Origin of the sequence: Pseudomonas sp. PNPG3, from assembly GCF_023093815.1 — a bacterium.
Taxonomy (GTDB): Bacteria; Pseudomonadota; Gammaproteobacteria; order Pseudomonadales; family Pseudomonadaceae; genus Aquipseudomonas; species Aquipseudomonas asiatica.
In genome coordinates this window covers 1-91,608 of the sequence record NZ_JALLKV010000022.1, presented here as the reverse complement: position 1 = coordinate 91,608, position 91,608 = coordinate 1, and the positions used below count along the sequence as shown (strand labels likewise).

Here is a 91,608-nt window from a genome sequence, read left to right as displayed (position 1 = left end):
CGCGACGCGGCTCGGGTTCAGCGGTGTATTCAGCGTGCACATGGTCCAGGCCGGTGTCCACGCGCAGATCCAGGCAGCCGCCCTGCCACCACACCTCACTGCCCTGCAGGCGCACGGCGCGCTCCCGCAGCCAGCGGTAACGCGCGGCATCGCGGCGAAGCGCGGCCAAGTCCTCGGCGGTTTCGAGCTCACCAGCTTCGACGGAGTGGTCGTTCATAGCAGCTTCAGCGGCCAGGTTCGGTATTAACAGGTACTGCTCTCAGGAAGGACAAGCGAGACTTTAGCGCCTCCTGAATTGTTGCACGGTGTTGGTCGTAGTCCGCTTGCTGGATTTGTTCTGTGTCGAAGAGTGCCTGTAGGTAACCATGCGCGTAAGTAGCATCTCGGTGCGCCTGCGAGGCAGTTTCAGCGGTGCCGATGATATCCACATTCAGAGCGGGGTAATCGGCAACGGGGTTGATGGTTTCAGTCACGGGGTGCAAGCTCCTGGGGATAGACGGACAATGGCGCCTTAGTGCTTTAGGCGCCTTTACGCGCATTCTGGTATGTGCCAGTGAAATAGGCAACCGCAGAAATGAAAGAAGCCCGACAGTGCGGGCTTCTGAGTCATGATTAATGGCGCCTTAGTGCTGTTGGTGCTTATGGCGCCTTTATCGCTAAACGTGCATTGACAGCCACTTTTGGCCGTCCTCGACTGCCTGCTGCCGGCCATCAGACCAGGTCGTCACCACATCGATGGTTGCGCCAGGAAGGGTTTCGTACACTTTCACCAGGTGCTGGGCGGCCTTATCCTGATCCACCGGCAATGTGCCGATACGTGGCTGCTTTCCCTCCTCTCGGATGATCAGGAAGTCAATGAATGCATGCTCAGGCTTGGGCACGAACTCTTTAAACGTCAGCTCGGGGTTGCGATCGCACCCGTCGCATTCGCCCTCTGGCTCGTCCCGGTGGACGTACTTGCACACGACGCATTGGTACAGGGTCGTCACTTTACGATCTCCTGTGGCCATGGCGTCAGCGGGGTGTCGTAGGGCAGCATCAGCGGGTGCTTCGGCTGGCCGCAGGCGGTGACGCCAAAGGTCATCACCATCATTCCGCTTGCCTGCAGCTTCGCCAGCATCTTATCCAGCTCGCCGCGTAGGTGAGCCGGTATCTTGCCTGATGCGCCCCAGCAAGGCACCAGCACGTCGGCGTCAGCCATGATCTGGTCCATGTGCAGGGCCCAATCGGGCCCCTGAGCGGATTGGGTGGTGTGAGCTGCCAAGCGCTTAACATCGGTGGCGCGAAACGCGAACACATTGCCGACAATGAACCGGCGGCCGCCGTTTCGCAGGGTGAAGCCCTTCCACTTGCGCACGGTCGCATCATCCAGGGACGCGTCGGCGGTGGAGGGGTTGATGCCGAAATAGGCGAAGGTCAACCCACGGGCCTGCACTTCACGCTCCAGGCGGTATCGGTAGAGTCCGCAGGGGCTGATAATCGCGCTCATCGAATAGCCTCCGGCCAGGGGAAAGCTGATGCTTCATCTTTCAGCGCCAGCGCTATAGCCTCATCGATCGCAGCCCGCAGGTCGACGCCGCGGCGCTCACAATTGTAGGGCTGCCCGAACTCGTCGCGCTCCTGGGTGACGATACGCCCGCTGTCGAGTCGCTGCTTGTCGGCGGTCAGGTCAGCGATCTGCGCGCGCAACACAGCCACGGTCGCATCATGGGCGTCACCGGTGACGAAACCCGACTTGGTCAGGTCCGGCCCGGCATTGCGCACTTCTTCCTGGGTGAAGCGGCGCACCGGCACCTCTATTGGCTTGCTCATCAGTATGTAACCTCTTCAAGGTCCTCGGGCGCCGGGTCCGGCGCTGGTTGGCGCTGCAGGTAATCGATCGCCAATTCAATGCTGTACAGCTTCGCGAAGCCTTCACGCGCCTGCACGTCTGGCCGCCACTTGCGGCTGATCGGGTCATAGACGCACCAGTCTTTTTTCGGGAAGTGCCCGTAGATGCCGACGTGGGAAGGCCCAATGACGCGGAAATGGCTCGCGTCGGCCACCTGTAAGCCATCCAGCAGGTACTGCAGACAGCTGTGATCCAGGTTCGCCGGCAGCGGCTTGCCCTGATGCTCGATCGGGAACTTTTCATTTCGCGCCAGGCACTCTGCCCGCTCAGCCTCAAGGGTGCGGATCGGGCTCTGGCCGGTACCCGTAGGCCGGTTGTCGACCTTTTCACGGCGCGCGGGCACTACGAATTTCCTGGGCTTCTTCAGCTGCGCGTTTGTTGGGCCCTTGGGGGCGGTGTCGTCGGCCTGCCCCTGCTCCTTGCGCGCGGCAGATGACTCAAGCCTTTTGAGCGCGCCCAAGGGGGAATCAGGCGCAGGCTCTGCCGTCGCCTCGGCCGGCGCCAGCGCTGTGGCCTGGTCTGGCTCAGCTGTCGTCGGCGCAGCCACTGGCGGAGAATCCTGGACAACCTGCATGCGCGGCCGCGGCGCCAGCAGCTCAGGGCGCTCTTCCAGGGGCAGGAAGTCGCCACCGACGGCCATAGCGCCTATGGTCCGACCGGCGGCCTGCTGCTCCAGTACCCACTGCACCAGGGCGAAGCCGCGGGCAACGGTCAGGCTGTACTTGTCGTGGCCCTGCAGCGCCATCACCTGGTCGATACGCTCCCAGCTTTGCGGGCTGGCGGTAAACACCAGCTCCCGGCGGGTCGATTGTTCAAGTGCGCTCACTGGCAACCCCCTTGGACGGCGAGCACACGTAGTAAACCGACTTGTCCAGCTGTACCAGGTTCATGGCCTGCGCCAGCTGCTCGCAGGTCGCGGCGCGCACGGCCGGCGGCGCCGACTCCTCGGGTGCATACATGAACTCGGGCGGGTCGCACTTCTCGCGGGTGGCGTCGGCGCACAGCACGGTATTGAGGAACACAGCGGCGGCGATACTCACAGGCCGAACCCCCGAGGCATTGAAGGCATAGGGATGTTGATCGAATCGAACAGGCTCACCGGCCGCTTGCGGCCATCCCACAGCGTCAGGAGCGCCCGCATGCTGTTCACAAAGCCTTCCCGATCGCCCGAAGGGTCACGCCAGCCAAGCCCCCACATGTGCTCAGCAAGCTCGCGAATCTGCCGATCTTTTTCGGATTCCTCATAGACCCGTAAGTCATTTGCCATCTTGGCAAGGTTCTCATAGGTGACTGACGGTACCTTTTGGATGGTGGCAGCAGCTGCATTCAGAGTGCAGTTCTCCAACGTCTCCGGCATCGAGTCCTTGATCTTGTTGATCATCGACTTGATGCGCTCGTCGGCCGAAGTCAATGCACGGGAGTGATGTTGCACCAGGTGGTCGAACAGTGCCCCGGCCGACTCTTCCGCCTTGCCTTCGAATTCCAGGGTACCGGTATCCGTTTCGAACAATTCGCCCAGGTGCTCGCCGCGCGAAGATTGGAACGCCATCTTGAAGGGTGGCGGTGTCAGGGTGACGGCGGCAGCCGAAGTACTGATTTCCGAAAACTTGTCGTTCATCACAGCCCCTCCGGGGTACGGGCGCGCAGCAGGAAGCCGGCGTAAAGCGTATTCATTCGATCTGCCACAGCATGCTGCTCGGGGCAGTCCTTGACGGCGACATAGGTGCATTCGGCTTCAGACCAGAAAGCCATATCCGGTACCGGGTGTGCCTTCTCGAATTCTGCGCGCTGCTCGGACAGCTTCACTTGGCGGCGGCCGGGGGCCTTGTGGCGCTCCCATTCGCTTGCGCGCTGGCTCAGCTTCTGGACCGTAGGGCCGGACTCGCCGTGCTCCTGCAGCAGTTCAACGCCGTGCTTGAGCCATGGGATAGGCACCAGCACGCAGCTGGCGATATCGGTAGCGGGATCTTGGGAAGGTAGGGGGTGACCCATGGGGATTCCTTTGTGTGTCTGGCTGACGGACCGCACAATACCATAGGCGCCTTGGTGCTAATAGTGCTTTAGGCGCCTTTATGTCTTAGGGCGCCTAAAGCACTCAACCGCTCAGGGGTAATTGCTCCCCCCGCACTTCGGGCAATCGCCAACCTGGTACTGGCTGATGAACACGCCGCAGTGGCCGCAGCGCATTGAGCGCGACCGGGATCGAGGAGGCTTTGCCAGCTCGACACCGGTACCCCGTAACGCTATCCCGATTTTGACACCCCCATTTGGCACCACTTTGCGCGCCAGAGAGTCCGCCAACGCCACAGGAATTGCTCTGACATTGTGATGCGTCGGCTTGGCCATGCTGCGCGCAATGCCGATCGGGAAGGCGTGCGCCTTGGCGAAGTTGGCCGTCACCTGGCCGTCATCGGTGAGCCAATACAGGTCGTTGCCATTCCAGACGCCCTTGGCTGCCATGTAGCTGCGCTCGGTATCCTGTAAGCCGGCCTCGACCGCCTCGGGCTTGATGTACTGGCAGTCAACCGCGGTTTCCGTGTGCTGCTCCAGGTACGCCAGCGGCCATGGCAGATCGCTTTCCCGGGAGCGGTTCTGCGCCACGGCCTGGACCTGGTTGTAACGCTCGGCCTTGTCCAGGTCGCTGGTGTAGCCGCCGCCCGTAGCCCAGAACATGAGGCGATCACCAACCAAGCTGCGCGAGTCCTGCAGCACCCACGCCTGGGCGGTCACAGGGCTCTCCCGTTATCCAGCGGCCGACGGTCGTTCACCATGGCGCTGTTCAGTGTCTTGGATACCCATGCCGGCGTGCCATCGGCCAGGCGGATCGTTGGGGAGTGCGCAAGCCAGGTCAGCGCGCGGTGGAAGCGCATGAGGCGCTGGCGAGCCTGGCCAAGGTCTTTGCCGAGCGCCTTACAGGACAAGCGAATCATGTTCAGGCTCTTCTCCAGGGCTTGCTTCTCGGTGTTGCTCTGTTCCAGCTGGCTCTTCAGCATGGCGATCTGTTTGTTGGCGCCAGCCAGGCGATCGACCAGCAGGGAGATTTGGTTTTCAGCGTCCACGGATGGCCTCTTTGATTTCGATCAGTACCAGCATTCCCACATACAGCCAGTAGAGTGGCCACAGCAGGGAGCGGCGGTAGAAGCGATTCAGGTTTGGAGTCCCGAGTGCAGTGACTACAGCGCCGGCGATGTAGAGAGTCATCAATTGCTCTGGGGTCATTTGTGGCGCACCAGGTTGGCGGCCCGAACGGCGAACTGCAGCATGGCTTCAATCTGGTCCACGCCCTGGAATATCTGGGCATTCCGCAGGTAGGTGGTCACCATGCCGACGCCGGGCTGCAGAGCCGCCCAGGCTGGATCGGCTCGTTTGTAGAGGGCCGCGCTCTCTTCCAGCAGAGCCAGCACGGTTACCGGGCTGGCCATACGCACGAAATCGCCGGCCGGCGCCCCAAGACGCTCAGGCGGCCACACACATACCAGCGCCAGCTCAGCCGCAACGCGCAGATTCTCCCGATCGACCGGCAGAGCGTCGTGCTCAATCTTGGAAGGCCCAGCGCTCAGGATCGCGGCTGCGGCACTGGCGTACCCGATGGCCTTGGCCAGGGCATGTAGCTCATCGAACTCTTCAGCCTTGCGCGCCTGCAGGTCGAGCGCGTGGCGTTTGTCTGCCTTCTCGCGAATCCGCAGGCAACGCTTGCAGGTGACCAGGTCCCAATGTGGAGTGAAGTGATGCTGCTCGAATTCGCCTTCGGTACCGCAAATCAGTTGATCGTCGGAGTCGTCGCCACCGGCCTCGGTACCGCCGTCGTATCCGTCATAGTGGATTGCTCGTTTACCCATGGCTGACCAGCTCCTTTGGCACCAGGACCGTCTCGCCGCGGTGCAGCAGGACAATGGCTCGGCACAGCGCCACCAGTATCGAATCCCCGCCAGCCAGGCGCATCAGCATGGGCCCATCCTTGTAAGCGAAGGTCCGCCACTCGCCATTCGCACCTACGTGCTTGTTGTGGCCGAACACTTTGCAGTGCCGGTCAGCCAGCGGACCGCCGAGCGTCCAGTTTTCCTGAGGGTTGTACCGCTCGATGCGGTAGGACACCTGGCCGCCCCGGCGGTAATACACGCGCCAGTCGGTCAGGTACGCCCGCGGCCCGTCCAGGTAGAGCACAACGCCCTCGATCTCGCCTACCGCCCAGGCCAGCGCTTCACCGGAAAGATCGGCAGCACTGACCTTGACCAGCTCGGTGGCCAGCTTCAGCCCAGAGGCCAACACCGCTGCCTGACCGCTCATTGCAGCAACTCCCGTGGCACCTGGACGGTGTTACCAAGCTTGGCGCGAACGATGGCTCGACAAGCAGCAATGAGGCGGGTTTCCCCCTGCAGGCCTGAATCGATATCGAAACAGGCCTCGCCGTCAGCGTGATTGCGCTGGATGTATGCAACCACGCAGGGCTTCTGGTTCCACTCAGGATCCTTCAGGTACCCCGCCTCATCGCCGAATCGCACAAGCTCCACGTCATAGGCTTCGACCAGCGGGCCGCCGTCTGCCCAGTCAGTAGAGGGCTTCCAGTGACGGCGGGTCTTGTCGTGGAAATCGGGGTGACCTTCACGTTTGATGACAAATGGATCGCACCAGACAACGCAAGTACGCTTACGAACTGCATTTGGCAGCTCAAGCTCGCGCCCATCAGCAATGCCAACAGCCCAGTCCAGAGCCAAACCACTTAGTTCGGCTGTTTTCACTTCGATCAGTTCAAGGGCGCTCACTGCAGAATCTCCTCGGGAACGTCAAAGAATCCCAAACGCCCCTTGTAGGGGATGAATGGCAGTGGCTTCGGGTCGCGCAGAACGAAACCCTTTTCGCCCATGTACCAGGGCGAATCGCTGTGATCGAGAGAGTCGACCAGCTCGACCGAGCCGATTATTCCGCCGCGCTCCAGTTCTTCAAAGCTAGGGGCTTTAACGCCGAGCGGGCCAAATACCCATGTCGCCTGGTTGAACTCGGCGCGGGTCATGCCTTTAGCTGCATGCACTAGGAACCGGCCGCGAAACTTCGTGTGCCAGGTGCGGTTTTCAATGTCTTTGCCGCCGTGGATGATCAGCCACGCCCACGGCTGTTTGATTGATAAGGCTTTCATGCCGAAATAAACCTCTCGTTGAACCCTTTGCGGTGCTGTGCCACGGGCGTAATCGGAGTCTTCAAGGCTTCCTCCAATGTCATGCCTGCTTTGACGCGGCGCCGTACAGTGCTCGCACTAACTGAATACATACGCGCCAGCTCCTCGACGCTGCCCTGCACGCCATCTACGGTTTTGAGGTGCTTGGCGCGCACGGCTGCATGCGCCTTCTTTGACGCATCGCGGATCTTCTGGGTGCTGATGCCTCGACGCGCTTCATTCGCCAGCTTGCAAGCCAGCGATTGGCCGCGACCCGGCCAGTCGATCGGGGCCATCGCCTCCAGCATTGCGTAGAACGAGTACCGGCAGATGCCCAGGGTTTCGAGCACCATGGTTTTGGAATAGCCGCGAGCGGCGCAGTCTCGAATGTATTCTTCTGTCGTCACGCTGCCCCCGATCCGCTATGGCGCGATGCGTTTGAACTCAACCACCCAAACCCATGGGTTTGAGGCCCACATGAAGCCAGTGCGCTGCGATTCCCAGAGCATGTAGAAGGCCTCCCGGGCGTTGCTCGTGCCGCGCCCCTTGAACTCTTCACCCTCAGTAATCACGTACTGCCTGGCCTTGCTGTCGTAGAACATGCCTTCGGCCTTGGCCTGCTCGGCATCGATCGCCTGCAGGCGCTTGGCCTGCACACTCACAATCTCCAGGAACAGACGGGCGTACTCCTCCGGCATAGCGTCGGCGTCTTCCCACTTGGGCATGTTGCGCACCGGCGGTACCGCGGCCGCTTTGAAGTCCGCGATCCAGTCGCCATCGGCAAGGTAGGTGACCAGGCCGCCGTTCTTGTTCCAGGGCTCCTGGACAAACAGGCGGTCACCTGGCACGCCATAGGGGCACCGCCACCTGACCCTGCCGCCCGCATAGCTAAGCGTGTCGACATCAGTCCAGGTATTGGGCTCAGGGCAGGTTTCAGCACACATGCGCAGGTAGCCATGCTCCGGCTGCGGTCGGACCGGATCCCGGAAGGTTGTTTTACGACCCTCCAGGACGGCGGCAGCCATACCAGCGGACATAACCACGGCCCGTTGTTTGGCTGCCTGGGTCATTCCACGGCCTCCGCCTGCTTGGCACGGTAGGCGTCCGCCGCTTCCTTGGTGGCCAGCTCGAAGAACGGGTGTTCTCCGCCGTCCGGGTCAATGATGGTCAGGGTGTGGATCTGGAACAGGCCGCCCAGGGTCCAGTTGCAGCCCTGCTTGGCCGCAATCACTTCCTCGGTGGCCGAGCCCTTGCCGGTCCAGCGCCCGACGCAGGAGAAGCCGAAACGGCCCTCCAGGTCGTCCATGCACTCACCAGCGCCGGCCTTGATCAGGTCGTGCGCGTTCTGCAGGGTGCCGCAGGCCGGGCAGATCACCACGATATCTTCGCGCTTCTTGGCCTGGGCCTTGTATTCGGCCTGGAACTGGTCGAGCGGGATGGTGCGACGTTCGATAGGCGTGCTCATGCTGCGCGCTCTCCTTTGACGGTCTGGAACTGAGCCATGCACGGCAGCAGCACGGCGGCCTCGCGGCACTTCTGCATTTGGTCTTGGGGGTACCCCCACGCGTTGGACTTGCCGAGGGGGCTGACAAGCCCGATGTACGACATGTCGATGCGGGTGCCCTTCATCACGTAATCGCGCAACTGCATCACCAGGTCGCGCAACATGCCGTTGTGGCCGAAGCCGGCCCAGTCTCCGTTATTGCGCAACACCACTTGGCGTGCCGACTTCTCGTCGATCAGGCATACCGACGGCGGTGTGCTGGCGCAGTCGTAGACCATTTGGGCGATGCGATCGTGGGTGGCGTTGTAGAAGAAAGCCCGGCCATAGCTGGAGATCACTTCAATCAGCTTGTTCACGTACACGCAGCGCAGCAGGCGGGCGAAGTGGTGGGTACCAAACTCGTGATAGCCGGCCTCGACCATCTCATCTACCAGGCGCTTGTACAGGGTGTTCGCCTCATGAAGGCGTTCATCCTCCTTGGCACCGATACTCAGTGGCACGTCGACCTTGATCCCAGACTTGATATGGGTCAGCTCGATGCGACCACCGTCCTCGGCGCCAGCGCCGCCCGGCAGTTGCTCCAGCTTGAAGCGCTCAGGGTCGAGCATTGCAGCGGTCCAGTTGGGTTCGTACTTGATCATGGTGTAGTTCCGTCTAGTCCTTTGAGATACGCCTTGATGGCCTGGACGCTCAGGGTCAGATCCCGGGCGGCGTCGGCGCACGCTGTGCGCAGGTCATCGCCGTCCTCAAGCTTTGCCCCGGCCATGGTCATCACGCCGGTTTCGGTGTGGTGAGCTATCACCACGAAATTCGTGTGAGGCATGTACGAAGGCACGTCCTCATCGCCACTCATTGCCTCCCAGGACTTGCGGGTCATCAAGAACCGCACTTCGCCGATCGGCGTTTCAATCGTTTCTCGCGTGATGGTCAGATCACCATCGAACAGGTCGGAGGGAATCATTCAATCCACCTCCGGCACTACGCGGCGCCCGGCATGGGGCTCCAGTCGGTGGGCAACGATCTTCGCCAGCTCAATCATCTGAGGCCGGCGTTTGCCCGCCTGGCCAATCACGCGGTTACCTTCGAGCGATTCCACCAGCAGAGCGACGTTGCGGTCGTTCAGCGGGATGGGTCGCCCCTCTTTCAAATCCCCCTCCAGGATCAGGGCCTGGTCGGCCCATTCCTGAGCATCAAAGCCTTCTGGCTGAGAAAACTCGAAGGCATCGGCCAACAGTTCGGGGTTGGCTAAAAAGCGCATCCGGTCGGCCAACAAGTTGGCTGACGGGGCGCCGAAGTACAGGGTTCTCGGGCGCATATCTGGTGTCTCTGGCTGAAATTGCCCGATCATAATCCCAGAAAAGGCGCCTAAGTGCTATAGGCGCCTAAGTGCTTTTAATGCTATTGGTGCTAATGGCGCCTTTAGTGCTTATGGTGCTATTTGATCCCAGTAGAGCCAAACCCGCTGTCGCCGCGGTCTGTACCAGTCGTGAAGGCGTCGACCTCCACCAGCTCGGCGCCGAAGTCGGCCACATTGGCGCGCTTGACCATCAGCATCTGGGCAATGCGATCGCCCGTCGAGATCCGCACAGGCTCACGACCGAGGTTGATGAGCAGCACCTGGACTTCGCCCTGGTAGCCGCCATCGATCACGCCCGCCATCACATCGATCCCATGGTCGAGCGCCAACCCACTACGCGGCTTGATGATCGCGCCATGGGCTGCAGGGAAGTCGAAAGCAAAGCCAGTCGGGAACGGGAAGCGTGCCCCCGGTTCCAGCGTGTGCCCCACCGTGGTGCGCAGGTCAAAGCCCAGGTCCTTGGCTTTGGCGCGTTTCGGATGCGGCAGGTTGTGGCTGCCGATGCGCATGATGTTCATTGTTTCGCTCCCACGGTGAATGGCCCGAAATTCGCGGGCTCTAGATGATTTACAGGTGATTTCGCTCCCACAGGTTTCCGGTCGGCCCGATTTGGCCTCACCAGAGCTTTTTGGCCAACATCGAGCGGCCAGATGATCGAGCCCCTGCAGGTAGGGCACAGCTTTCGGTTGATCGAGCGCAGCAGCACCAAGCGAGTTTCACCGCATGGGCACGCCTTGGTGCTGGCCGGGGCATCGTCATGATTCAGCATGCGTGGGCCTCCTGGTACTGCTGGCTCTGGTACCACTGCGCCAGCAGGCGGCGCACGCCGTCGGGGACTTCCCGCTGGGCGCACTCGACCAGCTGCACGCAGGCCTCCACCAGCTCGATCTGGCGACCATACGTGGCCGTGAACGGGGCAATGTCACCGTGCACGGCCAGCAGGCCGGGGGCGCCGGTACCCTTCTGGTGATGGCCGGCGCACAGCGGCAGCACGTAGTAATGGGCATGGGCCTTGGTACGGCCGTCGCAGTGGTGGATCGAGACATGCGCCGGCAGGGTGTAATCCCGCGGCCGGCCATCCAGCAGGCAGCAGATGCAGCCACAGATCTCCGACACGTCGTCGTGCCAACGCTTCTCGACGGCGGTGACCGTCCTACCGCCGAAACTCATGCTGAACCGCCTACGCGGGCCATGCCGCGACCGTTGCGGTTCAGCAGCAGAGCCATCGCGGTCTTGGCAACTTCCGACGGATCCTCTTTGGTCTTAGCCGGCGCGGGCTCGTCTGCCGCCGCATTGGAAGCGGCGGCCGCGATTTTCTCTGCCTCATTGCGAGCGTTGGCACGGGCTTGTGCGGCACGGTCGGCAGCCTCAGCGCGGGTGGCCAGGCCTTCGCAGTTCTGGAGCATGAGCCCAACGCTGTGATTGCTGGCGGTCGCCTGGGGGCTGGTGTCGTTCACCACGAAGTACTGGGCCACCCGCGGGGCCAGGTCGCCCACACGGTCCACCAGCTGGCAGATCTTGTTCAGCACGACCTTGTTGCACACTGGCCAGGACCGGTAGCGGCCTCGGTACGCCTTGGCGTAGGCCATCCACGGTGCATAGGACTTTGCCGTAACGTTCTTGGGGTAGGTGTCGGGAAAGGCCTTGTTGGCAGGTGCCGGCGGCTCTTCCGCTTTTGCTTCTGGCTCTGCAAAGCCCTGGGCCCCGTCCGAGGCGGCGCCAGCCTCCTCGGCGGAAGTAGGTGCTTTTTCAGTGCTAGATGCTTTTTCAGTCTTATCTATAGTTTCCGGCTTTTCCGTAAACGGTTCTGCCGGAGCCGGTTCGACCGCTTCCGGCAAAGACGGAAACGGTCCCCCCTGCCCCTTGGCCGCCGCCTTTTCAGCCAGCTCGCGCATGAACGCTGCCCCGGCCTCCAGGTCAGGCTCCTCGGAAACCACATACTCAACACCTGCGAACGTGCCGCCGCAACGGGAGAAGTCGCGCCACAGGTAGCCGGCGCAACGTAGCTCCTTGAGCAGCTTGTAGACTTTGTCGCGGCCGGCGCGAACGCCCAAGCACTCCTTTGTCTGGTTGATCAGGTCTTTGATTTGCACAATCCAATCATCCTGCTTGCTCAGCAGGTAGATCAGCATGCCGCGGGCATCCCATGACAGGCGCTTGTCCTCGATGCAGCCGGAGGAAATGACGGCGAAACGGGCGCGACGGGGAAGACGAACGATGCTCAAGCAGCACCTCCTTGTGTCTTGGGTGCTGTTGGCGAGTTCTGGGCGTGAGAGATGTCACAAATCCGCAGTAAATACGGGGCTTTGGACGAGCGGACGCAAATGCGCAGCCGATGCAAATCGGATGCGTTGTGGTACAATTCGCAGCACACGGTTTTCGCTCCGTGAGGCCGTGAACTGGACTTGCACAGAATCACTCCGTTAGGAGTAGCGCAGGAGCGCTTGAAGATTCACGGGCCAAGCCACAGAATCACAGCGTGTGTTGTAAGGAAAGAACCCTTTGCCTTTGGTCGGGAGTGGGTTCTTTTTTTTGCCCGCGATTTACCATCCTCGGACATTTCTTGATTTCGGCCGCCTGTATATCACAGGCTCAGGCCTCTCCTAAAGCACTTTCCTTTTCGGACGTTCTCCTACTGGTCGGCCTGCAGGCCGCGTGGACGCTTGCGTAAGCAGCCTAGCAGCTCGGCATACAAGGCGCGGGAAACCCCTCTCACCCCTGTCCGTCCGGCCTCAACCTGGACCAGTTTTGTGTTGCGCATGCGCTTCGCCGCATCGGCCAGCAGGCCGTATTTTTCGATCTTCCGGTGAATGCGCTTGGCGCGGGCAATTGAGGCCCGCAGCTCCCTAGAAGGGTACGGCTGATCCAGCCACCCGAACGGCAGCTGCATCAGCTCCTCTATGTGGCGCGCTGCCCGGTCACCAAGCCCTTTGCTGGTACCCATGGCGCGGTGCATGCGTTGGGTGTAGGCGTTGAGCTCTGCCCCTTCCAGCTCCTGGGCCATGAACAGGCGGTTGCCATCGCCGCGGATGTCGATCAGCAACGTCAGGGTTTGCTGCCGGGCGGCCTTGCCAGCCTCATAGGCTTCTTCGCCCGTCTTCGCGCCGAGGTACGTGTGGCAGGTAAACATGCAGTAGGGGTGCCTTGTCAAAATCGTGATATCTGGATGATATCCCCAAATATTACGCAAACACAGGAAAAACCAGAGCACAGTGCTTCCTCAGGGGATTTTCCGGTGGCAATATGCCCAGAATTTGTCCGAGGACACTTTTTTGCAAGTGTCCTCGGACAAAATCACGCCACCCCTCAAGGATCCGCCATGTTCTTCAAGAACCTGCTCACCTACCGCATCACCCAGTCGATCGACCTGAGCGTCGAAGCCCTGCAGGCGGCTCTGGCCAGCAAGCCTGCGCGCGCCTGCGCCAGCCAGGAACTGACCACCTACGGTTTCGTCGCGCCATTCGGCAAAGGGGAGGACGCCCCGCTGGTGCACGTCAGTGGTGAGTTTCTGCTGATCGCTGCACGCAAAGAAGAACGTATTCTGCCTGGCAGCGTGGTAACCGACGCGGTCAAGGAGAAGGTCGAGGAGATCGAAACCGAGCAGATGCGCAAGGTCTACAAGAAGGAGCGCGACCAGATCAAGGACGAGATCATCCAGGCTTTCCTGCCGCGGGCGTTCATCCGGCGCTCGGCGATCTTCGCCGCCATCGCCCCACGCCTGGGCATGATCCTGGTGAACTCGGCCAGCCCGGCCCGGGCTGAAGACTTGCTGTCGACGCTACGCGAGGTGCTGGGTTCGCTACCCGTTCGCCCAATCACCGTGAAGATCGCGCCCACTGCGACCCTGACGGACTGGCTCAAGACGCAGTCACCTGCCGAGCACTTCTACGTCCTGGACGAGTGCGAGCTGCGCGACACGGCCGACGACGGCGGCACCGTCCGCTGCAAGCGTCAGGACCTAACCAGCGAAGAGATTCGCATGCACCTGAGCACCGGCAAGGTGGTCACCCAGCTGTCGGTGGCCTGGCAGGATAAGCTGTCGTTCGTGCTCGACGACAAGATGGTAATCAAGCGCCTGCGCTTCAACGATCTGCTGCAGGAGCAGGCCGAGCAGGACGGCGGCGAGGAGGCGGCCCAGCAGTTCGACGCCAGTTTTACCCTGATGATGATGACCTTCGCCGAGTTCCTGCCTGAGCTGTTTGTGGCGCTGGGCGGGGAAGAATTGCCCCAGGCTGTGTAACCCAGGCACAAAAAAGCCGCGCAACCTTTCGGCGCGCGGCTTCCTTCCCAACCCCAAGACATTTCAGCCAGAAACACTAAAGGCGGGGCGTTGATTATCAAGCGCTTACCTCTGATAAGCAAGGAATCACCCGATGAAAATCACCTTCGATGGCGCCCATGTTCGCTATGAGCCATCCAAGGGCAAGCCGCAGGGTTCCTCCCGCGCCCCATTGCCCAGAACCAGAGTCCACTGGACCGGCCAGATTCAACTCAAGGATGGGGCCGGTAACGCCGTTGAAACCACCTGGAGCACGCCGAAAAACCAGCGGATGAACTACATCGAGGTCAGAGCCGCGGTGTTCGCCATCGTGTACAACCTGGGTCCCGACTCTGTGCACTTCACCCTGGTGAGCCGCTGATGCGTGCACCGCTGAATACGCATTCACTCGATTTTTCGCTCAAGCAGCTGATCTTGTCTGCCGATGTTGGCGCCAAGGTTCAAGCCGGCGATATCCGCCTGGTCGTGGTGCCGTTTCAGGAACAACCGAGGCTCGATCACGCCGGCCTGGCAGAGCTGGGCCTGAGCGAGGCCAATGGGCAGGCGCTGGTCGCCGCAGCGCGCCAGGCCTACCGGGTCGGAGTCATCGACTCGAGTATTTCCCCGATCGAACCGGGCAGCGCCTTCGATCTTCTGCAGTTGACCCCATCCCTCAAACCAGTGCGGTTCGGTACCGGCATCGTGCTGCGCATGGCCATCAATCGGCTCGACCTACTGACCGCCCGGCAGTGGCACGCCAGCGGACACCAATCCCAGGCCGCCTTCCTCGACTACTGGGCCCAGGTCATGCCCGATTCACCTACCAATCCGGCGCCTTGGTGCTGGCTGATTCACTTCGACTTCAAGGAGTAACGACATGTACTCAATTTCATTATTCGTGACGGCGCTGTGCATGGTATTCGTCTATCGTGCACAGCGATCTGACCTGGTGATCGCCCGCGCCGGCCTAAACCGAGAAAACCCGGAAGTTTGGCGGCAGCCGGTGATGCGTTTCGCTGCCCGGGTGCGCCTGCTCGCTGGCTTGACGGTTATGGTCCTGGTGGTGCTGGCCAGCTACCGCTTACCCATCGAGATCGGCCAGATGATTACATCCGCTCAAAATCGGCAGTTTGAGCTACAGGAGCAGCGCCTGGTCAACCGACTGGCTGCGGAAAAACGTCACACGGCTGAAATGATTGAGACGTTTGGTGGGCGCGACGGATTTCTGTCGTACCTTTCCAGTCACTCAGAACGACAATTTATACAAAAATAAATACCGCTCGTCGGGAAAACGGCTTCACACAGGAACCTTTACGCGCCACACTCTACAAACAACGCAACGGCCGTTGTGGGGCAGTGTGTGGGTTTCAAATAGCGTGACCGGTCCAAACGCCCCGTAGTGTGGGGGCTGGACCCAAAAAGGCCGGGGATATTATATCCCCGGTACAAATGGCACAATTTGCGCCGCTGTGGGGGGCCAACACCCTCACATTTCAAAATCTGACGTCTCATCTGTAGCAATTGGAATACCCACATGACACGGAATGCCCCACCACACGTCGTAACACACCTACGCATAAAGGCAGGAAACCATGTCCCTAAGTCAAACGGCTATTCCCAAGATAAGCCAGCCGGGCCGGTACCAGGATAAGAACGGCCTGTACCTCAACGTCACGGAAACGCTTAGCAAGAACTGGGTCTACCGATACCAGATCAACGGCCGTCGTCGCGACAAGGGGCTGGGTTCTTTCCCTGAAGTATCGGTAATGGAAGCTCGCAAGAAGCTTGCCGAACTTAAAGCATTAATTGCCCGCGGCATCGATCCTCTTGATGAAAAACAAATGGCCTCTTTACAGATGGTCACTTTCGAGGAAGCTGCCAGATCTTTCATTGAACGGTATCGTGCTGCTTGGTCGCCTACCCATGCGGCGCAATGGGCAAGCTCAATGGACAATCATGTTTACCCGAAAATTGGCAATTTACCGGTAAATAAGATTGACACTGACGATATATTGCCAGTGCTTGAGCCTATTTGGCGCACTATTCCCGAAACAGCCCGGCGTATTCGTAACCGTATTGAGCAAGTGCTTGATGCAGAGAAAACGCTTGGCCATCGCGACGGACCGAATCCTGCTCGCTGGCGTGGCCACCTGCAGAATCTGCTCGACCGTGGCTATCCCGTAGCCGTTCCACTCGAGTCACTTGATTACCATCTATTGCCAGCATTCTGGCAGCGCTTAGACAGCGAAGAGGGCCGCGCGGCGCGCTGCCTGCAGTTCTTGATCCTCACCGGCACTCGCACCAACGAAGCGATGGCTGCCCGCTGGGACGAAATAGATTTCGAACGCATGACCTGGACCATTCCAGCGGAACGCATGAAGAATCGCGAACGTCACGTTGTTCCGCTCAGTGAAGAAGCCATGCAAGTCTTGAAGGAAACCGGGACGCGTGGAAGTAGCTTTCTCATATTCCCCGGTCGCAATTTAGATAAATTAATGGCTGACAACTCTCTGCGCCGACTTCTAAAGAAAATGGATATGGACTGCACGCCGCACGGTTTCCGTGCGACATTCAGAACCTGGGCGCAAGAGCAGACTAAACATGAATCAGAAGTTTGTGAAGCTGCTTTGTCCCACGAAGTAGGAACAGCGGTAGCCAAACGTTATATGCGTGGAAATCAGCTGGAGAAAAGACGCCTCCTAATGGACGACTGGGGCCACTTCGCGACCACTACACCGCGCCATGCCATTGTTCAAGCGGCTATGAATAAAGCCTACTCTCGTGCTCGCAAGCACGGCGGCAGAAGCGCGGCAAGCTTGTAGCCGTAGTCCTTCGCCCTCTCCAAGTCATCCAAGATCACTTTGGGCGACTCAACTGGTTTATAGGGCCCGGTTCTCGCCTGATAAACAGGTGGGTCCGGGACCTCGGCCGGATCGATGCAACGCTGTGGTATCAGCTTCTCCACCGTCTCCACGCGCGGCTCAGGTTCAGGTAGTTTCCCCGCACATCCCGCCAGGGCCAGCAGCGCCGCCAGCATCACTTGAGCACTCTTCACTCTGCCTCCCAGTACGCGCGCAGCACGTCATCTGTGCTGGTGGTGACTACCTTGGCCTGCTCTACTCGCGCCCGCTCAGCTGCAGCTTCGGTCTTCCCCTTCTCCTGCAGCTCGACCTTCACCTTCTCATCAGCTGCGGTACCGGCCTGGTACGCCAGCACCTTCTTGTTGGCATCGTCCAACGTACGCTGCAGGGTTCGCACGTTTTCGCGTGCGGTGTCCCGATCGCTGGTGGCGGCAAGAATCTCTACGGCCTTCGAGGCGGCGCCAGCGTCGTAGGCCTCATTGAGGGCGAATCCTAATATCAGGGCGCCGATGGCGCCCCACAGCAAACCATCCTGCAGGGTCACAGCGTCACCTCCAGCTCACTCAGGCACAGCTTGTGCTCGCCCTCACGGCGGATCTTGATGCCCGGCATCCACTTCGGGTTCACCCAGTCCAGGATCGACTTGCACGCGGCCAGGCGGTCACCGGCGCGCAGGTTCCGCACAATGTGGCTCACCCGGTCGGCCTTCTTCTGCGCGAAGAGCCCGTCCTTGATGCCATAGCGGCCATCGCCGACGTTGTCATAGACCGACACGAAGGCCCGCTGCTCGCCCGCGGTCAGCTGCTTGAATGTGATGGCCCCGGCCGACGTCTTGATGGCGCCGATGCGCCTGTCCAGGTGGTCAATGCTCGCCTGGGTCCGCTCCAGCAGTTGAGCACTGCAGCCGTCGAGATCGCGCGGCGCCTGGCCAAACTGCACGTCCCTGCCGGTCTGGCCAAAGCAGGTGGTGGGAATGCCAAGCCCGTCGTCATAGACAACCAGGCTGATCCCCTCCTTGACCGAGGCGCCCAGGGCGATCACCAGCACCAGGGCGCCGACGCCCTTCTTGCTGGCCACCCGGCGAATCGACGCTTCAGCTTCCTTCTGGGTTGGCTTCTTTATCGCCACCTTCAACCTCCTCGCTCACCTTCTTGTTGATGAAGTGAATGCCCAGGTTCGCCGCCTTCAGCAGGCCGGTGATGGCGCCGTAGAGCGCCGGGGGCAGTTGACCATCCATGTACGCCCAGGCCACCACCAGGCCGTCCAGGCCGAAGCCCAGGAAGATCAACCAGGTGTTGTATGGCTTGAGCGTCTGGGCCCAGGACTTGACTTGCTTAGCGCCCACCCTTGCCTCCCCGCTCGGTCCGCTCCAGCTGCTCGACTCGCAGATCCAGGCGCAGAACATTGGCCTTCAGCTGCTCTACGTCGCTCTTCTGCGAAGCCAGGCCGGTGGTGTTGAGGTTCAACTGTTGCTGCATCAGGGCCATGTCCTTGTTGAAGGTGGCCAGTGAGTTGATGATGCTGTTGAGCTTGTCGCCCACGCTGTTGGCGGCACCCAAGATGATGGCCACCGCCAAGGCCTGCATGACCCCCATCAGCCACTTGGCTGCGGGGTGATCGATCAGTTTTTTTGCTTCCGCGGCCATCTTGGCGCCCCGAGAATTCATATTCGATGGCGCCATTTTCACTGCCCTGCAGCCCGCGAAATTCCAGGGGTTTGCGCGGATCAGCTGCGCTTACGCGCGATATCGGCAATCAGCTGGGTCTGGTTGCCGATCGACTTGATGATGGCGTCGAGACGCTGGAACTCGGCGGCGCGCGCTTTCGCCTCGTTCTCCCGGGTTTGCCGCCAGTTCTCGAAGGGTTTGCTGTCAAACAGCAACTTGATCCGGGAATAGGTGAGCTTGCCGCACTGGACCAGGTCCTGGCCGAAGTACAGCGCCAGCTCAGCGCGCACGTTGTTATAGGACTCCCATAATTTCACGCGCTCGCTTGCTGATTGCGGAACGGGAAGGAAATCGCGCCGGCGCAAGCACCGGCACCCCCTCTGGCGGCTCGCTGACCTGGGCGGCGAGTACCCCGTGCAGGTTGGTGATGGCGTAGACCATGTGCGCGCCGCTCTGGGCCGCAAGCTGGTAGGCATCGAACAGTTCGACGAAATCACTATCACCCAGCTTGCCAATGGCTTCGATCCGCTCGACCAGTAGCGTTTCGTACTGGCCATCATCCTGGTACTGCAGCGGCTCCTCATCAGCTCCCCGCACGCAGGCTGCCATGCACGCCTTCCACCAGCTGTACGAGGTGTTGGAGTAGTTCCCCCCGGCCAGCAGCGTCTCAATGATCTCCGCCTGGTATCCGTGCAGGGGCGTATAGATCAGGTCGCGGCCGTCGCAATGAAACGGCACTTCGGCCACGTAGTCGGTGGCGTCCAGCAGATAGTCGCTGAATTTCCCCTCCCCGATCGGGAAGTCCGGCCCGTCGTCGCGGGTCGCGCTCATGTAGGAGGCGATCACAAACATGCGCTCGTTCACCGACCACATGCGCGGATCGTCAATGGCGCCCGCGCGCTCGATCGGCTCGATGATGCCGCGCAGCACCTCAGTGGCGGTGCGCTGCTCGAACTGCGCCGGCACTTCCAGGGCCTTTTCGATGCTGTCCATGTTCGGCTCATGCAACTTGATCGAAATGCGCAACGTATTGATCGGGGGGATGTATTTCATAGGCTACCGAGAGAGTCGTATTCGATGAAAGTGAGATTCAGGGCGGTGAAATCGTCGGTACTGCGCTGCAGGTTGACCTCGCAGCTGCCCGGCACCATGACCCAGCCCTTGCTGTAGCCACGGCCTTCCAGGACTGCGCCGTGGGTGATGGTGATGGCGTTGCAGTACTCGGTGGGCAGGCCGAACGTTCCATCAGGCCGCGCCACGGTGGCTTTCAGCTGGTCGAACCACTGCTTGATCTCGCCGTCCACGTCGTAGGTGACCAGGCGAAGCTCGGTGGCCTCGGCTCCGCTGGCCGCCTGGGTAAAGCCGGAGCCGATCTTGACGGACTCCCAGCCCAGCTGGACCGAGTTGTAGGACGCTTCCGTGGCCAGCAGGTTGACCCGCGGCGCGCTGATTTTCCCGATCGGCGCCACGTCGATGTGAAAGAGGTTGGTCCGCTCGCGCTGAATGCTGCTGGCCTCCTCGAACATCTGAATCTGCTGCGTCCAGGAGAGGCCGGCGAGAATGATGTTTCCGCCGGCAGCAAAGCGATTGGTTCGCCCATACACGGCATCCAGCAGCCGGTTTGCACCGCTTGAAAGGTTGCCATTGAGGATGTCGCGCGCGGCCGAAGAAAACTTCAGCGCCTTGTTGCTCAGCCCAGTCTTGGGGATGACCTTGTCGGCCACCTGGTAAGACATCCGCTCGAAGATGTTGGACATCAGATCGACCTCACCTCGAAGCTGAAGCACTTACTGGGCAGCGCCAGCAGATATTGCTCGATCGCGGCATCACACTCGGCCGCTGACTTGCCGAACGGATCGGCGCCCTGGGCCCGGGAAGCCTCGAACGTAGTGGCATTCTCCTTGTCGTTCTTCAGCCGCCACAGCGGCTCGATGATCGCCAGCTCACTGGCCGTCAGGTCGAAGTCTTGGTCACCGGTGGCGCCGGCCTGCTCATCGATCGGGGTATGAATGCCCTGGCCAGGCTGCGCATTGGCGAGGCGCCGGTACCCGCAATAGACGCGAACAGCTTCGCGCAGGTTGCGGGTTACCTGATCCTCATCCAGCGTGCAGCCAATCGGCAGCACGGCAAAATACTGGGCTACTAATTGGCTGATTTTCATGGCGATTACTGGTTACCGAACCAGTGGTAGTGCAGGGTGCCCGAGATCATCAACGGGGAGGTGTCATTCTCCCAGTCACGATCAGGGGTGTCGCAGATCAGAATGGCCTTCTTGATCTCGTGCTTCATCTTGAAGTCGTCCGGGCGGCCTGCGTAGACCGTGGCGTTGAACTCGCCACCCTGCTCGATCAGGTTCTTGAGGAACAGGTCGGCATGGTTGTTGACGGTTTCGTAGATGGTGAACGGACCTTCTTGCTTGGTCTTGCTCTGCTGCGGCTGGACCATCTTCTGGCCCACAGGGCCGTAGTACTCGATCACGTCGGTACTGGTGGCGACGGGCCAGGGGAACTGCTTGAACAGCAGGACCATGTCCTCGAAGCCCTCGATCACCACGGTGGCGTCGGACTGGACGGCCTTGGCCCCCATGTCGTTGGTGTTCTGGAACGTGCGGCTCAATACCGCCAGCTTGGAAACGGTCATTCAATAACCCTCGGTGTGCTGAATAAACGAGGGTCATTTTCAGACGTAGAAAACCCCCGATTTCTCGGGGGTTTGCATGCTATCTACGGCTGAACCAGCGCTTGATATCAGCCCTATCCAGGGCCGTCAGGGTGGCGAAAGAGATCTGCACCGGCAGGTCGATGAAATTGCCGTTGCCATCCTTGGGACCATCCAGGGGGTAGTCCAGGTTTTCGATCACCACCGGCGCATAGGTACTGCCGCCGTAGGTCAACCCCAGGAGCTTCGGGGCAATGGATGGGAACAAGGCCTTGATGAACGAGTCAACGTCCTTGGTCGTCTGCAGCACCTCGGACAGAATGCCGTCCTCTGCCAACATCTGCGGGAAAATCCATTCCGACAGCCTGGCCAGTGGCGCCATGACCTCTTTCTGCGCGTTGGCCACGGCTCGGAATCGGATGGTGGCGGTGAACTTCACCGGTGGCATGCCAGAAAACACCTGGCGGCTATTGAGCTTGGTGATGCCTGTTCGACCCTCTAGGTCTCGCATGACCGTCTTCAGTTTGTCGGAGCTGGCATTTAGCGCATCGGAGATTGCGCCGTCCTTGAAGGGGCTGATGGCCTGCAGTGCGTTGAGAACGGGAACCAACGATCCAGACTGCAGCATGCCGGCTAAAGCCGGTGCCTTCGTCTCTGGGCCGGTGTTCTCGAAGGGCGACTGCCAGTTTTGTTGAATCGACACGGCACCTTCAGTCATCGCGCCGTAGACTCCCGCAAATTCCTGCATGTCTGCGACCCCCTTGGAGTCGCAGACGAATACCCGGGCCAGCAGTAGCGGTGACAGGTTGCCCCAGTCGCTGCCCAAGTCATTATTGGATTGCTTCAGCCCAGCCAGGCTGCCAACGCTCCCAAAAACGGTGCCAATGGTCTTTTCAGCGCCGTCGCCGCCCAGCAGGCTTTCGACTTTGCCTTCGACCTGGCCCACCACCCCGGAGATCGTCTGCTTACCGGTGAACAGGTCATGCACGGTACCAGCCACAGTGCGCACACCGTTCTCGATCGCCTTGCGGTTCTCGGTGCCGCCCACGATGTTGTCCAGGGCGTCAGTGCCGGCGGCGACGGTGCCTGTAACGACACCCTCGCCGACCTTCCCCACAGTCCTTGCAGCTGACCCTAGCACCTTGTTGGATGTGCTCCCGGCAATGGTGCCAGTTACGCCTTTGACGGCGCCTGCAACCGTTTTGCCGAGTCCGTCGACGCTAAAATCAGCCATGGCTTAGGCGATCAGCTTGCGGCGCAGGCGCATCGAGCGGGCCCGCTTCATTTTGGCGGTACCGGAGAAGGCCTTGCGCTGCATCTTCTTCACGGCAACTTTCTGGGCCGCGGTAAGACGGACGGTGCCCGAGATACGCTTGCTGATGCGCACTTTCTTGCCCTTACGGATGGCCAGTACCTTGCGGTAGGAAGCATCGAGCATCGATTCCTCGCTCTCGCCCATGACGAACTTTTCAGTGTCGTCCAGCATGGCTTCGTCGCCTTGAGGCATCTTGTCCAGAAGCGCGTCATGAATGCGGGCCGCCAGGTCGTTATCTTCAAGATCGCCGCCCAGCAGGGTATCCACATCGTCAGCCGGAATGCCCTTACCTTCCAGGAAGTCGCCTACCAGCTCGGCGATGACCGCGGCATAGTCGGCCTCTTCGTCAGTCAGGTCTTCATCACCACCGCCAGCAGCGCCGATGATCAGCGCATACAGGCGATCGGCATAACCCTCATCAGACTCAAGTTCCGATTCAGCCCATTCGTGCACCACGCTGGCAGCATCGAGGCGCATTTCCTCGGTAATGGCGTATTCGTGGTTTTCGGCGCTGTCCATCAGGTCGTCTACCTGGGTTGGCTTGGGGTTACCGTGCTCGTCGACGTTATCGAGCATCGGGTCCACCTGCGGCTGCTGGGGGGCAGCGGCGGCGAATGCCACCGCCGCTGCCACACTGTTTGCCAAAACGCCGCGATACAGATGCTTGTTCATAACTTCCCCCTTAGGTGCGGACGATGGATTGCTGCATTTCGGTGACGCGGTTGGTGCCGTCGTAGCAGATCCAGGTACCGATGTTCATTTTCTCGAATGGTTGGTTGGCGTTGGCCTCGAAACGCGCCTTGTAGGAGGCGCCATCCAGCTCCGCACTCGGCTGCAGCCAGCCGGCCGACTGGATCGACTCCAGGAAGGTCGCGCCGAACTTGGTCATTTCCTCGATGGCCTTGGCCATCGGCTTCTGCAGCTTTTCCTGGGCTGCCGAGGCCAGGGTGTCGTCCACATAGGTGGCCATTTCGGTCACGTTGATCAGCTTGCTGGCACCTTCGGTCTGGGCGCCCGTCAGCGAATCGATCCAGGCGTACTTCGGACCGCTCGGATAGTCCATGAAGATGGCCGGGTTGATACGGCTGGCCGCCAGCAGCTCCAGCTCATCGACCTCAGGTTCGTAGACCTGGGACATGTTGGTGCGGTCGATCGCATAGTCGCTGCCCGCGATCGGGAAGTTGCGCGGCGCGATGCCCTTGGCGTTGGTCTGAGCGTTGCGAGCGCAGCGGTAACCGATCTGCTGGCCGGAGGTGCCCATGATGGCCTTGCCGCCAATAACCGGGTTGTTGGCGCTGATCGGCGCCCAGTAGCACTGGCTGTACAGGCTGTCAGTGGCGCCGCCGACGGACTCGTAGAAGGTGACGGCCGCCTCGGGGGTCAGTCGCCCCGGGATATCCCAGGCCACCTGTTTGTTGATATCGGCACCCAGGCCGAGCAGACGATTGATCAACGCCACGTTCTCGGTACCGCCGGAGCCGATATAGGTGAACGACGGGCGCGCGCGCTTCAGGCGGTTGATGGCCTTGTCGAGTTCGGCAGTGGTGTAGACGGTGTCGCCTTCGGTGAAGTACTTCAGGTCCTTCGAGGCGAAAACGTCCTTGTTGTCCTTCTTGCCGTAGAACGCGCTGTCAGTCGACACCTTGGCGTCTGCCGCCACGTCCACGACTTCGAGCAGGTCGGTGGATTGGGAAACGATGTCACCGATGAAGAAGCTCTGGCCGAACTCGTCCAGGGCGGTCGGATCCAGCGAACCTTCGTACGGGCCGAGGACGATGGCGTTGGTGACCACGTCACGCAGCTGCAGGACGATGATCTTGCTGTCGATGGCCGCGCCGGCAGCATCCTGGGCGCCCCGGGCGTTGATTTCAGCGCGCACGCCTTCGGAGAAGCATTCCAGGTGTTTAAGGGCGATCAGGTAGCCACCCGAGGCGCCTACGCTTTCTTCGACCAGGGACCACACGTCGCCCACACTGGTGGTGCTGGAGGCAACCAGCAGCCGGTTTACTGCGGAATCGCTCACCAGGCGCGATACAACGGCCTGCACGGTGCCTTTCTTTAGAGCTTCCGAGATATGGACATAGGCTTCGCCCAGCTTGCTCACCGCCAGCGACTGCGGCGCGCCCAAAATGCGGGATTCCTTACCGCGGCTGACAGCAAAAGCTTTGTCGATACGGCCACGAGAGAATCGACCGGTGATGGCCATGTTATGGGCAACGGTGCTGACGCTTGGCTGCTCGGATTGGTCATTGATGGGGTTCAGCTGGACAGCCGAACGCTTGTTCACCGTACGGGAAAATGGAACTGTCATTTACACGGCCTCCTGAGAGGTAGAATCAGTGGATTCGCCCTGTGCAGCTGCGGCACGGCGGCTTTTGGGCTTGGACTGGGTAGCGACCACCAGCTCGGCGAAGATCTCTGGCTTCTCAGGTGCGGCTTCAGCGTTGCGCTCAGCCAGCTTGGCCAGCTCGCCCAGATCGACCACCAGGGCCCAGGCCTGATCGAAGCTGCGCACACGGATCTCCGTCGACTCATTCGGCGGGATCACACCAGTCACGCCCGACGACGGGACCACTAGGGGGAAGGTGTGGCTGTGCTTGAGGGTGGCCAGGAAGGGGTATTTCTGGTCCTTGACCAGTTCCTCAGCCAGAGGGCGCGGGTTGGCGCCGGAGTTGCGGTCAATCTTCACTGTCATGTGTCACCTGTACGCCTATGCTGTGGTCCCAACCGCCCAAGCGCGCATGGCTGGTCAGGTACTTTTCGAGGCGGGCGTGAGAATCTTCGTAAAGGTCCGCGCTCAGCTCGGTGTAGGGCTCAAGCCGCACTCCCAGGACCACCACCCGGCTTGGGGTGTTGTTCTTGAGGGTGATCCGCGCCGGGAAGCGCTGGATCTGCGGGAAGCTCCATGCAGCAGAAGTTACAGGCGCCACAGAGGCCCATTCGGCGGGGGTTTGCGCGTTTTCTCCGTCCTCGAGGAGCGCCAGCAGCGCCTCGCCGATACCGCTTGCTTGCAGGGTATTGCCGGCGGCCCGGGCTACTTCTTGCGGGTCGGCCAGAACAGCAACGCTGCCACCAGCAGCGGCACCCGCAGTCGAATTTCCAGCATCACTACCCCCTTCGTTGCTCAACGCCGACGCTTGGCCAACTGCCAAACCACCGCTATTCCCGCTGCCAGCATCACCAGCAGCGCCACCGCCAGCATCGCCAATGCCGCCAGCAGCTGCAGAATCGCCAGGATCACCGGCATTACCAGCTCCAGGTACGGGCCCACCCCCTTGATCAGCAGCACCATCACCGCCAGCCAAAGAACCAGTACCGCCATCAACTGGAGGGTTTCCCGAGCCGCTTTCATCGCCACCCCCGGCCTGCTTGCCATCACCACCATTGCTCGCATCGCCAGTCGCGCCCGGTGCCAAAGAAACCGGCGCCGAAGCGCCGTTTTCTTTGGTCTGGTCGGACGCTGCGCCGGCGGACTTGGCTTTGGCCTTTGTAGTCGTACCTTTCGCAGCCATATGACCCCCTTAGTTGCCGCCCAGGGCGTAGATGTTGGTGACCTTGATCAGCGCACAGCCAATGGCCGACTGCAGGTGCGGGTTCACCTCGGTGAGGGAGCGCGAGTACAGCGCGGCGCCACTGACCAGGTCCTTGTTGATCGCCAGCGGAATGAGGGTCTGCGGTACGGCGTCCGAGAACACGATCGGGTTGCGCGCGACCTGCGGGGAGCGGCCGATGCACAGAATCTCGATCTCGTTTTCGTTTTCCTCGACCACATACGGGTCGTAGTACACGGAGTACTTGCCCTTGTAGCGGCCCAGCAGGTAGATGCCAGGACGCGAAGCAACGCCCGACGGTACGAAGTCGGTACTGTCCATGGACAGGAATTGCGACATGCCGATGTCGCCCACGTACATCATTTCCAGACCGTACTCCATGGTCTGGTTGGCCACTTCCTGGTCCACACGGGCCACGAAGGAGCCGAAATCGCGCCAGATCATTGCGCGGGTTTTCTCGACCAGCTGGCGATCAGCGTCGAAGTCGTATTCACGGCTGGTACGGCGCGCCATGCCCTTGGCCTTGCGCAGAGCCATGATGTAGCGCTCGTTCGCGGCCTGGGTACGGGCGGCCTGTACAGCGATGGTCAGGCCATCGGCACCCAGTTCGGCCTGGGTCTGGGTACGGCTATCCGGGGTGACGGACATCATCACGCGGCTGGCCGAGCAGTACAGGCTGTAGCTGACGGCACGGGTGTTGATGGCAGGGATCAGGTCCGGCTTCTTCTCGAAGTCGATGAACGCCTGCACCTCGACCACCACGCCCGCCGGCAGCGCTGGGTTGAAGCCCAAGGTGCCTTCGCCGGTTTCGACGTTCACCTGGCCAGTGACCACATGGGTGGTGGTACCGACAACAGCCTGACCCGAGAGCAGCGAAACGGCGGTACCGCTGTCAGTGGACTGCTCGCGGCTGGCCGGGAAGCCGTCGATGAACACAGCAGTTCGGCTGCGCAGCAGCGGCACGGCTTCGCCCAGGCCGCCAGTACGTGCGGTGACCTTGAAGGTGCCGGTCAGGCGGTCGCCAGCAATGGTGGCGGCAACCATACGCTCGGAGCGGGTGTAGACCTGGCCACCGGAGGTGCCGTCGAGAATGTCACCGGCCTTGTAGGCGCCGAAGTTCGAGCCAGCGATGGCGCTGATGATCGCCAGGCGGGATTCGTTGGACTTCAGGTCCGACGGCAGGTAAGCACCGAACGGAATGGCCTCGGACAGGGCGCCGGTGATGGCGACCGCGATACGGTTCGGCTGGTGGGCCAGGGTCGCCGAAGCGTTGTTGTCGCTCACGGCGTCGAGGGTATAGCCGTCAGGCAGCACCAGGGTGCTCTTGCCGTCGGCAACGTGTTCGGCCTGGGAGAGGGCCGCGTCGATCATGTCGGCCGACGGGGCGAAACCGTGCTCACGCTCGAAGGCTGCAACGCCGTCCAGCAGGCTCTGCACGGCCAGGGCCTTATGCTCATCTTTTTCGATCTGGTTCAGCACGCTGGCCAGGCGTGGCGGCAGCAGTTTCTGTGCGTCGGCGACGGCGTTCTTGATCACGTCGACCGACTGCGCGTTGGTGCTGTCGAGCATGTTGCCATTGCCATCGCTGACGGCGCCGACCAGGGCGGCAACCTTGTATTCCGTGTCCTGCAGACCGGAATTCGGAGCGTAAATATGTTTGGACATACGTTACCTTCAATGCTGATGATGGGCTGCGCCCGTGTCGTTTCAGCAGTGATGGTAAAGACGTGCAAACCCCCGTTTTTCAGGGGGTTTGCACGGTTTTCGCTACTTGTGTAGTACGATCAATCGCGCGTTTGCGCTGGTTTGCGCCAGCAGTGCGTTGTCCTGGAACGTGCCGCCCTCCAGCTGCTCCACCTCGGCGCCGTGGGCATCGAGCCAGTCCCGGAAGGCTGCGGCCTTCTTGTCCTGTCCGAAGAACACGCCTTCACCGGCGATCGCCACCAGGGTCCCGCCACCGGCGAGCATGTCGAAGGCCCGCATGATGTGCGCGGCATCCTGCCGGTTGCTGAATGGCGGGTTCATCAGGATGGCCTGGTACTTCTCGTCGGGCGTGAAACCGTCGAAGTCGTGGGCGACCACGTTGTAGCCCTTGGCGGTGAGGATGTCGCGCAGGGGGCCCGCGATCTCGATCACGTCGACCACACCACCTTCAGCCTTAGCCGCATCGGCCAGGTTCCCGTTGCCGGCGCTCGGCTCCAGCACGCGCATACCTTCCCGGATGTGCGCCAGGCGGGCCATGCGCTGGGCAACGTGCGCAGGCGTTGGGAAGAAGTCGATGCCGACCTTCTGGCCAATGATTGCCCGTTCGGCCACCCTCACCGGGTCTTCCTTGACCTTCTGCGCCATCATCGGTACCAGCTCGCGCACTGCAGCCTGCAGCGAACTCGAGTCAGTGATACCCATACGCTCCAGCCTGTCGGCCGCGGCAATTGCCTCCATGGGGTCTTTCAGGTCCCAGGTTTCGCCAACCTGCTTCAGGACAGCAGCGGCTTTGCGAGTGATCGCAATGTCCTCAGGCCGCAGGTGGAAACGCTCTCCTCTCTGGGTACCAAGTTTCTTCAGGGCGGCGATCAACCGGCTGTTTCCGGTCGGCGCCTTCTTGGCCATTGTCTCGGCCGCGTTGGAAAAACGGTTGCCCCAGGACTGCGGCCGCGGGAATTTCACGTTGCGCAGGTCGTTGTCGTCAAATGGCCGACCTTTCCGCCGCTGCTGCTCGGAGTAAGTCAGCGACCGGTCAGATTCATATTGGGCTGCTCCCATGACGCGCTGCAGCTGATCGAGCTGGGCCCGACTGGTGAGTTTGCTCAAGGAGCCGGCGGCACCGATCTCAATCGCATCAGCGATGTTGTTGAGCGTGTGCCCTGCAGCCTTGTTAGCTGCGGCCTTTTCTATCGCGTAGCCAGCCTCTCGCGCTCGTTTGGCCGTGTTGGTCTTGCGATCGGCCCCTAGGCTATCGTCTGCATCGCCAACAGCCTTGTTTGCCACCTGGCGCAGTTTCTCCACCTGGCTGGCCAGGGCCGCCTTGGCGCGCTCTTCAGCCTGGCGCTGGGCGGTGGCCAGGGCTTCAGCCTGCTGCTCAGCAGTCAGCACCACAGGTGCTGGCGCTGCCTGGATGTGGCCAGTATCGCCGGCCAGGTACTTCTCGCGAATAAAGTAGCCGCCGTTCATCTTCCAGGTATAGGGATCAATCGCCTTGGCCTGGTCCAGGGTCAGGTCGGTGCGGATGATGCCGCGCAGCACCTTGCCGGTTTTCTTGGTCGTGTACTCGATGATGTCCGGTACCGGCACCGGTGGCTCCTGCTCCTCGCCTTCCAGGAACAGGTTCAGTACCATTTGGCCAGCATCATCGAGCATGACACCGGCGCCGCTATGTTCTACACTGACTGTGGCGATACTGAATTCGAGCGAATGCCCTGAATTGTGATCAGGGGAACATTCGCTTGCATCCAGCATCGCCTTTTCTTTTGGTGGGTCCACCAGCAAGTCGTAATACAGCTGACCGCTCAAATCCCGCTCCACCACCACCCGCACCGCAATTGGCTCACCAGCGAGCGATACTGTCGCTCTCAGGTAGAAATACGCCTCCACCGTGGTTTTCTTGTCCCGCTTGTGGTTCTCGCTACGCTCCGCCACCGTCGCCTGACTGATAATCTGCGGTACCGCATGCAGCAATTTCAGCTTTTTAGGGTTGCCGCTGAAGGCCATCGTTTCTTTGATGCCTCGCTGGCGGATCTCGACTTTGCCGCCCAGGACTGGGCAGTCGACCATCTGCCCACGCATGCCTTCCAAGTAGGCTCTGGCAGCGGCGCGTAAGTCTTTCTTGCCCTCCGGCGTGTCCGGGAACCCCCCGAACTCGGTACCGGAAAGAGCGATTTCGGCAGCGGCCGGCGCCGCGGCGCCCAGAAGGGCGCGAATCTGCAGGCCTCTCGCTGCCAGGCGCACCCGCTCCAGGGCGCCAACATCATTCGCCGCAAGCGTCTCTCGGATAGAGAGTAATTCAGCACTAAGGCGCGACAGCGCTATAGGCGCAATAGTGCTTTTGGTGCTTAGGTCAGTCATTGGTCACCCCAAAAATGGCGTCTAGCAGCGCGGTCTGAGACATGGCCTTCTCGAATGCCTTCTCATCGCGCAGGGCCTTGAATAGCTGGTCGAACGCGGCGTTGATGCGCACGCGCTCCTCGCCCTCTGGGTAGGGCTTGAAAGGCATATCCAGCTCGGGGAAGTAGTGGTGTTTGTTGTCGGCCAAGCAGCTGAGGTAATCGTTCTTGCGGCCTTGCTCGGCCAGCCGATCCTCTAGGTAGGCCTGGAACGCACGGGCAGCCATTTCAAACGGCTGCGACCAGTACTTGTCGGCCACGCCGTCGTCCAGGTTCATGGCTTCGCGGTAGAAGTCCGAAACGGCAATGCCAGTGGCTGCGGTCACCTCGGTGGCGTCGTCTGGGGCGTAATAAGCCGCTGCGAGAGCACGCCACTGAGCCTTCTGCTTCTGGATGCTCTTGGCCTTGGGCTCGCCAAAGGTTTCGTCCACGGCGATCACAGCCCGGTCAACACTGCCGGCTTGCTTGATCGCCAGCGCCACGCCACGCAAGTTCTCGCGGCCGTCCAGGTTGAACTTGGCCGAGGCACGGGCGTTGGGGCTGATCTTGATGGTTTCGGTCAGGCGCACGGCGCCGGTGGACAGCGCATCCTGCAGGTCGTACAGCGCAGTGCGAATGGCGCCGGCCGGCATCAAGTCAGGATTGCTGGTGCTCCACTCGTCCTTGGCGCCCTCTTCGCCGCGCAGCAGGCTGGGCAGGATGTTGTCGATGGCATGAAACACCTCGTGGCCCAGAGAGCCGCCGCCGTTCATTTTCGTCATGTTGATGACGCGCTCTACGGGCTCGTAGTGCGCCCGGGCAGCGCCCTTGCCGCCGGTACCGCGCGCGCCGAACGCCATCGCCAGGCGCCCGCCAAAGCCCAGGTGCTCCTCATCGATGCCGAGCACGTCGGCCATGTCCATCATGGCGCCCGCGCTCTGCTCGACGTGCCATTTGGCGCTCACGAAGTCATCGAGCACCCAGTTGCCGGATTGCACAGCCCTGAACCCGCACAGGCGCTCCAAGTCTCGAGTCGATGCCACTGCCACCGGCCGGCCGCCCACGCGCTCGAACTGCTCTACCACCTTCAGGGTAAAGGTGATCCGCTTCTTGCTGGCGCGCTTGACCGGCTTGGCCTTTTCCTTGACGGTCCAGCCCCAGTTGGGCGGCTGCCCGGCCTTGGCGTTGGCCACATGGCCGGCGAAGCTGTCCGATCCCCCGCGCAGCTTGCGGTACATGGTCGCCTTCACGAAGCGCTCGCCCAGGGCGGCCCACGCCTGCGCCTCGGGGCTCTTCAGGTTGCGTGCCTTCGCGGCATCGCTGATGGCCTGCTGCTCTTGCCACACGTCGTTGTACTGCTCGCGCAGGCTGCTGATTTCATCCTTGGTGGCCGCCAGCTCTGCCCCCCAGGCCTTGTTCGCCTGCTCATAGGCTGCGGTGGCGTCGGCTACGGCCTTCTCGTGTTCGGGCTCGATCTTCCATCCGCGCTTGATGCGGTTGTCGTATGCATGCTGGGCCTTGCTCCTCGCGGTGCCGGCCTCGTACATCGCGTTCTGCAGCTCGGTGTTGGCGCTTTCGATGGTCCGGCGGCGCTCGGACAGGTCACGCCCCTGCGCCGCCAGTTCGGTGTAACGGGCCGACTCTTCAGCGTTCAGGCGGGTGCCCAGCAGTTCGCCGGCAATCTCTTTCATCGTGCCGGTAACGTCGTCGACGGTCTTGGCCTGCTCCAGACGCGTGCGCAGCGTCTCGATGCCCAGGGCGTAGGCCTTGCGTGCTTCGGGGTTGTCCTCGCTCGGCATCACCGCCACAGCGGCATAGACACGGTCTACCAGGTAGCCGGCCTGGGGCGTCATGCCACCGGCCTGCAGGCCCTCCCAGTCGACCTGACCGAACAGGTTGGACTTCTTGATCAGCTCGCGCGCCTGGCGCGGGTTCTCCTCGATCGCTTTGAAGTCGATGTCGGTGACGCGCAGCATCTGGCCGGAGTCCCGGGCGGACTTGATCGCCGCCGCGGCCAGCTCCTTGCGGCTGCCGGAGATATAGCCGGTGTCCTTGTAGCGGTAGTTGACGCTGTTGGGGTCGTCGCTGAGCCCGTCCTGGGCCTCCAGCTCGGCGGCCTGCTCGGGATCGGCCGCCGCTGGCGATTCCTGGGCAGCCGACAGCTTTCCGCCCAGCCGCTGGAAGATGTCCAGGGCCTCGGCGGTGACGCGAACGATTTGGATGTTAGGGAGGGTTCCGCTTTGCAACTGCTCGCGGAGAGTCAGCAGCCTGGCGCTGAGCCGGGCTTTTTCGATGGGGTTTAGTGCCATTTCCTCGGCCTGCTATGGAAGTGCAAGCCGATATTTTGAGGTGCCGGAAATGGCCTAAACCGGGGCGGTTTCCGCCCCGCGGGGTACCGTCAGAAGGCGCCGATGCGCTCCATCAGCACGTCATGAAGGACGCCCTGGGCATCGACCTGCAGGAGCATACGCGCCTGCTCTGGCTCGGAGACCGCGTTGAAGGCCTCGGACTGGGTGAAGGCTTTCAGGGCGGTGTTGTTGACCGCCAGCTGAGCCCGCTCGCCCAGAACGCGCTGCTGGTATGGCGGCATGTGCCCGATGTGACCCAGCTCGATGGTTTCAGCCTCGAATGCCTCCTTGGCCTTCCATACGATACTGCCATCAGCCGATTTGACGCTGTAGCCGGCCTGGCCACCTTGCTCCTGCTCCCGCGCGGTGATGATCTGCGGGATGGTGACGAATTGTTTAGTCATTGCTTGATGCCTTCTGGCTGATTGATTGAGGTGCGCATTGTCGATCGGGTCGCCGGGCTTATTCGGCGGCACTTTGCGGCCTGGAGTGGAAGACGTAGCGCTTCTGGAAAATCTCCAGGCTGATCAGGTCGGAAGAACTGCAATTGGGGCTACGCAGAGTCACGTTTTCCGCATCAAACGACTCCAGTACCCACTTACGGATCTTGTGCGGCAGCGTGTAGCGCGCGTGATCCTCGAACAGATCGCCTTCCTGCCATGTCTCCGGGTAGCCCATCAGGACCTCGCGGTAAGGAATTTCCGGCACTGGCGCAGGTGCAGGTGCAGGTGCAGGTGCAGGAACAAGATCCACGACAGGTTCAGGATCGAGCGACAGCGGATCCGGTTCGGGCTCCGGTGGCGCGGCCTGTAGCAATTGCACCACCCCCGGATCAATTCCCTGTTCCAGAGCGCTCTGACCCGGCGCCAGGCCCTCGTCACTAAACAAGTGAGCCAGGGACGGACACGCCAGAACATCAGCGAACGACTTGTACAGGCTGCCCTTCGCCTCTTCCTGCGCGAAAGGCACGACGACGGTCGGCTCGACCAGCTCGACCTTCAGCCCGAGATGGGCCAGCTTGCTGCCCAGCTCGGCTGCCAACATCGATCGGTGCCCGGCACCCACGACCACCACGCGGCGCGCAATATCGACCGCCTCGCCCACTCGCTGCATTTCCTGCAGGACGCCTTCAACGCTTCGTTCTTTCTGGTCGGACATAGCCGCGCTCCCTGATTGAATGACTGATAGGCGGATTATCGGGCAGCACAAAACCCCCGAAATTCGGGGGTTTGCACCATTTACGGATTAGGCGTAAACGCGCCTTAGTGCTGAAGTAGCCTTTAGCACAAAGAAGCTATTAGGATCTAAGGCGCTTTGATGCTTATAGCGCCTTAAACCTGAAGGCGCCTTGAACAATCAGGCGGCCAGCTTGCCCCGCTGCTTTCGGGGATAGCCTGTCTGGGTGAGGCTGGCTTGATAGGACTCAACCTCTGCACGGATCTGCAGCAGCTCATCAGGTGTATGGGCCCATTGCACCTGGTCCGTATCGCGAAGCCGAACGGTAACGGACTGGCCATCGAGGCGCTGACCGGTGAGGACAAGGAAGTGGTCGACCCGCTCAATGCTTACTACCTGTCCGAAGTCCTTACGCAGCTCAGTACAGAACCAGATCTTGTCGCCAGCATTTATGGCGTGCGCAGGCGTCAGCAGCCGACCGCGCATGAAGTCTCTGGCCTGTCGACCGCGACGGGTCAGCGCCTGACCGGTACCCGAACAAGTAAAGCAGGGCCGGACTAAGCCAGTACTAGGAGAGGGCCGCTTACCGGTCGATGCACAGCGTTGGCAGGGGGAGGAATCGAAATTGGGGCAGAACGGATTACCGTGGGTCATTGCGATATCTCTGGCTGAAATGTCGGAATAGCCAGTGAATCCTATACAGGCACTTTTATGCTGTAAAGCACTAAGGCGCCTTAATCACCTAAGTGCTATTGCACTGAAATAAATTGCGGAATTTGTGATTTATATGTTGACGTAACCAATTTAACCTGAGTCTGGTATTGACATTTGTACAATTTCCTGTACAATAGTGGACATGATCAGGGATAACCCTCTGCACCAGAAGTTATCTGGTGCACTGGCTGGTCTATAGATGCCGAGTAGGCAGAACCCTCTCCCCAACGCCGCACTACGGAACTCGGGAGTAGAGCCTGGGAAACCAGGAAGGAAACTTTATGAACGTACTTACATTTAGTCAGGCTCGTGCCGGCCTAAAGCAGGCACTGGACGATGTGTGTCGGGATCACGAACCCGCCCTCATCACCCGCCAACGTGGCGACCATGTGGTCATCCTCTCGCTGGAGGACTACAAGTCGATGGAAGAAACTCTGTACCTACTTGGGTCAGGGGAGAACGCCAAACGTCTACGCGAATCCATTGCTCTGCATAAAGCCGGGAAAGCCGTTACCAAGAGGATTCCCCTTAATGTCACAGCAGAACAAGAAGCAGAAGAATAAAACCGCAGCTCGCGAAGAAGTATCGGTAGCGTTTCTCCCTCATGGGTGGGATGAATACCAGCATTGGAGCGAGAATGACGTCCAGAAGCACCAGCAGATCGACCTCCTGATCAAGGAAATTCTGCGCACTCCGTTTACGGGCCTTGGCCGCCCCGAGCCGCTGAAAGGCGACTTGACTGGCTACTGGTCGCGTCGGATCGACAGGGAACATCGCCTGGTCTACTTCTACGAAGACGGCACCCTCACCATCATTTCGTGCCGGTACCATTACGACTGAGCCCTAACAGAAAAGCCCGCAAAAGCGGGCTTTGTTGTCTCTATCTGACGCAAATCACAGCGCGTCGGCCGTGACCTTCAGGGCGTAATCGCGGAAGGCGTTCGAAGCCTCTTCGAACAGGTCCTTCAGTTCACCCTCGCCAAACTGCGCATAGATCTCTTCCAGCCGCGCCAGTACCAGGTCAGGCGCCCCCAGATCGGCATCGCCGGCAATAAGGCTGTCAAGGTAGGCTTTAGCTTTCTTCAACTGGTCGTCCACGTCTGGCTCCGGGGCGGGTTCTGGGGAAGGCTCAGCGGCGGGCGCTGCTGGCGGTGGAGCGAACATATCGCCCTGCTCGATCGCAAACAAGCCCTCACCATACTCCTGCTCAAGCTTGCGGTTCGCCGCGGCCACGATATCGGTGAAGCTGGCGGACTCATCACCAAACAGGCCTGCAGTCTGCTTGCGGGCGTTCTCGCTCTCCACGAACTGGGCCATGGCCTTGAAGGCAGTCCCCATGCGCTTGGCGCTGCGGTTATTCGCCTGGATGAACACGGCCATTGCAGCCACGGCGGGGTCGGTACCGCCGAACATATCGCCCTGGCGCAGGAATTCATCCAGACCCATGCCCGAGTCCTTGGCCTGGCGCAGCACGTTGGTGGCGGCGATGATCGCGTTTACCGCTTCCTGGTTCAACGAAAGCTCAACGGAATCGGTCACCTGGCCGCCGGCGATCTCAGCGCCCACGCGGTCCAGGCTCTTGGCTCGCATGAAGTCTGGAGCAGCACTGTTGAGTGCCGCCACGATGTTAGCAATCTCGGGCTTAGCCACGTCGGCGGTCAACTCCAGGAGGCGATCATCGGAGTAGGCGCCAGCGAACAGGGCGGCCTGCAGGCGGCTCAGCAGGCTACTGGTCGGTTTGCCGTCGGTGGTCAGGTACTGCGCCGATTCAGCCTCGCCCAGGGACTGCAGGAAGGCTGCGACAAAGTCACGGTTCGCCGCACTGCTCAGGTCGCCCTCGACCAGCTTGGCCAGCATCGCCGTGTCCAGGCGCCGGGCATCGCTGCGAGCCTTCTCGGTGGCAGTCATCGCCAGCTTGTCGTCCTGATTGGCCTCCACAGCAAACGCCACACGGTCGATCGCGCTGGTGCGCACACGGATTAGGACAGGGGCCTTCAGGCGCTTGATCTTGGCCAGGTCAACGCCGAAGTATTCCGCGTTCTCCTCCAGCCACTCACGGTACTCGCCGGCCTGCCCGAGGCGATAGGCCTCACGGATCGCCATTGCCCGGCCGTTGCCCGACTCGACCACGCGGTCTGGGCCCACGATCGGGGCGCCGGTGTCAGCACGCTGGGTGCGCCCCAAGCTGTCCGGGTCAAGGCTGCGGGCCGTCTTCTGGACCCAGGCCTGGGAAGTGCTCCGGGCGCGGTCACGCGGCTGGATCTCGGCCGGGTAGTCCGGGTTCACGGTACCATCGGCTTCGTGGCTGATCACCAGCTTGCTGGCATCGATGATCTTGAAGCCAGTGGCCACCTTGTTGCCCTTGGCCGTCTTCACGACGTTCTCGCGGCCTTCTGGGGTGATTTCGCCGGTATCTTCCTTCTCCAGCGCTAACTCAGCATCGGCCGCTGCCTGTGCAGCCGCCTCGGCCAGCTCTTTCTGGTGAGCCGCCAGCATTTCCTCCTCTTCCGGGGTGGTTGGCTCTACGGCAGTCGCTGCCTTGATCGCGGCCGCGGCTTCCTCAGGCGTCTTACCGTCGGCGTGCAGCTGCTGCATCAGCGTCTCCTGGGTCATGGCAATGCCGTCGGCGTCACTGCGGCCGATCTCCAGGAGCGCGGCCAGTTCATCAAGCACGTCGCCTTCCCACTCATGGTATGGGCGCTTGGCTGCCGCTGGTGCCGCAGCCGGTTCGCTTGGCGCTGGCGCGGCTTTCTTCGCCGCCAGCTCGGCGGTCAGCTCCTCGATCTGCTTATCGAGGGCGGCCAGTTCGGTGGTTTTACTGGCCTCGTCGGCCTTTAACTGGTCCAGCTTCGCGTCGTTCTCGGCCTTGTTCGCGTTGGCCTGGGCGAACTTGGCGCTGTTCTTCTGCACGAACTTCATGATGCGGCGGGATACTTCCCGCGGGTTGAGATCCTGGCCACGTTCCGGCGCCACGGTTATGGTGATGTCCTTCTTGTTGAGCACCCACTTCCAGCTCACCAGCTCGTCGGTGGGGGTCAGCTTGTTGGGGGTGCTGTCCGGGTTGTGGAAGAACACGGACACGGTCTGCCCGTCATCCATCACAAACAGCATGGCCACCTGGGTGGTACCGCGGTTCTTGAAGGGCTTGGATACCTCCACACTCACCGGTTTCACCTGGTCAGCGGCCATCTGCATGACCTTCAGGAACTGGTTCGCCTTGCGCTCCATCTGCTGGTACTCGACCACCATAGCATCGAGCATGGCGCCGTCGGCACCTGTGGTGCTGGCCAGGTGCTCATTGAGATCGGCCATGGTCACGCTGTCCATCAGCAGGCCTTCAGGGTCCTGGGCGCGCAGCTGGTACAGCGCATCGCCCAGGGTCAGGCCGACGGGCTGCTGGCCGGCGCCCCAGCTCACATATACATCGGTCATGCTCAACTCCTCGTCCTTCTTCCACAGGTCCACAGGCTCAAGCGGGGTGCTCATGTCGCCGTTCTTCAGCCAGAACTTGAACTGCTTGATGGTGCAGGCCGTCAGGCTGCCAAGGCCGGTCCAGCCTTTCTCGTAGCTGTTCATGTACGCATCGCGGGCCGATTGTTCGTCGGCAAAGCCCAGCATTACCTTGTGCTCGTCGAAGGCGCCGTCACGGTTCACCTGGTTGATGACGAATACCAGGAGGCTTTCCGGTACCGGACCCACGAAGATGTCGACTGCATCCCCATCGGCGCCCTTGGTGCCGTTGATGTAGCCGTAGTGGGCCATGCACAGCACCGACCAGGGCACACCATCCTGCTTGCCGCGGCGCGGCTGAAACATTGGGGTTTCAATGGTTATCTGCATGCCATGCAGGCGGGTGCTGCCCTTGGCATAGTTGCCAGCGCGGATCTGGGCAGGGGTGGGGCTGGCCTTGGAGCCGGCGCCGAAGGCTCCCGAGTGGGCGGCAGCCTGGATATTTGCAAACGTGTCAGCCATGGCCGATAGCGCTCCTGTTCAAAGCGCCTACGATATCGCCCGCACAGTCCAGGATTTGCTGGGGTTTTCCGTGAATCGCGCCCACAAAAAAGGCGCCACGCGGGCGCCCTTCTGGGTTGCTGGCCAATCAGTCGATGCTCACATCGAACTCCAGGGCCTCAACCATCTTGTTCAGCGCCTCGGATGGGCCACGCATGCCTTTGGCAGCTGCGTACAGGCGGATCTTGCGGGCGTTCTTGGCAGTGAAATGCACATTGATGCGCTCAACGCCGTTGTCTTTTTCGACGGGCTTGGCATCTTCTGGCGAGAGCTTGGCGCTAGGCCGGCCTGCAACGAGGGTGGGTTTGTTGGACATGCGTCACCTGATCTTTACGGAATTCTGCGGCACAGCCGCCTTTCCCCATCATAGACACTTAGGCGCCCAAGTGCCATAGGCGCCTTGAGCACCTTAGCGCTTGGAGATTTCCAGGATCTCATCCTTAAGTGCGCGAAGCTCAGCCGCAGCATCACCGCGCGGGAAGGCGGTCATTGGGGTTCGCCCGTCCAGGGCGCATTTCTTGTAGTCCTCAAGGTCGTGGAGTCGTGTTTTCAGGACTGGGAAACCATACCCCGACAGCCCCTCATCTGCCAGGCCGTCCAGAATGGTGCCATCCTTCGCCTGGGTTACCAGGAAATACGCCTTGAGGGGACGAGGCCCACCGTCGCGAGCTTCCATGTTCATCTTGATCATGTCTACCAGGTCACTGGTGCCCCACATATCCAGCGGGGACGGCTGTACCGGGATGATGACGATGTCGGCCGCCTTGATGGCACTCATGGTCAGTTCATTGGCCTTCGAGGCACCGTCGATGATGCGGAACTGCTCTTTCATTGGAGGCACTGACTTGTCCAGGACTGGGCGGTCCACACCGACTACACGCACGGCCAGCGGCTTCTCATGATGCAGCGCCATGGCTTCGTAGTCCCGGGCACTGCCCTGGGGATCAGAATCGACCACAACAACATCCAGTCCATCGAGCGCCATCGCCTCACCGAGGCCGATCGAAGTGGTGGTCTTACCGGCTCCGCCCTTCTGGTTGAGTATCGCGTAAATCACATTGTGCTCGAACGGCGCCATACGCGGTGCAGCTTGCTGAGTCTTGGACATAGAACCCCCTAAAACAGTGTATCTGGCTTGAATGTGGGGGCAGTGTAGCGGGTTCGATGCATCAATCAATAGCGCTATAAGCACCAAGGCGTTAAAAGCACTACAAGCATCGAAAGCACTTAGGCGCCTTTGACATTAAAAGCACCAAGGCGTTTTAATGAGTAAAAGAAAACCCCGCATTTGCGGGGTTCTCTGGGCGCATGAGGTCGTTACCGAGTGCTATGCCCCTCTGCCGAGGCAACCATTTCTCCGTCGACGGTAGTGGGCCACAGCCCCTGCTCGGCCATCACCTTGCGCATCGACGCATCCGAAACAGCTTGGTCGTAGTCGCTGCTGCCGGCGGTACCGAAACCGACCGCCAGCGCGATGCCGGCGAGCAAAGCAATGACGCCATTGCGGTTGATGCGGCCCGTAACATTTGCATTCGTCATGGTGGATTCCTTTGTGTCTTCTGGCTGAAGGTTGGAGATTCCAAAGTACCACCACGAAAACCAATAAACAACATAATATTACTATTTTTAGTAATAAAAGCAGTGGAGCGCTCGTTTGAAGATCTTGTGCACGATTGGTGGGTATGGGGACCGCGATGCAGAGGCCGTGACTATCGCAGCTACAAGGGCCCCGGACGGCACGGTGGCGATTATCAAGCAGATCGAGGAAGCGAAGTACTCACGCCAAGAAGGCATGGCCTTCGTCACCAATCTAAGGCTTCAGGCCTATGACTCGCTGTTCAAGGAGGAGCACCTGAGCGATGCGGTCCGTTCCTACAAGGAAATGGTCGGGCAAGGCCTGCTCGCATTCTCCGAAAAAGCCACGAGGTTCACCCCCAGGATCGAAACTGACGGCATCGACGAGAAGGGCCAGCAGTACCGCCTGGACCAGAACATCGACAACGCCCAAATGGCCGTGCTGGCGATCGTGCACTTCGTTGATCGCCAGCACGCCATTACCGCCACCGCAGATCTGTCGGCCCGTATGGCCAAGCTCTACGACATCATGTCGTTCTAGTCATTGGCCGCGAAGGGCTCGCCGTATACGTCGTATCCGGCATCCTCCAGGGCGCTGTTCCCCTTCGCGGTGACGATGTACAGCCCATCAGTGGCTTCCACCAGGCCAAGGCCTAGCAACTCGGCCAGCGCCTCCTGGCTCTTGATATCGCCGTCCTCGGCTGCGGCCACCACGGCAATCGCCACCAGCTGCTCCAGGCCAGCCTCAGTGAGCGCCGCGCTGGCGCTGTCCAGCATGGCGATCGCCCGGCGATAGGCGTCAGCATTGCGCTTCTGCAGGCACGCCTGGTCAAAATTGCCTGCCTCGAAGTTGATCGGGTAGTTCGTCTCCATCATATCCAGCGCAATGCGCAGCACCGCCACTGCCTCAGCGTTGGTCGCGCTGTCGAGCATGGCCGGATCAGCGGCCAGGAGGTCGCGCGCATCCACGTAGGCGGCCGCCAGCGACATGGCAGGCCATTCTGGTTGCGGTTCTTTGAAGACATCGAGCGATTCCACCAGCAACGCTGGCCGGGAACTATCGAGCAGATCCTCAGCGGTGGCCACCCATACCGAATCCACGTCATGCAACACCGCATACATGGGCTGATCACCCGCGGGCTCAGTCGGTACCGCAAGGGTGTAATGCACTTTGGCCGCGCGCATGCTGGCGCCGATGACCTTGGCCGCAATGTCCATTTTGTCGCCGTCCTGGCTAAGCCCCAGGAACACGTCGGCGCCGATCTGGAAGCGCGACGGCAGCTCGATCGGGCCCAGCTGGTCGACGTAGGCCTGATTAACCAGCTTAAAGCCCAGCCAGGACATAGGCTCAGGGCCTGCAGCCATGGCTGGCGCCGGCACGCTGTCCAGCATGGCCAGGGCCTCGCGCCCTTTGTCGGTCAGTACGTTATCACGCTGGTCTTCGGGCATGTCCTCCACATAGCGATCAACATAGCCCAGGCTCACTAGAACGTCTCGGGCGTCCTTGCTCGATACCTGGCCGTCTTCTAAGTAGCCCTTCTTACCCAGTGCCCGGAGCACGTCGCGCTCCCATTCGCCAAGCTCTGGCGCGCCATCGGTGCTGTCGGTCATGGAGCCCAGCTGCTGCTGCAGGTCGGCCACAGTGGCGCGCCGTTCGGCAATCCAGGTATCGAGCTGGGCCACGCGCTCGGTAAGTACCGCGGCCATCTTCGGCGCCGGCGTGGTCATGCCCGGTGGCAGGGCGATCGCCTTACGCGCCTGGGCCTTCTGGAAGGCGGCTTGGTTCTTCTCAGCCAGGACAGCGATCTCAGCCACGGCCTTGGCAGTGTCATCGTGCGCCTTGATCGGCACCAAGGAGGAGTTGAGCAGTACCTGGAAGATATCGCCGGTGGCGGTTACGCGCAGGGTGACCAACTGGCCGCTGGCCAAGGTCACCACCGCTTCGCGGTAGGTGATGCCATTGGTGCGCTTGGGCTTGTCGATGAACTCGGTACCGGCCACTGCCTGGCCCGCACGGATCATCAGTTGTTTGACCTTCTTCAGCGCCGTAGCCGCGCTGGCGGCGCTGGAGAAGTCGAGAGGGTTTGTAGCCGGCATGGATGCCCCCATGGTGTAGGTATGGGGCAATTGTGCGGTATTGCCGGCGGCCTGCTGGCGGGGCGTTTGCGCCTATCCAACCAGGACGTTAGGGGAGCCAGTAGCAGTGTGGCCACAGCTCGCCGCATCACCGGCCCGGCAGATGGGCAGCCCATTGGCGAACACGGTGGCGCTCGCCCCGTCCATGGTCGGCGCCGCGTGGGGTGCGATGCCGTGCGGTGTGACTGCGGCGCCCTTCACCGCCACCGGCGCCCCGTTGATCAGCACCGTGGGTGCCAGGTTGCCAGTAATCACGTCGCCGGCCTTGTCGATTCCTACACGCGCTGCACCAGGCATTGCGCCTCCTATCCGTTGAGTTTGATGATGGCCGCAATCTGGGCGATCTGAGCCAGGGTGATCTTGATGCTAGAATTGCCCGCTACCAGGTTGATCGCCTTGGTGGCGTTCAGGTTGATCGTTTCGGCGTTGATGTTGACGGTGGTACCGGCATTGATGTTAACCACTGCGTCGGCGTTCCACTCGATGTTGTCATGGTTCCACCGGCGCCAGCCGACTTCATTGCCAGTGTTCGGGTTACGGTAACCGGTGATGATCGGATAACGCGGGTCGCCTGCAACGAACGCCACCCAAATCGGCAGCCCCTCCACCAGCCGGATCTCGGTGTCCTTCGAGTCATCCCCAATGGGGTACTCAATTTCGGCTAGAGGCAGCACGTCGGCACCGTCGGTGAAGGGTGGAACTTCGACGCGCACTTCCCGGGCATTTCGGTCCACGCTGCGAATGATTGCGGGATATCGGTCAGACGGCATTTACGAGCCTCCCCAGCCAAAGGCGACTACGGCTTTCCTGGGCGCCTTCCAGGTTCTCAAAAGCGTGCAGGGCGGTGATCACAATCAAGTTCTCGCCTGCCACCTGCAGCACATCACCGGCCAGGATCTGCTGGCAGATGGTGCTGTCGACAGTCTTGCTGCGCACAAGGACACTGGACGCGTTGCGCAGGCGCCGCACATCCGTCCTGGGCCGAAACTCCACCGTTCGCACCTGGTTGCTTGGCCCCTGCACCAGCGATGCCTCAGCGTTGGTGCTGTAGAACATGGGCACATCCTGGAGCTGCAGATATTCGCTGGCGATCATGGCGGAACTGTCGATCTGGCCGATGTTGTCTACCGGCAGTTGCTTGGCCATGTCTGCCAGGCGCATCGCGCCGATCCGGCCGCCACGCATCACTAGGGCAGCGCCCTCCTCCTGCAGCACCTGTACCAGTGGGTAGCTGGGGATCTTGCCCTTGAAGCAGGAGAAGCGCGGCACGACGAAGTCGTTGTCTATTTGGGCATACGCCCCACACGCCCGGTAGGCCGCGCCGAACGTCGTGTTCTCCTGCACCACAGCCATCGGCCTGGCGCTGGCGATGCTTGCACAGCTGTGCAGCAGGGCCGTCACCTTCATGGATTGCTGCTGATTGGCACCTTGCACCTGGCCCAGCGGCTGCGATCGGTCTGTTTTAACGATCAGGTACTGCAGGTTCTCGCGGCCGCCCCAGACTGAAGCGCCCTCTTTGACCTTCGCCTCGACGCCATCGATGAGCTTCACGGTGAATTCCAGGGTCCGCGGTACCGGGGCCAGGTCTGACCGGTTGCGCCACGCCACCACAACGTCGGTGGGGATCATGTCCCCACCTTCACGCAGGAAGACGTTCATTCCGGCTTGCCCCAGGTAACTCCAGACTCGGTACCGGTGCTGCGCACCTGGGCGGCGTTGTCATTGATCTCGATCTCTTGCACCAGCGGATAGCCAGGCGGATTGTTGGTGCTGCCGTCGTTCGGGTCACCCTCGCCCGGGGCATCCAAGTGCGGCATGGTGCACTTGAGGATGAAGTCGGCCGCCAGGATCTTCATGTTCTTGAAGCTGGTTTTCACCTCCATCCAGTCGATGCGGTTGGTTTCCAGGGTGATCGGCGCCGGGATGCTGTACTGACCGAACTTGTAGGTGGCCGACAAGTAGCGGTTGCTCGGGCGCTTGATGAACGCCGAAAGCTGGGCGCACAGGCTCTTGGCCGATGCGCCTTCGCTGGCAAACACCACCACCTGCAGGCGCTGGTCGAGCATGGAGTGCTGGTAGCCGTACCAGGAACCGCCCTCCTCGATCTGCAGCAGTCGCCGGGAAATATGGTCGCCGCCGAAGTCGGCCCCGGTACCGAGATAGTTGGTGTCTACCGCCATCAGCACCATGGGGAACATTGAGTTCGCCCCGTCAGGGCCGTTCACGTTCTTTCGGTAGGCGGCCAGCATATCTTCCGCGGCATCAATCATGCGGGAGGGAGCCCACATTACCGCCTGGCTGAAGGGCTTGGCCCGGTACAGCTCGACGGCCTTGGTGTTGGCGTACAGCTCATTGAACCAGCGGTTCATGTACTGCCCCCAGGCGGCGGCCAGCTGGTCGAAACTGCCGTTGAGTTCTTGCGCCATAGTGTCCTCGCATGCGCCAGCACTGGGCTGGCGCGGGTTGTGAGCGCAGCCTTACTTGGCAGTGCGATTAGTGCTTTTAGTGCTATTGGTGATTTCTAGCACTTCGGTGCTTTCGGTGCTTATGGCGCTCTCAACTGGTTCCAGGATCTCGACTGCCGCCGCAGGCTGCTCGATCTCCTCAAAATGCATGCTGGCCAGCCAGGCACCGGCTGCATCGCCGATCGGCGGCTCTGGCCAGTCGCTTGCGGTTGGCAGGGCCTTCGAAGGACTCAGGCGCCCCAGCAGCACCAGGTAGACCTCCCAGTCATGCAGAGCCTCGATCTCCGCGTCTGTGGCCATATCCAGACGGACTGCCGTATTCAGTCGAGTGATGTTCTCATTAGCGAGCTGGGTGAGAAGGCGCTGCTTGTAGACGGCGTTCGCGGCAAGAGCTGCAGCTTTGGCCGCTTCGTCATCGACCCACTCGTCACCGTCCCACTCCTTGAACTGGCCCTCTGGCGCCAGCAGGGTGTGGGTTTCTGGGATGGCTCCAAGCGCCTCCCAGACGAATGGATCCTGCGTCTCAACGCTGTAAACCGTTTTGCCGCGGTGATCTTCCACCTCGTACCAGGTACGACCATCCGCATCCAGGACCATGACGTGCCCAGGGGACGCTTCAGGCGCTACCCCTATCACCGACAGACCCGGAATCAACCAAACGCCAGGCTCCATGGGGCTTGGATCAGCGACAGATACCCCCTTGAACTCCCGGGTATATGGGCTGTAGTTGCTCACCTGAGGTGCCACCACGCCAGGCTCACTCCACCATTTCGGCTCGGGTTGAGTGGTGACTTGTTCAACGGACATGATTATCTCCTCAGTACTTAATGCAGGGCAGGTATGCCCGGTTGATTGGTCGAGCTTCATCACCACCAGCAGTGTTGATATTCAGGGTGTGGGTATGGCTGCCCGCGGTGCTGGTGGACATAGTCTGGGTGCCTTCTTCGATCTGGTCGCCAAACACCGCATCGTTCGAAAGAGAACCATCAACCAAGTCTCGCGGGAATGTCATGGTGTGGCTGTGGGCGCCGCCAGTCGCGGCAGTACCGGTGTGGGTGTGGCTGGCGTTCTGATCGGTCTGGATCGAGCCAAATACACGGCCCGGGTCGATATCAGAGCCGTCGGAGAAACCCCGAATGAACAACCCGCGATCATCAGGTAAATTGAAGGTGGTAGATCCGTCGCCAACCCCAAACTTGGTACCGATCTTGTTGAACAGTGCCTTGTAAGCGGTTCGGGATACCGCCGCGCCGTTTCGCTTGAGGAAACCATCAGGCACGGTTTCACCCGCAAAGAATGCGATTTCGCCTACCCGGTCCCCCAGTTGGCTAACAGTAGCGGCTTCTTCCAACTTGCCCCGGCCGGTGATCCAATAAGACGAAGCACTGCTGGTCAGCTCAACCCATTCGTTGTACTGCAGGTTGAGCGTTCCGCTGTTGTTACCGGTCTCTTGTTGGATGTTGCCCCCCGAGTGCGTCACCTTGACCACGCCAGAGGACTGGTTTCGAATCTGATAAACCAGACCATTACCAATCGAACTGCTAGCCGGCAGAGTCGCTGTAGAGCCCACGCCAGTCATGTTGAGCCAGCGGCCTGCGTCAGCGGCCGTCAAGGTGATATTCCCGGACGCGCCGATACCCACGTTGGTGTATCGACGAGTGTTGTACTCGATTTCAGCTTGCACCCAGGACGTACCGGGGATTCGGCTTGAGTTATCGCGTGCAGCTGGGGAACCTACGGTCGCACCCTCATTGAAGGCGAGCAGACCGGTGGTCAGGTTGAGGGTAAACGGTCGTTTGGTGCTCCAGGGGCCTTCAGCGTCATTCGCCTCCGTCAGCAGCAAGTACAAATACCCACCGTCATTGCGCCAGATCGTGCCGTATTTCGCGTTTGAATCAATCAGGCGAATGCCCTTCGTATCGGCGACCGTCAATTCCCCGGTAAATCTCGCATCAGGGAACGCGTTAGCCCCGAAATAGAGGTTCGTCCCACCATTGATGATATCGGCCTGTTTCCCTTGCGGGACGTACTGCCCGACCCCGCTGGCCGTTTTGAGGCGCAGCGTATAGTTGCCGGTGGTCCGGTTGTAGACGGTCCACTTGTTCTGCCCGGTCGGCACGATTACATCAACGTTGCCGGTAAGCGCCCCGGTAAACCACAGAATGCCCGCGGCGGCCTCCGTAGCGGTCAACGTGATGTTGGCGTTGCCAGAAATGTCCTTGGTGGTGATGCCATAGACCAGGGTGTTGATGAGCGCAGGAATCCCAAGCGTGTTCTGCGCCGCGGCCTGTGTCGTGTCATCGAGCAGGGTCTGGGCGAAGGCGCTCACACTGACTTCGCTGAAAAGCTCTTTAAACGTTGGGCCATCGGCGCCCACCATGGCATAGCCGAGCCACAACCGCCCGGAGGCATAATCAGTGAAGATGCCGGTATAGCCACTGTTGGAGTCACGACGGCCGACGATCTGCCACATGCCGTAAGTAGGTGTCGCCCCAGTGAGCGTTAGGGGAACAGTAGCGCCTTTGGCCTTCGACGCGGCGATATCAATGAACCCAGACCAGCCAGCAGGTTTACCCCACTCCGCATTGCTGTTGATTACCGTCTTGGGCGCAACCATCGTGCCTAGACCGTAATCTCCCACTTTCAACATGCGGCCGGCGGTCGTATCGAGGTCGCTGGATGTCTTTACAAGGTTCCCAGTCGTCCAGGACTCAACCCACTCGGACCACTCGGTATTCGAGAGGGTCCCGTAATAGATTCGGTTCCAGATCCGAGGCGCAGCCCCTTCAGTGGTGAAAATCGTCTGCGATACCCGGCCACCGTTGCCGGCAATGTTGTTGCGGCCGCTGACAAGCAGCACGCCATACGAAACATCAGCGGGTTTGGCCCCCAATACAGACGAGGAGAACGCGTACCAGCCATTCGCAAGGGTCTGATCGTCCAGGTTTGGCGTGTAGGGCATGTACGTCGCGCCCAGACCGAAGTCGCCAACCTTCACCAGCTCCGACCAGGCACCCCACACACCGCTGGTGCCGAGCTTCTTGCGAACCCACATGTCCGCGGTGGTGACGCCTGCCACAGCTGCGTACTGAATCACGCTGTTGTCGTAGGCCTGCACCAGTATCCATGCCGCCTTGCCTGCAACCGGGCTGTTTTTGTAGGTGCTGTTCAGCCGGTAGAAGCCGGACAGCAACGCATCATTGGCATCGGTCACCGAAACCTGGCCACCCAGGCCATAGTCACCCACTTTCAGCATACGGCCGGGGGTCGAGTCCGTTGCTGTGGTAGTTTTTACCAGCGTGTCGGTATCCCAGCACATGGACCACGCGGACCAGGTGCTGTTGTAGCGCGCTCGGTTCCAGACACGGCCGCTATCATATTCCTGGTAGAGCTGCGTAGTGATAGTCGAACCACCGTTCTGCACGAACAGCGTCCCGGCCTTGGCCACTGGATAGTTCTGAGCCAGGCTCGCCTGGGCGTTCTGCACCTGCCCATAAGAACCTGAGGTGGTGTAATCGTTGAGGTTTGCATTTCCCGGGATCGCATTCGCTGCACCTGTCAGGCCGAAGCCGACAGCAGCCAGAGCGGCAGTAATGTCAGCCGGGGTTGCAACCTTGGTCCAGGGCTTCCAGGCACTGGATGCGCGACCTCGGTAGTAGAAGGTGTTCGAGTCACGATCGATTAGCAACTGGCTTTGGGAAGCTGAAGTGTTCGCGGCCGCATGAATGATCACCGGCAAGGTCAAGTCGCAGGTCGTGGCGCCGCTCGGCCAGGTGCCAGGCGTAGTTCCCTTGGTCGCATGGTAGATACCGCCAGCGACGATGGAGTCGACGCTATTCGTACCCAGGGATACCGACATTGCGCCGATCCCGAAGTCTCCAACCTTGAGCATACGGCCCACGGTGTTGTCATCCACGGCTTCGGTCTTGACCAGGTTGCCCGAATGCCAGGATTCGACCCAGGCGGACCATACCGAGTCCGCGGCGGTACCCGTATAGGTCCGGTTCCACACTCGTGGCGCGCCGTCGGTGGCGTAGAAAGTCTGTGCTACCCGGCCTCCGGTCCCTGCGAAGTTGTTACGCCCGCTGACGTGCAGCACACCTGCGATGGCGGCGTTGAGAGGCTTTGTGCCCGTGGTGCCCGCGGAGACCGCGTACCAACCGTTCCCGAGCGTCTGGTCATCAATGCTGGTGATAGCCGGCATGGTGATGGCGCCCAAACCGTAGTCACCAACCTTGGCCAGCTCAGCCCACGCGGTCCAAGCATTCGTCCCTGCTACCTTTTTGCGGATCCACATTTCAGACGTGGCGGTGCCGGCCAGGGAGGCATACTGCAGCACGTTGGAGTTGTAGGCCTGCACCAAGATCCAGACAGCCTTACCAACTGCTGGGCTGTTTTTGTAAGTACTGTCCAGGCGGTAGAAGCCTGAAATGACTGCATCGTTGGCGTCAGTGACCGACAGCTGGGAGCCCAGGCCGTAGTCGCCTACCTTGACCATGCGGCCGGCCGTTGTGTCAGTGTTTGACGTGGTCTTGATCAGGTTGCCGGTGTGCCAGTCTTCATACCAGGCGCCCCAGGTGTCGCTGGCGCTGATGTAAACACGGTGGAAGATGCGTGGGTTATTGGGCTGGTCCACATCGATGAACGTCTGCGCAACGCGGCCAAGCGTGCTTGCGACGTTGTTGCGCCCTTCGTGCATCAAAATGCCGTAGGTCGACGGCTTGGTGCCGGTTGTCGTATTGCTGACCGCGTACATGCCGTTCGGCAGGGTCACGTCATCGATGTTGGTGATTAGGTTGTTGGTCATCAGCACTTTCGAGCCAATGCCGTAGTCCCCAACCTTCAGCATACGGCCGACAGTGGAGTCCGAAGTGCTGGTGGTTTTTTCCAGGTTGTTGCCGTTCCAAACCTCAGTCCATGCCGACCACGCCCCGTTGTTGCTGGCACGCTGGAACATGCGGGTGGAGCTTTGCGGCATGAAGATCTGCTGCGTCCATTTGCTGGCGTTGGTCATCACAATGACCATGCCGGTGGCGCTGGATAGCGGCATGTTGGTCGAGCTAGAAGTGACCAGGTAGAAACCGGTGGCCGTCAGCGTGTCCAGATCGAGCTGCAGGTCTGTCAGATCAGTACTGCCAAGGCCAAAATCACCTACTCGCAGTACGCGACCGATGGTGCTATCGCGGTTGTTCGTGGTCAGCGTTGCGAGAGCGGCGTTACCCAGCTCTAGCGCGGCGCGGGCAGTTTCGGCCGTTGTGCCGATGCGAAGCTGGTTGTCGGAAGTAAACAGCTCGACAGTTGCCCAGGTGTTGTTGTTCTTGCGACGGAGCCATGCGCGCTTGCTGGTATGACTGGTGACCAGTTGCGTAGCAAAGGCAGCCGTGTCGCCAGTCATGTGAATGACTTCACCGGCCTCGCCATCGACTGGCCGGCCCGTGGTTGCAGCGCCCCACCCATAGGTGCCACTGGCGGTTAGGTTGTCGATGCTGCCCGTGGCATTGAGTTTGGTAGCGCCGATACCGAACGAGCCCGGTACCAGCAGGCTTCCTGCAGTGGTGTCGTACAGTGTCGGCTGTACCCGGGCCGTGATGGCGGCATGAACCAGATTGGGGTTCATCCAGCGATCGACGACCGTGGTTGCCTTGTTCTGCGCCTGGTCAAGGGTCGCCACAAACGACTGGTACTCGGCCTTGGAGTAGGTGTCAGCCACCGCGAAGGTGCTGTAGGCCACCATGGTGACCAGGGTGCCGGCAGCCACGGCGGTGGTCAGCGTGAAGGTCTGCCCATCAGTCGCGGTGTACTTGTCCTTGGCCAGTTTGGTGCCGTTGACGAACACCATTTCACTGCCGGGGGTATAGGCGCCGTTGAACTTGGTCTGGTTGGCGGTGGCCACGGTCGGCCATTCAACATAGAACTGGCCGCCACCCACGCCGCCGGCCAGCTGGAAGCGGGCGCCGTCGTAAATCAAGTCGTAGATGGCGCCCACGCGCAGGTCGCCCGGCGCCAGCACGGTCCCGCCGGTTTTGACTACGGACTTGGCGCCCAGGCCGGCGATATTGGCTGAAACCGGGCCGGTGCTGGAATAGGCGGCTTTGAAGCGGAAGGCCTGGCCGGTTTTGTAGGCCGGTACCTTCACGTCGATCGGCGGAGTGAGCACCAGGGCGTTAGCCGAGCCGGTGACCGTCATCCACATGTCGGCCTGGGCGTCAGGGAACAGCGCGTGCTCGACGTATTGGGGGTGCGCGTTGCTGGCCGACTCGTGGGCAGCCAGGGCAGCCAGGGCGACCTGCTCGGCGGGGTCTACGGTGATGTCGACGCTGCCGGCCGGCACCGACTCGAAGCCGATGTCCGAGAACAGCACCGCCGGCACGCCGTCGGTCTTGATGAACGCGGCTTCACCGTCCTCATTGGACCAGATGAATGCCAGCACATTACCGGCGTAGTAGCCGATCTCGGTGATGGGCGTTTCGCCGCCGAGGTCTTCGCGCCAGGCGGCGAGCATGCGGATCTGGTACTGCGTGGGACGGGCACCACCAGCCAGCGTGATTCTGCTGCCCACCGGCGTTTTCAGGGCCGTTTCAGTACCCTTGGGATCGTACATCCCGGTACCGAACTGCACATGCGTCAGCTTCAGCGTCATGCCATTCGCGCTGGCAGCGAAGGCAGCCTGCTTGCCTCCCAGCGTCATCGCTGGATTGATGATCAACGGATCGTACATAGAACCCCCAGATACTTGATCTGGGGAATGCTACGGACCCAAAAACCCCCGAATTTCCGGGGGTTTGCGCGCTTTTTGCGTAATCAACGAGCGGTCGAGCCAGTGGCCCTGCAAGTAATCACCATGCGCGCTGGCGCGGCCACCTTGTAGTTGAAACTCAAGCGTTTGGCAGTGCGCAGCTCGAGCACGAATCGGGCTGCGACGGCCGAAAGGGAGGCGCGCAGGATGCGCTCGGGGACGACCTGCGTTTCGATGTCCACGCGCAGCCGGCTGGTCAGGAAGTAATTCGCCTTGTTGGCACCAATGTCCTCCATTTCCTCCTCGCTGATGGCGTCAGCCGGGTAGTTGCCGTTGATGGGGCACCACAGCTGGGAAACGGTGTACACGGGCCCGAACAGGGCGTTCAGGTAGGCCTTGAGGAAGGCCGTGCCGCGCTGTGGGTTGTTGTAGCGCCAGGCGTGGAACAGGTGGCGGACTTGGTCCACAGTGGTCGTGCGTAGCACCGCCAGGCCGTCACTGGAAATGTAGCGCTCCAGGAGCGCCGTTTCCCCCAGCATGGGCATACCGTACAGGTTGATGGCGTTGACGCTCGGCGCCACCCGCTGCTGATACAACCTCAGGAACAGCTGCTTGAACTCCGCTTCAACTTCATCGGCTTGGGCGCTCTTTACCAGAGGCGTCAGATTCATCAGTCAGCCTCCACAACGTTCAGGATCAGGCTTGCAGCGGTGATGTAGCGGAACTGCTCCGGCTTCTCGGCAGCGCCAGCAGTGTTGTTACTGATGATCAGGTTGCCAACCCGGGGACTTAGAGCAGCCACGTTGTCACCGAGGTCTTTGTAAATGTCCTTCTCCAGCATCTTGGCCTCGCCCCGCTTGGCCCAGGCCGAATCGCGACCGTAGGCCTTGAGCATCCTGGTGCGAACTTCCTCCTTGACTGCCTCGCCGTCGTAGACCGATGTGATGTACAGGGTGAGGGTCACACCCACCACCTTCTCTACCACGGTCACCCGCTGGATCCGGTAGCTGTCGTCGGCCCGATGGATGTGCTGCTCGATTTCTGCATGTAGCACGTCCTGGGTAGTACCGTCCTTGAGCGCGGCCACGAACAGGGTGTTCATGTTCTTCACGTTTGGCCCGCGCACCTGCTCCTCGCGGCGCTCGTTCCAGATACTGAGGAAGGTCAGCGGCACGACCTTCTTGCGCACCAGGAAGTCGAAATTCGAACCGAATACGGCGCTCTCGTCGTAGATGGCCGGGTAGGAGCAGACTTCGCGCATGGTGGCTATGTCCATGGGGTCGGCGCCCTGCTGCAGCACCTCGGCCAGCTCCAGGACCATCTTGGATTCGATGTTGCTGGTGGTCAGTTCGTTGTACTCGAAGGCAAAGCTCATGCCCACGCTCAGTGTCAGGTTGCCTTCGGTGTCATCGATCGACACAGTCAGTACTTCGCCGATCTGTGGCACGTAGCCGGCCGTTGTCATGCCGAATTGCAGGCTCAGGGCACTGTATTCGTCCGACTTGACGTTGTAGACCTTGTCACCCGGGAGGATGTTGGCGAAGTCATTGCTGCGCTCAAAGCCATCCACACGAATATCAGCGATGTAGCCGATATCCGGGTCAGTCACGTCCACGGTGTAGAAGGAGCGCACCGCGTTCACCTGGTGCGTGAAAGAGCGAGCGCGCACCTGCTTGGCCGTCAGGTAGCTGACTTCACCGGCCAGCACCGTGGCGCCACCCGTCACCACCCAGAAGCGCCCCTGCGCATCCATCAGGCTGCGGCCGGCGCCTACACGCATGGTCTGATCAGTGCCGTTTGTGACCTTGATCTTGCCGATGCACGGCGTGCCAAACGGCAGAATGCCCTTCACAGCGGCGTCAGCGCGCACTGTCACGTCACGTGCCTTGGTCCAGGGCTCGGCGCCGGTCACATCGATCTGCTGACTCAGGTGCGCCAGCTGGGCAGCGATGGCCTGGATGCCCTGCAGAATCAGCGGGTCACCGATCTGGTACCGAGCCGAGATCGTCGGGAAAGTTGCGATCTCGTTGACCGCGTCCTGCATAAACTGGTCTTTAGTAACTGCCACGGGTCACGTCCTCCATGTCCGACAGGCTCACAGCGGAACCATCGATGCTGATGTAGATGAACTTGCGATCGATGCCGTTGTTTTCCGCGTACATGCTCACCACGCCCGCCGGCAGCGCGGCCAGCACGGGGATATCGGTTCGCATCTTGGCCAGGAAAGCGTCCGCGATCGGGGAGCTGAGGGGTTTCTGCAGCATTTCTTCCAAGGGGGCGCCGTAGGAAGAGCCCAGGTAGGCATAGGGCTTGGTGTTCACCCAGTGGGAGATCATCCGAAAGAGCAGGTCCACGTTGTATGCATCATTGGCCATGGGTCACCGGTCACAAACTATTGCCCGGATGATGGCAAACAAAAACCGCCGGTTTTGCCGGCGGTTTCCGTGGTTTCGCGTCACATGCGGGACTGGCCGCCCAAGCCGCCGGTGGCCGCGTGGGCAATGCGCCTGTCCTCCAAGTCCTGACTCAGGATCATCGGCGCCGCTGGCGGTGGCGGGGTCTTGCTCGATGCGCCCAGCAGCGGCTTCGTCACGCTTGGCGTACTGGGCACCTTCACCGTGCTGGCATTGGCCGCGGGAGCGCTGTAACTCGGCGGCGGGGCCAGGACCAGCGGCGCTGGGGCAGCGGTGGCCAGCTTCGGTACCGCAGCCCCAGTTGGCGCATTGCCGGTCGCTGGAGCCGGGCTTGCTGGTGCCGCCTGCATGCTGGCGATGGGAATCATGCCGAGCGGCTTGGCCGGTGTCGGCGCTGCAGCAGTTGGCGATATCGGCGTAGCGCCAGGGCCGGCACCAGCCTGGCCTGGTACGGTGTCCATCGGAACCGGCCCGCCCGCAAATGCTGGCTTGTTGCCCGTCACGCCCGGCACCACCGTGGTGTGGCCGGTGACCTTGGTCATGGTGCTGGCAATGGCGCCGACCGCGGCTGCCGGCGCCGCCACTCTCACCTGGTCGGCCCGGCGCGTTGGGGTCAGATCACCCGCTTTGGCCTGGACCAGGTACTGCTCGTACTTTGCTTTCACTTCGCTCAGGCCGTTTGTACCGCCGTTGGTCTCCTTACGGGCACCAGTGATGTCGCCGCGAATGGCAGCCGTGTTGGCGCCCGAGTCCTTCCAATGCTGGACAGCGATCTGGGCAGAGTACTTCGGGTCGCTGGCCAGCTCGGGGTTGTTCACCAGGTCGATACCCAGTTTCTTGCCCATGGCCTCGTACTGAGCCTTGCCCGTGAGCTGGATGTCACCACGTCCGCGGTACTTGAAGCCGTCACCAGATTCGGTATTGCCCATGCGCCCCCCGTACACGCGATTGGCGATTGCCTCGGGGTTGCCGGCATCTGCCCGAGCCTGCTCGATGTTCTGGTAATACTTGGGGAACACCTGCTGCAGGCGCTTGGCGCTGTAGTTCAGGTTCTCCTCTGTCCTGGTGAAGCCCCCCGATTCGTGGTCGACGTTGGCCATCAGGGCGGCCTTCGACTTGGCGTCGGTGATCCCGCCAGCATCCATGGCCTTGATCAGCTCGTCCTTGCGGGCGTTCGACCCCCCGGTGTAGCGCCCGCCTGTGATCTTGTGGAGCGCGTTCTGGCCGGCATCCTTGATGCTGGTGGCGCCATCTGAGACTGCCTGCTTGGCCGAGGTGTACCGGTCAGAAACTGTGTCGCGTACTGCGGCGATCCGCTCAGTGGCTGCGGTCCACCTCTCCTTGGCCCAGTCCGCCATGCCGGTGAGCGCAGTGGTTGCGGTGGCCACCAGGCCGTCCCACTTTGCGCGTACAAAGTCGAATGCCTTGCCGACCTGGTCGCTGGCAGACTTGGCCAGGCCTAGGAACGCGGTCGACACGCCGTCGACCATCCCCTGCAGATCGACCGTCGAAAGCCAGGTGCCAACCGCTTCGCCCAGCTGCTCGCCGAGCATACCGCCGGCAATGGCGCCGGCCGGGCCGCCAAACATGCCCAGCGCCCCGCCCAGCAATCCACCGGCAACACTACCGTAGGTGCCGAAACGCTGCGCCTTGGCCTGCTGGCGCTCCTCCGGTGTAGCACCTGGCTCATCCTTGGCCATCGCCGTCGATGCGATCACGCCAAGCCCAAGCACCGCGCCCAGGAATGGAACCCCTTTAGCCGCCCCCTTGGCCAGGCGGCCTAGACGGCTCCCCAGCCCTGGGCGGCGCACTCTTCCCGATTCTGGCGCCTTAGTGCTTGTAGTGCTTTTGGTGCTATCGGTGCCTTTGGTGTTTTTGGTGCTGTCAGCGCCAGATACGGTGCTGCCGGGCTTCCTTGCTTCTGGCGGGGCTCCGGGCTTGGTCGCCACCGTCTTGTGGGAGGCGACCTTATCAGTACTGGTCGCCGCATGACGGGCATCGTTCGCTGCCTTGCGCGCCTCTGCAGGGGTTCGCCGGCTCTGTCGATCACGCCCGTCTGCCCGAGCATGTCGCCCGTCACGCCCCCGCCGGCCATTTGCGCCGCGACGCCTAACCAAGCCGCCAGCAGCCTTCATCAGCCCGCCGGCCGCAGCCAGGCCCCGCATGATCCCCGTCATGCGGGCAAGCGCCTTGATCGGCGCCAACAGCATGCCCAGGGCCGCCAGCAGCCCGGTCAGGATCAGCCCCATACGTGAATCGGACTTCTTGTCCCGGAGGGTGCCCCAGATTCGGCGGTACCAGAACACGTCAGTACGGTGGCGCTTCTCCTCGGGCGTGGAGCGCTTGAAGCCAAACAGCCCCACCAGCGGCTTGAATATGCCCAGGACAGGCGAAACAACAGCACTCACCTCCTTGGCAGCCTGCACGGACGGGTCGATGTTGTCAGCGCCGTCCGCCATGCCGCGCGCGGCGTTCTGCAGCGACTCCGAGGCAGCGGCTAGCGCTTCGCCAGTCCTCCCAGGGCGCCCATCACCGCCGGCATCTGCTGGGCGATCCTGACGCGGGGACGAACCGAACCGGCCGTTGGCCTGGCGCTCCTGGTCACGCTGCTTGCCTTCCCGGGCCGTCTTCTCGGCCGCAGCCACCTCTGGATCTGCAATGGCCGGCTGCCCGGTTGGCGGCAACGGCGGCCGAGCTGCAGCTGCAGTTGCAACAGTCGCTTGCGCGGCGGCCATAGCCGGTGCTGGGAAGGGTGTTTGCGTTGAGGGCGATGCTGGTGGCGTCGACTGCTGGTGTGGCTGTGTCGGCGCCGCCGAGGGCGGAATCTGTACAGAGGCGCGGCCGGGCTCCGATAACGCAGCCAGGTGCACATTCAGCGTCGGCGCGGCGCTCAGGTCGGCCTCTGGCTGCACGGCCGTTACCGGGCTCGCGTCGGGGCCCGTCACCGGCGCGGCAAGGCCCTGCTCACCACGATCGCCGTCATCGCCAGGCTCGGCCGGCGCAGCGTGCAGAATGCTCGGTTGCGGCTCATCACCACCCTGGCCACCGACAACCCGAGCTGCAGGTGCCGCTGGCGCCGGAGTGACGGCCAGTTGCCCGATGCCGTCGGCGATCCGTGCCAGCTGGTCGACCGTCTCCTGAGTGTCACCATGGATGGCGCGAAGAATGTCGATCTGGCGCCCTTCCTTGTCCATGTCCTCCTCAGTCTTCGGCCCTACCAGGAAACCGGACTGGTCGTATTGGTCCTGCCCAAGGATTTTTTCCATCAGCGGCGCAGCCCCAATGCCTGCGCCACCAGGGCCTGGCCTTTGGCGATGATGCCAGTGGTCTTGTCACTCTCCGGGGCGGGCTCATCGCTCGGTAACGCGGCGTTCATGAAGCGATCGGCGCTGTCCATCATTTCAGTGGCACGCGATGGCTTGTACGTGGAGCCTCGCTCCAACTTCTCAGGCGTCACGCTATCCAACATGCCACCGTCCCCGCCCTGAGCTTTAAGCCTCGCCTCAAGCCGCGCACAGCGATCCACCAGGTCCTCATTCACCTGACACTGGTGCAGGTAGGACTCGCTGATAGAAACGGCGTGCGCCTCGCTCTGGAGCACCCGAGCCTCACCTTCCGCCAGGGCCTGGCTCACGCTGTCCATCATGTCGGCGTAGTCCTGGGCGAAGCCGCTTTCGGACAGGGCGCCCGGCTCAGCGCTGTCCAGCATGGTGTCGTAGCCGCGGTTCGTGTCGTAGTTGGGGCTGCGGACGAAGTCCATGCCGTAGTAGCGGATCGGGGTGCGCTTGCCGTTCACCTCGGGCGCATGGAACACCGAACTGAAACCCCAGTTCCCGCTTTGGTAGATGCGAGCGCCCACCCGGCCGGATGCGGTATCCATGAACTCCTGCTGGTGCTGCAGGGTGCCGTCCGGCAGGCATTTCAAGAACACGGTCTTGCACGCAGGCTCCAGCGGGACCGTTCTGCCACCCTCGGTCACGGTTTCAGGCACTGCCAGCCCGTACTTCTCCCGGAATCCGTGCCCCAGGTAGCCATTGAAGTCACCCTTGCGCACCGCCTCCTGGGTGGCAGGGCTGTTGATCAGGTTCATGGTGGCCTCGATGTCGATCTCACGAGCCTGGCCGGTGTAGTTGCGGCCGCGTTCGTTCAGGTTGTAGCTGATGATAGGGGTACGGAATGGCATCACGCGGCCTCTTCTTCGTTGTCATTGGTCAGCGCCCGCTCGGGCTCTGATGTCTCTACTGGTTGGCCGTCTGGGCCCATGATCACGCCTGCGCCCATGTCCGGCTGTGGGGGCTTGGCGTTCTTCAGGCCTTTGGCCACGGCCTTGACTTGCTCCTGGTCCAGCTCTGCCATCAGCAGCAGCTGCTCGTTTGTTGCCTGGTCCGTGCCCAGGTCACGCAGCCCGACCAGCACCTGCACCAGGATGGCCACGGTATTCATGGCACGCTCACGGCTGGCCTGTTTCTCGGCCTCAAGGGCGGCGATAGAGCCGTAGTAGTTGACGTTGTAGGGACGTTCGCTGTCGTCCCAGCACCAGCCGTACTTGGCCAGCATGTCGCGGTCGATGATGTCGTTGACGTAGGCCATGTAGGCCGTACGGATGATCCGGGACCGCTCTGCGGCCTGGCTGCTGGTGCGATTGAACCCGCCTTCGCCCAGCCCGCCGGTCAGCTGGTCGGCAAACCCAACCATAGACAGATCAATGCCGCCGGTACCGGCCAGCTTGCGGGCGCAGAACATCACGTCCTCGATGTTGGCGCCGGCGCCGGAGCTGGCGCCCTGGAAGCTGGAGATCTGGGTCAGTTGCTTCTCGTTGAAGGTCGGCATGACGTGGAAATTGCGGGAGGTGGCATAGACGCCTGACTTCACCGCCTGCTCTGCCCGGTCCTTCATAGACTTGAGCATCTTCTCAAGCGACCTCATGAAGCTTTCCTGCTGCTCCAGGGTCATGTCCGACATGTTGGCGCCTATCATCGTCTCGTCGATCGAGCCGGCGATGCGCTGCCCGATCATCCCGCGCAGGGCGGCGATCAGGTTGTCGTAGTCCTCCTCCATCGCTTCCAGGAACGAGCCGCCCACCAGATCTGGCAATGGCATCAGGTCCTCGAGCTTGTCGGATTCCAGGTCCATCTTCTGGGCGTTCTCGACGGCCCGCATCTGCGGCAGGAACACCATGCGCGGCATCTTCATGCGCACCATCTGCAGGTGGCTAAAGCGCGCCTGCAGCTTCGGCCCCAGGCTCACGACATAACCAACAGTGCGGCCAGCCTCGACGTAGGGCTGCACCAGAGGCGCGAACATGCTTTCGGTGTCGATCTGGACCACACCCACCTTCGGTACGGTGCGAATGCGGGCGTAGGCATCGCCGAAAGCCGTGGCGCTGAAACAGGTGCCGTGGGCGGTCTTGTTGAGCATGGCCGTGATGCGGGACAGATCCGCGACGATCTTCATGTCAGCGGGGCTGATATTGGCCTTGGGCTCGATGAAGATGGTTTCACCGGTGGTTTCGTGCCCACCCAGCGCCATCTGGACGTGCAAGCGCAGGATGGTGCTGATAAGCCCGTCCTGCACCATGTAGTGCCACTTGGTGTAAATCTCCGATCGGGAGCGGGCCGGGCGGTTGCCGTTGCCCATGAGCATTTCGATGCCGACATAGTCAGCGTCGAAGGTGGAGGTACCGGCCATCTTGGTCGCGGTCACATCCACCTCTGCCAGCATAAGCTTGGTAGCAGCCTTGGTGGCTGCACCCAGCTTGCTCAGCAGGGACTTCTTCTGTTTCGGTTCGTCTGCCATGTGAGTGGGTACGCAGTAGGCCTATTTGACGGACAGCGTACCGGCCCAACTGACCCTGAAATCCGGGGGCTTTGCCCACTCCGAAGCCACCGTAGGCGTGCTACCGTACCCATTTTCCCCGGGACCAACTTTCCATGCCGAGTGAAACTGTGCCGTTCTCCGAATGGCTCCTCAATGCCCGCACCGCCATGGGGCTGACTCAGCGCGAGCTAGGCGCAAAAGCCGGGATAGCATGGTCAATGGTTTCAAAGTACGAGAACGGCCATAGCGTGCCTCGTCGACCGATTCGGGCGAAACTTCAAGCCATACTGCACGCCAGCCCAATCGCTCATAGCGAATCGGATACTGCCCCTGCAACTGAGCTTGATCAGTTGATCGATGAATGGATTGCCCGCCACGGCTTGATGACACAGGCAGCTATGAAGCTTCTGGCCATAAAGATTGCAAACACTCTGTAAGGAGACCGGCATGACCGATCACCAGGACGCCGCAGTGCGCCAGCTGCTTGAGATCTATGCCGACACCCTGGAATGCGCAATTGGCCCATGCCTGGCCGGACGCCCAGCGCTGATGGCCTGGCTCGATGATCAATTCTTGCGCCTGGCGCGCCTGGATGCGCCTGACCACACCGCCAGTGAGCTGATCACCAACGCCTACGCCGAGTGGCTGGCCGACGACTTCGCGGACGAGCCAGGCCGCCCTACGGCTCCAGGGCGGCCGTATCCACCTCATCCGGGCGCGGGTTGAGCAGGTACTTGCGGGTGTACGGGGGAATGTTGATCTCGCCCGTCACGTCGACCACTTGGTAGTTGACGATCACCCCGCCGCCAACCAGTACAGCCACCAGCATGTCCTTGACCGGCTGGACGTAGCCTTCCTCATCGGGCTTGGCCAGCGGCTCGATCGACGCCTCAAGCACCTGGTCTTCGTAGTTCAGGCGCCGACCGTCGTCGGAGGTGTTGCCCAGGGGCGCAGCGAAGCCCTGGGCGAAGTTGATCCGCGCGTCACAGGCCGGCACCCAGGAGTAGTTCACTTCGTCTTCCGACGAGAGCATACCGGCGCCGCCGAGCGTGGGCGCCCCGTCGAACGCCCCACCTTCATCGTTGCGGTCCACCTGCTTGATCAGCAGCACGCAATCGAGCGAATTCGGATGGCGCAGAACCCGCTGGCGGTCGGCCCGGTTCACTGCGTGTGCTACGTTGTTCAGCATGATTTAACCCTGCGCCTTGTCTGCGGCGGCGATAGCGGCCAATGCGGCGTCCCGGCTGTAGCCCAGGCCCATCAGCACCTTAATTTTCTTGTCCTCGCTCACCGGTTTGTTCACCTTGGCGGCGTGGGTCTTGCGTAGTGACTCGCTGGCGGCCTTGATGCGCGCTGCTGCCTTCGCTTTGGCCGACGGCGTACCATTGCGCATTTCACGGCGCTCGCCCGAGGTGGTCAGCTTGCGGTCACGACTGCGCACACCCTTGGCCTTCTCCACGAAGGCGAGCTGGTCGGCCACGGTCACGATCTGGCGCTGGTTGCTCAGCAGCTTCCGGCCGTTCTCGATCATGCGGGTGGCGAAGTTGTGGAAAGTCGGCCCGTGGCTGATCGTCTGCATCACCCGCAGGACGTGCTTACAGCCAATCCCGTACATGGTGGGGTTTCGGATCTTGGGGAAGCCGTCTTCGGCCCTGCCGTAGTTGAAGTTGCCGATGGTGGCGATGTAGCGGTACCAGAACGTGTGGCGGCCGCAGTCGCAGTCGAACTTGATCTTGCTGCGCATCATCACTTTGGCGGCGTTCTTCGAGCTGTCACCGTCGGCCAGGGCGCTGTCGTAGCCCAGGAACTGCACCATGACGTGGTGGCGGGTGGCGCCGTAGTTCGGCCCGGCGTTGGTCTGGAAGTGCACCAGGCCGGCCCGGTTCGACACCGGCACGGCAAAGTGAATCTCTTTCTCTGCCCGGCGCCGATCCTGCGGCCGTGACAGATCAATGACCTGTTTGGGCAGGATGCCGCCGTGAACGCCCTTGCCGTTCTTCTGCAGGCCATGGCGGCGCTGCACGTCCTTCACCGCAGCCTTGAACGCCGCGATATCGTCCAGGGTCAGCAGCCGCGGACTGCCGTCAATGGTGGTGAACAGGCGCCTCTCAGGGTCGTACAGGCCCGACATGTCGTCGGCGGTCAGGATCTCGGCCTGGTCGCCCAGGCGGCGATTCAAGTCATACGTGAACTTGTTCTTGGCCTGCTTGCCCGCGCTGTTGGCGCTCTGGATGAACTCCAGCTTGGGGTCCTTCTTGTCCTGCTGGGCCATTACCGCACCGACCGCACGTTAGCGACCAAGCCGGCGCGCTGCTTGAGCAGGTGCAGGTGCTCAACGGTCGGCAGCACCAGGTCCTGCTCCTTCAGTTCGGAATCGACATTCGGGAGGCCTGCAGCGGCCATGATTGTCAGAACCTCGGCGGGATCGTTGTACACGCGCCGGGCGACACGCGAGAGGTCCCAGCGGTCACTGGGCAGGGTGCGCACTACCTGGCGCCGAGGTGAATACGTCGGCTCCTGCTGGCAGAACTTGCGCACCTCTTTGTAGAACCTGGATACCTCGATCACAACTCACCCCCGTCATGTCTTTGCACGGGGGTGATTGTCACCGCAGCTGCGGTGCAGATCCTGGGAGGGTTTGCGCGACCGGTAGCGCTATTCCACCTCGGGTGGGGTGGGGTTGGCCCACTTGTTGGCGACGTTGCGGTACACCATGCACAGCACTGGGCCTTCAATGCCGTCCTCTTCCACCAAGTGATACTCAGGCAGGCTGTTGCTCTTGATGATCTCGCGAATCATGCGGCAGAACTCTTTGAACTTAGAGGTGCTGCCGCTGCGTACAAAGATCGTTTTGAAGCCCCAGCGGGCGCTGTCCTTGCCAGCGGCCTTGCGCGCCAGCCGGTACAGGAAGCGCTCAATGCCGGATTCCATCAGGAAGTAGTCCGGGTGCACGGTCAGTACGTCTGGCTTGGCGCCGCTGGTGATCTCCTCGTACATCCAGTTGGCCAGGCGGAACTCGACATACTCGACCTTGTTGGTGCGGACGTTACTGATCACGCGGGTGCCGTGGATCAAGGGGTCGCCATTGTTGACCCGCTTGGCCTCGCCACCGCGGGAGACAGTCCGCTCGATGGCAACGTGCGTGGTGCTCAGGCGATTGAGCGCATCCACGACGAAATCCTTTTGATTGCCGCCGTTGTCCTTGCGGCAGAACTTCAGCACCTCGCCAATATGCGGCCGGAACGTCTGCTGGGGGATGTCTTCACGCTCCCCGTCGGCGAACTTGTTCATGGCCTCGGTGAGGTGCGATATCGCCATCAGGACCAGGTCATAGTCCCAGACCGATGCCATACCGTAGGGGCCGGAGGTGACCTGCACGTACCCATCGGGCAGCTCATACCGCATCACAGCGTTAGCGCGCTTCTCCCGCTTCGATAGCCGGTAGACGGCCACGTCCATGACGCCGCGGTTATCTTTCGCGCCCACGTCGTACAGCATGGGTGCAAAGAAATCAGGCTGCTCGGCACCGCGTGGCTTCTTGCGCTTGGCCGGCGGCTTGACCGTGATCGATTTGGACTCAGGGGGCTGGCTCTGGGGCTGATCCATGCCTTCCAGCAGATCGCCCTGGGTAGCACGCGCGCGCTTCCTGGTAGCGCTCTTGGCCTGCAGCGCCTGCACCGCTTGGGCGCGGGGGTTGGCTTCCGTGGTGGCTGACATATGCAATCTCGGTTTCTGGCTGTGCGTGGATGATAGGTGCTTGTATTGGCACAGGAAAGCCGGAGTGGATTCGGTGGCTGGTGTGTAAATTACGGAATCACAGTGGCGCCATGCTGGCAAACCCAGCAATTACGGGGGTTATACGGCATTTTTGAGGCCTCACAAGCGGCACCACAACTGCCATTTCCGTAATTTACCCACCCGGAAGGGCTGAAACGGCCTGGAAAGCCGTAATTTACCCACCCAAGCCAGTAATTTACCCACCCCAAAACGTAATTTACCCACCAGGATCGTAATTTACCCACCCGCCCACAGGGTTGTGCACAAGCCACATGCCGCGCGGGCTCTGGCCCCGATCCAGTTATTCACAATGGCCAAAACGTATATAAAACGGTGGTTAAAACTCTAAAACGTTTTATAGGGGCGATTTGGTTGATTTTCTGCTGGCCCAGGCCAGACAGAACACCCCCAGTCGAAGCCACCAGCGCTGGCTCAATTCACGCTCCAGCTCGACCACTCGCGCCTGCGCCAGCTCCAGCTGGTGGAACATCGTCAGCACCACCTGCTGGGGTGAGTGGTACCCATGGCACCGCTCACAGATCGCCGCACAGTCGGGGTACAGGAACGGGATAGAGCACCCGTCCTTGCAACTCGGTGCCGATGGTTCCCCCGGTACCTGCTTGACGCCAGCACCGGGGAATTGGATGACGACGCCCACCTACTCGCCGTCCCGCCCCAGGATGAATTCCTTCACCTGAGCCTTTTGCTCAGGAGTGAGCACCACCTGTTCGCCCATCGCCTCACCATCGCGCTGATACGACACGCTTATTTCAGCATCCAGCTCAATGGCATCGAGCACCAGCTTGTCCAGGGCATCAATCATCATCCGCACCCTCGTCATCGACAGTCATGGTCAGCGGGAACTTCTCCAACAGCGATCGCGCCAACCTGATACCCAGGCGCAGCCCTGCGGCCATATCCTCGTTCAAGGTGATATCCCGGTGCTCCTCAGGCTGATCCTTTGGGCGCAGTGAGATCACATTGCCCGCTTGGGCGTGATCCTGAATACCCTTGAGCGATTCGAGACGATGGTTATACCAGCGCTCCAAGAAACGAACGCCTTCGACCGACTGCGGGAGAAACACCACCCGGTTGGTCAGGGCCAGAAACTCGTCCTCAACCATCTGGTGGTCGTCCAGCTGGTGCTGAGCAGCAAACGGGCCATCCACCTGGCTCCAGGACTTGGCCAGTGCCTTGGCGCCGTCCATCACTGCTTGCACCAGTTGCTCCCGACGCGCTTTCATTTCGTCTTGGTCCAGATCAGCCAGCCCCATCACCAGGCCTTCGGCTGTCTTTGTGGTGATGATCAGATTCTGCAGTTGCTTATTCGCCATATGGCAATCCTCAGTGTTTGGTCGCGCAGGAGGTGCGCTGAGCAGCAATCTCACTGCGAAGAGCTTCGAGCCCCTGCAGGTGCGCATACGCCCGATCGTGGGTTTCCGGCGTGACATAGGCGATCAGGAAGCTATTGATCACACTCTTCAGCAGGCCGGCGGTATCGTGGCCCTTGATCACCGACATGACTGCCAGCTGCTCGAGGAGCACCGCCGGGGTCTGTCGGAACAGATCAACGCCCAGCCGCTGGGCGATATCAGTGAAAACGGCTTTCATGTACTGCTCACGCTTCTCCACTGAGATACCGCCGATATCCAGCCGGCGGCCAGATGTCATGCCTGCCGGGATACCCTCCAGCTCCTGCAGCTTGGCCGTTACAGCCATCGCCACCACCGCGCCATACAGCGCCTCTTGTTCCTTACTCTTGTCCATGCGGTCAGTCCAGTTGGGAGCGGCTGGCCAGGGCTTCGAGCGCCAGCAGGATCATGTCGCCCTGCGTGCCGCGGCTCGTCCCCTCGCAGTATTCGCGGAAGGTTCGGTCTTTGATCCCCAGGCGGGCGGCAATCGCCTTGCGCCCCACCTGGTGGCGTTTCATGAGCAGGGTGGCCAGCTGGTTGATGCGTTCATGCTCGGGCACCACCGGTGGCGCCTCCTTGAGCAAGGCCGACCAGGTGGCCGCATCCGGGCTCAGCAGGGCCGCCTGGCGCTCGATCTCAGCCATCGCTGCCCCATGGTGCTCCCGATGCAGCTCACACGGCCGCCAAGCCTGACTAGCGCGCTCGAAGCACGCCGCCATGCGGTAGTCACCCGCCGCCATCACCTCGAACAGCTCGACCTTGTACAGCGCGTCACGGCCTGGCAGCGCGAATACAACCGCGCCGCCCACTATGGTCACTTTGAGCGGGGTGCTCACAGCTTCACCTCCAGCTCTGTGCTGGCAGATAGGGCGCCGTCTCGCCGAATATCGTGCGATTGAACGAGTTGCAAAAACCTTTGGCGTCCAACCGAGGTCATTGCCGAATAAATAGCGGAATCGCTTATTGCAAGCTGCATCTCTGTGATGCACTCATCAAGCTGTGCATCCCGCTCGGCCAGCTGGGCGCGCAGGGCGACAATTTCGTCAACGTGCTTTACCGCCTGTGCGGTGTGCCGCTTTCGGTCCTGCCGCTGGTTTTCGAGTAGTCCACGCAGCCGCTCAACCTCGCCAGGATCGGCGTGGGTGTAGAGCTTCGTTCCTGGCTCCAGCCAAGGCCAAATGTCTGCGAAGGGAGCAATACCGGGCTCGCTGGACGCTGTCATAACGCCCACCGGCTCGCCCTGGTGCTGCACGCTCTCGGCGGGCAGGGCACTCGCAGATAGGGCGGCTTGAAGTTTCGGCAGCAGGTCATGTGCCGGATCTGGGGTTTCGGCCTCAGGCATCTGGATATAACCCAGCTCGACGCCATTCACGATGAACTGGAGGGCCAGGCGCAGCAGATCCATGTTGCCTGCCACCTGGGCGCGCATGGTGTCGCGCTCAGCCTCTGCATCACGCACCAGTGACAGGCAGTCGGTTTCGTATTTTTCCAGCAGCGCCACACGCCCGCGCAACCGCTCAACCTCCCCCGGATCGTCGCGAGTGAAGAGCGGTTCAATCTTCAAGTGGTGGGCCTGCGCGGCGCGCTGATGGTGCTTCCCATCAAGTTCAACAGTCCATTGCGCCCCATCTGGGTGAGAAACCAGAAGGAAGGTGGTGGCCGCCGGCTGCCTCTGGCGCTGGTCAACCGCATCATCGCGCAGCGCCGCCACCGGCTCGCCCCGTAGCTTGTATTGGGCGATGATCTGACCTGCGAGCTCTTTGCTGATGAGCAAAGTCCTTTCGAAACCTAAGAGGCCGCCGCTCAACTTCAGCAGGTGGCTCAACTCCTCGATAGCAGTTGTCACGATTTCACCTCCGGCTCCGAGCTAGCGGATAACGCACCTTTGATACGCTCGCGCAGGGGCTTCGAGTACCCACCTTTGAGCATGGCGGTGAAACAATCACGTAGCAGAGCATCCCGCCCTGCCAGCTTGGTGCGCAGCTCAGCGTTCTCGGCCGCACCAAGGGCTGCACGTGCCTGCCAGGACTCCCACATTTGCTGCTGATTGGGCGGGCCGTACACCGCCGCCCATACGCTCCCGTGCATGTCGCGTGTCGGGGCGCCGGTCGAGAACTTGGTCTTGAAGCGATCGCGGTGCCACTCCTCGAAACCAGGGCGCTCGGCTTCGTTCGCTGGCGCCGGTGCCGGCGGCGGGAGCAGCTGGCGCAGCTTGCGATGCAGCGGATCCGGCAAGCCGCGCTCAGCGTTCACCAGGACCTCCTCCAGGGCTTCGGTCAGCGCATCACTACGCGCTTGCAGGGCATCACGCTCCTGCTGGGCCTCGTACAGCGCAGCCTGCAACTGCTCGGCCGGGGTGGCATGCGTCTGCTCGAAGTGGTCGACCTTGGCCAGCACCGGCGCCAGCCACCCGGACAGTGCGCAGGCGAAGTCAGCGGCCAGCGTGCCGTTGATGTAACGATCGTAGCTGTGCGTGCCCAGGCGTTCCTTGAACAGATCGGCAACGTAACCGCGACCGCCAACGGAGGTATCCAGGTTGTGCTTTGTTTGGTTGCTCATGCTGCCTTTGCCTCACGCTTGGTTACTTTCCATGGGTCGTTGGCGCGCGCCAGGGCAGCCATTGCTGGAGGGCTGACGCTATTGCCGCACATATGTACCTGCTCGGTTTTGGTGAATGGCACTCCATCGGCGCCGACATCAATGACGTAGTTAGCCGGGAAGCCCTGGGCGCGGTACAGCTCGTGCGGCTGCAGCATGCGCAGGCAGATGTCGACGATCACGTAGGGCGTGCCCTTCACGAATACGGTGACTAGGCCCAGGCGATCCTTGGTGGTCACTGTCGGCGCCGGCGCGTCTGCTGCGCTAGTGTTCTCGGTGCCGTAGTAGCTGATGAGGAACGCGGCGACGCGCAGTGCGCCTTCCTCATGCTCTGGCGACAGCTTGTACTCGACCAGGGCATGATGCTCGGCGCCGGCAGTCATGGTCGGTACTGGCTCATCGACGGCTCGTCCTACGCAGTTGCGGCGGAGCGTGGCCAGGCTGGCGCTTACCAGCTGCTGTTGGCTGCCGGTGTTGGTCACCGTCGTCATAGGGTCGCCCATACCCTTGGCGTGGGTGGTGTTGAAGCCGCCATTGGCCTGGGCCATGAAGGCGGTGGCCAATGCATGCCCGCCACTGGCGGTTACCGTGCCGAGTGGCATGGTCGATTCTTTGCAACCGTCTCCCCAGCGCTGCACGCCTTCTGGCCGACCTTGCCCGTGCGCTGCAGTGATCATCACCGGGCTGGCCATCGCGAAGGTGCCGCCGCGCGGCCAGGATGTCACGGTGCGTAGCGGTTCATGTGCCGACTGGGCCAGTTCGCCCGACCAGTTCGCGATCGGCACAATGAATGGCTGCGGGTTGTCCAGCACAAACTTCTTCATGCCCTTGGCCACTCGGCGCAGCGTGGCATCAGCCAACGCCTTCTTGCGACCGAAGATGCTCTTGCTTGGCACGCTCCAATCGATGCAGTCGGCAGCCGTGCGCCACTTCTGCTGGCCCTTGCCCGGGGTCTTGGCATGGGTAGGCTCTGGCCACACGATGGGCTGGCCATCGCGGCGGGCGATCATGAACAGGCGCTCCCGGCTGGTTGGCGCGCCAAAGTCGCAAGCTTTGATGATGCGCCACTCGACGACATAGCCAAGGCCCTCCAGCAGTTGAACGAATCGGCGCCAGGTACTGCCGCGTCGCTTCGGGTTCGGGATAAGGAACTGCTCCTGCACCGGTACCCGCTCACCTGGCTCAGCCACGGAGCCGTCCAACTTCATCACCCGACCAGTAACTTTGCACCGCTTGGCGATCAACCCACCCCACTGCAGGATCTGCTTCACGTTCTCCAGACTGATGACCCGAGGCTTTTTCTTGCCGGCCCACTTCAGGCCGATCCACGACAGGTTGCGGATCTCGCGCTTGCGGGGCTGGCCGCCGGCAGCCTGGCTGTGGTGGGTGCAATCCGGGCTCATGTGGAACCAACCCACCGGCCGTCCCTGGCATTCCTCGTCCGGGTCACCCTCGAACACGTCGGTGGTGAAGTGGCGTGCGTGCGGGTGGTTGGCGGTGTGCATGTTGATGGCCGCCTGGCTGTGGTTTTTGGCCACGTCGACCTTGCGGCCCAAGCCCATTTCCAGGCCGGTACCGGCGCCGCCGCCCCCGCAGAAGAAGTCGACCACCAGTTCATCGTCCTGGCTGTTCAGGGCCAGGCTGAACTGGGTTTTGAAGTCTAGAGGGTTCTTTTTGAGTGCTGCAGTCACGGTCTAGCCCCCAATCACAAAGACATGGTGTCGGTGGCGGCTTCTTCTGCAACCGGCGTGCAATGGTCAAGGGAGACGTACCCGCGCTTACCTTCCAGGAAGATGATGGCTGTGTGGCCACCGGCGACATCGGCTTCGCTGGCGGTCTTGCCGCGGAAGGTTTCACCGCAGCCGCGGATCTCCTCGAAGCTGACCAGGGTGCCGACCGGGTTGGCCTTGTTCCAGGCCTCGCACTGGGCTTGAAGTTGAGCGGGGGACTTGCGCTTTGGTGAAGTCATGGGTGATTTCTCTGGCTGAAATGTTGAAATGCCATCACATAATAATGCCCATAAGGGCATTTATCAAATGTATCTTAATGCCTATAAGGGCATTTTAATGCAAAAAAGCCCGCTGCAATGAGCGGGCTCCTCCATCAACTAGCTATCAGTGGCAGCCGTAGGCCGACTTAGTGGCCGATCCGGCCAGCTCGCGCTGCCGCCGGGCATTCTCTTCGCAGGCCTGGGCGAACGGCTCGGGGCGCTGCCGGCGCGCAAGCTGGTACTCGCCGACGACGGTGCACACATTGCGATGCTGGCCAGCGCCTACCAGGCCGGTGATGTGCTGGCGGGCGATTAGCGTGCCGCGGTTTGCGCGCAGAACGGTTGGCAGCGCCTGCTCGATCGCCTTCAGGGTTACCCCATCCGGCAGGATCAGCTCAGCGCCATTAGGCAGGACACCGATCACGTACTTGTCTTCGGCCCGGAAGGCTGCGAAAGCGGCCGCATCCATGAGGGTGCGTGTTCGGTTTCCATAACACTTGAACTGCATAACGTCTCCTAAGCAGCATGGCCATAACGGCAGAATGCCACTAAAAAAGTGTCCTCGGACATTTATCCGACGAAAAACCACCGCTCCCAGCGTTTGCGAAGTGAGAAATGCGCCTCCATGCCTGTTTCGCGGCTTATTCGCCGGATTGTTGGCGGTATGCCAACCGATTTCAGACGTGCCAGTCCCACAGTCAGGAAACAAGCAGCGCACTCAATGCGACGACCGGCGCATTCTGTCGCACCTGAAGCGCCCCAGCTCCTACCAAAATCGTCCTGCCCCACACATATGTGGCCAAGCCTGCCTCACATGCCGGCGAAAGCCTCCTCGCCCGCCTCAATGGCGGCCTTTTTGCGATCAGTAACGACCGACCCACCCTCGCTTGCTGCAGGGACATAGTCGGCGTCTTCCAGGAACGCCATGCAGATGGTGTCGAAGTAGTCGGGGGACGATAGGCCCTCGGCCGCCATGAGCGCCTTACTGGCCACCTGGTAGCGCCCCAGGCCATCCAGCACGTATGGCATCCGGCTGCCCTGGTCGAGCAGGTCCTTCTTGAACTTGGAGATGAGGCGCACGGCGCCGTCCTTGATGGCCTCGGCCGCGTGCACGGTCGCCTGTGCGCGCTGGTTGAGGAACCGGTCGCGGTACTCGTTCTTGAACGGCAGGGCGCCCCACTGCACGCCGCGGATGTGGCAGTTACCCGACCCCAGCTCGATCAGGCGTTTCATGAACTGCTCACCCATGGCGCTGGTGTCGATGATGATCGTCGGGTTGGAGAGCGGTGCGCAGTACTCCAGGAGCTTGACGCAGATCGGCGTCCAGTCCTCGGTGTTGGTGTAGACCGGCACATCGACGACCTCGATACGGCGCCGCCCGGGCATCATCCGGTCGCCATGGCCGACCACGCGCAGGTGCGTGGCCACCGTCTTGTCTCGGCCAACGCCCGCGGACACGTCCACCACGATGAGGTTGCCCCAGGCTTCGCTGTCCTGGATGACGCGCGGGCCCTCGATGACGCGCTCCAGCGCCACCTGGCTGAGCAGGTACTTGCTGGAGTTGGTCGGGAACATGCCCCTGACCTTGATCTGGTACTCGGCCTCGTCCCGGCCGCCGTACTGGATCAGCTTGGCCTTCAGGAACTCGTCCGATACCAGCGGGCTCGTCTCGGAGCTGAAGGTGAGGCTTGTCCACTCGCCGCCCTGCTTGGTGCTCAGGCTGTAGTGGGTATCACGGAAGTAGCCGCTGTTCCTGGTCGGCTGCGATGCCATGATGAAGCGGTTGCGCTTGTCGGTGAGCGCGCCGCCGATCACGCCAAAGTTCTCGTCCGGGATACCAGACGCCTCGTCTGCCATCCATAGCAGGTAGTCACCGTGGGTACCGGCCAAGTTCTCAGGCGAGCCGCGGGGCGCTGTACGGGTGGTGATGTACCAGGTAGCGGAACGGGTGTTGATGTAGACCTTCTCGGCCTGAATGGTGAAGTACTCCGCCACCCAGGCGTGTGGGCCCTTCAGGATCTCGGCCTTTAGGTTGGTCATTTCCTTCCACACACCCTCTCGCACCGTCTTGAGCTTCGGCGCGGTGACGTAGGTGTTGGAGTTGCGGTAGCACAGCAGGTGCCAGAGGCCGATCACGCCAAAGGAGCGGGTCTTGCCGGTACCGTGGCCAGACGATACCGATACGCGGCAGCCGTAGGACGAAGTGGCGTCGAACAGCTGTTTCTGCTGCCAGGTGACGCCCTTCCCCTTGCCCATGCCGCACACCTCTACAGCAAAGGCGTACAGGTTGAAGGCGTAGCGCTTGACGAAGGCGGGCCACCGGGGGTCCGCATCAATCGCCAGGCGCGGCGCTTTGGTTGTTCCTGATTTGGATCTGGCCATGTTCCCTTACACGCTTGCCGGCCGGCTACTGGCGCCAACCACTGTAAGGGGCCTGGCGCCAGCGTTTAGGCGGGGGTTTGCACCACAGCGGCACGGTTCACGGGGTATACCGACCAGTTGCCGCCGGCATGCTCTGGGGGAGCGCCGTTGGACTCGAACTGATCGGCCAGTAGCACAATGGTGTTGCGCTGCTCCCTGCAGCTGCCTTGGATGACCTTGTAGAACTTCTCGCCAAGCTGGTCGGCGGCCTCAACAAACCACATCAGGTCCGCGGCGCAGTACCCACACAGTGCCTCTGGTGCTGACACAGCTCTGAATATCAATTGCCACTCGTACGAACGGTAGAATCGCTCCTCACTCACCCGCATCCCGTCGCACAGCCAGCCGTATTGCCTGCGGTGCACGCGCCTCAAGAGGTCACGGTACTGGCGCCGGCAAATACGCCGGCCAGGGGGTAGCACCACAACGGTGGTCGACTTGCTGCGGGTGAAGAAATGCCAAAGCGCCACCGGCGCCAGCACGCTCACCTGTCGGTCATCCTCGTAGAGGCCAGCGATGAAGGCGCTGATCACCACCCGCCCGCCTGGGCGCTGCGCAGCCTCATATGCCTCAACTTGATCAGGCGCCAGCTCAAGCCCGCACACGTCCCGGGCAAATGCTGGAAGATCGTTGGCGTAACGCTCCACGAACTCAAGGAAACGAGGGTCTTGGGCCAAGTTCGGCTTACTGGTCATCGGTCGCTGCCTCCTTGCTGGCGCGGGCATCGAGGGCGGCCAGGATCAGCGCGCCGGCCACGATCAGGGACTTGGTCGAGCCGTGCCGCTTGATGGGATTGGCCCAGGGCCAGAAGCGGTTGAAGGCCAGGTCGCGGTTACCCGCCGCCTGCAGTGCGTAGCAGGCCGCTGCACGCTCCAGCTCGCAGGCGGCATACCCTACGTCCCCCGCAGGGGTGTAGCGCTCCTCCAGGGCCTGGCGCAGGCGTTCCACCACCACCAGGAGCCCGGACGGGGGCAGCGCCGGCACGCCAGGGAAGACGGGCAGTGGCATGTTGAAGCCGCGGGCGGCCTGCTGCTCCCAGCCGGGAGAGCCTGGGCCTTTCGGCTGCACGTAGCTGAACGAGTGCACGCGGCCATTGCGGCGGGTCACCCAGCCGATCGGCCTGCCGTTGTCCGCGCCCACGGCCTGGCACCACACCAGGTACGCGGCCTGGGTGCCGGTGTTCGTGTAGTCCTCGCCATCGAGGGTGAAGTCTTCGATGCCGGCATTGCGGGCGGCGTGTTCGAATGCCTCACGGCCCAAGGTCACCATGCCGCCCCCTGCGCCAGCACCAGGTCCCAACCTGTGCGAACCAGATCGGTCCGGGAAACGGTGGTGATTTCTGAATTTGAGTCTTTGAGCCAGAGGCGATCCCCGATCTCCAGTTCAACCGTGTGGTGCTTGCTGGTGCGTGGCTCGATCACCTCCAGGACGCGCATGTGGTTCATACCACTGCGTCCTGCAGGCGCTGTAATGGTGGCGGATCGGATCATATGGGGCTCAGGTCATTCTCAGTGGGAGCTGCGCGCGGGCGCACTCCTGGGGGCCGTGCGGAAGGGCGCCGGTGCTGCCCTTCTCGCAGTTACGTCGCTTGCACTCGTTGCAGTACGTGTGGTGCCCGTGGGCGGCGGTGTGCTTCCACACCACCTGGGCGCCATCACAGAAGCGGCAGCGCATCGAGTCCGCTCCTACGCCATCGAAGCCGGGCGCGCCTTCATCATCGCGTCGGCATATGCCCAGCGGCGTTTGGCGAACGACTCCAGGGATTCGCTGTGTTGCTGCCAGAGCGGCGCGTGCAGAGCGAAGTCATCGCGCAAGTCGCTCAAATACTGCGCGTCTTCGCTGTCGCGAGCCTGGCGTGGCGCAGGGATGGCGCCAATCGGTAGAACCTGGGCGCTCCTCCGCTCGGCAGCACCGGTTTTCTCGATGCTCGTTACGAGCAGCTTCTCCCCCTGGATGACCGCAATGGTTTCGACGGCGATGTCATGGCCGCTGGCAGGATCCATGGCAACGGTCTGATCTTGGATGCCGCGGCGTTGCACTTCGCTTTGCAGGTCCGCGCGCAGCGTGGCGGCAGCGTCCTTGCGCGGGATTCCGGCGGCGGTCACGCCAAACTTGTCCCAGAACTCCGGCGCCATGGCGGTGTTACTGCTACCCAGGAAGCTGTCCACCACAGGACGCATCCAGCGAGGCGTTCCTACCCGCCCCTTCCGAGAGCGGGTCAAGGTTGCCCAGCCCTGCAGGGTCATAACGTGGAAGTGCTGGCCACCGGATCCGTCGCGGGTCTGGCAACCATGGTTATCCAGGTACTTGCGGAACGCCCGCACACGCTCGGTCGGCAGCACGCCAACGTCACAGGTGTTGTGCTGCTCAGGTTTAGTCAAAGGCTGCATTGCTGGTGCTCCTTACGGATTTCGCCTTGTACGGCGTCAGGTTGGCGGCCCGGCCGGTGCGGCGGGTCGATTTCTTGGGCTTTGGCGCAATGGGAAGCGGAACCACCCACATCTGCCCGGTCTTGAAACGGAACAGCTCCCACAGGCCCAACTTCATGGCATTGGTCCCGTCTTCGTACTTCTGCCAGGCGCGGCGGCTCACATACACGATTGCCGCGGCACCGCTCTGGCTCAGGCCGGCGACCTTGCGGGCCTCCCTGATGGCGGCCTTGTCCGGGCTGGCCGGCGCCGGCGTGGTCATGCTGGGTTACCGCCTTCGGCCAACAGGCGCTCGCGCTCGGCCATACCGGCCTGGGATGCGCTGGTGGCGGCTTCGGCTTCGGCATACAGGGCGTTGAGTTCGTCGTCGCTGATCGAGACGTGCACCTCCACCACCGGCTCGACCTGCAGGTCGAAGATCTTCGCCAGCATTTCGAGGTAACCCTTCTTGCTGGACACGCGCATTTCGGTGCCGTCCTTGCCCTCCTTCACGCCCTCGTAGAGCACGACGGCACCGGGGCTCAGGTCGGTGGTGTCCTTGAAGAACGACCGGCCGACACCGTCGCCAAAGCAGTTGGTGCAGGTGTCGATCGGGGGAAGCGTGTGGTTGTAGCCAGTGCCGCCCAGCGGGTCGAAGGGCAGCAGCACCTTGCCGTCGGCGTCGGCCTGAGCCTTGAGTTGGTCGTACTCGGCCTGGCGCTCGGCCATTTCGTGCGCCTTGAACTGGTACAGGTGATCAGTGCCGTAGCAGTGGCGGCAGCAGCGGCGGCGGTACTCGACCAGCTCGCGTACATCGGCCAGGGCGGCTGATCGGACCAGTTCAATGACCTCGTTCTGGATATCGGCCGTGCGCTTAAACAGCTCGGCCTGCCGCCACTTGGTGTAGGGGTGATTCTTAACCTTCTTTAGCAACTTGCTGGCGCCCACGGCGGCAACGTTGTCGTTCTTGCACTTGTAACCGGCATCACGGTACGCCTGGGCAGCGTTTTGGCACACAACCCACAGGTCGATGAACTTCTGTTGGCGACGATCGAGGCCGTGGGAGTCCGCAATGCGCAAGGCCTCCAGCTCGAAGTCGCTTAGCGCGATAGGGTTCTCGACCTTGGTGGTGCCCTCTTTCTCAGGAGAGCGCTTGGTGGGTGCCGCGCTGGGCTTCTTAGCGGTTGGTTTGGGCGATTTGGATGTGGGGGATGCAGCCCTGGCAGGCTTGCTAACGGCGGGCTTCTTTTTGATCACCTTAGCAGCGCGCGGACGGACAGGCTTAGCAGCTCCCAATGCATCCGTGTCCGAGGATGCTGCATCCTCGGACTTGGGTGAACTCTTGGGTGGACCTCGCCGTGCCATCTATGTAACCCCCTGGTGTAATCAGTACGTCGGTTCCGCCGGCAGGAGCGCGACGGTTATAAAAAAGCCCGCATGCGCGGGCTCCTCTATTTCGGGCGTTGGCACTGGTATGCCCCCACCACTCCCAGATCGTCGGACGTACCCCTGGTAAGGCACTGCATGGGCAACAAGTCCCCTGTCCTGACAGTTATCCGTGCCGCCGGTGTTTTTCAATGCCCGTCTCAAGACACCAACCGAGGTGAACATCCCCCCCGACCACCACGACGATCGACTGCTAGCAAACCCATTCGGTGGGCCAGTCCTGCTACCCCGTAACGCACTACGATAAATTGGGTGCGGTGAGTGACACGCTTAGGCGCATGGTCAACCCGCGTCACTGGCGCCTCCCGGGGATGAGCAACCCCGCCATGCTTGCCAGCCTTACGGCCCACCGCATAAAACAGCGTTCAAGTCGCCTGGAACGCTCTTTTATGCAGACGGCTACAGCGACAACATCATCTGTTGGACCTGCTCCCTGATCCGCTCAGGCGCCGGGACCTGCAGCTCATGATCGGCCATTGCCTCCTCCAGGCGCTGCCGTTTCAAACACTCGCCCATGCTGCCATGCAGCTCGCCGATCAAACGGCCCAGCTTTGCACCTCCACGCATCCCCTCGAAGTCCTTGGCGTGGCGCTGGAACACTTCCAGGGCGCTCACAAGCTCTTCGGCCAAGGCGGCGGTATTGCGCAGCAGCACCCGGTCCTTGCCCAGGCCTTCCAGGATCAGGGCGTTTCTCTGCGCCATGGCGCTCACGAAGGTGCTGAAGTCGTGGGACAGGGTTGCCACCACCACGCCTTTCAGAACGGCCTGATTGCTCTCCTGCGGGCAAGCCAGGATGTCGTCATGGCGATCCAGCAGCCAATCAGTGGTCACCCCATACAGATCCGCCAGCAGTCGCAGGTTGGGCAGGCTGATGGGCCGCCGGCCGTTCTCGAAGAGGCTGATCTGCGTCACGCCCTTGTGCGACAGCGCCAGCGCTGCAGCGCTCTCGGTGTAGCCGGCAGCCTTACGGGCCTTGCGCAGCTTGGCACCGACCACCACGGCAAACGCCAGCTCTTCAGCTCGCAGTTGCGCCTGGGGCGATTCGCCCTCGCCAAGATGCTCGGAATCATCAAAAAGACCCGTTTTCTCCTCCGAAAGGACGGCTGGAAGCTCGTTTAGGGCTTCAGTCGGCGATTTGAAAGTGTCCTCGGACATTTTGCGTTGTAACTCCGCGTCTCTGGGTCGGTTTCGGGGCATTAAAAAGTGTCCTCGGACATTTTTCAAGCGATGGGCGAAAAAAGTTAGCTACCGCCGTGGACCGAATGCGAACTTCTTACGCCTCTTGATTTTCCTCATGCCACAGGTCAATCACCCGGTTTTTCAGGAGCTCGCCCATGACCGGATCCTGCTCGAATTCGCGCCTCATAATGGCCTTTCGCCGGTATGTGTCCGCGATCGTCATCAAAAACTGCGCGTCGTACTCAATTCGGAGCCCCTGCCCCACACTGCAGTGGCGCTTGTTCGGTGCGTAGCAGCTGCGGCAGACCATCAAATGGTTCAGGTAGTCATCATGCGCCAGCTCGGTCGGCGTTTGAGGTGGACGCCCACTATCCACCCACCACCTCGATGCTCCACCCGCCCCCGTCGGCCTTCTTCACCGGGAACACGACACGGAACACAAACGGGAACTCCTGGGCGGCCACCTTCATCTTGACCTTCGCGTCGTCCGTGTAGATGGCCTTGGCGCCCTTAACGTCGTGCATTTCCAGGCTTCCGTCCGCCAGCATCACCATGAAATCGGGGGTGAGCGTGGTATCAGGCGCCAGCTGCAACTTGATCGCCTCGAACTTCCACTGCAGCACCTCGCCGGCAAGCCTCAGCTGGTCCAGGTAAGCGGCGTAGCGGGCCTCGGTGGCGTTCATGGTCCCTTTCGCCAGGCGCCCCTTGGCCTGCATGGCTGCCATGCCGCCAGCCTTCGCCGGCGCGGCCGCAGGTGCTGCGGGGGCTACTGGTGGTGGTGCATCCTCCGAGCGCGCTGCAGGGCGCCTGGCAGAAGCGCCAGCGTGGCCCATTTCGCGGACCTTGTACCCCGCCGGCAAGTTGTTCAGCTGTTCCTCGCTCATCCAGCGCCTGGTCATACCAGCTCTCCCTGAATCGGTACCGGCGCTTTCGAACGAATAGGGGTTGGCTTGGCCTCTTCTGGCACTTTCTCCCCACGGTCCTGCAGGAATTGCTTCGCCAGCAGGCGCAGCTGGTGCTCACCCACATCGCGCCGCTCGATCAAGTTATCCCCTGGGTTGCGCACGCCCTCGATCTGTTCACGCTTCACGCCCAGCACGTCGGAGACAACCGGGTCGCTACCCTGGTTGGAGATCAGGAAGAACGCCTGTACGGGCTCCTCCTGGCCGTCACGGTGCACGCGGCCGATACACTGCTCATGCACACCCGGTGACCAGTCGATTTCACCGAATACCACGGTATTGCAGCCGTGCTGGGCGCCGTCGAAGCCCGCGCCAGCTCGAAGGCTCACAATCATCAGCGGCGACTCACCAGCAACAAAGGCGTTCTTGCTGGCTGCTTTTTGGGCTTTCGACTCAGTGCCGGTGTACATCACCGGGTTGAAGTCCGATAGCGCCTCTTGCCAGATCCGGTACACCTCACGGTGCCAGCCAAACAGCACCACCCGCTCGCCCTTCTCCAGGAGCAACCGAACGAACTCGGCCACATGCGGCGCCTTGGCGATACCGGTAGCCTGGCGCACCATCTGGTCGAACTCGCCAGCGGCTTGCATCTTCTGGCCACGATGGGTCTCGTTCGCGGCGAGAATGGTCCGCGCCAGCGCCACAGCGTCACTGGTGAGCTTATCCAGCACCTTGGCGTCGGATTCGATCTCATACGGGATCTTGGACAGTAGCGGCAGCTCACGGCCTACTTCACGCCTGGTACGGCGCAGCATGATGCCCTCACGGCGCAGGTACGCACCGAACTGCTCGGAATCCTTCAGCTTGGGCTTATCACCTGGTGAGCCAATGCACCACTCGCGCAGGAACTCGTCATAGCCGCCCAGGGCATCAGGCAACAGCACGTTCACGACGTGGTAGAACTCCGACCCGTAGTTGTAGATCGGCGTGGCGGTGAGCCCCATGCGCAGCTTGGTACGCTCGGCCAGGTACACACAGGCACGGTAGATATCGCTGTCAGGGTTGCGCAGCTGCTGGCACTCCTCGAACACCAGGTACTGGGCAATCTCCGCCAGCGTCTCCGCCCACCCACGCAGCTTGTGGTAACTCACCAGGATTACGTCCGGTAGCGTGTCCCACAGGTCTTTCGTGCGTTGGCCTTTCTGCTTGATCAGCGGGTATGGCTGCCCCTTGCGGATCTCATGCACCCGGAGGTTTGGCAGGAACTCGCCCAGCTTCTCGGCCCAGTGGTTCGGCAGTGACGCCGGATACACCACCACCGCCGGCAGGTTGCCCGGTACCGTCATCGGGAGCATACCCGTGATGGTCTTGCCCAAGCCAAGATCGTCGGCCAGCAGCAGCCCGCCACGGATGTTCAGCTGGGCGCCAGCAAAACGCTGGTAATCACGCGCCGGCTTGGCCAGCTCGAATGGCGGGATATCCATGCGCCCCGCCACCAGCTGCGCCAGGCTCTGCTCCATGTGAACGTGCTCGGCTGACAAGTCCTCGAGCGCTTTGAGACTGGTCTGGTCGGTATCCATGGGGTAGCGCTGCAGGAACCATTGCAGTTCCCGGCTGTTTTCCGCGCTGGCCAACAGGCTGATGCAATCGGCTGCAGCCTGCGGCGCCCGAGGGAACACACGCTTGAGGCGCGATCGCACCTGGGGCTCGCAGCGGATGTCCCAGTGGCGCCCACGCAACGTCACACTGCCATAGGTCTGCTGGCTCACAGGGACTGCCTCCCCAGGCGGACCATGCCGAACGCCTTGCCCTGCCAGGCCGGTCGGTCCACCAGCGGGTTATCGGCCCAACGCTGGGTGCTGGCCAGGATCACGCCCTTCACCTGGTCCAGGTTGATATAGCGATCGACCTGGCGCAGCGCCTCACTGAGCGCACCGTCGACCTTCACCTCGATCACGATGCCGCCCTCTACCAGGAAGTCTGCCCGGTTGCGTGCGTCCAGGACGTGCTCGCGGGTGTAGTCGTAGCCGGCATCGTCCAGGACCTTGGCCAGGCTCTCATGCAGCTGGGTTTCGCTCCCATAGCGGTACAGGTATGCACCCAGCAGGCGGGAAAGGTGACTCAGCACCAGATGGGATTCGGACGGGTCGCCGGACTTGATCGGCGCCAACGGGCTTTTTGCAGGCATGACAGTCTCCTGCCCGCCGGATGCCAGCGGGCTTCTCTGTGTGGTGGTGAGGTATTGTGAGCGCCGCGATCAGCGCTCTACGGGCCAGCTTTGCGCCAGCCGCGGGCTATCCGAACGACTTGCGGGCAGCGGCTTCGTTGTCGAACAGCCTGCAGCCCCAGCAGCGCCACTCACCGTCCTCGCTCCGGCGATAGAATGACTGCTCCTTTGCATCCAGCGTCTGCAGGTGCTGGGCCACGGCGTCATCGAACGTGGCGGCCTGGTACACCCCCAGACGTTGCGCCGGCGAACGGTTGCCCGTCACGGCATAGCCTTCCGTCCACACCTCAATGGCTTTGATGGCAGGCTCACTGCCAATCCTGGTGCTACCAGGTGCAGCACGCTCTGCTACGTGTATGTCCGATGTACACGCCCCGCACAGCCCAGGACCACCACATTTCGCCTTGAGGCCGTCCGGGCGGGCCCATACATGCCCATGGCCACTGTTGGTGCCGTATCGCGTCGGCTCGGGCTCTAGGGTTGACTGAGGACTCAGCTCCCCTGGCGCTGTCTGCACGGGGAAAAAGCCACGGGCAGCGTCCACCACATCATCAAGGGTGGACCTGCTCAATGATCCCGAGGTGATCGGCGTGCCTGGGTAGATTTGCAGGCGCCAGATCGTATCGGCTTCCTTCATCTTGATGATGTGCTCCGCCGGCGTATCATCAAACTGCTCCGGGGTATCGTCTATCCACTCCGTTGCCGTCATGCGGCTCACAGAATTATCGGCATTGCGCTCCAGATGAAACGAGCACGGTTTCTGGTCACGTATCCAATGGTAACGCTCAGCATCCGGGCGCAGCGCCATTACTTCGGCCTGCAGCTGACTGATCAGATCAATCATGTCGATGGTTACGGCCGGAGCCATGGCGGTACCGTAGTCGTTGAGCGCCACGCCGTCGTATGGGTTGGCACGGGCAGCCTCTGCCAGCGCCCGCACCTTGGCCAAGCCAACAGGCAACGGAGTGGCTGTTTCTCCAGCCAATATGGCGCTGGCCTCTTCCGCCGTGGCCAGGGTCTTCAGGCGTTCAAGCATCTGGTCGGCCAGCTCGCAATGGTCTGTCGCGCCCAGGATTGGCATAGGAACGAACTCAACCCCCATCTTGGCCATGGCTTCAGCCGCACCCAAGGACGTGCGCAAGAGGATTGGATGGGCCTGTTTCATGATTGCACCTCCTCGACCTGGTCGAGTTGCATGCGGTACGCAGCGGCTGCAGCCACGTCGTCAGCGGTGACGGTGTACGGCTGGATCTCACGCACCTCGTAGAAACCGACACTACAGTGGCGATCGAACCACGCGCCAACCGGCTCCAGCAGCTTGTCCAGCTCTTTCACCTGGTCAGCATCGATCTCAGGGAAGTTGTCGGCGAATTCGCTTTCATCGGTCGCCTTCTCGTTCATGTGCTGCACGATGTCGTCGGCGTCTGGCACATAGTCGCTCGCCTTGTTCCGGTGGATTACACCCCGGTAGATAACCGCGCCCTCGGCCAGCTCGCGATCGCCCACATAGGCGGCCACGCCGTCGTCGGTCCAGCGCTCGGTATAGGGGTTGGGGGAGCAACGGAACAGAAAGTGCACTTAAGCTCAGTCGCTGCCCCGCAAACCCTTGTAACGTCTGGACAGTTTCGAAAAACGACCGTTTTATGAAACCGTTTCAGCGAGCACTAGGAAAGGCCGTGACCACCCGAAAAGTGGTGCGATAAACTCGTTTCGCCAATCAAAGTTCGCTAATCCACAACAGATGACGAGTAAAGCGAACTTTAATTCGTGCTTATGTTGGTTTTCGGTTCCATTGCTCCCCAAACCCCGTATACTGGTGATCCCCGTATGCGTACTCCACAGGGGGGGCTGCAGCTGCTGCCGAAGCCTCGGCCGCGGCCAGGATCTGCTGGGCGGCATGGCGCACCATGTAGATATCCCGCATCACGCTGCTGCACGGCCGGCCCAGGTCGAAGTCGTTGTCACCCACTTCCAGTAGCTCATAGTGCTCTGTCAGCCAGTCACGCGCCCCGCGCACTGAATCATCCTCAAGGTTCTGGCACGCACGGAGCGCCACCACCAAGGCAGCGAACTGGCCGGCGTGAGCCTCCAGGGCGGTATTCCCCTGCAACCACGCCTCCAGCTCCGCAACGCGTTCGGGCAATGGCGTATTGCGGCCAAGCCAGATCAGTTCAGGCGCGCGCTCGTCCAGCAGTTCCAGGATGGAGTCGTAGACGGCCTCCACCAGGTGCTCCTGGTCCAGCTCTTCAGCGCGGACACGGTGGTCGAGCTTGTTGTACACGTAGTCGTCATCGGTGCCGGCCAGGAACTTCAGGCCGTAGGCGGAGCCAACTTCCCACACCAGGCTGCCGATATCGCCATAGGCGGCCATGCCGCGCGGCGTGATGGCCAGCTCGAAGGCATAGGCGCTGCTGCCTGGCTTCTGGGCGCGCCACACCTCGGCGGCTTCGGTCTTGGCCAGCAGGGTGTACTGGTGGTCCTTCATGCGCTCGGCTGCGATTTCCGGGGTCATCTTGAAGCGTTGCATTCTCGATTCCTTGTGTTTCTGGCTTGAATTCTGGGTCAGGTTTTCTTCATGTTGCGGCGATAGTCCCCATAGGGGCCGTCGTGCTTGTCGTATTCCACGAAGGTGACGTGTTCGCCCGCCAGCTCTTCGTCGATGATGCTGCTGATGATCCCCCAGTCCCCGCCGCCGCGGGCCGCGCCGATCGCCGGCACACCAAAGCGCAGGCCCTGGCCACCGAACTCGGCGCGCAGGCCGGCGAACACCGACCGCACCGCATCGTACTGGGTCAGGGGGCCGCCACCTGGGCCCACTCCGCTCCAGTTGAACTGGGTGTACCCGTTGATGATCACGCCCTGGGCTACGGCCGCCTTGGAGTAGGTGCCCAGCTTCTTGGGGTCGTGGATGGGCGTCTGCATGTCCGCCTTCAGTGCCTCGGGGAAGGCCTGGCTGATCGACTTGGCGATACCGTCATCCATGTTGCAGTGGCAGTTCTGGCCGTGGACGATCACATCGAACGCCCCGGCCTTGAACATGGCGACCAGGTCGCCACAGATCTTGTCCATCAGTGCACCCGGTGGCCAGGAACGTTGAGGCGCACCAGCGTCCGCTGGCAATCCACAGGCACAGGCAGCGATTCGTGGATGAAACTGACGTTGCCCTGATACACGCGCCCTGCCTGCAGCAGAACCTGCTCCAGATGCGATAGATCCAGATGCGAAACATCCCCACCGACCTTGATCGGACCGTCAAATTCGCCAACAAGGCCGCGGCTTGCGGAAATGTCGGATGCCAGAATGATCGCCTCAGGCCGGTCACGAGCATCGAAGCGCCAGGTTGGATACTCAGGATGACCTGGCCATTCGAACGCACGCAATGAGCGATGCGACCCGCCACCATGGCTTGGCGGTTCTGGCCTTGCCCGGTGACTGCCACCCCCATGGGCAGAAACACCATTCCAGGCTGGCTTGCCACCGCCGTCCCATCCAGATCCGGCAGGAACCCAGTAACCGTCAACGTGCAGTCCTGGTCGACGGTGCGTGGAACTTGCTGTCACAGTCTTCTGGTCAATCATCAGATAAATCGGCCCATCAGTGTCGACCCCAATCAGCATCTGGTCGACAGTGTGCTGCCAACGCTTCAGGTGCTCAGGCAGTCCCGCCCCCATGCGGAATTCGTGCATGTAGACACGCTCCCCAAGGAATGCTGGGAAATCCACCACACCGCCTTCGCGTACAATTGAAATCATGTCCCTGTCCTCGATGTTAAGCGGCTTTGTCGGCAGTGGCGCCAACGAAGGCCAGCGAGCCGTTGAGAATGGCCTCGCGAATGGTCTTCAGCTCCCACGCCCAGTACGCGCTGTCGGCGTAGACGCGCAGCGGCGGGTAGTCGTGCTGCTTGCGCTTGATGAAGGCCTCGGCCGCGGCGTGGGTGAGGTGCGTGTTCACAGTCGTCCACTGGGTCTGATAGGCCAGCAGGCGGTGCTCGGGCAGTTCTCCCAGCAGCACCCACTGGTCGCGCGGATCGGCCCGGCGGAACTTGCAGCCGTGCTCATCCTGGCTCATACGGTTGAGCTTGGCTTTCTGGTGATCGTCGGCGTCATTCCAATAATCGGCCACGCTGAACCACTTCCAGTCGTCGCAGAAGATCACCAGGTTGTCTTCGTCGGCATATTCCTTGTCCAGGCCGTAAATCTTCTCCTCCATCTGGACGAGGAAGATGGCGTCTGCGGTGCAGTGGTCGTGCCGGCGCTCCCCTACGGTGTCATGGCGCAGGCGCGCCACAAAGTCGCTCCAGGTGTCGGCAGTCAGGGCATCGCCCTTGGCCAGGCTCGGTACCGCTTGAATTGCTGTCATGGCTTACTCCTTGGCGCTGCGCTTGAGTTGGTCGACCAGCAGCGTGGGCAGGCCCTTGATCAGCAGGGTGCCGGCGGCCTGGTCGAACTCCACCTTGTCGCCCAGCAGGTGCGCCTCGAAGCTGATCGACAGGCCTTCAGCCCGGCCGGTGAAGCGGCGGAATTGGTTGATCACGGACTTTTCGACCGGGAATGGGGCTTCAGGCGAGACGCCAACCGCTTCGCGGGCAAAGGCAGCGAAGGCGCCGGGTCGGTCTTCGTCAATCAGGGCTGAAAGCTCGTCCAGGGTTACCAGGCCGCCGATCTTGGCCTGCGTGGTGGCGTAGTCGACCAGGGTGAGCGTTTTTTCCCGCGCCACTTCCTCGGGCAAGTCTTCTTTCTCCACGAAGTCGCTGAAGGCCTTGAGCATGGTGCGCGTTTCACCCGGGCCGTCTACGCCCTCCGTGCAGCCGATGAAGTCGCGGAAAATGTCGGTGATCTTCTTGCCGTTCTTGCCCTTGATGTACGAAACGTAGAGCTTGGAAGCCTTGTTGTTGCGCCACTCGGTCAGGTTGATGCGCGCCGCCAGGTGCATCTGGGCCAGGTCCAGCTGGCGAGACGTGCGTACCTGCAGGTCACCGTCGACCAGCACGCTATCGGCATGCTGCAGCACGGCGATGTTGAGGTATTCGGTCATGCCGCACTGGTACTGCGCGAACAGGACGTGGCCACCGGCGGAGAAGGCGGATTCTTCCAGCAGGCGCTGCAGGTGCTCGACGGCCTCACCGGTGAAGTCCAGGAACGACATTTCGCCGTCCATGTACTTGGTCAGCCAGCCACTGAGCGGATAGGCGCCGGATTCACCGTGGAAGAAGCCCCAAGCCTTCCCCTGCTTGCAGTTGTACGCGTCGTTGAAGTCGTTCACCAGGTTCTCGGCGGCATCGGTCAGCGCCAGCTCGGCGTCAGCCTTGTGAAGTACTGCAGGGCTGCCGTCTGGCTTCTTGTCGATCAGGTGCATTGCTGCGTGACGGAGTGGCATGTCTTCTACTCAATGGTGCCGCACCAGGACGGCGTGGTCGGGATATGGGTCAGGCGGCGCGGGCCGCGGCGTCTTGCTGGCGCTTGGCGCGGAAGTCGGCCAGCTCCTGGGCCCGGCGGGCTTCCTTCGCGCGCAGCGCCTCACCTTCACGGCGTGCGTGCGGTAGCAGGTTCTTGCCGGCGCTCAGGTGGCGGTACCGGCGTTTAACTGATTCAACGTGGGCATCCTTGAAGACTTCCCACGCTTCGCGCTCAGGCGTGCCTTTCTCGGCCCACTGGCGGTCGTCGTTGATGAACTCGGGGGAGTAATACAGCTGGTCATACAAGCCGCGCTGGTAAATCTCATGCACCGTGTAGTGGTCGGTACCCTCGCCCCAGTAGTCCGGCTCGCCGCCAATGCTGGGGACATGGTTCACGGACACCCGGCTTTCGCGGTTGTAGCGGATCTGCCGTGGGGTGAGGTCGCCGTACTTTCTGTGCCGGTAGTACTCGTCGTCGACCCAGATGTCGGAGTACTCTCTGGTGCCTGCCAGCAGCAGCGCCAGCTTCTTGCTCAGCTTTTTCTCGGCGCGCGGCTTCATTCGCATAACCCGTAGATGGATGAACACAGCGGCATGCTTTCGCGGTCGGTGCGGATCAGGTCGTACTGCTGGCCGCCGCGGCTAGTTTTGGACCACTCGACAGCTTCAGTGATGTTGTTGCCCCGGCCGTCAGCAGTTGCGAAGAACGAAGGCAGCCCGAGCTTGCTGGCCTGGGCGACGATGCGCTCCCACTCGGCAACGCGCTCCAGTTCCTGGGGGAAGCGTTTGCTGATCTCCAGAAGTTCGTCCTTCCGGCAGTGGATGCAGGGCATGCAGCCGACGCGGCCCATGCCTTGCTCATAGAGTGGGTTCGGCTTGATCCCATGCTTGCGGTGCATAGCAAACACGTCGTCAACGGTCCATTTGAGGATCGGGCGGTAGTTCCACAGCTCGGTGCCGTTGCGCTGGGTGATGCAGTCCATTTCATTCAGAAGTGCGCGCGATGGGCTCTCATCGGCTCGCACGCCCTGCCAACTGATAACGTCATGGCCAGCATCGAGCAGCGGCTTTTGCACCTGGTTGATCATCGGTTTTTTCTTCAGCTCTTCGCTGCAGAATCGGGCCTTGGTGCTGGGGAACCGCCCCTTCCATATACAAAGGTCAAGGAACGGGTTACCAGTTGGCTCAAGGACCCTAAGGGCGCGCGCGACAATGCCCTGCGCCTGCTCAGCGCTCATGCCGATCTTTGCGGGGCGCCAGAACCAATCGCCCACCTGGGCGGCAACGCATTCGTCCATCGGTGCAAACAGGCCACTTGGATCTTTCGCTGGCATTTCTTCGGGCGCCCCGCACCACTTCCAGTAACCCGCATGGTTCGCCATCAGCTTGCCCGGCCACTTCTCGGTGACATAGGTACGCTTCTTGGCGATCTGGGCGGTGAAGTCTGCTTTCACCCGGCGGATAGGAACGCCCGTGGCCTGCTCCAGGTAGCTGACATAGTCATAGGTGAGCTGGTGCTCGTGGCCGGTGTCAGCGAATACCGCCTGCAGGTTGGGCGTCTCGCGCTCGATCGCCAGCAACAGCAAGGCCGTCGAGTCCTTGCCGCCACTCACGCTGACGATGTTGTGCTCTAACGCCTGGTTCATCACTGAAGGCGCCCCGAGCCCAAACGCTCTAGGGCTGCCACCGCGCGTTCGAGGCGCAGCACCAGGGACTCGTCGATTGTCTCGTTACCGGTAGGTTCGACAGCCGTCACATCACCCGGCGCCGGTTCTTTGCCATCCAGGCTGTCCAGGTGCTCAACTTCTTTGATTACTGCCTTGAGAATGAAGCTGTTCATGCTGCAGAACTGGCTACGGGCATAAACCTGAACGCGCTCGCGCAGGCCGTCGGTGAGGCGGACCACGAACTTGTCAGCAGTGCGGGAGTTGTAGCCAGTACGGCCACCGCTGGCTGGCTTGATTGGGGCTTGGGCCTGGGTAACTGGCTGCATAGGATTCTCTTCTGGCTCAGGTGCCGCAACGGCGGCAGTAATAGGGTCAGGCGCTTGTATTTCCAGAGCGCCAGCGGGCTTAGCGATGACATCCAGCTGGATTGGGTCCGGCTCCTAGAGCACCGAGGTAGGCAGCGCCAGGCGGGCGGACATGGCACGCTCAAGGGCTTTTTTTGCGATCGGGTTCATTGCTCGACTCCGCCGGCGCACGGCCGGGCTTGCTGAATAGGGGTTTCCCCTAGGGGATAGGTACCAGCGAACTCGACTTGGCCGCCTGGCAGGTTGTTGAGTACTTCAGTGCACCAGTGAAGCGTCCCGGTACCAGGGTCCTGGACAAGCCACTGGGCCCACTCTGGAGCGTTCTCCCACTTGGGTAGGGGTTTACCTGCCTTGCCACGCTTTCGGGCTGGAGCGGGTTCTGGGCGGCGCACCGGAGTCAGCTTCTGACCCTCCAGCTTCTCCCGCACCCGCAACCCCTTCTCGAAGTCCTTGCCGACACGGGTCGAGCCGAAACCATCCTCAAGCATGATCCCGCGGCGGCAGTGCGGGCAGGCCGGCAGGTACTTGTTCGAGCGCCACACGGTTTCCGCAGCCTTCGCGGCCTTAAGGAACAGCACGGCGGACTGGTCGGCCTGCAGTTCTGCTAGCTGGGCCTTGTACCGGCTCGATGCCGTCGCCCACTGCCCTCGGAGCATATCTAGAGCCCAGTACGAGGACACTTGGACATTACAGTCTCTGCAGTGCACGGTTTCACCCACAGGATCCATTTCGAGGCGCAGGTGCTGGCAGCCTTCTTGGCGGCGCTTGTAGTTGTTTTCCAAGCGCGCAAGCCGCAATTCTCCGATGTCTACGACGTTTCCTTGGTCCATGATGCCTTGATCTGCCGTGTAGATATAGCCAATTGATGGCACTCTATCAGCATCGAAAACAATCGTCACTAAAATAGTAATATTTGAGTTTAAAAAGGCAGTTTAAGGACGAAAAAAAGCCTCGCGGCCATTTTTACAGCCCGAGGCTAGGTGAAAGTGTGGGGCAGGCTCACTCCATGTTTAGTGCGCTGGTCGCATCTTCCGCAGGGCGTTCACGTCCACTGCTAGGCCGATCATGCCGGCCGCCGGGCGGGATCGTCGACGCATAGCACGAAGCTGCCGCCAAAGCGGTTGATATGGGTCACCGCACCGATGAGTACGCTGCCGCTGGGCAGCACCAGGCAGGCGCGGGTCAGGCCGGGCTGGGCCAGGGCATCGTCGAGACCGCTGGCCACCACGTCGAGGAAGCCCGCTGACGGGGTGGGACTGACCAGCAGCTCAAGAGCGGTAAAGGTCAGCTCGCCGTCGGTATAGTCCAGGGTCAGCGAGGCGATACCCCGGTAGGGCAGTTCGCCGTAGTTGAGAGTCATGGGCGGGGCTCCGGTGGGCAGCATAGGGGCTGCGCGTCAATCACTTTAGCGCTTTGGGTTGCCCATTTCTGGCATTTGGGACAGCACCGCTAAAAAATGCCCAGCCACTGCCAAAGCAGAAGCTGGGCGCCGAGCAATGTGGGGCTGGGAAGTTACAGGCCCTGATCAAACTCTTCCTGGGTCATATACCCCAGATAGGAGACTGAAAGCAGAGTAGCGTTGGTGCCGACAGCCGCACCCTCGCGCGCCTTGTCCAGCGCCGCCTTGGTGACTCGTTGGTTTGGCACGCCGAAGGACACAGAGACATGGCGTGTGTGGTCCTGGGTGCTTTCGTAGAAGCTGAAGAGGTAGAAGTGATAATTCATGTTGGCGCAACTCCATTTGAGGGAGCTGCCAGTGTATTCACTTCACCAGCACTTGGAAGCGATCGCCGGGTCGAGAACGACTATGGTTGCGTTTTTCCCAAGCTACGGGCCTACCCCTTCATGCCTCCTCGATCAGGTCGTCATCAGCGGCCGCACGGAACACCTCGGTGAGGCGCCGGCTGGTGTTCCCGTCGATCCGGTTGCCGATCTGCAGGCCTAGGGCAAAGCCCGTCCCGCGCCCCTTGGCCTCACGCACCATACCGGGGGCATCAGCGCTGCCCATTCGGCCGGCTTCGTGTGCCAGGAAGATGTTGTGCAGCAGGCTCTCGGCCTGCTCGCGGAATACGTCAGGCATGCCCAGGGCGCGGATCGCGCGCACGCTTGGGGCTGGATCACGTTGTAGCTCAGACATGGGTGAAGCTCCGTGTGGTATTGGCGGGCGCCAAGTTTGGCCTATCTGGGCACCCACTTTCAGCCCTTCTAGCTCACCCATACCAACAAAAAGCCCCCCGGTCTTGGCCAGACTGGGGGGCTTTATTGAACATATACCCACTTACGCGCAGGGCGTGGGCGTTAGGCCATCACTCCCACGGCCCCAGTGGGCTCTGCTCGCACGACCGGCACAGGCCGCTCACCCCCACGCCGACCAGGCCACACGCCTGGCACGCGCAATCGCTGCTCGCGGCGTCGATCCAGTCCGCATAGCAGGGTGGGCAGTTGAGGCCGTGCGGGGTCGGCTTCAACTGCCCTTCGACGCCGCAGCGTTCGCACTTCTGAATGGTCGTCATCGGTTCTGCTCCTGGCTCTTGTGGTCGGGTAACCCGCGCTCGGCGGGTGGGGGTTCAGTTTTCGACGCCGAAATTCAGCTCGCCGAACGCATCCAGGCCCTGCACGCCGGCCGCCCCGACCCGGTCGCACAGCGCCTCGAAGTCCTGCGGGTGCCAGGCGGCAATCTGCTCGGGCGTCCACCAGATGCCGCCGCTGCTGCCCTCGGCCTGGGCGATCAGCCGTTGCGCGGCGCGGTAGATGGTGGTGCGGTGGCGGCGCGCCGGCTCGGGGTTCGTGTCGCGGCGGTACTGCACCAGCTGCTTGTAACTGGGGTATTGGCTTTCGGTGCTCACGGGGGATTTCCTTGTCAGTGGCAGGGGTGGGTTCAGGGCGTTACGGGTAACGGCTGGCCATCAGTCCAGCAGCTTGGCCACCGCCAGCAGCGATATGGCCAGCGCTTCGCAGTGACCGGCATACGCCCGGTACGCCCGCTGGGTGACCTGGGTCGCCTCCTGCAGCTCCTGCGCCGACAGCTGCGCGCGCTGCGCCGGCTCCAGGGCGGCCATGGTCGCGTGCCAGGCCTGGCGGGCGTCGCGGATGCGCTCCAGCTCGGTGCGGTAGTCGTCCAGGTCAATCGGGGTCGGCATGCTCAGTCCTCGTTATCAGCTGGGTGGGGGTTCGGTTCAGTCGGGATCAGTCATCGGCATAGATGCCGGTGTCGTCACAGCTGCGCGATTCCTGCTCGTCCGGGCGCATCACCAGGTCATAGCACGGATGGCAGTGCATGCCATGCGGCGTCGGCGCCAACGGGCCTTCGGCGCCGCAGTGCTCGCATACCTCTTCGGCGGCGGTCGGGGTGACGGTATCGGTGGTCGTCATGGGGCAGCTCCTTGCGGTGGTGAGGCGGGCACGTGCCGCGACAGCGGTAGGTGGGGGCCTTGATGAAAAAGGGGGTGGGTTCGGGTCAGTCGTCGACGCGGCTGGTCGGGTCGCCCTTGTACTGCCAACGCTGCACCAACTGCGCCGTCCAGTCCTCACCCAGGCGGGCAATGGCTTCAGCGATGGTGTCATTGTTGGCGGTCAGCAGGTCGGCGCGGTTGGCAGCCAGCACCACATACAGCCACTCGCCGCGACTCAGTACGCCCAGGTCGCGCTCATCGCCCTTGGCCACGCGCAGTGCCATGGCATCCAGGTGGTCCAGCTGTTCATTGCTCATCGGTGGTACTCCTTGCCAGTGATAAGGGGTGGGGTCGATTACTCGGCGTCAGTCTCACGGGCCAGCGTCCGCGCTTCGCGGTTACGCTCGGCCTCGGCCAGCGCCTCGCCCAACGTGCCCGGCACCGCCTGACGGCTCAGCACAATCTCTAGCCAGTTGGCGACGCGCTCGCCCGCCCCCTTGCAGGCCAGCAAGGCGGCCTGAAACTCGGCACCCGCTACGTCATCGGGCGTCCGCTGGAAGGCTTCGCAAGTGCGCACGTACTGCTCCAGCGCATCGAGCACGTCGCCAGTCAACTCGACGGTTAGGGTGGCGGGATTGTTCATGGGCGGGGCTCCTTTCCTTTGGTCAATTTAGGCGCGTTACGCGTAACGCGACGCGGCTCGGGTTCAGCGGTGTATTCAGCGTGCACATGGTCCAGGCCGGT

Annotated in this window: 121 protein-coding genes; 12 read left to right on the top strand and 109 right to left on the bottom strand. The window is 61.7% G+C overall.

The window, feature by feature from the left end:
* The 26 genes from MJ643_RS16395 to MJ643_RS16270 form a co-directional block, all read right to left on the bottom strand.
* On the bottom strand, window positions 1-217 hold a 217-nt coding region (locus tag MJ643_RS16395), incomplete at its 3' end, for a hypothetical protein (protein WP_247726963.1).
* 7 nt (window positions 218-224) lie between these two features.
* Window positions 225-473, bottom strand: coding sequence for a hypothetical protein (locus MJ643_RS16390; RefSeq protein ID WP_247726962.1), 249 nt, complete (start codon window positions 471-473; stop codon window positions 225-227).
* A gap of 183 nt (window positions 474-656) precedes the next feature.
* Entirely contained in the window at window positions 657-989 is a 333-nt protein-coding gene (locus tag MJ643_RS16385) for a hypothetical protein (protein ID WP_247726961.1), read from the bottom strand.
* Window positions 986-1,489, bottom strand: coding sequence for a DUF1643 domain-containing protein (locus MJ643_RS16380; protein ID WP_247726960.1), 504 nt, complete (start codon window positions 1,487-1,489; stop codon window positions 986-988). Before MJ643_RS16380 ends, MJ643_RS16385 begins: the two co-directional genes overlap by 4 nt.
* A complete protein-coding gene (locus tag MJ643_RS16375; protein WP_247726959.1) occupies window positions 1,486-1,812 on the bottom strand; it encodes a hypothetical protein in 327 nt (108 codons plus the stop codon). Before MJ643_RS16375 ends, MJ643_RS16380 begins: the two co-directional genes overlap by 4 nt.
* Window positions 1,812-2,717 (bottom strand): hypothetical protein, encoded by a 906-nt coding sequence (locus tag MJ643_RS16370; RefSeq protein WP_247726958.1) that lies wholly within the window; start codon window positions 2,715-2,717, stop codon window positions 1,812-1,814. The genes MJ643_RS16375 and MJ643_RS16370 overlap by 1 nt, the downstream gene beginning before the upstream one ends.
* Window positions 2,704-2,931 carry a hypothetical protein gene (locus MJ643_RS16365; RefSeq protein ID WP_247726957.1) on the bottom strand — a complete coding sequence of 76 codons (228 nt, stop codon included), beginning with the start codon at window positions 2,929-2,931 and terminating at the stop codon, window positions 2,704-2,706. The genes MJ643_RS16370 and MJ643_RS16365 overlap by 14 nt, the downstream gene beginning before the upstream one ends.
* The gene (locus MJ643_RS16360; protein ID WP_247726956.1) at window positions 2,928-3,509 is read right to left on the bottom strand and encodes a hypothetical protein; all 582 of its coding nucleotides are present in this window, start codon (window positions 3,507-3,509) and stop codon (window positions 2,928-2,930) included. Before MJ643_RS16360 ends, MJ643_RS16365 begins: the two co-directional genes overlap by 4 nt.
* Window positions 3,509-3,883 (bottom strand): hypothetical protein, encoded by a 375-nt coding sequence (locus tag MJ643_RS16355; RefSeq protein ID WP_247726955.1) that lies wholly within the window; start codon window positions 3,881-3,883, stop codon window positions 3,509-3,511. Before MJ643_RS16355 ends, MJ643_RS16360 begins: the two co-directional genes overlap by 1 nt.
* A 111-nt stretch (window positions 3,884-3,994) precedes the next feature.
* Entirely contained in the window at window positions 3,995-4,621 is a 627-nt protein-coding gene (locus tag MJ643_RS16350; RefSeq protein WP_247726954.1) for a hypothetical protein, read from the bottom strand.
* Entirely contained in the window at window positions 4,618-4,950 is a 333-nt protein-coding gene (locus tag MJ643_RS16345) for a hypothetical protein (protein WP_247726953.1), read from the bottom strand. The genes MJ643_RS16350 and MJ643_RS16345 overlap by 4 nt, the downstream gene beginning before the upstream one ends.
* Window positions 4,940-5,092, bottom strand: coding sequence for a hypothetical protein (locus MJ643_RS16340; protein WP_247726952.1), 153 nt, complete (start codon window positions 5,090-5,092; stop codon window positions 4,940-4,942). Before MJ643_RS16340 ends, MJ643_RS16345 begins: the two co-directional genes overlap by 11 nt.
* Before the next feature lie 14 nt (window positions 5,093-5,106).
* Window positions 5,107-5,730 carry a hypothetical protein gene (locus MJ643_RS16335; RefSeq protein ID WP_247726951.1) on the bottom strand — a complete coding sequence of 208 codons (624 nt, stop codon included), beginning with the start codon at window positions 5,728-5,730 and terminating at the stop codon, window positions 5,107-5,109.
* Window positions 5,723-6,178 (bottom strand): phage protein NinX family protein, encoded by a 456-nt coding sequence (locus MJ643_RS16330; RefSeq protein ID WP_247726950.1) that lies wholly within the window; start codon window positions 6,176-6,178, stop codon window positions 5,723-5,725. Before MJ643_RS16330 ends, MJ643_RS16335 begins: the two co-directional genes overlap by 8 nt.
* On the bottom strand, window positions 6,175-6,654 hold the full coding sequence (locus MJ643_RS16325) for a phage protein NinX family protein (RefSeq protein WP_247726949.1): 480 nt from the start codon (window positions 6,652-6,654) through the stop codon (window positions 6,175-6,177). The genes MJ643_RS16330 and MJ643_RS16325 overlap by 4 nt, the downstream gene beginning before the upstream one ends.
* Entirely contained in the window at window positions 6,651-7,025 is a 375-nt protein-coding gene (locus tag MJ643_RS16320) for an ASCH domain-containing protein (RefSeq protein WP_247726948.1), read from the bottom strand. Before MJ643_RS16320 ends, MJ643_RS16325 begins: the two co-directional genes overlap by 4 nt.
* Window positions 7,022-7,450 carry a hypothetical protein gene (locus tag MJ643_RS16315; RefSeq protein WP_247726947.1) on the bottom strand — a complete coding sequence of 143 codons (429 nt, stop codon included), beginning with the start codon at window positions 7,448-7,450 and terminating at the stop codon, window positions 7,022-7,024. Before MJ643_RS16315 ends, MJ643_RS16320 begins: the two co-directional genes overlap by 4 nt.
* Before the next feature lie 15 nt (window positions 7,451-7,465).
* Entirely contained in the window at window positions 7,466-8,113 is a 648-nt protein-coding gene (locus MJ643_RS16310) for a hypothetical protein (protein ID WP_247726946.1), read from the bottom strand.
* Window positions 8,110-8,508: a VVA0879 family protein gene (locus tag MJ643_RS16305; protein ID WP_247726945.1), complete on the bottom strand. Its 399-nt coding sequence runs from the start codon at window positions 8,506-8,508 to the stop codon at window positions 8,110-8,112. Before MJ643_RS16305 ends, MJ643_RS16310 begins: the two co-directional genes overlap by 4 nt.
* Window positions 8,505-9,188 carry a hypothetical protein gene (locus MJ643_RS16300; protein WP_247726944.1) on the bottom strand — a complete coding sequence of 228 codons (684 nt, stop codon included), beginning with the start codon at window positions 9,186-9,188 and terminating at the stop codon, window positions 8,505-8,507. The genes MJ643_RS16305 and MJ643_RS16300 overlap by 4 nt, the downstream gene beginning before the upstream one ends.
* On the bottom strand, window positions 9,185-9,508 hold the full coding sequence (locus MJ643_RS16295; RefSeq protein WP_247726943.1) for a hypothetical protein: 324 nt from the start codon (window positions 9,506-9,508) through the stop codon (window positions 9,185-9,187). The genes MJ643_RS16300 and MJ643_RS16295 overlap by 4 nt, the downstream gene beginning before the upstream one ends.
* Window positions 9,509-9,862 (bottom strand): hypothetical protein, encoded by a 354-nt coding sequence (locus tag MJ643_RS16290; RefSeq protein ID WP_247726942.1) that lies wholly within the window; start codon window positions 9,860-9,862, stop codon window positions 9,509-9,511.
* Between the two features lie 119 nt (window positions 9,863-9,981).
* Window positions 9,982-10,422, bottom strand: a complete 441-nt coding sequence (gene dut / locus MJ643_RS16285; protein WP_247726941.1) for a dUTP diphosphatase — start codon at window positions 10,420-10,422, stop codon at window positions 9,982-9,984.
* A 244-nt stretch (window positions 10,423-10,666) separates the two neighbouring features.
* Window positions 10,667-11,074, bottom strand: coding sequence for a Ref family recombination enhancement nuclease (locus tag MJ643_RS16280; protein ID WP_247726940.1), 408 nt, complete (start codon window positions 11,072-11,074; stop codon window positions 10,667-10,669).
* Window positions 11,071-12,129, bottom strand: a complete 1,059-nt coding sequence (locus MJ643_RS16275) for a hypothetical protein (RefSeq protein WP_247726939.1) — start codon at window positions 12,127-12,129, stop codon at window positions 11,071-11,073. Before MJ643_RS16275 ends, MJ643_RS16280 begins: the two co-directional genes overlap by 4 nt.
* Window positions 12,130-12,536: 407 nt before the next feature.
* On the bottom strand, window positions 12,537-13,115 hold the full coding sequence (locus MJ643_RS16270; RefSeq protein WP_247726938.1) for a hypothetical protein: 579 nt from the start codon (window positions 13,113-13,115) through the stop codon (window positions 12,537-12,539).
* A gap of 108 nt (window positions 13,116-13,223) precedes the next feature.
* Here MJ643_RS16270 and rdgC point away from each other — a divergent pair, with 108 nt between their 5' ends.
* From rdgC to MJ643_RS16245, 5 genes are all read left to right on the top strand, one after another.
* Entirely contained in the window at window positions 13,224-14,144 is a 921-nt protein-coding gene (gene rdgC / locus MJ643_RS16265) for a recombination-associated protein RdgC (RefSeq protein ID WP_247726937.1), read from the top strand.
* A 133-nt stretch (window positions 14,145-14,277) separates the two neighbouring features.
* A complete protein-coding gene (locus tag MJ643_RS16260) occupies window positions 14,278-14,544 on the top strand; it encodes a hypothetical protein (RefSeq protein WP_247726936.1) in 267 nt (88 codons plus the stop codon).
* Window positions 14,544-15,035 (top strand): hypothetical protein, encoded by a 492-nt coding sequence (locus MJ643_RS16255; protein WP_247726935.1) that lies wholly within the window; start codon window positions 14,544-14,546, stop codon window positions 15,033-15,035. The genes MJ643_RS16260 and MJ643_RS16255 overlap by 1 nt, the downstream gene beginning before the upstream one ends.
* A gap of 4 nt (window positions 15,036-15,039) precedes the next feature.
* The gene (locus MJ643_RS16250) at window positions 15,040-15,435 is read left to right on the top strand and encodes a hypothetical protein (RefSeq protein ID WP_247726934.1); all 396 of its coding nucleotides are present in this window, start codon (window positions 15,040-15,042) and stop codon (window positions 15,433-15,435) included.
* Between the two features lie 319 nt (window positions 15,436-15,754).
* A complete protein-coding gene (locus MJ643_RS16245; RefSeq protein WP_247726933.1) occupies window positions 15,755-16,984 on the top strand; it encodes a site-specific integrase in 1,230 nt (409 codons plus the stop codon).
* A 229-nt stretch (window positions 16,985-17,213) separates the two neighbouring features.
* On the opposite strand, the gene MJ643_RS16240 is transcribed toward MJ643_RS16245, so the two are convergent.
* From MJ643_RS16240 to MJ643_RS16145, 20 genes are all read right to left on the bottom strand, one after another.
* Window positions 17,214-17,567 carry a hypothetical protein gene (locus MJ643_RS16240; protein WP_247726932.1) on the bottom strand — a complete coding sequence of 118 codons (354 nt, stop codon included), beginning with the start codon at window positions 17,565-17,567 and terminating at the stop codon, window positions 17,214-17,216.
* Window positions 17,564-18,151: a hypothetical protein gene (locus MJ643_RS16235; protein WP_247726931.1), complete on the bottom strand. Its 588-nt coding sequence runs from the start codon at window positions 18,149-18,151 to the stop codon at window positions 17,564-17,566. The genes MJ643_RS16240 and MJ643_RS16235 overlap by 4 nt, the downstream gene beginning before the upstream one ends.
* Window positions 18,117-18,368 carry a hypothetical protein gene (locus MJ643_RS16230; RefSeq protein WP_247726930.1) on the bottom strand — a complete coding sequence of 84 codons (252 nt, stop codon included), beginning with the start codon at window positions 18,366-18,368 and terminating at the stop codon, window positions 18,117-18,119. Before MJ643_RS16230 ends, MJ643_RS16235 begins: the two co-directional genes overlap by 35 nt.
* Window positions 18,358-18,669: a hypothetical protein gene (locus MJ643_RS16225; RefSeq protein ID WP_247726929.1), complete on the bottom strand. Its 312-nt coding sequence runs from the start codon at window positions 18,667-18,669 to the stop codon at window positions 18,358-18,360. Before MJ643_RS16225 ends, MJ643_RS16230 begins: the two co-directional genes overlap by 11 nt.
* A gap of 80 nt (window positions 18,670-18,749) precedes the next feature.
* The gene (locus MJ643_RS16220) at window positions 18,750-18,980 is read right to left on the bottom strand and encodes a hypothetical protein (RefSeq protein WP_247726928.1); all 231 of its coding nucleotides are present in this window, start codon (window positions 18,978-18,980) and stop codon (window positions 18,750-18,752) included.
* A gap of 4 nt (window positions 18,981-18,984) precedes the next feature.
* On the bottom strand, window positions 18,985-19,683 hold the full coding sequence (locus MJ643_RS16215; protein WP_247726927.1) for a hypothetical protein: 699 nt from the start codon (window positions 19,681-19,683) through the stop codon (window positions 18,985-18,987).
* 56 nt (window positions 19,684-19,739) lie between these two features.
* The gene (locus tag MJ643_RS16210) at window positions 19,740-20,447 is read right to left on the bottom strand and encodes a hypothetical protein (protein ID WP_247726926.1); all 708 of its coding nucleotides are present in this window, start codon (window positions 20,445-20,447) and stop codon (window positions 19,740-19,742) included.
* Window positions 20,447-20,851: a hypothetical protein gene (locus MJ643_RS16205; protein ID WP_247726925.1), complete on the bottom strand. Its 405-nt coding sequence runs from the start codon at window positions 20,849-20,851 to the stop codon at window positions 20,447-20,449. The genes MJ643_RS16210 and MJ643_RS16205 overlap by 1 nt, the downstream gene beginning before the upstream one ends.
* Window positions 20,852-20,856: 5 nt before the next feature.
* A complete protein-coding gene (locus MJ643_RS16200) occupies window positions 20,857-21,330 on the bottom strand; it encodes a hypothetical protein (RefSeq protein ID WP_247726924.1) in 474 nt (157 codons plus the stop codon).
* A 79-nt stretch (window positions 21,331-21,409) separates the two neighbouring features.
* On the bottom strand, window positions 21,410-22,582 hold the full coding sequence (locus MJ643_RS16195; RefSeq protein ID WP_247726923.1) for a hypothetical protein: 1,173 nt from the start codon (window positions 22,580-22,582) through the stop codon (window positions 21,410-21,412).
* A 3-nt stretch (window positions 22,583-22,585) separates the two neighbouring features.
* Window positions 22,586-23,335: a hypothetical protein gene (locus MJ643_RS16190; RefSeq protein ID WP_247726922.1), complete on the bottom strand. Its 750-nt coding sequence runs from the start codon at window positions 23,333-23,335 to the stop codon at window positions 22,586-22,588.
* A 10-nt stretch (window positions 23,336-23,345) separates the two neighbouring features.
* Entirely contained in the window at window positions 23,346-24,974 is a 1,629-nt protein-coding gene (locus MJ643_RS16185) for a hypothetical protein (RefSeq protein WP_247726921.1), read from the bottom strand.
* The gene (locus MJ643_RS16180; protein WP_247726920.1) at window positions 24,975-25,358 is read right to left on the bottom strand and encodes a hypothetical protein; all 384 of its coding nucleotides are present in this window, start codon (window positions 25,356-25,358) and stop codon (window positions 24,975-24,977) included.
* The gene (locus MJ643_RS16175; RefSeq protein ID WP_247726919.1) at window positions 25,342-25,791 is read right to left on the bottom strand and encodes a hypothetical protein; all 450 of its coding nucleotides are present in this window, start codon (window positions 25,789-25,791) and stop codon (window positions 25,342-25,344) included. Before MJ643_RS16175 ends, MJ643_RS16180 begins: the two co-directional genes overlap by 17 nt.
* Complete coding sequence (locus tag MJ643_RS16170; RefSeq protein WP_247726918.1) at window positions 25,788-26,015, bottom strand: hypothetical protein; 228 nt, start codon at window positions 26,013-26,015, stop codon at window positions 25,788-25,790. The genes MJ643_RS16175 and MJ643_RS16170 overlap by 4 nt, the downstream gene beginning before the upstream one ends.
* A gap of 169 nt (window positions 26,016-26,184) precedes the next feature.
* The gene (locus MJ643_RS16165; protein ID WP_247726917.1) at window positions 26,185-27,879 is read right to left on the bottom strand and encodes a hypothetical protein; all 1,695 of its coding nucleotides are present in this window, start codon (window positions 27,877-27,879) and stop codon (window positions 26,185-26,187) included.
* 102 nt (window positions 27,880-27,981) lie between these two features.
* Window positions 27,982-30,276 carry a hypothetical protein gene (locus tag MJ643_RS16160; protein ID WP_247726916.1) on the bottom strand — a complete coding sequence of 765 codons (2,295 nt, stop codon included), beginning with the start codon at window positions 30,274-30,276 and terminating at the stop codon, window positions 27,982-27,984.
* The gene (locus tag MJ643_RS16155) at window positions 30,269-32,602 is read right to left on the bottom strand and encodes an LPD1 domain-containing protein (RefSeq protein ID WP_247726915.1); all 2,334 of its coding nucleotides are present in this window, start codon (window positions 32,600-32,602) and stop codon (window positions 30,269-30,271) included. Before MJ643_RS16155 ends, MJ643_RS16160 begins: the two co-directional genes overlap by 8 nt.
* A gap of 89 nt (window positions 32,603-32,691) precedes the next feature.
* Window positions 32,692-33,045: a hypothetical protein gene (locus MJ643_RS16150; RefSeq protein WP_247726914.1), complete on the bottom strand. Its 354-nt coding sequence runs from the start codon at window positions 33,043-33,045 to the stop codon at window positions 32,692-32,694.
* 58 nt (window positions 33,046-33,103) lie between these two features.
* The gene (locus MJ643_RS16145; RefSeq protein ID WP_247726913.1) at window positions 33,104-33,799 is read right to left on the bottom strand and encodes a hypothetical protein; all 696 of its coding nucleotides are present in this window, start codon (window positions 33,797-33,799) and stop codon (window positions 33,104-33,106) included.
* A 312-nt stretch (window positions 33,800-34,111) separates the two neighbouring features.
* Between MJ643_RS16145 and MJ643_RS16140 the strand changes: the two genes are divergently transcribed.
* The 3 genes from MJ643_RS16140 (at window position 34,112) to MJ643_RS16130 (ending at window position 35,371) form a co-directional block, all read left to right on the top strand.
* On the top strand, window positions 34,112-34,378 hold the full coding sequence (locus MJ643_RS16140; RefSeq protein WP_247726912.1) for a hypothetical protein: 267 nt from the start codon (window positions 34,112-34,114) through the stop codon (window positions 34,376-34,378).
* Window positions 34,379-34,812: 434 nt separating this feature from the next.
* Window positions 34,813-35,094, top strand: a complete 282-nt coding sequence (locus MJ643_RS16135; protein ID WP_247726911.1) for a type II toxin-antitoxin system prevent-host-death family antitoxin — start codon at window positions 34,813-34,815, stop codon at window positions 35,092-35,094.
* Window positions 35,063-35,371, top strand: coding sequence for a Txe/YoeB family addiction module toxin (locus MJ643_RS16130; protein ID WP_247726910.1), 309 nt, complete (start codon window positions 35,063-35,065; stop codon window positions 35,369-35,371). The genes MJ643_RS16135 and MJ643_RS16130 overlap by 32 nt, the downstream gene beginning before the upstream one ends.
* A 54-nt stretch (window positions 35,372-35,425) precedes the next feature.
* Here MJ643_RS16130 and MJ643_RS16125 read toward each other — a convergent pair whose 3' ends face one another.
* The 4 genes from MJ643_RS16125 to MJ643_RS16110 form a co-directional block, all read right to left on the bottom strand.
* Entirely contained in the window at window positions 35,426-38,503 is a 3,078-nt protein-coding gene (locus MJ643_RS16125; RefSeq protein ID WP_247726909.1) for a hypothetical protein, read from the bottom strand.
* 127 nt (window positions 38,504-38,630) lie between these two features.
* On the bottom strand, window positions 38,631-38,858 hold the full coding sequence (locus MJ643_RS16120) for a hypothetical protein (protein WP_247726908.1): 228 nt from the start codon (window positions 38,856-38,858) through the stop codon (window positions 38,631-38,633).
* Window positions 38,859-38,951: 93 nt separating this feature from the next.
* A complete protein-coding gene (parA, locus tag MJ643_RS16115; RefSeq protein WP_282103250.1) occupies window positions 38,952-39,650 on the bottom strand; it encodes a ParA family partition ATPase in 699 nt (232 codons plus the stop codon).
* Between the two features lie 209 nt (window positions 39,651-39,859).
* Complete coding sequence (locus MJ643_RS16110) at window positions 39,860-40,081, bottom strand: hypothetical protein (RefSeq protein ID WP_247726907.1); 222 nt, start codon at window positions 40,079-40,081, stop codon at window positions 39,860-39,862.
* A 202-nt stretch (window positions 40,082-40,283) separates the two neighbouring features.
* Here MJ643_RS16110 and MJ643_RS16105 point away from each other — a divergent pair, with 202 nt between their 5' ends.
* Window positions 40,284-40,658, top strand: a complete 375-nt coding sequence (locus MJ643_RS16105; protein ID WP_247726906.1) for a hypothetical protein — start codon at window positions 40,284-40,286, stop codon at window positions 40,656-40,658.
* On the opposite strand, the gene MJ643_RS16100 is transcribed toward MJ643_RS16105, so the two are convergent.
* The 13 genes from MJ643_RS16100 to MJ643_RS16040 all read right to left on the bottom strand — a co-directional run bounded on the left by MJ643_RS16100 (window position 40,655) and on the right by MJ643_RS16040 (window position 59,664).
* Window positions 40,655-42,214 (bottom strand): hypothetical protein, encoded by a 1,560-nt coding sequence (locus MJ643_RS16100; protein WP_247726905.1) that lies wholly within the window; start codon window positions 42,212-42,214, stop codon window positions 40,655-40,657. The two genes, MJ643_RS16105 and MJ643_RS16100, sit on opposite strands and share 4 nt — an antisense overlap.
* Before the next feature lie 72 nt (window positions 42,215-42,286).
* Entirely contained in the window at window positions 42,287-42,550 is a 264-nt protein-coding gene (locus MJ643_RS16095; protein ID WP_247726904.1) for a PAAR domain-containing protein, read from the bottom strand.
* Between the two features lie 8 nt (window positions 42,551-42,558).
* Window positions 42,559-43,023: a hypothetical protein gene (locus MJ643_RS16090; protein WP_247726903.1), complete on the bottom strand. Its 465-nt coding sequence runs from the start codon at window positions 43,021-43,023 to the stop codon at window positions 42,559-42,561.
* Window positions 43,013-43,912, bottom strand: coding sequence for a hypothetical protein (locus MJ643_RS16085; protein ID WP_247726902.1), 900 nt, complete (start codon window positions 43,910-43,912; stop codon window positions 43,013-43,015). Before MJ643_RS16085 ends, MJ643_RS16090 begins: the two co-directional genes overlap by 11 nt.
* Window positions 43,909-44,679, bottom strand: coding sequence for a hypothetical protein (locus MJ643_RS16080; RefSeq protein WP_247726901.1), 771 nt, complete (start codon window positions 44,677-44,679; stop codon window positions 43,909-43,911). The genes MJ643_RS16085 and MJ643_RS16080 overlap by 4 nt, the downstream gene beginning before the upstream one ends.
* A gap of 51 nt (window positions 44,680-44,730) precedes the next feature.
* Entirely contained in the window at window positions 44,731-45,525 is a 795-nt protein-coding gene (locus MJ643_RS16075) for a tail fiber assembly protein (RefSeq protein WP_247726900.1), read from the bottom strand.
* Window positions 45,526-45,535: 10 nt separating this feature from the next.
* On the bottom strand, window positions 45,536-51,436 hold the full coding sequence (locus MJ643_RS16070; protein ID WP_247726899.1) for a tail fiber protein: 5,901 nt from the start codon (window positions 51,434-51,436) through the stop codon (window positions 45,536-45,538).
* A gap of 83 nt (window positions 51,437-51,519) precedes the next feature.
* Window positions 51,520-52,125: a hypothetical protein gene (locus tag MJ643_RS16065; RefSeq protein ID WP_247726898.1), complete on the bottom strand. Its 606-nt coding sequence runs from the start codon at window positions 52,123-52,125 to the stop codon at window positions 51,520-51,522.
* On the bottom strand, window positions 52,125-53,522 hold the full coding sequence (locus tag MJ643_RS16060; protein ID WP_247726897.1) for a hypothetical protein: 1,398 nt from the start codon (window positions 53,520-53,522) through the stop codon (window positions 52,125-52,127). The genes MJ643_RS16065 and MJ643_RS16060 overlap by 1 nt, the downstream gene beginning before the upstream one ends.
* Window positions 53,509-53,829, bottom strand: coding sequence for a hypothetical protein (locus MJ643_RS16055; protein ID WP_247726896.1), 321 nt, complete (start codon window positions 53,827-53,829; stop codon window positions 53,509-53,511). The genes MJ643_RS16060 and MJ643_RS16055 overlap by 14 nt, the downstream gene beginning before the upstream one ends.
* 80 nt (window positions 53,830-53,909) lie before the next feature.
* A complete protein-coding gene (locus MJ643_RS16050) occupies window positions 53,910-57,134 on the bottom strand; it encodes a glycoside hydrolase family 19 protein (RefSeq protein ID WP_247726895.1) in 3,225 nt (1,074 codons plus the stop codon).
* Window positions 57,134-58,051 (bottom strand): hypothetical protein, encoded by a 918-nt coding sequence (locus tag MJ643_RS16045; RefSeq protein ID WP_247726894.1) that lies wholly within the window; start codon window positions 58,049-58,051, stop codon window positions 57,134-57,136. The genes MJ643_RS16050 and MJ643_RS16045 overlap by 1 nt, the downstream gene beginning before the upstream one ends.
* On the bottom strand, window positions 58,051-59,664 hold the full coding sequence (locus MJ643_RS16040; RefSeq protein WP_247726893.1) for a hypothetical protein: 1,614 nt from the start codon (window positions 59,662-59,664) through the stop codon (window positions 58,051-58,053). The genes MJ643_RS16045 and MJ643_RS16040 overlap by 1 nt, the downstream gene beginning before the upstream one ends.
* A 134-nt stretch (window positions 59,665-59,798) precedes the next feature.
* Between MJ643_RS16040 and MJ643_RS16035 the strand changes: the two genes are divergently transcribed.
* Window positions 59,799-60,122, top strand: coding sequence for a helix-turn-helix transcriptional regulator (locus MJ643_RS16035; protein ID WP_247726892.1), 324 nt, complete (start codon window positions 59,799-59,801; stop codon window positions 60,120-60,122).
* Between the two features lie 10 nt (window positions 60,123-60,132).
* Window positions 60,133-60,411, top strand: a complete 279-nt coding sequence (locus tag MJ643_RS16030) for a hypothetical protein (RefSeq protein WP_247726891.1) — start codon at window positions 60,133-60,135, stop codon at window positions 60,409-60,411.
* Here the strand turns inward: MJ643_RS16030 and MJ643_RS16025 are convergent.
* From MJ643_RS16025 to MJ643_RS15850, 37 genes are all read right to left on the bottom strand, one after another.
* Window positions 60,365-60,874 carry a hypothetical protein gene (locus MJ643_RS16025; RefSeq protein WP_247726890.1) on the bottom strand — a complete coding sequence of 170 codons (510 nt, stop codon included), beginning with the start codon at window positions 60,872-60,874 and terminating at the stop codon, window positions 60,365-60,367. The two genes, MJ643_RS16030 and MJ643_RS16025, sit on opposite strands and share 47 nt — an antisense overlap.
* Window positions 60,875-60,877: 3 nt before the next feature.
* The gene (locus MJ643_RS16020) at window positions 60,878-61,957 is read right to left on the bottom strand and encodes a hypothetical protein (RefSeq protein WP_247726889.1); all 1,080 of its coding nucleotides are present in this window, start codon (window positions 61,955-61,957) and stop codon (window positions 60,878-60,880) included.
* The gene (locus tag MJ643_RS16015) at window positions 61,957-62,253 is read right to left on the bottom strand and encodes a hypothetical protein (protein ID WP_247726888.1); all 297 of its coding nucleotides are present in this window, start codon (window positions 62,251-62,253) and stop codon (window positions 61,957-61,959) included. Before MJ643_RS16015 ends, MJ643_RS16020 begins: the two co-directional genes overlap by 1 nt.
* A gap of 87 nt (window positions 62,254-62,340) precedes the next feature.
* Entirely contained in the window at window positions 62,341-63,402 is a 1,062-nt protein-coding gene (locus MJ643_RS16010) for a replication initiator protein A (RefSeq protein WP_247726887.1), read from the bottom strand.
* Between the two features lie 415 nt (window positions 63,403-63,817).
* The gene (locus MJ643_RS31505; protein WP_282103249.1) at window positions 63,818-63,952 is read right to left on the bottom strand and encodes a hypothetical protein; all 135 of its coding nucleotides are present in this window, start codon (window positions 63,950-63,952) and stop codon (window positions 63,818-63,820) included.
* 168 nt (window positions 63,953-64,120) lie between these two features.
* Entirely contained in the window at window positions 64,121-64,288 is a 168-nt protein-coding gene (locus MJ643_RS16005; RefSeq protein WP_247726886.1) for a hypothetical protein, read from the bottom strand.
* Window positions 64,278-64,796 (bottom strand): hypothetical protein, encoded by a 519-nt coding sequence (locus MJ643_RS16000; protein WP_247726885.1) that lies wholly within the window; start codon window positions 64,794-64,796, stop codon window positions 64,278-64,280. The genes MJ643_RS16005 and MJ643_RS16000 overlap by 11 nt, the downstream gene beginning before the upstream one ends.
* Before the next feature lie 10 nt (window positions 64,797-64,806).
* Window positions 64,807-65,229 (bottom strand): hypothetical protein, encoded by a 423-nt coding sequence (locus MJ643_RS15995; protein WP_247726884.1) that lies wholly within the window; start codon window positions 65,227-65,229, stop codon window positions 64,807-64,809.
* Window positions 65,230-65,233: 4 nt separating this feature from the next.
* On the bottom strand, window positions 65,234-65,710 hold the full coding sequence (locus MJ643_RS15990; protein WP_247726883.1) for a hypothetical protein: 477 nt from the start codon (window positions 65,708-65,710) through the stop codon (window positions 65,234-65,236).
* Window positions 65,707-66,720, bottom strand: coding sequence for a hypothetical protein (locus MJ643_RS15985; protein WP_247726882.1), 1,014 nt, complete (start codon window positions 66,718-66,720; stop codon window positions 65,707-65,709). Before MJ643_RS15985 ends, MJ643_RS15990 begins: the two co-directional genes overlap by 4 nt.
* On the bottom strand, window positions 66,717-67,433 hold the full coding sequence (locus tag MJ643_RS15980) for a hypothetical protein (RefSeq protein ID WP_247726881.1): 717 nt from the start codon (window positions 67,431-67,433) through the stop codon (window positions 66,717-66,719). The genes MJ643_RS15985 and MJ643_RS15980 overlap by 4 nt, the downstream gene beginning before the upstream one ends.
* Window positions 67,430-69,163, bottom strand: coding sequence for a DNA cytosine methyltransferase (locus MJ643_RS15975; protein WP_247726880.1), 1,734 nt, complete (start codon window positions 69,161-69,163; stop codon window positions 67,430-67,432). The genes MJ643_RS15980 and MJ643_RS15975 overlap by 4 nt, the downstream gene beginning before the upstream one ends.
* Before the next feature lie 14 nt (window positions 69,164-69,177).
* Window positions 69,178-69,441, bottom strand: coding sequence for a hypothetical protein (locus MJ643_RS15970; protein WP_247726879.1), 264 nt, complete (start codon window positions 69,439-69,441; stop codon window positions 69,178-69,180).
* A 145-nt stretch (window positions 69,442-69,586) separates the two neighbouring features.
* Complete coding sequence (locus MJ643_RS15965; RefSeq protein WP_247726878.1) at window positions 69,587-69,931, bottom strand: hypothetical protein; 345 nt, start codon at window positions 69,929-69,931, stop codon at window positions 69,587-69,589.
* Window positions 69,932-70,272: 341 nt separating this feature from the next.
* Window positions 70,273-71,844, bottom strand: coding sequence for a hypothetical protein (locus MJ643_RS15960; protein ID WP_247726877.1), 1,572 nt, complete (start codon window positions 71,842-71,844; stop codon window positions 70,273-70,275).
* Window positions 71,845-71,909: 65 nt separating this feature from the next.
* Window positions 71,910-72,578, bottom strand: a complete 669-nt coding sequence (locus MJ643_RS15955) for a hypothetical protein (protein WP_247726876.1) — start codon at window positions 72,576-72,578, stop codon at window positions 71,910-71,912.
* Window positions 72,568-73,152: a hypothetical protein gene (locus MJ643_RS15950; RefSeq protein ID WP_247726875.1), complete on the bottom strand. Its 585-nt coding sequence runs from the start codon at window positions 73,150-73,152 to the stop codon at window positions 72,568-72,570. The genes MJ643_RS15955 and MJ643_RS15950 overlap by 11 nt, the downstream gene beginning before the upstream one ends.
* The gene (locus MJ643_RS15945; RefSeq protein ID WP_247726874.1) at window positions 73,146-73,328 is read right to left on the bottom strand and encodes a hypothetical protein; all 183 of its coding nucleotides are present in this window, start codon (window positions 73,326-73,328) and stop codon (window positions 73,146-73,148) included. Before MJ643_RS15945 ends, MJ643_RS15950 begins: the two co-directional genes overlap by 7 nt.
* Before the next feature lie 240 nt (window positions 73,329-73,568).
* Window positions 73,569-74,273, bottom strand: coding sequence for a hypothetical protein (locus MJ643_RS15940; protein WP_247726873.1), 705 nt, complete (start codon window positions 74,271-74,273; stop codon window positions 73,569-73,571).
* Window positions 74,257-74,574: a helix-turn-helix transcriptional regulator gene (locus MJ643_RS15935; protein WP_247726872.1), complete on the bottom strand. Its 318-nt coding sequence runs from the start codon at window positions 74,572-74,574 to the stop codon at window positions 74,257-74,259. The genes MJ643_RS15940 and MJ643_RS15935 overlap by 17 nt, the downstream gene beginning before the upstream one ends.
* Complete coding sequence (locus MJ643_RS15930; protein ID WP_247726871.1) at window positions 74,571-75,371, bottom strand: terminase small subunit; 801 nt, start codon at window positions 75,369-75,371, stop codon at window positions 74,571-74,573. Before MJ643_RS15930 ends, MJ643_RS15935 begins: the two co-directional genes overlap by 4 nt.
* A gap of 765 nt (window positions 75,372-76,136) precedes the next feature.
* A complete protein-coding gene (locus MJ643_RS15925; RefSeq protein WP_247726870.1) occupies window positions 76,137-76,892 on the bottom strand; it encodes a helix-turn-helix transcriptional regulator in 756 nt (251 codons plus the stop codon).
* Window positions 76,893-77,010: 118 nt separating this feature from the next.
* Window positions 77,011-77,292 carry a hypothetical protein gene (locus MJ643_RS15920; RefSeq protein ID WP_247726869.1) on the bottom strand — a complete coding sequence of 94 codons (282 nt, stop codon included), beginning with the start codon at window positions 77,290-77,292 and terminating at the stop codon, window positions 77,011-77,013.
* On the bottom strand, window positions 77,285-77,815 hold the full coding sequence (locus MJ643_RS15915; protein WP_247726868.1) for a DUF1064 domain-containing protein: 531 nt from the start codon (window positions 77,813-77,815) through the stop codon (window positions 77,285-77,287). Before MJ643_RS15915 ends, MJ643_RS15920 begins: the two co-directional genes overlap by 8 nt.
* Entirely contained in the window at window positions 77,812-79,587 is a 1,776-nt protein-coding gene (locus MJ643_RS15910) for a DEAD/DEAH box helicase (protein ID WP_247726867.1), read from the bottom strand. The genes MJ643_RS15915 and MJ643_RS15910 overlap by 4 nt, the downstream gene beginning before the upstream one ends.
* The gene (locus MJ643_RS15905; RefSeq protein ID WP_247726866.1) at window positions 79,584-80,006 is read right to left on the bottom strand and encodes a hypothetical protein; all 423 of its coding nucleotides are present in this window, start codon (window positions 80,004-80,006) and stop codon (window positions 79,584-79,586) included. The genes MJ643_RS15910 and MJ643_RS15905 overlap by 4 nt, the downstream gene beginning before the upstream one ends.
* Before the next feature lie 106 nt (window positions 80,007-80,112).
* Window positions 80,113-81,210, bottom strand: coding sequence for a DUF1382 family protein (locus MJ643_RS15900; RefSeq protein WP_247726865.1), 1,098 nt, complete (start codon window positions 81,208-81,210; stop codon window positions 80,113-80,115).
* Window positions 81,207-81,623: a hypothetical protein gene (locus MJ643_RS15895; RefSeq protein ID WP_247726864.1), complete on the bottom strand. Its 417-nt coding sequence runs from the start codon at window positions 81,621-81,623 to the stop codon at window positions 81,207-81,209. The genes MJ643_RS15900 and MJ643_RS15895 overlap by 4 nt, the downstream gene beginning before the upstream one ends.
* Window positions 81,624-81,816: 193 nt before the next feature.
* On the bottom strand, window positions 81,817-82,572 hold the full coding sequence (locus MJ643_RS15890; RefSeq protein WP_247726863.1) for a hypothetical protein: 756 nt from the start codon (window positions 82,570-82,572) through the stop codon (window positions 81,817-81,819).
* Between the two features lie 35 nt (window positions 82,573-82,607).
* Window positions 82,608-83,114 (bottom strand): hypothetical protein, encoded by a 507-nt coding sequence (locus MJ643_RS15885; protein WP_247726862.1) that lies wholly within the window; start codon window positions 83,112-83,114, stop codon window positions 82,608-82,610.
* Complete coding sequence (locus tag MJ643_RS15880; protein ID WP_247726861.1) at window positions 83,114-83,797, bottom strand: hypothetical protein; 684 nt, start codon at window positions 83,795-83,797, stop codon at window positions 83,114-83,116. Before MJ643_RS15880 ends, MJ643_RS15885 begins: the two co-directional genes overlap by 1 nt.
* Before the next feature lie 16 nt (window positions 83,798-83,813).
* The gene (locus MJ643_RS15875) at window positions 83,814-84,404 is read right to left on the bottom strand and encodes a hypothetical protein (protein WP_247726860.1); all 591 of its coding nucleotides are present in this window, start codon (window positions 84,402-84,404) and stop codon (window positions 83,814-83,816) included.
* A gap of 3 nt (window positions 84,405-84,407) precedes the next feature.
* Window positions 84,408-85,421, bottom strand: a complete 1,014-nt coding sequence (yejK, locus tag MJ643_RS15870; protein WP_247726859.1) for a nucleoid-associated protein YejK — start codon at window positions 85,419-85,421, stop codon at window positions 84,408-84,410.
* 49 nt (window positions 85,422-85,470) lie between these two features.
* On the bottom strand, window positions 85,471-86,001 hold the full coding sequence (locus MJ643_RS15865) for a hypothetical protein (RefSeq protein ID WP_247726858.1): 531 nt from the start codon (window positions 85,999-86,001) through the stop codon (window positions 85,471-85,473).
* Window positions 85,998-87,086, bottom strand: coding sequence for a phosphoadenosine phosphosulfate reductase family protein (locus MJ643_RS15860; RefSeq protein ID WP_247726857.1), 1,089 nt, complete (start codon window positions 87,084-87,086; stop codon window positions 85,998-86,000). Before MJ643_RS15860 ends, MJ643_RS15865 begins: the two co-directional genes overlap by 4 nt.
* Window positions 87,086-87,433, bottom strand: a complete 348-nt coding sequence (locus MJ643_RS15855; RefSeq protein WP_247726856.1) for an Arc family DNA-binding protein — start codon at window positions 87,431-87,433, stop codon at window positions 87,086-87,088. Before MJ643_RS15855 ends, MJ643_RS15860 begins: the two co-directional genes overlap by 1 nt.
* Before the next feature lie 185 nt (window positions 87,434-87,618).
* A complete protein-coding gene (locus MJ643_RS15850) occupies window positions 87,619-88,128 on the bottom strand; it encodes a hypothetical protein (protein WP_247726855.1) in 510 nt (169 codons plus the stop codon).
* 24 nt (window positions 88,129-88,152) lie between these two features.
* On the opposite strand from MJ643_RS15850, the gene MJ643_RS15845 reads away from it, so the two are divergent.
* On the top strand, window positions 88,153-88,338 hold the full coding sequence (locus MJ643_RS15845; protein ID WP_247726854.1) for a hypothetical protein: 186 nt from the start codon (window positions 88,153-88,155) through the stop codon (window positions 88,336-88,338).
* Window positions 88,339-88,535: 197 nt separating this feature from the next.
* Here MJ643_RS15845 and MJ643_RS15840 read toward each other — a convergent pair whose 3' ends face one another.
* The 9 genes from MJ643_RS15840 to MJ643_RS15800 all read right to left on the bottom strand — a co-directional run bounded on the left by MJ643_RS15840 (window position 88,536) and on the right by MJ643_RS15800 (window position 91,507).
* Entirely contained in the window at window positions 88,536-88,832 is a 297-nt protein-coding gene (locus tag MJ643_RS15840; RefSeq protein ID WP_247726853.1) for a hypothetical protein, read from the bottom strand.
* Between the two features lie 152 nt (window positions 88,833-88,984).
* The gene (locus MJ643_RS15835; RefSeq protein ID WP_247726852.1) at window positions 88,985-89,197 is read right to left on the bottom strand and encodes a hypothetical protein; all 213 of its coding nucleotides are present in this window, start codon (window positions 89,195-89,197) and stop codon (window positions 88,985-88,987) included.
* A 118-nt stretch (window positions 89,198-89,315) separates the two neighbouring features.
* Window positions 89,316-89,609: a hypothetical protein gene (locus MJ643_RS15830; protein WP_247726851.1), complete on the bottom strand. Its 294-nt coding sequence runs from the start codon at window positions 89,607-89,609 to the stop codon at window positions 89,316-89,318.
* A gap of 169 nt (window positions 89,610-89,778) precedes the next feature.
* Entirely contained in the window at window positions 89,779-89,985 is a 207-nt protein-coding gene (locus MJ643_RS15825) for a hypothetical protein (protein WP_247726850.1), read from the bottom strand.
* A 54-nt stretch (window positions 89,986-90,039) separates the two neighbouring features.
* Window positions 90,040-90,318: a hypothetical protein gene (locus MJ643_RS15820; protein WP_247726849.1), complete on the bottom strand. Its 279-nt coding sequence runs from the start codon at window positions 90,316-90,318 to the stop codon at window positions 90,040-90,042.
* A 60-nt stretch (window positions 90,319-90,378) separates the two neighbouring features.
* Window positions 90,379-90,612 (bottom strand): hypothetical protein, encoded by a 234-nt coding sequence (locus tag MJ643_RS15815; protein ID WP_247726848.1) that lies wholly within the window; start codon window positions 90,610-90,612, stop codon window positions 90,379-90,381.
* Window positions 90,613-90,658: 46 nt separating this feature from the next.
* Window positions 90,659-90,844 (bottom strand): hypothetical protein, encoded by a 186-nt coding sequence (locus MJ643_RS15810; protein ID WP_247726847.1) that lies wholly within the window; start codon window positions 90,842-90,844, stop codon window positions 90,659-90,661.
* Between the two features lie 85 nt (window positions 90,845-90,929).
* Window positions 90,930-91,181, bottom strand: a complete 252-nt coding sequence (locus tag MJ643_RS15805) for a hypothetical protein (RefSeq protein WP_247726846.1) — start codon at window positions 91,179-91,181, stop codon at window positions 90,930-90,932.
* A gap of 38 nt (window positions 91,182-91,219) precedes the next feature.
* Window positions 91,220-91,507, bottom strand: a complete 288-nt coding sequence (locus MJ643_RS15800) for a hypothetical protein (RefSeq protein WP_247726845.1) — start codon at window positions 91,505-91,507, stop codon at window positions 91,220-91,222.
* Window positions 91,508-91,608 lie beyond the last annotated feature (101 nt).

Coding starts and splice junctions, on each gene's coding strand:
- MJ643_RS16380 (WP_247726960.1), bottom strand. CDS start 1,489: ATGAGCGCGATTATCAGCCCCTGCGGACTCTACCGATACCGCCTGGAG.
- MJ643_RS16375 (WP_247726959.1), bottom strand. CDS start 1,812: ATGAGCAAGCCAATAGAGGTGCCGGTGCGCCGCTTCACCCAGGAAGAA.
- MJ643_RS16360 (WP_247726956.1), bottom strand. CDS start 3,509: ATGAACGACAAGTTTTCGGAAATCAGTACTTCGGCTGCCGCCGTCACC.
- MJ643_RS16355 (WP_247726955.1), bottom strand. CDS start 3,883: ATGGGTCACCCCCTACCTTCCCAAGATCCCGCTACCGATATCGCCAGC.
- MJ643_RS16340 (WP_247726952.1), bottom strand. CDS start 5,092: ATGACTCTCTACATCGCCGGCGCTGTAGTCACTGCACTCGGGACTCCA.
- MJ643_RS16335 (WP_247726951.1), bottom strand. CDS start 5,730: ATGGGTAAACGAGCAATCCACTATGACGGATACGACGGCGGTACCGAG.
- MJ643_RS16330 (WP_247726950.1), bottom strand. CDS start 6,178: ATGAGCGGTCAGGCAGCGGTGTTGGCCTCTGGGCTGAAGCTGGCCACC.
- MJ643_RS16320 (WP_247726948.1), bottom strand. CDS start 7,025: ATGAAAGCCTTATCAATCAAACAGCCGTGGGCGTGGCTGATCATCCAC.
- MJ643_RS16310 (WP_247726946.1), bottom strand. CDS start 8,113: ATGACCCAGGCAGCCAAACAACGGGCCGTGGTTATGTCCGCTGGTATG.
- MJ643_RS16305 (WP_247726945.1), bottom strand. CDS start 8,508: ATGAGCACGCCTATCGAACGTCGCACCATCCCGCTCGACCAGTTCCAG.
- MJ643_RS16300 (WP_247726944.1), bottom strand. CDS start 9,188: ATGATCAAGTACGAACCCAACTGGACCGCTGCAATGCTCGACCCTGAG.
- MJ643_RS16295 (WP_247726943.1), bottom strand. CDS start 9,508: ATGATTCCCTCCGACCTGTTCGATGGTGATCTGACCATCACGCGAGAA.
- MJ643_RS16290 (WP_247726942.1), bottom strand. CDS start 9,862: ATGCGCCCGAGAACCCTGTACTTCGGCGCCCCGTCAGCCAACTTGTTG.
- dut (WP_247726941.1), bottom strand. CDS start 10,422: ATGAACATCATGCGCATCGGCAGCCACAACCTGCCGCATCCGAAACGC.
- MJ643_RS16280 (WP_247726940.1), bottom strand. CDS start 11,074: ATGAGTTTCGGCGGTAGGACGGTCACCGCCGTCGAGAAGCGTTGGCAC.
- rdgC (WP_247726937.1), top strand. CDS start 13,224: ATGTTCTTCAAGAACCTGCTCACCTACCGCATCACCCAGTCGATCGAC.
- MJ643_RS16260 (WP_247726936.1), top strand. CDS start 14,278: ATGAAAATCACCTTCGATGGCGCCCATGTTCGCTATGAGCCATCCAAG.
- MJ643_RS16255 (WP_247726935.1), top strand. CDS start 14,544: ATGCGTGCACCGCTGAATACGCATTCACTCGATTTTTCGCTCAAGCAG.
- MJ643_RS16250 (WP_247726934.1), top strand. CDS start 15,040: ATGTACTCAATTTCATTATTCGTGACGGCGCTGTGCATGGTATTCGTC.
- MJ643_RS16245 (WP_247726933.1), top strand. CDS start 15,755: ATGTCCCTAAGTCAAACGGCTATTCCCAAGATAAGCCAGCCGGGCCGG.
- MJ643_RS16225 (WP_247726929.1), bottom strand. CDS start 18,669: ATGGCCGCGGAAGCAAAAAAACTGATCGATCACCCCGCAGCCAAGTGG.
- MJ643_RS16215 (WP_247726927.1), bottom strand. CDS start 19,683: ATGGACAGCATCGAAAAGGCCCTGGAAGTGCCGGCGCAGTTCGAGCAG.
- MJ643_RS16210 (WP_247726926.1), bottom strand. CDS start 20,447: ATGTCCAACATCTTCGAGCGGATGTCTTACCAGGTGGCCGACAAGGTC.
- MJ643_RS16205 (WP_247726925.1), bottom strand. CDS start 20,851: ATGAAAATCAGCCAATTAGTAGCCCAGTATTTTGCCGTGCTGCCGATT.
- MJ643_RS16200 (WP_247726924.1), bottom strand. CDS start 21,330: ATGACCGTTTCCAAGCTGGCGGTATTGAGCCGCACGTTCCAGAACACC.
- MJ643_RS16195 (WP_247726923.1), bottom strand. CDS start 22,582: ATGGCTGATTTTAGCGTCGACGGACTCGGCAAAACGGTTGCAGGCGCC.
- MJ643_RS16190 (WP_247726922.1), bottom strand. CDS start 23,335: ATGAACAAGCATCTGTATCGCGGCGTTTTGGCAAACAGTGTGGCAGCG.
- MJ643_RS16185 (WP_247726921.1), bottom strand. CDS start 24,974: ATGACAGTTCCATTTTCCCGTACGGTGAACAAGCGTTCGGCTGTCCAG.
- MJ643_RS16180 (WP_247726920.1), bottom strand. CDS start 25,358: ATGACAGTGAAGATTGACCGCAACTCCGGCGCCAACCCGCGCCCTCTG.
- MJ643_RS16170 (WP_247726918.1), bottom strand. CDS start 26,015: ATGAAAGCGGCTCGGGAAACCCTCCAGTTGATGGCGGTACTGGTTCTT.
- MJ643_RS16165 (WP_247726917.1), bottom strand. CDS start 27,879: ATGTCCAAACATATTTACGCTCCGAATTCCGGTCTGCAGGACACGGAA.
- MJ643_RS16160 (WP_247726916.1), bottom strand. CDS start 30,276: ATGACTGACCTAAGCACCAAAAGCACTATTGCGCCTATAGCGCTGTCG.
- MJ643_RS16155 (WP_247726915.1), bottom strand. CDS start 32,602: ATGGCACTAAACCCCATCGAAAAAGCCCGGCTCAGCGCCAGGCTGCTG.
- MJ643_RS16150 (WP_247726914.1), bottom strand. CDS start 33,045: ATGACTAAACAATTCGTCACCATCCCGCAGATCATCACCGCGCGGGAG.
- MJ643_RS16145 (WP_247726913.1), bottom strand. CDS start 33,799: ATGTCCGACCAGAAAGAACGAAGCGTTGAAGGCGTCCTGCAGGAAATG.
- MJ643_RS16135 (WP_247726911.1), top strand. CDS start 34,813: ATGAACGTACTTACATTTAGTCAGGCTCGTGCCGGCCTAAAGCAGGCA.
- MJ643_RS16130 (WP_247726910.1), top strand. CDS start 35,063: ATGTCACAGCAGAACAAGAAGCAGAAGAATAAAACCGCAGCTCGCGAA.
- MJ643_RS16125 (WP_247726909.1), bottom strand. CDS start 38,503: ATGGCTGACACGTTTGCAAATATCCAGGCTGCCGCCCACTCGGGAGCC.
- MJ643_RS16120 (WP_247726908.1), bottom strand. CDS start 38,858: ATGTCCAACAAACCCACCCTCGTTGCAGGCCGGCCTAGCGCCAAGCTC.
- parA (WP_282103250.1), bottom strand. CDS start 39,650: ATGTCCAAGACTCAGCAAGCTGCACCGCGTATGGCGCCGTTCGAGCAC.
- MJ643_RS16110 (WP_247726907.1), bottom strand. CDS start 40,081: ATGACGAATGCAAATGTTACGGGCCGCATCAACCGCAATGGCGTCATT.
- MJ643_RS16100 (WP_247726905.1), bottom strand. CDS start 42,214: ATGCCGGCTACAAACCCTCTCGACTTCTCCAGCGCCGCCAGCGCGGCT.
- MJ643_RS16095 (WP_247726904.1), bottom strand. CDS start 42,550: ATGCCTGGTGCAGCGCGTGTAGGAATCGACAAGGCCGGCGACGTGATT.
- MJ643_RS16090 (WP_247726903.1), bottom strand. CDS start 43,023: ATGCCGTCTGACCGATATCCCGCAATCATTCGCAGCGTGGACCGAAAT.
- MJ643_RS16085 (WP_247726902.1), bottom strand. CDS start 43,912: ATGAACGTCTTCCTGCGTGAAGGTGGGGACATGATCCCCACCGACGTT.
- MJ643_RS16080 (WP_247726901.1), bottom strand. CDS start 44,679: ATGGCGCAAGAACTCAACGGCAGTTTCGACCAGCTGGCCGCCGCCTGG.
- MJ643_RS16075 (WP_247726900.1), bottom strand. CDS start 45,525: ATGTCCGTTGAACAAGTCACCACTCAACCCGAGCCGAAATGGTGGAGT.
- MJ643_RS16070 (WP_247726899.1), bottom strand. CDS start 51,436: ATGTACGATCCGTTGATCATCAATCCAGCGATGACGCTGGGAGGCAAG.
- MJ643_RS16065 (WP_247726898.1), bottom strand. CDS start 52,125: ATGAATCTGACGCCTCTGGTAAAGAGCGCCCAAGCCGATGAAGTTGAA.
- MJ643_RS16055 (WP_247726896.1), bottom strand. CDS start 53,829: ATGGCCAATGATGCATACAACGTGGACCTGCTCTTTCGGATGATCTCC.
- MJ643_RS16050 (WP_247726895.1), bottom strand. CDS start 57,134: ATGGAAAAAATCCTTGGGCAGGACCAATACGACCAGTCCGGTTTCCTG.
- MJ643_RS16045 (WP_247726894.1), bottom strand. CDS start 58,051: ATGCCATTCCGTACCCCTATCATCAGCTACAACCTGAACGAACGCGGC.
- MJ643_RS16040 (WP_247726893.1), bottom strand. CDS start 59,664: ATGGCAGACGAACCGAAACAGAAGAAGTCCCTGCTGAGCAAGCTGGGT.
- MJ643_RS16035 (WP_247726892.1), top strand. CDS start 59,799: ATGCCGAGTGAAACTGTGCCGTTCTCCGAATGGCTCCTCAATGCCCGC.
- MJ643_RS16030 (WP_247726891.1), top strand. CDS start 60,133: ATGACCGATCACCAGGACGCCGCAGTGCGCCAGCTGCTTGAGATCTAT.
- MJ643_RS16025 (WP_247726890.1), bottom strand. CDS start 60,874: ATGCTGAACAACGTAGCACACGCAGTGAACCGGGCCGACCGCCAGCGG.
- MJ643_RS16020 (WP_247726889.1), bottom strand. CDS start 61,957: ATGGCCCAGCAGGACAAGAAGGACCCCAAGCTGGAGTTCATCCAGAGC.
- MJ643_RS16010 (WP_247726887.1), bottom strand. CDS start 63,402: ATGTCAGCCACCACGGAAGCCAACCCCCGCGCCCAAGCGGTGCAGGCG.
- MJ643_RS31505 (WP_282103249.1), bottom strand. CDS start 63,952: ATGTTCCACCAGCTGGAGCTGGCGCAGGCGCGAGTGGTCGAGCTGGAG.
- MJ643_RS16005 (WP_247726886.1), bottom strand. CDS start 64,288: ATGATGATTGATGCCCTGGACAAGCTGGTGCTCGATGCCATTGAGCTG.
- MJ643_RS16000 (WP_247726885.1), bottom strand. CDS start 64,796: ATGGCGAATAAGCAACTGCAGAATCTGATCATCACCACAAAGACAGCC.
- MJ643_RS15995 (WP_247726884.1), bottom strand. CDS start 65,229: ATGGACAAGAGTAAGGAACAAGAGGCGCTGTATGGCGCGGTGGTGGCG.
- MJ643_RS15980 (WP_247726881.1), bottom strand. CDS start 67,433: ATGAGCAACCAAACAAAGCACAACCTGGATACCTCCGTTGGCGGTCGC.
- MJ643_RS15970 (WP_247726879.1), bottom strand. CDS start 69,441: ATGACTTCACCAAAGCGCAAGTCCCCCGCTCAACTTCAAGCCCAGTGC.
- MJ643_RS15965 (WP_247726878.1), bottom strand. CDS start 69,931: ATGGATGCGGCCGCTTTCGCAGCCTTCCGGGCCGAAGACAAGTACGTG.
- MJ643_RS15960 (WP_247726877.1), bottom strand. CDS start 71,844: ATGGCCAGATCCAAATCAGGAACAACCAAAGCGCCGCGCCTGGCGATT.
- MJ643_RS15955 (WP_247726876.1), bottom strand. CDS start 72,578: ATGACCAGTAAGCCGAACTTGGCCCAAGACCCTCGTTTCCTTGAGTTC.
- MJ643_RS15950 (WP_247726875.1), bottom strand. CDS start 73,152: ATGGTGACCTTGGGCCGTGAGGCATTCGAACACGCCGCCCGCAATGCC.
- MJ643_RS15945 (WP_247726874.1), bottom strand. CDS start 73,328: ATGAACCACATGCGCGTCCTGGAGGTGATCGAGCCACGCACCAGCAAG.
- MJ643_RS15940 (WP_247726873.1), bottom strand. CDS start 74,273: ATGCAGCCTTTGACTAAACCTGAGCAGCACAACACCTGTGACGTTGGC.
- MJ643_RS15935 (WP_247726872.1), bottom strand. CDS start 74,574: ATGACCACGCCGGCGCCGGCCAGCCCGGACAAGGCCGCCATCAGGGAG.
- MJ643_RS15925 (WP_247726870.1), bottom strand. CDS start 76,892: ATGTCCGAGGACACTTTCAAATCGCCGACTGAAGCCCTAAACGAGCTT.
- MJ643_RS15915 (WP_247726868.1), bottom strand. CDS start 77,815: ATGACCAGGCGCTGGATGAGCGAGGAACAGCTGAACAACTTGCCGGCG.
- MJ643_RS15905 (WP_247726866.1), bottom strand. CDS start 80,006: ATGCCTGCAAAAAGCCCGTTGGCGCCGATCAAGTCCGGCGACCCGTCC.
- MJ643_RS15900 (WP_247726865.1), bottom strand. CDS start 81,210: ATGAAACAGGCCCATCCAATCCTCTTGCGCACGTCCTTGGGTGCGGCT.
- MJ643_RS15890 (WP_247726863.1), bottom strand. CDS start 82,572: ATGCAACGCTTCAAGATGACCCCGGAAATCGCAGCCGAGCGCATGAAG.
- MJ643_RS15885 (WP_247726862.1), bottom strand. CDS start 83,114: ATGGACAAGATCTGTGGCGACCTGGTCGCCATGTTCAAGGCCGGGGCG.
- MJ643_RS15880 (WP_247726861.1), bottom strand. CDS start 83,797: ATGATTTCAATTGTACGCGAAGGCGGTGTGGTGGATTTCCCAGCATTC.
- MJ643_RS15875 (WP_247726860.1), bottom strand. CDS start 84,404: ATGACAGCAATTCAAGCGGTACCGAGCCTGGCCAAGGGCGATGCCCTG.
- yejK (WP_247726859.1), bottom strand. CDS start 85,421: ATGCCACTCCGTCACGCAGCAATGCACCTGATCGACAAGAAGCCAGAC.
- MJ643_RS15865 (WP_247726858.1), bottom strand. CDS start 86,001: ATGAAGCCGCGCGCCGAGAAAAAGCTGAGCAAGAAGCTGGCGCTGCTG.
- MJ643_RS15860 (WP_247726857.1), bottom strand. CDS start 87,086: ATGAACCAGGCGTTAGAGCACAACATCGTCAGCGTGAGTGGCGGCAAG.
- MJ643_RS15855 (WP_247726856.1), bottom strand. CDS start 87,433: ATGCAGCCAGTTACCCAGGCCCAAGCCCCAATCAAGCCAGCCAGCGGT.
- MJ643_RS15850 (WP_247726855.1), bottom strand. CDS start 88,128: ATGCTCCGAGGGCAGTGGGCGACGGCATCGAGCCGGTACAAGGCCCAG.
- MJ643_RS15840 (WP_247726853.1), bottom strand. CDS start 88,832: ATGACTCTCAACTACGGCGAACTGCCCTACCGGGGTATCGCCTCGCTG.
- MJ643_RS15835 (WP_247726852.1), bottom strand. CDS start 89,197: ATGAATTATCACTTCTACCTCTTCAGCTTCTACGAAAGCACCCAGGAC.
- MJ643_RS15830 (WP_247726851.1), bottom strand. CDS start 89,609: ATGTCTGAGCTACAACGTGATCCAGCCCCAAGCGTGCGCGCGATCCGC.
- MJ643_RS15825 (WP_247726850.1), bottom strand. CDS start 89,985: ATGACGACCATTCAGAAGTGCGAACGCTGCGGCGTCGAAGGGCAGTTG.
- MJ643_RS15815 (WP_247726848.1), bottom strand. CDS start 90,612: ATGCCGACCCCGATTGACCTGGACGACTACCGCACCGAGCTGGAGCGC.
- MJ643_RS15810 (WP_247726847.1), bottom strand. CDS start 90,844: ATGACGACCACCGATACCGTCACCCCGACCGCCGCCGAAGAGGTATGC.
- MJ643_RS15805 (WP_247726846.1), bottom strand. CDS start 91,181: ATGAGCAATGAACAGCTGGACCACCTGGATGCCATGGCACTGCGCGTG.
- MJ643_RS15800 (WP_247726845.1), bottom strand. CDS start 91,507: ATGAACAATCCCGCCACCCTAACCGTCGAGTTGACTGGCGACGTGCTC.